Source organism: Streptococcus sp. CF4-3 (assembly GCF_024295385.1).
Classification (GTDB): Bacteria; Bacillota; Bacilli; order Lactobacillales; family Streptococcaceae; genus Streptococcus; species Streptococcus infantis_I.
The window spans coordinates 1-101585 of the sequence record NZ_JANCPN010000007.1; the positions used below are offsets into that span (position 1 = coordinate 1).

Genomic DNA, 101585 nt, shown 5'->3' on the forward strand with positions numbered 1-101585 from the left:
TTAAAAAAATGCTATAATTGAAAGGACCATATCAAAGGAGAATAAGATGAGTAAACCCATTATTTTAACAGGAGATCGTCCAACGGGGAAATTACATATTGGGCACTACGTTGGTAGTTTGAAAAATCGTGTCTTACTACAAGAAGAAAATAAATATGACATGTTTGTTTTTTTAGCTGACCAGCAAGCACTAACAGACCATGCAAAAGATCCACAAACTATTGTAGAGTCTATTGGGAATGTTGCTTTGGACTATCTTGCAGTGGGATTAGATCCTAATAAAGCAACGATTTTCATTCAAAGCCAGATTCCAGAATTGGCAGAGCTCTCTATGTATTATATGAACCTAGTTTCATTAGCTCGCTTGGAACGAAATCCAACCGTAAAGACTGAAATTGCTCAAAAAGGCTTTGGTGAAAGTATTCCAACTGGATTTTTAGTTTATCCAGTTGCGCAAGCAGCAGATATTACAGCATTTAAGGCTAACTTGGTTCCAGTAGGGAATGATCAAAAGCCGATGATTGAACAAACACGTGAAATTGTGCGTTCTTTCAACCATGCCTATAACTGTGATGTTTTAGTAGAACCAGAAGGAATTTACCCTGAGCACGAAGGTGCGGGACGTTTACCAGGTCTTGATGGTAATGCCAAAATGTCGAAATCACTTAATAATGGAATTTACCTAGCTGATGATGCAGATACTTTGCGTAAAAAAGTAATGAGTATGTATACAGATCCAGACCATATTCGTGTTGAGGATCCAGGTAAGATTGAAGGAAATATGGTTTTCCATTACTTGGACGTATTCGGTCGACCTGAGGATGCTCAAGAAATTGCTGAAATGAAGGAACATTATCAACGTGGAGGCCTTGGTGATGTTAAGACCAAACGTTACCTACTTGAAATTCTAGAACGTGAACTTGGTCCAATCCGTGAACGTCGCCTAGAATATGCTAAAGATATGGGTGAGGTTTATAATATGCTCCAAAAAGGTAGTGAAAAAGCTCGAGAACTTGCTGGGCAAACACTATCAGAAGTAAAAGCTGCAATGGGTCTAAATTACTTTCACTAATGGATAAAATATGAACTATAAAACTATTTCTTCTTTAAAATAAGAGGGATAGTTTTTTATTTGTTCTCTTATAAATTTAATTGACAAATTTTCATAGAATGGTATGATAGATACAATACAAAAAGCGTTAAGCTCAAAAATAAAGAAAAGAGGAAACTTCAATGTCTAATTGGGACACTAAATTTTTGAAAAAAGGTTTTACCTTTGATGATGTATTGCTTATTCCAGCAGAGAGTCATGTGTTGCCTAATGATGCGGATTTGACTACAAAATTGGCAGATAATCTGACTTTAAATATCCCAATTATTACAGCTGCAATGGACACTGTAACAGAAAGTCAAATGGCGATTGCTATTGCGCGTGCAGGTGGACTTGGAGTTATCCATAAAAATATGTCTATTGAGCAACAGGCAGATGAGGTTCGTAAGGTAAAACGTTCTGAAAATGGTGTTATCATTGATCCATTCTTCTTGACTCCAGAACATACAATTGCTGAAGCGGATGAACTTATGGGTCGTTACCGTATTAGTGGTATTCCAGTAGTTGAAACACTTGAAAATCGTAAGTTAGTTGGTATTTTGACCAACCGAGATCTGCGTTTCATTTCTGATTACAACCAACCAATTTCAAAACACATGACTAGTGAAAACCTAGTTACTGCTCCGGTTGGTACAGATTTAAAAACTGCTGAGAGTATTCTTCAAGAACACCGTATTGAAAAACTACCTCTAGTTGACGAAGAGGGTCGTCTTTCTGGTTTAATCACCATTAAAGATATCGAGAAAGTGATTGAGTTCCCAAATGCGGCAAAAGATGAATTCGGTCGTCTTCTAGTTGCTGGTGCGGTAGGAGTTACTTCTGATACATTTGAACGTGCGGAAGCACTTTTCGAAGCAGGTGCAGATGCTATTGTTATCGATACAGCCCATGGTCACTCAGCGGGTGTACTTCGTAAAATAGCTGAAATCCGTGCGCATTTCCCAGACCGTACTTTGATTGCTGGGAACATCGCTACTGCTGAAGGTGCGCGTGCTCTTTATGATGCAGGTGTTGACGTTGTTAAAGTCGGTATTGGCCCAGGGTCAATCTGTACAACTCGCGTTATTGCTGGTGTAGGAGTTCCCCAGGTAACAGCAATTTACGATGCAGCAGCAGTTGCTCGTGAATATGGTAAAACAATTATCGCTGATGGTGGAATCAAATATTCTGGAGATATTGTAAAAGCCCTTGCTGCTGGAGGAAACGCAGTGATGCTCGGATCAATGTTTGCAGGAACAGATGAAGCTCCAGGTGAAACTGAGATCTTTCAAGGACGTAAGTTCAAGACATACCGAGGTATGGGTTCAATCGCTGCTATGAGGAAGGGTTCAAGCGACCGTTACTTCCAAGGTTCTGTCAATGAAGCAAACAAACTGGTTCCAGAAGGAATCGAAGGTCGTGTTGCTTATAAAGGTGCAGCAGCTGATATTGTTTTCCAAATGATTGGTGGTATTCGTTCTGGTATGGGTTACTGTGGTGCTGCTAACTTAAAAGAATTACATGACAATGCTCAGTTTATCGAAATGTCAGGTGCGGGTCTAAAAGAAAGCCATCCACACGATGTGCAAATCACTAATGAAGCACCAAACTATTCAATGTAATAAAAAAATCTCCTGTTAAACGGGAGATTTTTTTGTTTTACAAAGATGTAAAGTTTAATTTACAGTTAATTGACCATTATCTACTGTAAAGACGCTCAAGTTATCAGGTAAGTTTTGAAGATGGTCTAAACTAGTAGTTGTAATAAAAGTTTGAATGTTATGAGAAATAGTTTCCAATAATTTAAGTTGACGAGTATTGTCAAGTTCACTCATGACATCGTCAAGTAAAAGAATGGGAGATTCTTTGGTAATGCTCTCCATCAATTCGATTTCAGCAAGTTTTATAGAAAGCACCAAGCTACGATGTTGCCCTTGACTTCCGAAACTTGCTTCCATTCCATTAATCATGAAAATCATATCGTCCCGATGAGGACCAACTCCAGTATTCTTCTTAAATAAATCTCTGGATCTACTTTTTTGAAGTGCTATATGGAAAGATTCAGCCAAATGTTTCTTGTTAACAAAGTTTACAGAAGGTTGATAACGGATTGACAGCTCTTCTAACTGATCTGAGATGTCAAAATGTTTTTTCTTGCCAAAGAGTTCCATTTTCTGGATAAAGTCAGCACGATGGATCATTACACGACAGCCATATTCTACTAGTTGGTCATCAAGAACAGATAGGAAAGTCTCATCTATGTTTTGTGTAGATTTGAGATAGGTATTTCTCTGTTTAAGGACGTGGTTATAACTTGACAGGTCTGACAAGTAAATCGGTTTAATTTGCCCTAATTCTATGTCAATGAATTTACGACGAATGGCCGGAGCGCCTTTGACAAGTTGTAAATCTTCTGGAGCGAATAAGACAACATTCATATGACCAATATAGTCTGATAGGCGAGTTTGTTTTAAGTAATTCACTTTAGTAATTCGCCCTTTTTGTGTTAGGTCAATTTCAAGTGGAATGCTTGCTGTTTTCTTTTGTAAGATTCCAGAAACTTGTAGTTGTTCTTCTTCAAATTGAATTAAATTTTTATCAGTCTTTGTTCGATGACTTCTCGTTAAGGCTAAAAAGTAAATACTTTCGAGAAGATTGGTTTTCCCTTGAGCGTTTCGGCCAACAAATACATTTAATTTTGGATTAAAATCAATTTCGATATTATGATAGTTACGAAATTGTTTAATGGATAAGTTTTTCAACCACATATTTATCTACCTGGGAAACGTGGTGCAGGTTTTGCTTTTGTTGACTGGTTCTTTTTCGCTGGCTTTTTTTGTACCTTTTTATTCATTTCCTTGACAAGCTTAGCTACACGTTCTTTCTCAATTTTTTCTAGACGAAACTCCTCTAGTTCTTCTGATGTTGGTTTAACTAGAATAATTTGAGTTTTTAAATCAGGGATTTCAATAGAATCCCCGATTCTAATTTTCTTGCCTCGACGATTTTCTAATTCTCCATTAAAATATACAAGATGGTCCGCTAAAAAAGATTTAATAGCACCACCACTTTGTATAATCCCAAGGTCTTTCAAAAGAGATTGGAGAGTAATAAATTCTTCAAATAATTTGTATTCCATAGTTCACCTCAATCTTTGGTATTATACCATATTTTGCTCAAAATAGTTGAGAAGAAACTACTGATATGAAAACGATTTTAATTTGAAAAGAGTCAAAGAGAACAGGAAAAATTTTCATTTTCATGGTATAATAGAACTCTATGTAAAAGGAGGTAAAAGATGGAGTTATTCCCTGGAATTGCAGTGCATTTTATCCAATCTAAAAAGTTTAAGACAAATAAAATAACCATGCGTTTCACAGCTCCATTATCTCTGGATTTAATTTCTGGTCGCATGCTAAGTGCTAGTATGCTTGAAACTGCTAATAAAGGCTATCCAACTGCTCAGGTTCTTAGAAAACATCTGGCAGCATTGTATGGAGCAGATTTGTCAACTCACGCTTATAGAAGGGGGCAAAGTCACTTAGTAGACGTGAGTTTGACTTATGTTCGAGATGAATTTTTAAGTAAGAAAAACGTCTTAACTGCTCAGATTTTAGAATTATTGTATCAAGTCATGTTTAATCCATTGTCTAATGAAGATGAATTTGAGAACAATGCCTTTGAAATTGAAAAAAAACAATTGTTGGCGAGATTAGAATCAGAATTAGAGGATCCTTTCTTCTTTGCCCATAAAGAATTGGATCAGTTGTTTTTCCAAGAAGAATCAATGCAGTTAGTTCCTAGAGATTTAATTGCCAGAGTTTCCGAAGAGACTTCTAAATCTTGCTATTTAAGTTTTCAAAAAATGCTGAAAGAGGATAGAATTGATTTATTCTTTTTAGGTGATTTTAATGAAATTGAAGTTCTAGAAAGTCTGAAGAAATTTAACTTGATAGGTCGTAAAGAAACTGTAAACATTCAATATCAGCAAGGTTATTCAAATGTTCTTAGAGAAGGAATTGCTAGGAAAAACTTAGGTCAGTCTATTTTAGAAATGGGTTATCATAGTACAATTGGTTATGGAGATGATCAAAAGATGGCCTTGCTTCTTGTGAATGGTTTACTTGGAGCTTTCCCGCACTCTAGATTGTTTACCCAAGTTAGGGAAAAGGAAGGATTGGCCTACACTGTTTCTAGTCACTTAGATCTCTTTAGTGGATTTTTAAGATTGTTTGCTGGAATAAATCGTCAAAACCGAAACAAGGCAAGAAAATTGATGAATGATCAATTGTTAGCTATCAAAAATGGTAGATTTACAGATGCTGAAGTTAATCAAACTAAGGAAATGATTCGTAGGACGATGTTGTTGAGTCAGGATAATCAAGATTCGATTATAGATAGAGAATACTTAAGCCTCTTTTTTGGTAAATCGGCTTTAGACCTAGATTCTTTGATAGAGAGACTAGAGCAAGTTGACAAGGATGAAATCTGTAGGGCGGCATCTAGTTTGAAATTGCAGGCTATCTATTTTATGGAAGGAGCAGAATGACTAGAGTTACTTTTCAAGAGAAATATTATCCTGCTGTAAAGGAAACTCTTTATCAAGCAAAATTAGAAAACGGATTGACAGTTTCTTTACTTCCTAAAAATGATTTTAACGAAGTTTATGGTGTAGTAACTGTCTATGTTGGTTCAGTTGACACTGAGTTTACAGCTAGAGATAGTAAAAAGAAAACATATCCTAAGGGGATTGCTCATTTTTTAGAACATAAACTTTTTGAAAGAGAAAATTCTGAAGATATCATGGCTGCATTTACCAAATTAGGTGCAGATAGTAACGCCTTTACAAGTTTTACAAATACAAGTTATCTTTTTTCAACCTCTGACAATGTGGCTGAGTGTTTGGACTTGCTTGACGAGCTTGTTACTAGCTTTAACATTACTGAAGAATCTGTTGAACGAGAAAAGGATATTATTCAACAAGAACGCGAAATGTATCAGGATGATCCTGATTCTTGCTTGTTCTTTAAAACACTTGCAAATCTATATCCGGCAACTCCACTAGCTTCAGATATTGTTGGGACTGAAGATTCGATAGAAGATATTAGTTTAGAGGATCTACGGGACAATTTTGATGAATTTTACACTCCTGTCAATAGCCAAATTTTCCTTGTTGGAAATTTTGATTTAGAGTTGATGCAGAATTATTTCTCGCAAAAGGATATTGGAGGTTGTATAGTTCCAAATCCAAAAGAACCTATCGCTTTACACCCTGTAAAGAAGGTTGAGAGCATTCGTATGGATGTTGCATCACCTAAATTAGCAATAGGAGTTCGAACGAATTCTGATATGGGGCATCAGGACTGTTATCGATATAGCGTTCTATTAAGAGCGTTATTTACGATGATGTTTGGTTGGACCTCTAAAAGATTTCAGAGTTTGTATGAAACTGGGAAATTAGATTCTTCATTATCTTTAGAAGTTGAGATCAATCGACGTTTTAACTTTTTGATGCTGACAATGAACACGAAGGAGCCTGTGTCAATTTCGCATCAATTCCGAAAGGCGATTCAGAGCTTTGTTACTGATGCGGATATTTCGGAAGAACATCTTGATTTAATCAAAAGTGAAATTTATGGAGAATTTATCCATAGTATGAACTCTTTAGAATTTATTGCGACCCAATATCAGTCACATTCTGACGAAACAACCCTGTTTGATTTACCAAAGATTATACAGGAAATGACCTTGGATGATGTTCTTGAGGTAGGACATCATTTTATCGATAATAGTGAAATAGTTGAATTTACAATTTTTCCACTATAGCCATCGAAATATAAAATAAACTAGAAAGAAGGCATGATAAGTATGAGAAAAAAAACAATTGGTGAAGTGTTACGTTTAGCAAGAATCAATCAAGGTTTGAGTTTAGAGGAATTGCAGCGCAAGACAGACATTCAACTGAATCTGCTTGAGGCTTTAGAATCAGATGATTTTGACCAATTGCCAAGCCCTTTTTATACACGTTCTTTTTTAAGAAAGTATGCTTGGGCAGTTGAATTGGATGAAAATCTTGTTTTAGACGCATATGATTCAGGGAGTATGATTACCTATGAGGAAGTTGATGTTGATGAGATAGAACTATCAGGTCGTAGACGTTCTAATCGTAAGAAACGTTCCTTGCTTCCACTTTTTTACTTCGTCTTATTCTCCTTATCAATTTTAGTATTCGTAACCTATTATGTTTGGAATTATATTCAAACACAACCGACAGCAACAACTTCAGCCAACTATAATGTTGTGACTACGACAACAAGTGCTACAAGTAGTGAAACAACAACTAGCAACCAAACCACTAGCCCATCAAGTTCGAGCGACGCATCAACTGTGACGGTTTCTGGCAAGGGAGATGTTATATCGGTAGAATATAAAACTGCTAAAGATACTGCCGAACTTCAACTATCTGTGACGGATGCAACAAGTTGGGTTAGTGTTTCAGATACTGAATTGGCTGGAGGAACTACTCTTGAGCCTAATAATAAGATGGCCAAAACAACAGTTTCTAAAGGCTCTCCAGTAACTATCACATTAGGCGTTGTCAAAGGCGTGAAAATCAAGATCGATAATCAGGAAATTGATACTTCGAAATTAACTGGTCAAACTGGCTGGATTACATTGAAATTAAGTTCAAATTAAGGAAGGATAACATGAAAAAAGAGAATATTCCTAACATACTTACGCTTGGTAGAATTTTATTTATTCCGATTTTTGTTCTCCTTCTATCATTTGGACAGTCTCCTGTGTTACATAAAATAGCAGCAATTATTTTTGCCGTTGCCAGTATCACTGACTATCTAGATGGCTATTTAGCTAGAAAATGGCAAGTAGTTAGCAATTTTGGTAAATTCGCAGATCCAATGGCAGATAAGTTGTTAGTTATGTCGGCATTTATCATGCTAGTAGGTCTAAATATGGCTCCTGCTTGGGTAGTAGCTGTTATCATTTGCCGAGAACTTGCTGTTACTGGGTTGCGCCTACTCTTAGTTGAAACTGGTGGAACTGTTTTAGCTGCAGCAATGCCAGGAAAAATCAAAACATTTAGCCAGATGTTTGCGATTATCTTCTTGTTATTTCATTGGAATTTACTTGGTCAGATAACTCTTTATATCGCTTTGTTCTTTACAGTTTATTCTGGTTATGACTACTTCAAGGGAAGCGCGTATTTGTTTAAAGGAACCTTTCGCTAGATATGGAATCGATTATTAAAATTAAGAATCTGTCATTTCGATACCAGGCAGATCAAGAACACTATGATGTTCATAACATTTCGTTTCACGTGAAACGTGGAGAATGGTTGTCTATCGTTGGTCATAATGGTAGTGGAAAATCAACAACTGTTCGCTTGATTGACGGTTTGCTAGAAGCGGAATCTGGAGAAATTTGGATAGACGGTGATTGCCTAACTCCGGAAAACGTCTGGGAAAAAAGACGTAAGATTGGTATGGTATTTCAAAATCCTGATAACCAATTCGTGGGGGCAACCGTAGAAGATGACGTTGCTTTTGGGCTTGAAAATCAAGGGATTCCACTTGAAGAGATGAAGAAGCGAGTTTCTGAAGCTCTGTCATTAGTTGGGATGGCTGAATTTTCTAAAAAGGAACCAGCTCGCTTGTCAGGTGGCCAAAAACAGAGAGTGGCTATCGCAGGAGTTGTTGCTCTGCGACCAGACATTTTAATTTTGGATGAGGCTACAAGCATGTTGGATCCAGAGGGGCGTCTAGAGTTGATTAAGATTGTCCAAAAGATTCGCCAAGATCACCAAATGACAGTGATCTCTATTACGCATGACTTAGATGAGGTGGCCATGAGTGACCGTATTTTGGTGATGAAAAAAGGAGAAATCGAATCAACTAGTACTCCTAGAGAACTATTTTCTAGGTCAGATTTAGATCAAATTGGTTTAGATCAACCCTTTGTCAACCAATTAAAAGAATCTCTACGTACTAGTGGCTTGAAATTACCAGAGCACTACCTGACCGAAGGGGAGCTCGAGGAGGCTTTATGGGAATTATTCTAGACAATGTGAGTTATACGTATCAGGAAGGAACACCCTTTGCCTCATCTGCCTTGTCCGACGTTAATTTGTCAATAGAGGATGGATCTTATACAGCAATTATTGGGCATACAGGAAGCGGGAAATCTACAATTCTTCAACTTTTGAATGGTTTGTTGGTTCCCACAAAGGGAAGTGTTCGTGTCTTTGATACATTAATTACATCAACATCCGTCAATAAGCAAATTCGTCAAATTCGCAAACAAGTGGGCTTAGTCTTTCAGTTTGCAGAAAATCAAATCTTTGAGGAGACTGTCTTAAAAGATGTGGCTTTTGGACCTCAAAATTTTGGAGTCTCTGTAGAAGAGGCAGAAGCTATTGCGCGTGAAAAACTAGCTTTAGTAGGAATTGATGAGTCACTCTTTGGACGTAGTCCCTTTGAGCTTTCAGGCGGACAAATGAGAAGGGTTGCGATTGCTGGTATTTTGGCGATGGAGCCTAGCATCTTGGTCTTAGATGAACCAACCGCTGGTTTAGATCCAATTGGTCGAAAAGAGTTAATGGCCTTGTTTAAAAAACTTCATCAGGATGGTATCACGATTGTTTTAGTGACCCATCTGATGGATGACGTGGCCGAATTTGCTGACCAAGTTTATGTGATGGAAAAAGGAAAGTTGGTCAAGAGTGGGAAGCCAAGTCTTGTTTTTCAAAATGTCGAATTCATGGAAAAAATCCAATTAGGTGTTCCAAAAATCACAAGATTTGCTCAAAGGCTAGCTGAACGAGGGGTTTCTTTTAAACAATTGCCGATAACGATAGAGGAGTTTAAGGAGTTCATCAATGGATAACATGATTTTAGGTCGTTACATACCAGGAAATTCGATTGTTCATCGTTTGGATCCTCGTAGTAAGTTAGTGGCAATGATTTTATTGATTATGATCGTTTTTTGGGCCAATAATCCAATAACAAATGTGATCCTTTTCGTTGTAACAGGTATATTTGTAGCCTTATCTGAGGTTCCCTTATCCTTTTTCATAAAAGGTTTGCGGTCTATGTTTTTTCTGATTGCTTTTACAACTCTTTTTCAACTTTTCTTTATCTCTGGTGGAGATGTCTTGTTCGAGATGGGGTTTATTAAAATCACGAGTCATGGCATTGAGCAGGCGGGAATTATTTTTTGCCGCTTTGTGTTGATTATCTTTTTCTCAACTTTGCTTACCTTGACAACCATGCCATTAAGCTTGGCTACAGCAGTTGAGTCCTTGCTTGGACCCTTGAAAAGATTTAAGGTTCCTGTTCATGAAATCGGGCTCATGTTGTCTATGAGTTTACGTTTTGTACCAACCTTAATGGATGATACGATTCGAATTATGAACGCTCAAAAGGCGCGTGGTGTTGATTTTGGAGAAGGAAATATAATCCAAAAAGTTAAGGCTATGATTCCTATTTTGATTCCATTATTCGCTACGAGTTTGAAACGAGCAGATTCTCTTGCTACAGCCATGGAGGCTAGAGGGTATCAAGGTGGGAACGGACGCAGTCAGTACCGGCAGTTGAATTGGATGAATAAAGATAGTGTGGCTTTGCTCCTTGTATGTGTGTTGGGTGGCATTCTATTTTTGTTGAAATCCTAAAGTGAAGTATAGAATACTATAAGGTAGAGGTATGAACCGTTTTAAAAAATCAAAATATATTATTGTTCTATTTGTCGTTATACTAGTAGTTTCTATTTTTTTAGTAACGACAAGATCCAGTACAGTTGTGACAAAAGCTGGAGATGGCATTTCTCTGATAGACAGAATTGTGCAAAAACCATTTCAATGGTTAGAATCTACAAAGTCAGATTTAGGAAATTTGACGAGAGCTTACAATGAGAATGAAACTCTCAAAAAAGAATTCTATCAAATGGAAAAGGAAAAGAATGAAGCAGATCGCTTAAAAGAAGAAAATGAACAACTGCGTCAATTACTAGATATGAAGTCAAAATCAAATGCGACTAAGCTAATTGCTGCGGATGTTATCATGAGAACTCCGGCGACTTGGAAACAAGAGTTAACAGTTAATGTTGGTTCGCAACAAGGTGTATCAACTAGTATGCTTGTTGTTTCTGGTGGAGGATTGGTTGGAAGCGTTGAAAACGTAGAAGACAACTCAACTGTGGTCAATTTATTAACAAATGCTGAAAATACAGAGAAAATTTCTGTTAAAATTCAGCATGGATCTAGTAGTATTTATGGTATTATCGTTGGCTATGATAAGGAAAAAGAACTACTGAAAATTAGTCAGCTAAATAATAGTGGAGATATTAGTAAAGGTGATAAAGTGGTAACTGGAGGTTTGGGGAACTTCAATGTCACAGACATTCCTGTAGGAGAAGTCGTATCTGTGACCCCTACCAATGATTATCTGACAAGAGAAGTTATGGTTAAAATGCATGCTGATCCAATGAATCTTAAAGTCGTAGAGTTAGTGGGGAATCCATCATGAGACTTTTTAAGCAAATAGGGATGTTTTTGCTCTTACCCGTAATCATTTTAATAGATAGCCACTTAGGACAATTTGTAAATAGCTTTTTTCCACATCTTCAAATTGTAAGCCACTTTATCTTCATCTTCTTATTATTCGAGACAATAGAAGTATCAGAATATCTGTTTTTGGCCTATTGCTTGGTTCTAGGACTTATATACGATATCTATTTCTTCCATCTGATAGGGATAGCCAGTCTTCTTTTTGTGATTATTGGAGCAATCGTATATAAAAGCAACTCGGTTATTTTGTCGAATAGATGGACTCGATTGCTAGCAGTTTTAATGATGACTTTTATATTTGAATTTGGTAGCTTTATCCTAGCACATGTGGTAGGATTGACTGCAGAAAATCTACCTGTTTTTATAGTTTATAGTCTGGGTCCTACTATGATATTGAATTTTATATGGATGTTAGTTTTCCAATATATTTTTGAAAAAATATATCTATAAGAAAGAAACAAAACTGTAATAAAGGCGTAATATTTATTAGGCCTTTTTTTGATATACTAGTATTGTCTTTTTAAAGAAGGAGTATTTACACTATGAAGAAAAAAATTCTAGCATCACTCTTATTAAGTACAGTATTGGTTTCACAAGGAACTGTGCTTTCAAGTGTCCAAGCCAATACAACAAATGAAAAAATTGCTGCTCAAGATAGCAAAATTAGTGAATTGACAACACAACAAAAGGAAGCTCAAAAACAAGTTGATGAGATTCAAACTAAAGTAACAGCTATTCAAACAGAACAAGAAAAGTTGCAAGCTGAGAATGAAAAACTTCAAGAAGAGTCTAAAAAACTTGAAGGTGAAATCATAGAGCTTTCAAAAAACATCGTAGCTCGTAATGAATCGCTTGAAAACCAAGCTCGAAGTGCACAAACTAACGGAACTGCTACAAGCTACATTAATACAATTATTAACTCTAACTCAATTACAGAAGCTATTTCTCGTGTAGCAGCTATGAGTGAAATTGTCTCAGCAAACAATAAAATGTTGCAACAACAAAAAGAAGATAAAAAAGCTATCTCTGAAAAACAAGTTGCAAACAATAATGCAATCAACACAGTTATTGCCAATCAACAAACACTTGCTGATGACGCTCAAGCCTTGACAACAAAACAGGCAGAATTGAAAGCCGCTGAGTTGAATCTTGCAGCAGAAAAAGCTACCGCAGAAAGTGAAAAAGCTACTTTGTTAGAGCAAAAAGCAGCAGCTGAAGCAGAAGCTAAGGCAGCAGCAGAAGCAGAAGCAGCATACAAAGCGAAACAAACAAGTCAACAACAATCACTTGCAGCTTCGGCTAACACAACCTTTGCTGCACAAGTACAAGCAACTTCAAGTTCTTCATCATCAGATGATGAATCAAGCTACACACCTGCAGCAACTACTGTAAGTCAACGACCAACTTATAGTTCAAATGCTTCAAGTTACCCTGTAGGTCAATGTACATGGGGTGCTAAGACTTTGGCTCCATGGGCTGGTGATTATTGGGGTAATGGTGGTCAGTGGGCTACTAGTGCAGCAGCAGCAGGTTTCCGTACAGGTTCTACACCACAAGTTGGAGCAATTGCTTCATGGGATGATGGAGGATACGGACACGTAGCAGTTGTTACAGCAGTTGAATCATCAACTCGTATTCAAGTTTCTGAATGTAACTATGATGGTAGTGGAACTCAACCAATCGGAAATTATCGTGGATGGTTTAATCCGACAGCATCAAGAGGTACTGTAAGATACATTTATCCAAACTAATATACTGATTATTACTAAAATTAGGGTGAGATTTTATTAATCTCACCCTTTGTATAGTGCTGAAAAATAAATTTCATTATATAATTACTTGAACTTATTCTCTATTTTTATAATTTTTTAGTTAAAGTAAAATGAAACTTAGGGATTTAGTACGAGTGTAGCATGTTGATAAAAAAATGGTTTCTAAGGGAGTCGGTGTTGGAGTTATGTTTACGTATAAAATAAATGTTGATGTCAAAGAGTGGGATTTGTTTTTAGAAAATCATCCTCAAGGAAATTTGTTGCAGAGTAGTGATTGGGCCAAGATTAAGGATACTTGGGGGAATGAGAGAGTTGGATTTTATAAAGAGAATCAATTGGTTGGAGTAGCGAACATCTTAATTCAGCCTCTTCCATTAGGATTTTCCATGTTCTATATTCCAAGAGGCCCAGTTATTAATTATGAAGATAAAGAACTTCTGAAATTTGTGATTTTAACATTGAAAAAAATTGCTAAAAAAAGCAATGCAATAATGGTTAAATTTGATCCAAGTTTATTTATCAGTAGAGGTCTTATTGGGCAAGAAACTGTCCAAAATTCTAGGACTTTAGAAATTATTGAAGAACTGAAAAAAAATAAAGTTTATTGGACAGGCTTAACAAAGGATATGGCAGAAAATATACAACCACGTTTTCAAGCTAATATTCATAAAGAGAACTTCTCGTTGGATCAACTATCCAAGTCCACTAGACAGGCAATCCGAACTGCAAGGAATAAAGGATTGGAAGTGAAATTCGGTGGAATTGATTTATTAGATGAATTTTCATTTTTAATGAAGAAAACAGAGTCTCGTAAGAATATCAGTTTACGAGGCAAAGATTATTATCAAAAGTTACTGACTACTTATCCTAATCACTCTTTTATCACACTGAGCTACTTAGATTTACCTAATAGACTGAAAGAAGTTGAGCAGCAACTCGAAAAGAATCTTAAAATAGCGCAGAAATTTACTGATAAAACGAAAGAAGGCAAAATAAAAGAGAATCAGCAAGAGAGAAAACGATTAGAGGAAGAAATTTCTTTTCTTAAGAGCCATATTGATAGAGGGTACAGTGTCGTTCCATTGTCTGGAACTTTAACCATCGAATTTGGGAAAACTTCTGAAAACTTATATGCTGGAATGAATGAGGAATTTAGACATTATCAACCTGCTATTCCTACATGGTTTGAGACAGCTCAACATTCATTTGAACGTGGGGCAGAGACTCATAATATGGGTGGAATTGAAAACAACTTAGAAGGCGGGTTATTTAATTTTAAATCTAAGTTTAATCCCACTATTGAGGAGTTTGCTGGTGAGTTTAACTATCCAACTAGTTCATTATATTTCTTGTTTAATCTAGCTTATAAGATTCGTAAGAAACTTCGAAGTAGATAGCATAAACACCCCTACATTAAATTTTAAAAAATTAGCTATTAGAACATCTCAGCAGTATATGTTGAGATGTTTTAAATTTAGAGCTTTTAAATGGTAATTTAATAAGGAGAAAATAACAAAATCACTTGAAATAAAGCTCCAATTATGATAAAATAAAACTTGTCGTGTGAACGATAATACTCATTCTTGATGAATTGTGAAACTGTTGCCTTTTGGTTGTTTTGCAAGTTGAAATCAAGAAGAGGAAAAAACAAAAAAGGAGAAATACTCATGGCAGTAATTTCAATGAAACAACTTCTTGAGGCTGGTGTACACTTTGGTCACCAAACTCGTCGCTGGAACCCTAAGATGGCTAAGTACATCTTCACTGAGCGTAACGGAATCCACGTTATCGACTTGCAACAAACTGTAAAATACGCTGACCAAGCATACGACTTTATGCGTGATGCAGCAGCTAACGATGCAGTTGTATTGTTTGTTGGTACTAAGAAACAAGCTGCTGACGCTGTTAAAGAAGAAGCAGAACGTTCAGGTCAATACTACATCAACCACCGTTGGTTGGGTGGTACCCTTACTAACTGGGGAACAATCCAAAAACGTATCGCTCGTTTGAAAGAAATCAAACGCATGGAAGAAGAAGGAATCTTCGACGTTCTTCCTAAGAAAGAAGTTGCACTTCTTAACAAACAACGCGCTCGTCTTGAAAAATTCTTGGGTGGTATCGAAGACATGCCTCGCATCCCAGATGTAATGTACGTAGTTGACCCACATAAAGAGCAAATCGCTGTTAAAGAAGCTAAAAAATTGGGTATCCCAGTTGTAGCGATGGTTGACACAAACACTGACCCAGATGATATCGATGTAATCATCCCAGCTAACGATGACGCTATCCGCGCGGTTAAGTTGATTACAGCTAAATTGGCAGACGCTATCATCGAAGGTCGCCAAGGTGAAGATGCTGTAGCAGCAGTTGAAGCAGAATTTGCAGCTTCAGAAGCTCAAGCAGACTCAATCGAAGAAATCGTTGAAGTTGTAGAAGGCGACAACGCTTAATTCAAATAAGTAATCATTACCTAGGAGGGCGGGGCTTAGCCCGGCTCTCCTATTTTTTAAAAATATAGGAGAATCAAAATGGCAGAAATTACAGCTAAACTTGTTAAAGAGTTGCGTGAAAAATCTGGTGCTGGTGTCATGGACGCTAAGAAAGCATTGGTCGAAGTTGAAGGTGATATCGAAAAAGCGATTGAATTGCTTCGCGAAAAAGGTATGGCTAAGGCAGCTAAAAAAGCTGACCGTGTTGCTGCTGAAGGTTTGACTGGTGTTTATGTGAACGGTAACGTTGCAGCAGTTGTTGAAGTAAATGCTGAAACTGACTTCGTTGCGAAAAACGCTCAATTTGTTGAGTTGGTAAACGCAACAGCTAAAGCAATCGCTGAAGGAAAACCAGCTAACAACGAAGAAGCTCTTGCTTTGACAATGCCTTCAGGTGAAACTCTGGAAGCAGCTTATGTGTCTGCAACAGCGACTATCGGAGAAAAAATCTCATTCCGTCGCTTTGCTTTGATTGAAAAAACAGATGCACAACACTTTGGAGCTTACCAACACAACGGTGGACGTATCGGTGTTATCTCTGTAATCGAAGGTGGAGATGAAGCACTTGCTAAACAAATCTCAATGCACATCGCTGCTATGAAACCAACAGTTCTTTCATACAAAGAATTGGATGAGCAATTTGTTAAAGATGAGTTGGCACAATTGAACCACGTTATCGACCAAGATAATGAAAGCCGTGCTATGGTTGGTAAACCAGCTCTTCCACACTTGGCATACGGATCTAAAGCTCAATTGACTGATGAAGTAATCGCTCAAGCTGAAGAAGCTATCAAAGCTGAATTGGCTGCAGAAGGTAAACCAGAAAAAATCTGGGATAAAATCATCCCAGGTAAAATGGATCGCTTCATGCTTGACAACACTAAAGTTGACCAAGCTTACACACTTCTTGCACAAGTTTACATCATGGATGACAGCAAGACAGTTGAAGCTTACCTTGAATCAGTTAACGCTTCAGTAGTTGAGTTCGCTCGCTTTGAAGTTGGTGAAGGTATCGAAAAAGCTGCAAACGACTTTGAAGCAGAAGTTGCAGCTACAATGGCAGCAGCCTTGAATAACTAATAATAAAAAGAGGAAGCAGATTTGCTTCCTCTTTCTTATAGAAAAAATTACAAAGCCCTTGTTAAAGGGCTTTGTGTATTTAGGAGACTAGACTTCGAACTCATAGAGCGCTGTAGATAGGTAACGTTCTCCGTTATCTGGTGCAAGCGCAAGGACTTTTTTACCTGCCCCTAGTTTTTTAGCAACTTCGATTGCTGCATAGATAGCTGCGGCAGAAGAAATACCTACCAAGAAGCCTTCTTTTCCACCAATTTCGCGACCAAGTGCAAGAGCATTGTCTGATGTCACGCGAACGATACCATCATAAGCTTCTGTATCAAGTGTTTCTGGGATGAATCCTGCAGAGATACCTTGAATTTTGTGAGGTCCTGGTTTTTCACCTGATAAGATTGCTGACTCGTCTGCCTCAACTGCAAATACTTGAATGCCTGAATTAGCCGATTTAAGAGCGTGAGAGACACCAGAAATAGTTCCTCCAGTACCAACACCAGCAACAAAGGCATCTAAACCATCAGCTCCGAAATCAGCTAGAATTTCAGCTCCTGTTGTTCTTTCGTGAACTTCTGGGTTAGCTTGGTTATTAAACTGTAATGGTAGGAAACCATCGCGTTCAGCAGCAATTTCTTGCGCTTTTGCAATCGCACCTTTCATTCCTTCGCTACCGGGAGTGAGGACTAGTTCAGCACCATAAGCTTGGATGATCTTGCGGCGTTCAACACTCATTGTTTCAGGCATAACAATGACAACTTTATAACCTTTAGCGGCACCAACCCATGAAAGACCGATACCAGTGTTCCCACTTGTTGCTTCTACAATTGTAGAGCCTGGTTTCAGTTTACCCTCTTGTTCTGCTTTTTCAATCATACTAAGAGCAATGCGGTCTTTAACGGATGAACCTGGGTTAAAAGCTTCTAGTTTTACGTAAACGTCTGCTGCACCTTCTGGTACAATGTTATTCAATTTAACAATCGGTGTTTTTCCGATAAGTTCTGTGATATTGTTATAAATAGCCATGTTAGCACCTCTTTATATAAGATGTTTCTAGTATAACGCTATCTTAAACTTTTGTAAAATATAGAAATCCTATCGAAGCGATAGGATTTTTTTATAACAATCTGAAAAATAGTCAGTGTAAATCTAAAAATTGAGGGAAGATATTTAAAAGTGCTTTACACAAGGTTTACAGGGACTTCAACTTCTCGTAAGCCCTGATCTGTTAGGATAACTTTCCCATTAAAAAATTCTATAAGGGCAGCTCTGGTATCCTCTTTATCTTCTTTATCGACAAAGATAATTGTGTCAACTTGATCTGTGAAGTTGGTTTCGAGTTCCATAAGATTATGTTCTTTAAGAAAATTCCCATACTCTTGATATTGAGCATAGCTCATTTGAATTTGAATCCCTGTTTGTTCTTTAATTTCAACAATTCCAATTTCTTTGACAGCAAAGGCAACACTACCTGCATAAGCGCGAATAAGACCTCCTGCTCCCAATTTGATACCACCAAAATATCTGGTAACAACTACACAAACATTGGTCAAATTGTGATTTTCTAGAACTCCTAGCATAGGTACACCAGCAGTTCCACTTGGCTCCCCATCATCACTGGTTCGCTTGATTTCACTGCGCTCACCGATAATAAAAGCAGAGCAGTTGTGGGTAGCCTTATAGTGTTCTTTTTTGATAGCAGTGATAAAGGCACGAGCTTCTTCTTCACTACAGACACGTTTTACATGACAAATAAATCGTGATTTTTTGATTTCTTCTTGGACTTGTCCGTCCTCTTTTATCGTTCTAAATTCCATATTTTTATTGTACTAAAAAATAGTCTAAAGTTCTAGATTTTACGAATAAAGAAGTATGAAAATAAATCCAAACTATCTAGGCCGACTTTTTACAGAACAAGAATTAAGCCCTGAAGAACGACAACTGGCGGAGAAGCTGCCAAGTATGAGAAAAGAGAAGGGGAAACTCTTCTGTCAACGATGTGATAGTATGATTCAAGATGAATGGTCTCTACCTATTAATGCTCATTACTGCCGAGAATGTTTGTTGATGAAGCGAGTTAGGAGTGATCAGGCCTTATATTATTTCCCTCAAGAAGATTTTCCTAAACAAGATGTTCTTAAATGGAAGGGACAATTGACTCCATTTCAAGAGAAAGTATCAGAAGGATTACTTCAGGCAGTAGAGAACCAGCAACCGACTTTAGTTCATGCAGTGACTGGCGCTGGGAAGACAGAGATGATTTATAAAGTTGTTGCGAAAGTTATTAATGATGGTGGCGCAGTTTGTCTAGCAAGTCCACGGATAGATGTTTGTTTGGAATTGTATAAGCGATTGCAGAATGACTTTGCTTGTGAAATAGCTTTACTGCATGGTGAGTCTGAACCATACTTTCGGACACCACTAGTTGTTGCAACAACTCATCAATTATTAAAGTTTTATCACGCTTTTGATTTACTAATAGTAGATGAAGTAGATGCATTCCCCTATGTTGACAACAAGATGCTTTACAAAGCTGTAAAGAATTGTGTAAAGGAAAACGGACTAAGAATTTTTCTCACTGCAACTTCTACAGATGAGTTGGATAAGAAGGTTCGCTTAGGGGAGCTAAAACGACTAAGCCTGCCAAGGCGGTTCCATGGAAATCCTTTAATTATTCCCAAACCGGTTTGGCTATCTGATCTGGATAAATGTTTGGATAAGTTTCGCCTACCACCAAAGCTAAAAAGATATGTTGAAAACCAGAGAAGAACTGGCTACCCCTTACTAATATTTGCATCAGAAATTACAAAGGGAGAGAAGTTGAAGGAAATCTTACAAGAGAAATTTCCAAATGAGAAAATTGGTTTCGTATCCTCAGTTACTGAAGATAGATTAGAGCAAGTTCAAGCTTTTAGGGATAGGGAATTGACCATATTGATAAGCACAACAATATTGGAGCGCGGAGTTACCTTCCCTTGTGTTGATGTCTGTGTCGTAGAAGCAAACCATCGTATTTTTACAAAATCAAGCCTCATTCAAATTGGAGGACGTGTAGGTCGTAGCATGGATAGACCTACAGGAGATCTAATTTTCTTTCATAATGGATTAGATCGTTCGATTAAGAATGCTATAAAGGAAATTAAACTGATGAACAAGGAGGCAGGCCTATGATTTGTTTACTATGTGCCCAACATTTGAAGAAAAATCTAACCTTTGGAGAGCTTCTTTTTTTGAAAAAGGAGGAGGGCTCACTTTGTTTAGCTTGTTACTCAAGTTTTGAAATGATTGGGGAAGAACATTGCACAAATTGTCATAAAAAAGGAGTGTCAAGTTCGTGTCAAGATTGTCAACTTTGGTGTAAAGAAGGGGTTGAAGTAAGTCATGAAGCGATTTTTAGTTATAATCAAGCCATGAAAGACTTCTTTAATCGTTACAAATTTGATGGCGATTATATTCTCCGAAAAGTTTTTGCTATGATTTTAAATGAGAATTTAAAAAAATACAAGGATTATCATTTTATTTTAATACCGTTAAGCCCTGAGAGGTATGCAAAAAGAGGTTTTAATCAGGTTGCAGGCCTAATAGAAGCGGCAGGATTTTCCCATCTGGATGTATTAGGGAAAAGAGAAGAAAAAGCAAGTTCTTCTAAAAATCGTTCAGAGCGGTTGGCCACGGAACTTCCGTTTTTTATTAAAGAAGACAGTAGGATTCCAAAGAAGATTCTATTGATTGATGATATTTATACGACAGGAGCGACTGTTAACCGTGTCAAGAGTATGCTAGAGAATGCAGGAGCAGAAGAGGTTAAAACATTTTCCCTCGTAAGATGAGGAAAAAGATTGCAAAAAGATTATGAAAGCGTTATAATAAATATAGAAAAACAAATATGTTTAGAAAGAAGGTACTTATATGATTAAATATAGTATCCGTGGTGAAAACCTAGAAGTAACTGAAGCAATTCGTGATTATGTAGTTTCTAAACTCGAAAAGATCGAAAAATACTTCCAAGCAGATCAAGAATTAGATGCGCGTGTAAATTTGAAAGTGTATCGTGAAAAGACTGCTAAGGTAGAAGTAACAATTCCACTTGGATCTATTACTCTTCGTGCAGAAGACGTTTCTCAAGATATGTATGGATCTATTGATTTGGTGACAGATAAGATTGAACGCCAAATCCGTAAAAATAAAACTAAAATTGAACGTAAAAACAGAAATAAAGTTTCTACTAGCCAACTATTTACAGATACCTTGGTAGAAGAGACAGATGCTGCTCAACCTAAAGTTGTTCGTTCAAAACAAATTGATTTAAAACCAATGGATCTTGAAGAAGCACTTCTTCAGATGGACTTATTGGGTCATGATTTCTTCATTTACATCGATGTTGAAGATGAAACTACAAATGTTATTTATCGACGCGAAGATGGAGATATTGGTCTTCTTGAAGTGAAAGAATCATAATACTTAATATGCTTAGACTAAAAAGGTGGTTTACACTAGTGTAAACCACCTTTTGTGTTCCTACATGCTACATTTGAGCACAAGTGCTATTCCTTCTTTAAAGGTCGCTTTTTCAGTGCAAATATGGTATAATATTGCGCAAGAGGTTTGTAATGAAAAAAAATGAAATGAATCCCTTTTTTATATACTTATTTGTTGGGATTTCCTTTATAATCATGACTGTATTGGTTATTTTTCTTCAAAATAACCTAGTCACAATAGCATGCTTATTTTTCTTAATGGTGGCATTTCTTCTGCTATTTTATTTTCAGAAGAAATCTTATCAAAAAACAGAAATTGAACAAATCCAGTACGTAAACCATCAGGCGGAAGATAGTTTAAGTTCACTCTTAGAACAGATGCCTGTTGGAGTTGTCAAGCTAAACATGGAAAGCAGTGAGATTGAGTGGTTCAATCCCTACGCAGAGTTAATGTTGACAACGGAAGATGGAGAAATTGACCTTCCTCAACTTCAAGAAATTATAAAAACATCCATATCTTCGCCTGGAATTTATGCAAATGTGGGGGAAAAACGTTATGCGGTGCATCTAGATAGAAATTCTGGCGTGCTCTACTTTTTTGACGTTTCTGGAGAGTACGAAGCCACAGTAGAATTGGTTACAAGTCGCCCTGTTATTGGTATTATTTCGGTAGATAATTATGATGATTTAGAGAACGAAACATCTGAATCAGACATCAGTCATATTAATAGTTTTGTCGCAAATTTTGTATCAGAATTTACTGGAAAGTATCAGATGTTTTCTCGTAGAGTGACCATGGATCGTTTTTACTTATTTACCGACTATACGGTATTAGAGCAATTGATGCAGGATAAATTTTCTGTAATTGATACCTTCCGTGAAGAAGCTAAGCAGCGAGATTTAGCCTTAACCATGAGTATGGGCTTGTCATATGGTGATGGCGATCATGAGGGTATTGGTAAAGTTGCTTTATCAAATCTCAACCTTGCAGAAGTTCGAGGTGGAGACCAGGTCGTTGTAAAAGAAAATGATGAGACGAAAAATCCAATTTATTTTGGTGGTGGCTCTGCAGCTTCTATTAAGCGAACAAGAACACGTACAAGAGCAATGATGACGGCAATCTCTGAAAAGTTGAGAAGTGTTGACCGTGTCTTCGTAGTTGGTCATAAAAACTTAGACATGGATGCTTTAGGCTCTGCTGTTGGTATGCAATTGTTCTCGAGTAACGTCTTGGATGAAAGTTATGTGGTCTATGATGCAGAACAAATGTCTCCGGACATTCATCGTGCCATTCAATTTTTAGAGAATGAGGGAGTAACAAAACTCATCCCTCTAACTCAAGCTATGGGAATGGTCACTAATCGTTCCTTGCTAGTGATGGTGGACCACTCTAAGACAGCTTTAACCTTGTCAAAAGAGTTTTATGATTTGTTTACACAAACCATCATTATTGACCACCATAGACGAGATCAGGATTTCCCGGAAAATGCTGTTATCACCTATATTGAGAGTGGAGCAAGTAGCGCGAGCGAGCTTGTAACAGAGTTAATTCAATTCCAAAACTCTAAGAAAGCACGCTTAAGTCGTATCCAAGCTAGTGTTCTTATGGGCGGTATGATGCTGGATACTAAGAATTTCACTTCTCGTGTAACTAGCCGAACCTTTGACGTGGCAAGTTATCTAAGAACACGTGGTAGTGATAGTATTGTAATTCAAGAACTTGCGGCGACTGACTTTGAAGAGTATCGATTGGTTAATGAGCTAATCTTGCAAGGACAGGCCGTACAACCTTCTATTCTTGTAGCTCAGGCCAAGGATGATAAGGAGTATGATATTGTAGTGATTAGTAAAGCGGCTGATACTATGTTAGCTATGTCAGGTATTGAAGCTAGCTTTGTCATTGCTAAAAACAGCCAAGGGGATATTTCCATTTCTGCACGAAGTCGAAGTAAGATCAATGTGCAACGGATTATGGAAGAGTTGGGAGGTGGAGGCCACTTCAACCTGGCAGCTGCCCGACTGACAGATATGACTCTGCAAGAAGCAGGTGATAAACTAAAAACCGTTATTTCTAATGAAATTAGAGAAAAGGAGACAGAAGAATGAAAGTAATCTTTTTAGCAGATGTAAAAGGCAAAGGAAAAAAAGGCGAAATCAAGGAAGTGCCAACAGGTTATGCACAAAACTTTTTGATTAAGAAAAACCTTGCTAAAGAAGCGACTTCACAAGCAATTGGTGAGTTGCGCGGGAAGCAAAAATCTGAAGAAAAAGCACATGCTCAACTTCTTGCAGAAGCACAAGAAATTAAGGCGAAACTTGAAGCAGAAGAAACAATTGTTGAGTTTGTTGAAAAAGTTGGTCCAGATGGAAGAACTTTTGGTTCAATTACTAGCAAGAAAATTGCGGAAGAGCTCCAAAAACAATTTGGAATTAAAATTGATAAACGTCATATTCAAGTTCAATCTCCAATTCGAGCAGTTGGTTTGATTGATGTACCTGTAAAAATTTATCAGGATGTAACTAGCGTCATCAATCTTCGTGTAAAAGAAGGCTAAGCTAGATTTGAGTAATGATTTTGTAAAAGGAAGGAAAGTCTGATGGCAGAAGTAGAGGAACTACGAGTTCAGCCCCAGGATATTTTGGCAGAACAATCGGTATTGGGAGCTATATTTATCGATGAGAGTAAACTCGTATTTGTTCGAGAATATATTGACTCTCGAGACTTCTTTAAGTATGCTCACCGTTTGATTTTTCAGGCCATGGTTGATTTGTCAGATCGAGGCGAAGCCATTGATGCAACGACTGTTCGTACGATATTAGATGATCAAGGTGATTTGCAAAATATTGGTGGCTTGTCCTACCTTGTTGAGATTATCAACTCTGTACCAACCTCTGCAAACGCTGAATACTATGCAAAAATTGTAGCAGAGAAAGCCACGCTTCGTCGTTTGATTGCTAAGTTGACAGAGTCTGTCAATCAAGCATATGAGGCTTCTAGTCCTGTAGATGAAATCATTGCACGAGCAGAAAAAGGTTTGATCGATGTCAGTGAGAATGCAAATCGTAGTGGTTTTAGAAATATTCGAGACATCCTAAATCTTAACTTTGGAAATTTAGAAGTTCGTTCACAACAAACTTCTGATATTACAGGGATTGCTACTGGTTATCAAGATTTGGATCATATGACAACTGGGTTGCACGAGGAGGAGTTAATCATTCTTGCTGCTCGTCCTGCGGTTGGTAAGACTGCTTTTGCCTTGAATATTGCTCAAAATATTGGAACCAAGCTAGACAAGACCGTTGCAATTTTCTCTCTCGAGATGGGTGCAGAGAGTCTGGTCGACCGTATGTTGGCAGCCGAAGGACTAGTAGAGTCTCACTCTATCCGTACAGGGCAATTGACTGAGGAAGAGTGGCGCAAATATACGATTGCTCAAGGTAATCTTGCAAAAGCAAGTATCTATATTGACGATACCCCTGGAATTCGAATTACGGAGATTCGTTCACGCGCCAGAAAATTGTCTCAGGAAACAGGCAATCTTGGATTGATCTTGATTGACTACCTGCAGTTAATTACAGGGACTGGTCGTGAGAACCGTCAACAAGAGGTTTCAGAGATTTCACGTCAGTTGAAAATTCTGGCTAAGGAACTGAAGGTGCCTGTTATCGCGCTAAGTCAGCTGTCACGTAGTGTTGAACAACGTCAAGATAAAAGACCGGTGCTATCAGATATTCGTGAGTCTGGATCTATCGAGCAGGATGCGGATATCGTAGCCTTTCTCTATCGAGATGACTATTATGAACGTGGTGGCGAAGAAGAGGAAGGTCTTCCGAATAACAAGGTAGAAGTTATTATTGAGAAGAACCGTAGCGGTGCGCGTGGAACAGTAGAATTGATTTTTCAAAAAGAGTATAACAAGTTTTCAAGTATTTCGAAGAGAGAGGAACAAAGATGACAGATGCATTTACAGATGTAGCCAAGATGAAAAAAATCAAAGAAGAAATCAAGGCGCATGAAGGACAAGTCGTGGAAATGACTTTAGAAAACGGTCGTAAACGCCAAAAGAATCGCTTGGGAAGACTTATTGAAGTTTATCCATCGCTCTTTATCGTTGAATTTGGGGATGTAGAAGGAGACAAACAGGCCAACGTCTACGTTGAATCCTTCACCTATTCTGATATTTTAACGGAAAAGAATTTGATTCACTATTTGGATTAAGGTTGAAAGTGGGAGTTTTCTCACTTTTTTCTTTTTCTTTCGAATGATATAAATGAGGTCAACCTCAAAAATTTATCTATTCGAAGGAGAATGAATGACATATAGTAAAAAGGGAACTTTTCTTAAGAGAACGACAGTGGGTACAGCTTCCCTACTGTTAGCAGGTACTTTTTTGTTTGGTGGAGGAGCTGTTCATGCCAATCAGGCAAACAATGGCTCACTGGCACGTGGAGATGATTATCCTTATTATTATAAAAATGGAAGTCAAGAAATCGATAAATGGCGTCTATACTCCAGACAGTGTACCTCTTTCGCTGCCTTTCGTTTAAGTAGTGTTAATGGATTTGAACTACCAGCTGCTTATGGGCATGCGAAGGAATGGGGATACCGTGCTCAAAAAGAAGGATATCGTGTAGATCAGAGACCAGCGATTGGAGCTATTGCTTGGAGTACGAGGGGAACACATGGCCACGTAGCTTGGGTTTCTAACGTGATTGGAGACATGGTTGAAATCGAGGAGTACAATTACGATTATACAGAAACGTATTATCGTAGGATAGTAAAAGCAAGTTCTATGACTGGTTTCATTCATTTTAAAGATGTGGGGAATGCTAGTGTAGGGGATCATCAATCTGTACTATCTTCTAGTGGAACTCATTACTTTACAGAAAAAGTAGCTATTATGAATCAGCCATCATTGACATCTACTATTATTGATTACTACGAACCTGGAATGAGTGTTCATTATGATCAAACTCTTGAAAAGGATGGCTATAGATGGATTAGTTATATTTCAAGAAGTGGGAACAGACGTTATATCCCCTTAATTAAAACGGTAACCTCGAAGAATGGATGGGAAAAACAGGGAACAGTCTGGTACTACTATGAAAATGGCAAAGTCGCACTTGGATGGAAAAAGATAAACGGCAGTTGGTACTATTTCCAAACTAATGGTTCAATGAGAACAGGTTGGCTAAAAGACGGTTCCAAGTGGTACTACTTGAAATCATCTGGAGAAATGCAGACAGGATGGTTGAAGGATAAGGGCATTTGGTATTATCTCGAAAGCTCGGGTGCTATGAAAGCTAGTCAGTGGTTCCAGGTTTCAGGGAAATATTATTACGTGAACGCATCTGGAGAATTGGCAGTAGATACGACTATCGATGGTTTCCAAGTTGATAGCAATGGTGCGCGAGTTGAAAAAAATCCCAATAAGCCTTGACCGATAATCTAACTCTTAGCAATGGTATTTTTCCCTGCTTTCCTTTATAATGGGTGTATGGACAAGAAAAAATTATTATTGATTGATGGATCTTCAGTTGCTTTCCGGGCATTTTTTGCACTTTACCAGCAACTGGATCGTTTTAAAAATGACAATGGACTACATACCAATGCAATCTACGGATTTCATCTGATGCTAAATCACCTACTGGAGCGTGTCCAACCGAGTCATATTTTGGTTGCTTTTGATGCGGGGAAAACGACTTTCCGTACAGAGATGTATGCAGATTATAAGGGTGGTCGTGCGAAGACTCCAGATGAGTTTCGTGAGCAATTTCCCTTCATTCGTGAGTTGCTAGACCATCTTGGGATTCGCCATTATGAGTTGACTCAGTATGAGGCGGATGATATCATTGGAACTCTTGGTCGCTTGGCTGAAAAGGAATCTTTTGATGTAACAATCGTTAGCGGGGACAAGGACTTGATTCAGCTGACGGATGAACGTACGGTGGTCGAGATTTCCAAGAAAGGTGTGGCTGAGTTTGAGGCCTTTACACCAGAATACCTCATGGAAAAGATGGGACTCACACCAGCTCAGTTTATAGACCTCAAGGCCCTGATGGGGGATAAGTCTGATAATATCCCTGGGGTGACCAAGATTGGTGAAAAGACTGGGATCAAGCTCTTGTTAGAATATGGCTCGCTGGAAGGTATTTATGAAAATATCGATGGCATGAAGGCTTCCAAGATGAAGGAAAATCTTGTCAATGACAAGGAACAAGCCTTTCTGTCTAAAACACTAGCGACCATCGACACGAAAGCGCCAATTGAGATAGGTCTAGATGATTTGGTCTATAGTGGACCAAATGTGGAAAACCTTGGGAAGTTCTACGATGAGATGGGCTTTAAGCAGCTCAAACAAGCCTTGAATGCTTCTCAGGCGAATCAAGCTGAGACTTTGAATTTCACCATGGTGGACAAAGTGACTGAAGATATGCTGAGTGCCGACTCTATCTTCCACTTTGAACTTTTTGGTGAAAACTACCATACAGATGAATTGATTGGTTTTGCTTGGTCATGCGGAGACAAACTCTATGCTACAGATAAGCTGGAACTTCTGCAGGATTCGATTCTTAAGGAATTTCTAGAAAAAACACCTCTGAAAGTATATGACTGTAAGAAAGCTAAAGTTCTCTTAAATCGCTTTGGTTTGGACTTGCAGGCTCCTGCTTTTGACAGTCGCTTGGCCAAATACCTTCTCTCTACTGTAGAGAATAATGAAATTTCAACCATTGCTAGTCTTTATGGTCAAACTTACCTAGTCGATGATGAAACCTTCTATGGTAAGGGTGTCAAGAAAGCTATCCCTGAGAGAGAAACCTTCTTGGAGCACTTGGCTCGTAAGGTTGCTGTATTAGTTGAGACAGAGCCTGTTTTACTTGAAAAATTAAGTGAAAACGGACAATTGGACCTCCTCTATGATATGGAGCAACCTCTGGCTTTTGTCCTTGCTAAGATGGAAATCGCTGGAATCAAGGTCAAAAAAGAAACCTTGCTTGAGATGCAAGCTGAAAATGAGCTTGTCATTGAAAAGCTAACTCAAGAGATTTATGAATTGGCTGGTGAGGAGTTTAACATCAACTCGCCTAAGCAGTTGGGCGAACTACTTTTTGAAAAGCTAGGTCTCCCTATAGAATACACCAAGAAAACCAAGACAGGTTATTCAACAGCAGTGGATGTGTTAGAGCGCCTAGCTCCTATTGCCCCAATCGTCAAGAAAATTTTAGATTATCGTCAAATTGCTAAGATTCAATCGACTTATGTGATTGGTTTACAGGATTGGATTTTAGCGGATGGCAAGATTCACACGCGCTATGTGCAGGATTTGACTCAGACAGGGCGTCTGTCTAGTGTGGATCCAAACTTGCAAAATATTCCTGTTCGCTTGGAACAAGGCCGCCTCATTCGTAAGGCTTTCGTGCCAGAGTGGGAGGATAGTGTCCTTCTCAGCTCGGACTATTCACAGATTGAGTTGCGAGTTTTGGCACATATCTCTAAAGATGAGCACTTAATCAAGGCCTTCCAAGAAGGAGCTGATATCCATACCTCGACAGCCATGCGTGTCTTTGGAATTGAACGTCCTGAGGATGTGACTCCAAACGACCGTCGCAATGCCAAGGCTGTCAACTTTGGAGTGGTTTACGGAATTTCAGACTTTGGTTTATCCAATAACCTAGGTATCAGCCGTAAAGAGGCTAAGGCATACATCGACACTTACTTTGAACGCTTCCCAGGTATTAAAAACTACATGGATGAAGTGGTTCGTGAGGCGCGTGATAAGGGTTATGTGGAGACTCTCTTCAAACGTCGTCGTGAGTTACCAGATATCAATTCGCGTAACTTTAACATTCGTGGTTTTGCAGAGCGTACAGCTATCAACTCACCTATTCAAGGATCGGCTGCAGATATTCTCAAAATTGCCATGATTCAGCTAGATAAAGCCTTGGTAGCAGGTCGTTATCAAACTAAGATGCTGTTACAAGTACACGATGAAATTGTTCTTGAAGTGCCTAAGTCAGAATTGGCATCTATTAAAAAACTTGTCAAACAAACCATGGAAGAAGCCATTCAACTCAGTGTGCCCCTGATTGCTGATGAAAATGAAGGCGTGACTTGGTATGAGGCTAAGTAGAGATAGCCTATCAGACAAAAAAGAAATCCCCTTGAACATTATGGTTCAAAGGGGATTTTTCTTTCAGGAAAAGACAAAAGTGATACTATCTAGCTAATAGTAGGATTTATTTGATTTGTTTCTTTTGTTCTTTTTTTGCAAGGATTGGTAGAATAACACCTAAACCAATCAGAATAATTGGGGTCAAGATGTTTGTAAGAAGAGAGAATTGCCAAGCAGTTGGATTCTCAGCATAGCTAATTTTTGGAACCATACCTAGGATACAAGCAAAGGCAGTGAAGAGGAAGCACCAAGTACCGATTACAAAGCCAAGCTTAGGATTGTTCACAAACTTGTATTCGGCATTTTTGTATGTTTTCCAAGCGCGATTAAGCATCATGTAGGCAAGGAATACCCAGAGATAACGCATTGGCATTACGATAGAATTGAGGTTGGTCATCCATTTTACAAGTCCATCAATTTCTTGGATACCAAAAATTGGAAGGATGATGATAAGGCTAACGAGGACACCTGTAAGGAGGTAACCGTTAATGAGGACACCTTTTTCAGTACGTTTACGAAGCCAGCTTGGGATGTAGTTTTCGTCAGCATTATTGAGTAGGATTTGTAATGGTGCGTCAATAGAAAAGGCAAGCGCAGCAATTTGTCCGACCATATTTGTAAGAGCGTAAATCACAACGAAAAGATTTCCAACTCCCCAAGAATTTCCTAACATTTGGAAGGCTTGATAAGCACCATTACGCATGAGGTCTTCAGGGATGTTATTACCATCAAATAGCATTCCCATGGCAACTGAACCAAGGATAGCAGAGAGTCCTACCATGATGGCCATGACAATCATACCTTTTGGAAATTCTTTTGCAGGATTGCGAGTTTGATTCACATAAGGGGAAATTTTTTCACAACCACCAACGGCAAAGACCAGTAGTGAGATGGTTGTAAAATAAGAAAAATCAAAGTTTGGAATGTAGGTACTCAGTTGATCCATATGTGGTGTCGCAAACTGGATGTCTGGCTTAATGAAAGGCAGACCGACAGCCAAAAGCACAAAGAGTATAGACATAATCAACATGGCACTTCCTGCCAAGCTACCGATGACTTTCAGTGTTGTCAATCCTTTTGTAGAAAGATAGAGGAAAAGTCCAAAGATTAGCAAGCAGAGAATAACAATCCAGTGGATATCGATTTGTTTTAGAAATTGTCCGTTACCCTGCAAGGCCCATCCAAGCGGAATCAGGATTCCTTGAGGTTTTTGTGCGAGATAAGGGATGTGCACAACCCAGTAGGTCCAAGCGGCAAAGTAGGCGAGGCGTTTGGTTGATGTTTTTTCAACCCAGTCGCTAACACCGCTTCCGCTTTCCTTGAAGGTAGAACCTAGTTGTCCGACGATGAGTGAATATGGGATAAAGTAGAGTGCGAGGATTAAAACCCAAGATACGACTACTGAAATTCCCTGTTGAGAGTAGTTGTTGACGACGTTTCCTAGCCCCCAAACCATGTTGAAAGCAATCAGAGAAACCATCAGCCAATTAAGTTGGTGTTGATCTTTTTTCATAATGTCTCCTTTTCTGATAATTTCAGTATATCATGATTTTTTGAAAGCGCCTAACAAAATTTGAAATTTACTATAAAAAAAGTAAAAGCTAGCTAACAGATAGGCACTAGGATTGCTTAGTTGAAAAAACTTATCCACAACTTGTGGATAAGTTGACACCATCCTATCAAAAATATTTTTATAGCTATCGTTTGTAAAGGGGACAAGAAATTTAGGAATTATAAGAGAGGAGAACCTGGGGTAAAGCCTGATTGGACAAGGATTCTAACAGCATTTCTATTGTAAATCCTATGAACTTGGATTGGAAAGACATTTTGGAAAAACTTGAAAATCTTTTCCGAAAAAAAGTTGAAGGTTATTCACAGTCTGTGGATAACTTTATATGGATAAGAAGACCCCTTTGTCATGCACAAAGGGGTCAGGTTATTAATGCTTTGGCAACCAGCTGAGGGTAAAGTCAAGAGTCTTAGCATTGAGCAATTCCTGATGGCTGATGCTTTGTTTTTCTTTCCCGTCCAGTCGACAGTCTTGTACAAAGTGGAAGTGTTCATAATTTTGCTGAGTACGAACATCCAACCACTGATTTTTTTCTGTCAGATAGACACGAAGGTGATTAAAGAGAGGAATTCCAAGATCATAGCTTGCTTTCCCTGGGCAAGTCGGGTAAAGTCCGAGAGCAGACCATATATACCAAGCCGATAGACTACCATTATCCTCATCGCCTGGATAAGCATCCCAGCTAGCTCGGAAGGCTTTTTGACGGAGGGTCTTGATTAAGAGACTGGTATATTGGGGATAATTACTGTAGCGAAAGAGATAAGGGATGTGGAAGCTTGGTTGGTTGGAAATGGCTAGTTGACCAAATGGTGCTGTTGCCATTTCGCTCATCTCATGTATTTCATAACCATAGCCCGTCGTTTCAAAAAGTGGGAGGCTTTGACAAGCTTTCAAAAGATAGTTGCTAAAGGCTTTTTTTCCACCCATTAGTTGGCTAAGTCCAGAAATATCGTGTAAGACACCGAGACTGGCTTGAATAGCTGAACACTCAGCGTAGTCACGACCCCAACTATAGGGAGAAAAGTCAGGACGGAAGTTGCCATCTACATCACGCGCCCTCATGTAACCCGTCTCAGAGTCAAAGAGGTTTTGATAGTTTTTAGAATATTGAGCATAGGTTTGAGCTAGCTCTTCTTGACCTAATTTTTCTGCACAAGTAGAGATACAAAAATCGCTGTAGGCATAATCTAGCGTATGACTGACACTTTCGTGGTAGTCTGTGGATAAATAGCCCAGTTCTTGGTATTGGCTTAGGCCGTGTCGCCCGTTGATAGCTTTTGGATCTTCCTTAGTAGCAGTTTCAATCATGGCTTTGAGGAATTCTTCTTCAAACTCAGGTGCCATATTCTTGCAGGCACTATCTGCAAGAAGGCCATCAATCAAAGTCCCAGGCATCATCCCTCTTTCGTCAGGAGCCAGCCACTTAGGGAGATATCCAGTATCTCTATAGCTATTGAGGAAACCTTCAAGAAACTGACGATAGTGCTCTGGAATAATCAAGGCAAAGAGTGGGAATGAAGTGCGGAAGGTATCCCAAAAACCATTGTTGGTATAGAGTAGACCAGACTTGATCGTTCCTGAAGCAAGGTCTATATGAATAGTCTCGCCTTGCTCATTTACCTCATAGAAGGTTTGTGGGAAGAGAAAGAGTCTATAAAGACAGTGATCAAAAAATGTTCGGTCTACAGAGCCAGTTTCCACGACATCAAAACGGCCTAGAAGATCTTCCCAACTTGCTTTAGCCTCTGATTTCGTTTCTTTAAAGTCTTTTCTAGGCAGATTAAAGATGGCCTGTTCTTTAGAAATAAAAGAAGTAGCCAGTTGAACTAGAGCTTCTGCTCCAGCCAAGTCGATACGCCAGTCTTGCCCCACTTGATTGATAGATAAAATATCCGTAGAGAATGCGAGAGCAGTAAACATGACGAGGGGGCTTTTGTTGGTTTCGGTTAATCCGCTTTGACCAAGGTTGACAGTACGCTCATCTACTTGCTCTAATGATAAATCATCAGCTGCATGCAGATAGAGTGAGATCTTCTTGCCTTGTATCTGTCTTAGTTGAATAGAAGCCCCATAGCAAGTAGGTGTGAGTTGAGTTTCAATCTGGTAACGCTCAGAAAAAATTCTGAGATAATGGGGATTGAAAATAGCACGATCAAGGTTATAAGAAGACTGACGATGGAAGAGGGTGTCTCCACTGATTTCTCCTGTAACAGGAGTCAGTAGTAACCAAGAATAATCGCCAATCCAAGGACTAGGCTGGTGGGTTAGTCGAACACCCTGAAATATGGGAAGATGGGGATCAAAAAACCAAGACCCTTCCTGGTCACTAGTTTGCGGAACAAAGTAATTCATCCCAAAAGGCACTCCAGCGTAAGGTAGGGTATTTCCTCGAGAAAAGGCATGCTTGCTCGCGGTGCCAAAGCGGGTATCAATGATTTCAAGTATCGGTTCCATAGCGATTTCCTTCTGTAGTTTTCTACATTATATCAGAAAAAGGATACTTTTAGAAAATGACTTCTAAATATAACAATTTTGTAGAATAATGACTAACATTTGTGTATATATTTTCTGGACTAAAAGCTATATACTGAAAATGAAAATTTGTTTGAAAGAGGTAAAATAGTTTATGGTTTATTCTAAAGAAATCGTCAGAGAGTGGCTAGATGAGGTAGCGGAGAGTGCCAAGGAACATCCTGAATGGGTCGATGTTTTTGAGCGTTGCTATACAGACACTTTAGACAATACAGTTGAAATCTTAGAAGATGGCTCGACCTTTGTACTAACTGGGGATATCCCAGCTATGTGGCTTCGGGATTCAACTGCTCAGCTTAGACCATACCTTCATGTGGCAAAAAGAGACCCTCGTTTGCGCCAGACCATTGCTGGTTTGGTTAAACGCCAGATGACTTTGATTCTCAAGGATCCCTATGCCAACTCTTTCAATATTGAGGAGAACTGGAAGGGCCATCACGAGACAGACCATACAGACCTCAATGGCTGGATTTGGGAACGCAAGTATGAAGTAGATTCGCTTTGCTATCCCTTGCAATTGGCTTACCTTCTTTGGAAGGAAACTGGTGAGACTAGCCAGTTTGATGAGACTTTTGTTACAGCGACCAAGGAGATTCTTCATCTTTGGACGGTGGAGCAAGATCACAAGAACTCACCATACCGTTTCGTCCGTGATACCGATCGTAAGGAAGACACTTTGGTTAATGATGGTTTTGGACCTGATTTTGCCGTGACAGGGATGGCCTGGTCAGCCTTCCGTCCAAGCGATGACTGCTGTCAGTATAGCTACTTGATTCCATCCAATATGTTTGCAGTCGTTGTCTTAGGTTATGTCCAAGAAATCTTTGCTACATTGAGTCTAGCTGATAGTGAAAGCATCATTGCTGACGCTAAACGTCTGCAAGCTGAAATCCAAGAAGGGATCGAAAATTACGCCTACACGACTAACAGCAAGGGCGAGAAGATCTATGCCTTTGAAGTAGACGGTTTAGGAAATGCTAGCATCATGGACGACCCTAACGTACCAAGTTTGTTAGCTGCTCCATATCTTGGTTATTGTGATGTCAATGACGAAGTGTATCAAGCAACTCGTCGCACCATTCTCAGCCCTGAAAATCCATACTTCTACCAAGGAGAATACGCTAGCGGTCTCGGAAGCTCTCATACCTTCTATCGTTATATCTGGCCGATTGCCCTATCAATTCAAGGCTTAACAGCTACAGATAAAGCTGAGAAAAAATACTTGCTAGACCAACTAGTTGCCTGCGATGGCGGAACAGGTGTTATGCATGAAAGCTTCCACGTAGATGATCCGACTCTCTACTCTCGTGAATGGTTCTCATGGGCCAACATGATGTTCTGCGAATTGGTCTTGGATTACCTAGATATTCGCTAATACTCTTCGAAAATCAAATTCAAACCACGTCAGCTTCACCTTGCCGTATATATGTTACTGACTTCGTCAGTTCTATCTACAACCTCAAAGCAGTGCTTTGAGCAACCTGCGGCTAGCTTCCTAGTTTGCTCTTTGATTTTCATTGAGTATAAGGAGTACGTTTTCGCTCAACTGATTCTTGGAAAGAATCACAAATTTACATTTAAAACGTTAACAATAAAAATTTAAATTTAGAATGAGGTTTTACTTCATGGAAAATGTTGTTGTACATATCATCTCTCACAGTCACTGGGATCGTGAGTGGTATCTACCTTTTGAAAGTCACCGTATGCAATTGGTGGAACTTTTTGACAATCTTTTTGATCTTTTTGAAAATGATCCTGAGTTCAAGAGCTTCCACCTAGATGGACAAACCATTGTCCTCGATGACTATTTAGAAATTCGCCCTGAAAACCGTGACAAGGTGCAGCGTTATATCGACGAAGGCAAATTGAAGATTGGGCCTTTCTATATCTTGCAGGATGATTACTTGATTTCCAGTGAAGCTAACGTCCGCAATACCTTGATTGGACAAGCGGAATGTGCCAAATGGGGCAAATCTACTCAAATTGGTTATTTCCCAGATACTTTTGGAAATATGGGGCAGGCTCCTCAAATCCTTCAAAAATCAGGTATTCACGTAGCAGCCTTTGGTCGCGGTGTCAAGCCAATCGGATTTGACAATCAAGTCCTTGAAGATGAACAGTTTACCTCTCAATTTTCTGAGATGTACTGGCAAGGGGCTGATGGTAGCCGTGTGCTGGGTATTCTCTTTGCCAACTGGTACAGTAACGGGAACGAAATTCCAGTGGATAAAGATGAAGCTTTGGATTTCTGGAAACAAAAATTGGCAGACGTTCGTGACTATGCATCAACTAACCAATGGTTGATGATGAACGGTTGCGACCACCAACCAGTTCAACGGAACTTGAGCGAAGCCATTCGTGTGGCAAACGAACTCTTCCCTGACGTGACCTTTATTCATAGCTCATTTGACGAATATGTCCAAGCACTGGAAAGTGCCCTTCCTGAACAATTATCAACGGTCACAGGTGAGTTGACTAGCCAGGAAACGGATGGCTGGTACACCCTTGCCAATACCTCTTCTTCACGTGTTTATCTCAAACAAGCCTTCCAAGAAAATAGCAACTTGTTAGAGCAGGTCGTGGAACCATTAACCATTATCACTGGAGGCCACAACCACAAGGATCAATTGACCTATGCTTGGAAAGTACTTCTGCAAAATGCACCGCACGATAGTATCTGTGGTTGTAGTATTGACGAAGTTCACCGTGAAATGGAAACTCGTTTTGCAAAGGTTAATCAAGTCGGGAATTTTGTTAAGAGTAATCTTCTTAACGAGTGGAAACATAAAATAGCAACTCAGGAAGCGCAAAGCGACCACCTCTTTACCGTTGTCAACACAGCCTTACATGACAAGGTTGATACAGTTAGTGTTGTAGTGGATGTTGTGACTTGTGATTTTAAAGAATTGCATCCGACTGAAGGTTACAAGAAGATGGCAGCCGTGACCTTGCCAGATTACCATGTTGAAGATTTGGATGGCCATGTCCTTGAAGCCAAGATTGAAGACTTGGGAGCAAATTTTGGCTATACTTTGCCTAAGGATAAATTCCGCCAACCATATATTGCACGCCAAGTGCGCGTGACAATCCCAGTCCACCTTGCTCCGCTTTCTTGGGCAAGCTTCCAATTGGTCGAAGGTCAAGTAAATCACCGTGATGGTATTTACCAAAATGGAGTAATTGATACACCATTCGTAACAGTCAGTGTGGATGAAGGAATCACAGTCTATGACAAGACTACTAACGAAGCTTACGAAGATTTCATCCAATTCGAGGACCGTGGAGATATTGGTAACGAGTACATTTACTTCCAGCCGAAAGGAACTGAGCCAATTTATGCTCAACTGAAAGGTTATGGAGTCTTAGAAAACAATGCTCGCTATGCTAAAATCTTGCTCAAACATGACTTGACCATTCCAGTCAGTGCAGATGAAAAATTGGATGCTGAACAAAGAGGTATCATCGAGTTCATGAAACGAGATGCAGGTCGTTCAGAAGAGTTGACAACTATTCCTCTTGAAACTGAGATGACCGTCTTTGTGGACAATCCACAGATTCGCTTTAAAACTCGCTTTACCAACACAGCCAAGGATCACCGCATTCGTCTCTTGGTGAAAACTCATAACACTCGTCCAAGCAATGATTCTGAAAGCATCTATGAAGTTGTGACACGGCCAAATAAACCAGCAGCTTCTTGGGAAAATCCTGAAAATCCACAACACCAACAAGCCTTTGTAAGCTTGTATGATGACGTAAAAGGAGTAACCGTATCCAATAAAGGATTGCATGAATACGAAATCCTTGGAGACGACACCATGGCTGTAACCCTTCTTCGTGCTTCAGGCGAACTTGGTGACTGGGGTTACTTCCCAACGCCGGAAGCTCAGTGCTTGCGTGATATCGAAGTTGAATTTGCAGTAGAATGTCACCAAGCAGGGGAACGCTTCTCAGCTTTCCGTCGTGCCAAAGCCTTCCAGGTGTCATTTACAGCTCTTCAAGTTGCAAAACAAGAGGGTAGCGTTGCAGCAACGGGTAGCCTCTTTAACCATCCGGCTCTGAACTTGCCACAAGTATGCCCAACAGCCTTTAAGGTGGCTGAGAATGAAGAAGGTTATGTCCTTCGTTACTACAACATGAGTCAAGAAAATATCCGTGTGTCTGAAAAACAACAAACTATTCTTGACTTGTTGGAACGCCCATACCCAGTCCATTCAGGACTATTGGCACCACAGGAAATTCGTACAGAACTCATTCAAAAAGAAGAAATTTAATTTCAAAAAGTAAACATAAAAAGAAAGGAGGAGCGAAAAAGTAAGAACAAACTGCTGATTCGCTCCTTTTTGCAGGTGAAAGCAATGACCATTGCAACGATTGATATCGGAGGGACTGGCATTAAGTTTGCTAGTCTAACTCCTGATGGAAAGATTTTAGATAAAACCAGCACCCCAACTCCAGAAACTCTGGAAGATTTGCTAGCTTGGTTGGACCAACGCTTATCGGAACAAGACTACAGTGGAATCGCTATGAGTGTTCCAGGAGCGGTCAATCAAGAAACAGGTGTGATTGAGGGGATTAGTGCCATTCCTTATATCCATGGTTTTTCATGGTACCAGGCCCTTTCTCATCACCAGCTACCTATCCATCTAGAAAATGATGCCAACTGTGTTGGACTTAGTGAACTGCTAGCTCATCCTGAGATTGAAAATGCAGCCTGTGTTGTCATTGGCACAGGGATTGGCGGTGCTATGATTATCAATGGCAAAATTCACCGTGGTCGCCATGGCTTGGGTGGAGAGTTTGGTTACATGACAACTATCGAACCAGCAGAAAAACTCAATAACTGGTCACAACTAGCTTCTACAGGAAACATGGTTCGTTATGTCATTGAAAAATCAGGTCAGTCAGACTGGGATGGCCGTAAGGTTTACCAAGAGGCTGCAGCAGGTAATGCCCTTTGCCAAGAAGCCATTGAGCGTATGAATCGTAATCTAGCTCAAGGACTACTCAATATTCAGTACCTGATCGACCCAGATGTCATTAGCCTAGGTGGCTCTATCAGTCAGAACCCAGATTTTATCAAAGGGGTGCAAAAAGCGGTAGAGGTCTTTGTGGAAAGATATGAAGAATATACAATTGCGCCAGTAATCCAAGCTTGTACCTATCAGGCGGATGCCAATCTCTACGGTGCCCTTGTCAACTGGTTACAGGAGGAAAACCAATGGTAAATTTTACCGGAATTAGCAGTAAACAACAGCAAGCTATAGACTTACTTCAAAAGCATATTTCTCTACCAGATGTAGAAGTGGCAGTCGCTCAGTCTGACCAAGCTTCTATCTCTATCAAGGGTGAGGACGGAAGCTATCAATTGACTTATCGCAAACCTCACCAACTCTATCGCGCCTTGTCTGTGCTAGCAACAGCTTTGGTAGAAGGTGATAAGGTAGAGATTGAAGAACAAGCGGCTTATGAAGATTTAGCCTACATGGCTGACTGTTCGCGAAATGCGGTTCTAAATGTTGCATCAGCCAAGCAGATGATTGAAGTCTTGGCTCTGATGGGTTATTCAATCTTTGAGCTCTACATGGAAGACACCTATCAGATTGAAGGGCAACCTTATTTTGGCTATTTCCGCGGGGCTTATTCAGCTGAAGAATTACAGGAAATCGAAGCTTATGCCCAGCAGTTTGACATGACTTTTGTTCCTTGTATCCAGACCTTGGCTCACTTATCAGCCTTTGTCAAATGGGGTGTCAAAGAAGTTCAGCAACTTCGTGATGTAGAGGACATTCTCCTCATCGGTGAAGAAAAGGTTTATGATTTGATTGACGGGATGTTTGCCACTTTGTCTAAGCTACAAACACGCAAGGTCAATATCGGCATGGACGAAGCCCACTTGGTTGGTTTGGGACGCTATTTGATTCTCAATGGTGTTGTGGATCGTAGTCTCCTTATGTGCCAACACTTGGAGCGCGTGCTGGATATTGCAGACAAGTATGGTTTCCACTGCCAGATGTGGAGCGATATGTTCTTCAAACTCATGTCAGCAGATGGCCAGTACGACCGTGATGTCGAAATTCCAGAGGAAACACGCGTTTATCTTGACCGTCTAAAAGACCGTGTGACCTTGGTTTACTGGGATTATTATCAGGATAGCGAAGAAAAATACAACCGTAACTTCGGTAATCACCACAAGATTAGCCAGGATATTGCCTTTGCAGGTGGTGCTTGGAAGTGGATTGGTTTCACACCACACAACCATTTCAGTCGTCTCATCGCTGTCGAAGCAAACAAAGCCTGCCGTGCTAATCAGATCAAAGAAGTCATTGTGACTGGTTGGGGAGACAATGGTGGTGAAACAGCTCAGTTCTCTATTCTGCCAAGCTTGCAAATCTGGGCAGAACTCAGCTACCGCAATGATTTAGACCGTTTGTCAGCTCATTTCAAGACCAATACAGGTCTACCGGTTGAGGACTTCATGCAACTTGATCTTGCCAACCTCTTGCCAGATCTACCAGATAATCTCAGCGGGATCAACCCCAATCGCTATGTCTTTTATCAGGATGTTCTCTGTCCAATCCTTGATAAGCACATGACTCCTGAACAGGACAAGCCTCACTTTGCCCAGGCAGCGGAGACTCTTTCTGCTATTAAAGAAAAAGCAGGAAACTATGCTTATCTCTTTGAAACCCAGGCCCAGTTGAATGCTATTTTAAGTGGCAAGGTGGATGTGGGCCGACGCATTCGTCAAGCCTATCAAAAAGGTGATAAAGAGAGCTTGCAACAAATTGCTAGGGAAGAATTACCAAAATTAAGAAGCCAGATTGAAACCTTCCACAAGCTCTTTAGCCACCAATGGTTGAAAGAAAACAAGGTCTTTGGCTTGGATACAGTGGACATCCGTATGGGTGGCCTATTGCAACGAATCAAGCGAGCAGAAAGTCGCATTGAAAACTACCTAGCAGGCGAAATCTCTCGTATCGATGAGTTGGAAGTAGAGATTTTGCCATTCAACGATTTCTACGGAGATAAGGACTTCGCAGCCACAACGGCTAATCAATGGCATACCATTGCGACAGCTTCGACTATTTATACGACCTAGAAAAACTCTATTCAGAAAAGAAGTTTCCCGTGAAACCTATTCTTATATAAAAAGTTCTCCACATAAAATAATTTGTGGAGTTTTTTCTATAATTTGTAGTTTAAACTGTCCTAAAAATAAGAGTATACTATTTTTGTAAACGTTATCAAGTTTAAAAATGTGAGATTATGAAGTTTTAGAAAATAAAAAGGGAGGAAATTATGAACAAGTTTTCAAAAACTTTAAGAGATAATTGGATTTTTCTCTTAATGGTTCTACCAGGAACAATTTGGTTGATTTTATTCTTCTACATTCCAGTTTTTGGGAATGTGGTTGCCTTCAAAGACTACCATATGACTGGTGAAGGATTCGTCCACAGTATTATAAATAGTAGATGGGTCGGACTAGATAACTTTAAATTCTTGTTTAGTTCCAAGGATGCCTTTGTCATCACTCGAAACACAGTACTTTACAACCTTGGATTTATCTTTATCGGTTTGGTTGTGTCAGTTGGTATCGCCATTATCCTTAGTGAACTTCGCTCTAAGCAAATGGTTAAAATCTACCAAACATCTATGTTGTTCCCTTACTTCCTATCTTGGGTTATCATCAGTTTCTTTACAGATGCTTTCCTAAACATCGATAAAGGGCTTATCAACCACACCTTAGAAGCCCTTGGAATGAAGGGTATTAACTTCTACGCTGACATCAGTATCTGGCCTTACCTCCTCCTTTTCCTAGGTATCTGGAAAGGGTTTGGATACAGTAGTGTGATGTACTACGCAACTATCATGGGTATTGACCCAACTTACTACGAAGCAGCGACAGTGGACGGTGCTAGCAAATGGCAACGTATCCGTAACGTAACCATCCCTCAGTTGACACCGCTTGTGACAGTATTGACCATCCTTGCAGTCGGAAATATCTTCCGTGCAGACTTCGGTCTCTTCTACCAAATCCCTCACAATGCTGGTCAGCTCTATAGTGTAACAAATGTATTGGACGTCTATGTCTTTAACGGATTGACTCAAACAGCAGATATCGGTATGGCTTCGGCAGCCGGTCTCTATCAGTCAGTCGTTGGTTTGATTCTGGTTATCCTATCAAACTTGCTTGCAAGACGTGTTGATCCTAACTCAGCACTATTCTAGAAAGGAGGAGCATATGGCAAAAAAAATTCAAAAAGAAAAAATTGATAATGTTGGCATACACTCCTTCAGCAAAAAGGCAGATATCTTCTTTAGTATCATATCTGGTTTGCTGGCCTTCTCTTGTATCTTGCCTTTCATCTTCGTAATCATTATTTCAGTTACAGACGAAAAAAGTATTGTTCAATATGGATATAGTTTCTTCCCTTCCAAGTTTGGTGTAGATGGTTTTGAGTTTTTGGCTCAGTTTAAAGACAAAATCTTACAAGCGCTTTTTATCTCAGCCTTCGTAACAGTTGTTGGAACGTTGACAAACGTATTTATCACAACTACATACGCATATGCCATCTCTCGTACAACATTTAAGTATCGTAAATTCTTTACAGTCTTCGCTCTTCTTAGTATGTTGTTCAATGCTGGTTTGGTACCAGGCTACATCGTGGTAACTCAGTTGCTTCACCTTGGTGATACCATTTGGGCCTTGATTGTTCCAATGCTTCTATCACCTTTCAACATCATGTTGATGCGTTCCTTCTTCAAGAAGACCATCCCAGAAGCAATCCTCGAATCAGCTCGTATCGATGGTGCCAGCGAGGCTCGGATCTTCTTCCAAATCTGTTTACCACTCTCTCTTCCAGGGATTGCGACTATCACACTTTTGACAGCACTTGGATTCTGGAACGATTGGTTCAATGCCCTTCTTTACATCAAGAGTGATAACTTGTATCCATTACAATATTTGCTCATGCAAATTCAAAACAACATGGATTACATTGCTAAGTCAGTTGGGATGTCAGGACAACTTGCAGTTGCCCTACCAAAAGAAACAGGACGTATGGCTATGGTTGTAGTTGCGACTGTTCCGATTGCGATTCTCTATCCGTTCTTCCAACGCTACTTTGTAAAAGGTTTGACTATCGGTGGTGTTAAAGAATAAAACATTGAGAAACAAGCTTTCTCTTCTCTATTAACTTTTCAACATAAGAAAAGTTACTCATTAAAATTGTTTATAAATTAAAAATAAAAAAAGGAGTTTTTATCATGAAAAACTGGAAAAAATATGCTTTTGCATCTGCTAGCCTTGTCGCTTTAGCTGCTAGCCTTGCAGCTTGTGGAAACCTTAAAGGAAACAACCAAAAAGCTGCTGACTCAGCTTCAGGTGACAAAACTGTTATCAAAATGTACCAAATCGGTGACAAACCAGATAACTTGGATGAATTGCTAGAAAATGCAAACAAAATCATCGGAGAAAAAGTTGGTGCTAAATTAGACATCCAATACCTTGGATGGGGTGACTACGGTAAGAAAATGTCAGTTATCACTTCTTCAGGTGAAAACTACGATATCGCATTTGCAGATAACTATGTAGTAAACGCTCAAAAAGGTGCTTATGCTGACTTGACAGAATTGTACAAGAAAGAAGGTGCTGAGCTTTACAAAGCGCTTGACCCAGCTTACATCAAAGGTAACACTATAAACGGTAAGATTTATTCTGTTCCAGTTGCAGCTAACGTTGCATCTTCACAAAACTTTGCTTTCAACGGCCCACTTCTTGAAAAATATGGAATTGATATCTCAGGTGTAACTTCATATGAAACACTTGAACCAGTATTGAAACAAATCAAAGAAAAAGCTCCAGACGTAATGCCATTCGCTGTTGGTAAAAACTTTATCCCATCAGAAAACTTTGACTACCCAGTTGCAAATGGTCTTCCATTCGTTATCGACCTTGAAGGTGACACTACTAAGATCGTAAACCGTTACGAAGTTCCTCGTTTCGTAGAACACTTGAAGACTCTTCACAAATACTATGAAGCAGGATACATTCCAAAAGACGTAGCAACAAGTGAAACTTCATATGACCTTACTCAAGATACTTGGCTTGTTCGTGAAGAAACAGTAGGACCAGCTGACTACGGTAGCAGCTTGCTTTCTCGTGTTGCTAACAGAGACATCCAAATCAAACCATTTACTAACTTCATCAAGAAAAACCAAACAACTCAAGTTGCAAACTTTGTAATCTCAAACAACTCTAAGAACAAAGAAAAAGCAATGGAAGTGTTGAACCTCTTGAACACTAACCCAGAACTCTTGAACGGGCTTGTTTATGGACCAGAAGGCAAGAACTGGGAAAAAGTTGCAGGTAAAGAAAACCGTGTTAAAGTCCTTGACGGATACAAAGGAAACACTCACATGTCAGGATGGAACACTGGTAACAACTGGATCCTTTACATCAACGAAAATGTTACAGATGAACAAATTGCACAATCTAAGAAAGACTTGGAAACTGCAAAAGAATCTCCAGCGCTTGGATTCATCTTCAACACTGACAACGTGAAATCTGAAATCTCAGCTATTACTAACACTATGCAACAATTCGATACAGCTATCAACACTGGTACTGTAGACCCAGAAAAAGCTATTCCAGAATTGATGGAAAAACTTAAATCTGAAGGTGCTTACCAAAAAGTATTGGATGAAATGCAAAAACAATACGACGAATTCTTGAAAAACAAAAAATCTTAAGATAGATTGATTTCGTGTATTCATTCCTAAAAGATGCGATCACTGCCTTGTCTGGAGTTTTCCAGACGGGGTGGTGATTCTTTTTTGAGCAAATGCATATAATTATATGCATTTAAAAGCCAGGCATTTGCCTTACAAGTAGAGTTGGTAATAGGTACATGAAAAAATACCATCTACTCTTTAAAATCAGTGCAATCTTATCCCACTTACTTATTTTTCGTATATGGACTTTTTCAGCCAACACTTATAATCCAAAACTATTGGCAATTTTCTTCTCAAATTGGCAATTTTTTCTGGATTCGAAATCTTATCAGTCTTGTCTTTATTGGCATCATGATTAGTAATTTATTCAAGACAGGCCATGGATATCTTTTTGTTAACTTTTCTTCATCGAATATTTAATTAAAACAAGATCTGAAAATGAGTCTTGTTTTTTATTTTTCGGCCAAATAAACCAGCAGCTTCTTGGGAGAGTATACTGGTATAGTTGAATGAAAAATTCTGATAATTTAATCTTAGAAAAGAGAAGCAAATGTCAAAAGATATTCGAGTTTTACTTTACTATAAATATGTTCCCATCGAAAACGCGGAACAATTTGCTGCAGACCACTTAGCTTTCTGTAAGTCTATTGGCCTCAAGGGGCGTATCCTAGTCGCAGACGAAGGGATCAACGGAACTGTTTCTGGTGACTACGAAACAACGCAAAAATACATGGACTACGTTCACAGCCTTCCAGGTATGGAAGACCTCTGGTTCAAGATTGACGAAGAAAGTGAGCAAGCCTTCAAGAAGATGTTTGTTCGCTACAAAAAGGAAATCGTTCACCTTGGTTTAGAGGATGATAACTTTGATAACGACATCAATCCTCTTGAAACAACAGGTGCTTACTTGTCACCAAAAGAATTTAAAGAAGCCCTCCTAGATGAAGATACAGTGGTCCTTGATACTCGTAATGACTATGAGTACGACCTTGGACACTTCCGTGGGGCTATCCGTCCTGACATCCGCAACTTCCGTGAATTACCACAATGGGTTCGTGATAATAAGGAAAAATTCATGGATAAACGTGTCGTTGTTTACTGTACAGGTGGAGTCCGCTGTGAGAAATTCTCTGGCTGGATGGTTCGTGAAGGTTACAAAGATGTCGGTCAATTGCATGGAGGAATTGCGACTTACGGGAAAGATCCAGAAGTTCAAGGGGAACTTTGGGATGGGAAAATGTACGTTTTTGACGAGCGTATTGCAGTCGATGTCAACCATGTCAATCCAACTATCGTAGGGAAAGATTGGTTTGATGGAACGCCATGTGAACGTTATGTCAACTGTGGAAATCCATTCTGTAACCGCCGCATCTTGGCATCAGAAGACAACGAAGACAAATATCTCCGTGGTTGCTCACACGAGTGTCGTGTTCACCCACGTAATCGTTATGTTTTGGAACATGAATTGACACAAGATCAAGTCATCGAGCGTCTAGCAGCAATTGGTGAGAGCCTAGACCATTCTGAAGTTGTATAATAAACATTAACAGTCCTAAAGGGCTGTTTTTCTATGCTTTTGACTAAAAAATCTTAAATTTGTTTCTGCATCTTTCAGGAAAATGGTGTATACTATATGTAAACGATTTCAAAGGAGGCCATTATGGTGAAGACATTTTTTATCCCAAATAAACAAAGTATTTTAGGACAACAGGAGATTCTTACAGCTAAATCAATTTTAGGCTTAGTAGATGGCTTAGAGTCACATAGTTATGATGCTGTTTACCTCCGTCAACCTCTCAATCGCCTTGAGTATATCGAGTGTGGAATCGTAGGCAAGTCTCAATTTCTCTTTAAAGTTCGATATCTAGATGCTCAAAAAGGCTATCAAGTAATCATTCCTGACTTGATTACAAGAGCTGATTGGGAGATTGTAGAAGGGCTCTTGCGGGCTTTGTCTAGCAAGGTTGGTGAAGCAGTTGAAGGCTTGGCAGACTTTGATTTGGAAAACTATTTCCAAGAAACGGTTAAGAACTATCTGGCTGATAAGGCTGCTCGTTTTGGTTTCTGCCAGGGTATTCTATCACCTGTCTACTTTGATAAGAAGGATTTAGATAGTTTCTTGGAAGAAGATGGCTTGGCACGTTTTGAAGAGCTAGTTAAGAGGGTTCAAGGGTCAGATGCCTTTCCTTCCAGCGCTAAATTTTATCCAGATGGTGAAGGTAAGATTCATAGGGTCTATCACCTAGCTCAGGGAGTAAAAACCATTTTGCCAAAAGAACCGGTGATTCCTGCTCCTTACGTTGAGCAATTGGTAGGCAAGAAACTTGTTTGGGAGATTGATTTGGTAAAAATCTCTGGAGATGGTTCAAAACCAGAAGACTATGAAGCAGTAGCTAGACTGGATTATCAAGCCTTTTTAGGAGCTTTGCCCAAAGAACTTTATCAGGACTTGGATGCCAACCAAATAGTGGTAGGACCAATCTTAGGGGAAGATTTTGAGAACTTAGTAAAAGGTAACTAGAGGCCTAAATGAAAGATATTGGTTTTAAATAATGTGAAAAGGCAGATCGTTTGATCTGCTTTTTGTGTACACAAAAAAATCCTGTCAGAGTGACAGGATTTTATCTTACATAAAAGCAAGGATTCGAAGATAGTCAAAAACAAGAGCCATTTCTGCTAGGAAGAAGAGAAATAGAACACCACCGTTGACTAGGAAAGCTAAGAGAAGGCGATAGAAGGGATCGGTTTGACTATCCTTGCTAGGTCTTGAGATAACGTAGAGATTGGCCAAGAGAGTCAGACCAATGCTAATCAAGCAAAGCAATACTGCAAATCGTAGACCATTAAAAAGAGCGAAGAAACTAGCAATACCTGTCAAGAGAACTGGGATAGCCAAGAGTCTGCTATTTGCTTGAAAGGCTCTTTCTAATGTCCAATCACTGTCCTGGTCGACAAAACGTTTGACTACAAATCCACCCATGAGGATTGAAAAGTAGAACAAACTTGTCGCCACTAGGATGGAGAAGACCGAGAAGAGATTGAGAGACGGGAATTGTTCCATGAAGTGAGCATCGATGCTTGTCATACGACCATAGTAGCCTTGTTTGGCGTGATAAACTGTAAAGAGGAAACTTGTAGCAGAAAAGATAGTTAGTAGCGCAAAGGCATTATAACTATGTTTTTTATCTGTATCAATACTTGCTGTTGGCTCTTTGAGAGCACCTTGTAACCAAACCCAAAGATCAGCCAATTCTTCTTTGAAAACTGCAAATACTGCTGTTTTTGTAGGTAGAGGATCTGGGACAAATGGACTTTCCAAAGATTTGCTAGGCTGAGGTGCTTCTTTAACAGACTCTTCTGACTGGTCTGTCTTTGCTACGATTTCTTCGTGTTCGTCACTCTCTACTTTCTCTAGGTCAGCTTCTTGTTCTTCAGGATTGACTTGAAGATTTTCTTCAACCACTGGCGCCTCTTCTCTTGCCTCTGAGTCTTCTTCAAGGAGAACTGAGTCGGATGGGCTATCTTTTTTATCATTGTTGGCTGTTTTTTCGAAATCAGCACTTTCAAACCATTCTTGAGTCATAATAGACCTCCCTTTTTTGATTAATTTTTGAGTAGTAACTACTAGTTGTTTTTATTCGTGATTTCTATAAGAAAGCAAGCGATCTCATTTTGGGAAATAGATACGTTGATTCGCTTTTGCGACGAGGAGATCTTGCGTATCTTTTTTTTCTGTTTTGTATGGGTTAGCTAAAGTTTCACCTTTACTACCTCCCCTAGGACTGTCATGTCCGTCTCGGTGCCAACGATAGATTTCACCATGTTCAGTAGAAAAATCTACATTGATTCGGTCAAGTTCCTTTTGGGATAACTCGAGCGAGATAGTTGTTTTGGCCTCGAATTCCACTCGACCATGTACTTGGATATCGTCTGCCATGATATGTTCATGCTCTGCTTTGATGCGACTATCTGTTAGATTTGTTTCAAATACATTGACGATTCCAGCTGTGGTTAATTGGCTATTTTTGATGTCGCTACTAGTGATACGAAGATAGCCATTTGACTGAATCTTGGCATTACTAAGTTTTGCATTAGTGATCGAAAGGTCTCCATGTTCGATCTGGGTGGTTAGATTTTTTAATTCTTTTCCTCTTGGTAATGAGAGCACGACTTCATCATTGCGGCTTGAGACTCTGCTTGCGATAAAGAGGATACCTTCGATACTAGAACCTATAGAGCGACGTGTAGTTGATTTGGTATCAGTTATTTCAAGACTTTTCTCTTTGATAGAGTGTTGAAGATTTTCTTTTTCAGAGAAGGTTGGATGATACTGGATGTGAATCTTGTCATCGCTTGATTCAGTGATAACGAGCGAATGTTCTTTTAGAGAGATGTTTAGATTTTCAATGTCTTGGTCAAATACAAGTTCTTCCTTACGGCTTTCAAATACTGGTTTTTGAGACATTGCAAGGAGGCTTCTGACACCATCTGTTTGGATGCCGATGATCATCATGGCAAAACCGATGATACTAGTAACAACACCAAAGATAAGAAATCCTTTTGTTAATTTACGCATGACTTTCACCTCTCTTTCCTCTATTAAGAATCCACTGAATAAGTCGAAGGATTAGTATTCCAAAGAAACGGGTCACATAGGAAGTCGCCAGCAAGACTAGGGACGAGGCTCCAATAGCTAGCAAACCTCCACCAAAAATCAGCATAAAGGCAGATGTCGATTCAGCCAGAACGTAGAAGCTTTCAAATAGGAGAACGCCTCCTAGGATTAGTCCAGCTGCTGATACAGCAAAGAAGGCTAAAAGTACACTAATCGCAGCGATAAAAATCCCGATGATAGCCATGAGAAGACCAATCCCGACTGGAATCCCAATAGGTGCAGCCAGAAGTGCGAGGATTGCGATTTGTAAAACCTGACGGTTGTTCTTATTGGAATTTTCTTCGTTGATTTTTTTATCAAGAAGTGTAGTCAGGATGTCGTGGGCAGCCTCTTTAGGACTTCCCAGACTAGTCATTAGCTCTTCCTCACCTTCTGGACCAGCATCATCAAAGAGTTCTTTGAAGTAGTCCATGGCTTCGATACGATCAGATTGAGGAAGCTTCATCAGATAGGCTTCAAGCTGATTCAAATATTCAGTTCTTGTCATGGCGAATGCTCCCTTCTATGATGCCATTGATAGTGTCAGTATAGAGTATCCACTCTTCTCTGAGTACAAATAGTTGCTCCTCTCCAATCTCTGTTAAGGAATAGTATTTCCGCATCCGACCTTGGTATTCGCGAGAGTATGTAGTCAGATAGCGGTTGGTATCCAGTTTTTTCAAGATGGGGTAGAGGGTAGATTCCTTGATTTTGGCAATGAGTTTAATGGTTTGACTAATTTCATAACCATAGGAATCCCCTTGTTCTAGGATGGCCAAGATGAGAAATTCAATCAAAGCCGCTGATGTTGGAAAATACATGGGGCACCTCCTTTTTTAGTATGTAAAAATTTTATATATAATTATTCTACACATACATCATACATCTAAATGTAAGCCCTGTCAAGTAATATGTGTAAAATTTTTATATATAAAAAATCTTCTAGCAAAAACTAGAAGATTAGAGGATTTTATCTGCTCGATCTACCATAAAGAGGGAGATTGTCATGATGATATCAATAACTAGAAGAGCCAATACAGCTGGGATCCAGGAATGGAACATGTCAAAGCTGTAACCAAAGAGAGTTGGACCGACAGCTGCCAAAATGTAGCCTCCGGTCTGGGCAAGCCCAGACAATTGGGCTGTCTTTTCAGGGGAGCTAGTTTTGACGGAGAAGCAAACCATGAGATAAGGGAAAAGAGCGCTACAGGCAGTACCAATCAAGAGATGCGCTACTAACCAGTAGAGGAAACTCTTGCTCGGGTATAAGAGCATGGCAATTCCAAGCAATCCAGCGATAGAGATGACTGTCAGCATGATTTGACGGTGACGATTGGACAAACGAGTCGTTAAACTTGGAATAGTCATCGAGAAGGGAATACTAGTCAGAGAAAAGATAGAAGCTAAAAGACCGGCATCTGTGTGAGATAAGCCAGCACTGATTGCCATGGTAGGTAACCAGGTCATACTGGTATAGAAGAGTAAGGACTGAAGTCCACCGAATACAATAATAGCCCAAACTTCCTTGTTTTTTAAGATATTCTCTTTCTTTTGTTTTTTCTCACTTCCTCTTAGAAAATGATTGTGACGATGATTGGGGAACCAGATAACTAAAGTTAGTAGGCAGACCAAGGATAAACAGAGAATCAAGCCTTTCCAAGAGCTTGATTGAGTAATGGGTACAGAGAGATAGGAAGCAAGAGCAGTTGTAATCCCCATAGAGGTCACATAGATGGTTGTCAGAAAGCCAATCTTTTGTGGGTGATTGGCCTGAATGGCGCTAGGAAGGAGCACGTTAAAGATCGCAATACTTGCTCCGATAAGTAAAGTCCCTAGATAGAGTAGAGGAAGATTAAAGATACGAATCACTGAACCGATGGTCAATACGATAAGACTATAGGTGAAAAGGTGCTCGAGTCCAATCTTTTGAGCCAAACGAGTCGCAAAAGAGGAGAAGAGGGCAAACATCAAGAGAGGGAGGCTGGTCAAAACACCAAGTGAACTAACTTCCACGCCTAAACCTTGGGCAATATCACCTAAAATAGTCGGTAAAGCTGTGAAAGGAGCTCTTAAGACCGCTCCGATTAAGATAATTCCTAGAATAAAAAAGAGTGATCGTTTTTTCATGTGAACCTCAATAAGCTGATTTTGATAACAGCTTATTTTAATTTTTTTCCCTAAAGATGTCAAGCTAACGTGAGGTAATCCTCGACTTTCCCAAAGGAAATCATAGAAAATAAGGACAATATATTTACTAGTTTTTTTCTGGGATTCAAATAAAAATAGGAAAGTCTGAAAAATTGTGATAAAATAGTGAAAGAAAATCTATACATTGGAGAACTACTGTGTCTGAAAATCGTAAATTTAGCGTCCTGATGTCAGTCTATGTTAAAGAAAATCCAGCCTTTCTAGAAGAGGCAGTAGAGAGTATCTTACATCAAACGCTCAAACCTAGCGAAGTGGTAATCGTCGAAGATGGTCCGCTGACACCTGAACTGTATCAAGTTTTGGAGAAATTGGAAGCACAGTCAAGTATTCCAATCAAACGTTGCCCACTTGAACAAAATCGTGGTCTAGGCTTGGCCCTTCAATATGGTGTTTTACAGTGTCAGTATGATGTCATTGCTCGTATGGATACAGATGATATTGCTGTTAGAGATCGCTTTGAGCAGCAGTTCAATTTGATGGAAGAAGAAAACTTGGATCTGCTAGGTGGTCATATCGCAGAGTTTATCGACCAACCTGACGAGATTGTGTCTTATCGTCGTGTACCGACTAAGCATGAGGATATCATTGCCTACCAACGTATGAGAAGTGCCTTTAATCATATGACGGTTATGTTCAAAAAAGAAATGGTGCTCAAAGCTGGTAACTACGAGGACGGTCTTTATATGGAAGATGATCTTCTCTGGCTCAATATGATTAGTGCTGGAGCTCGAACTGGAAATGTGGATCAAATTCTATGTAAGGTGCGCGTGGGAGCGGGGATGTTTGAACGCCGTGGAGGTCTTCGCTACCTCAAACTCTATCGCCAAGCACGTCAAAGAATGCACGCTCGAGGACAGATTTCTTATGGCGAATATCTGAAAAGTGTTTTAATCCAAGTTGTCGTTGCCCTATGTCCAGGATTTGTGCGACAGTTTATATTTTTGAAACTTCTAAGAAAAAGCAAGTAATGTCTAGCTGATAGAATTATAAAACTATATCTTATCACTGCTAGCAAATGTGATTCTGTATAGGAGGATACCATTCACATGAATAAAAAAATAACAGATTACGTAATTGATCTGGTTGAAGTATTAAATAAACAACAGAAACAAATATTTTGGGGATTTTTTGATATTGCCAGTATGGTCTTATCAATTATTGTTTCCTATATTCTATTTTATGGCTTGATTAATCCAGCCCCGGTAGACTATGTCATTTATACAGGTCTAACCTTCCTTTTCTACCAGCTTATGATTGGATTTTGGGGGCTGAATGCTAGTATTAGTAGATATAGCAAAATCACAGATTTCATGAAGATTTTCTTCGGAGTAACTATCAGTAGTATCTTATCTTATGTGATCTGCTATGCTTTCTTGCCACTCTTTTCTATCCGCTTTATCGTACTCTTTATCCTATTAACTACCTTCTTGATTCTACTTCCTCGTATCACTTGGCAGTTGATTTACTCAAGACGTAGAAAGGGAAATGGCGAAGGAGAACACCGTCGTACCTTCTTGATTGGTGCAGGCGATGGTGGTGCGCTCTTTATGGACAGCTACCAACATCCTACTAGTGACCTTGAACTGGTTGGGATTTTGGATAATGATGAAAAGAAAAAAGGACAAAAGCTTGGGAAAATCCCAGTCTTGGGTTCTTATGATGACCTACCAGAATTGGCTAAACGCTACAGAGTTGAAAAAGTTATCGTTGCGATTCCGTCTCTAGATCCATCTGAATATGAACGAATCCTGCAAATGTGTAACGGTATCGGTGTAAAATGCTTCAAAATGCCGATGATTGAGTCAGTTGTGCAAGGTATCCAGCCTCAAGCAGGAGGTTTCCAGAAAATTGATATCACGGACCTGTTGGGACGTAAAGAGATTCAGCTTGATGAATCACGTCTGGGTTCTGAAATCACTGGCAAAACAATCTTGGTGACTGGAGCCGGAGGTTCGATTGGTTCAGAAATCTGCCGTCAAGTTAGTCGATTCAATCCTGAACGTGTCATTTTGCTCGGTCATGGAGAAAACTCTATTTATCTGATTTACCATGAATTGATTCGCAAGTTCCAGGAAATTGATTTTGTTCCTGTCATTGCTGATATTCAAGATTATAATCGTTTGCTTCAAGTTTTTGAACAGTACGAACCAGCGATTGTTTACCATGCTGCAGCCCATAAACATGTTCCGATGATGGAGCGCAATCCAAAAGAAGCCTTTAAAAATAATATCCTTGGGACTTATAATGTTGCTAAGGCAGTTGACGCCGCACGAGTTCCAAAAATGGTCATGATTTCGACAGATAAGGCCGTTAATCCACCAAACGTAATGGGAGCAACTAAACGTGTGGCTGAGTTGATTGTCACTGGATTTAATCAACGTAGCCAATCAACCTATTGTGCGGTTCGTTTCGGTAATGTACTCGGTAGCCGTGGTAGTGTGATTCCTGTTTTTGAACGTCAGATTGCTGAAGGTGGGCCTGTAACGGTGACGGATTTCCGAATGACTCGTTACTTTATGACCATTCCAGAAGCTAGTCGCTTGGTGATTCATGCGGGTGCTTATGCAAAGGATGGAGAAGTCTTTATCCTTGATATGGGCAAACCAGTACGCATTTACGATTTGGCTAAGAAAATGGTTCTACTCAGTGGTCATACTGAAAATGAAATTCCAATCGTAGAAGTAGGTATTCGCCCAGGTGAAAAACTATACGAAGAGTTGCTTGTATCAACTGAACTAGTTGACAATCAAGTAATGGACAAAATCTTTGTTGGTAAAGTAAATGTAATGCCTCTTGAGATGATCAATCAGAAGATTGAAGAGTTCCGTACCTTGCAAGGTTCTGAATTGAAGAGAGCAATCATAGCTTTTGCTAATGAAACAACACATGTTGACTAAAAATAGATGAGATATTATCTGCGACTTTTTTAGAGAAGGAGCAGGTAGTATCTTTTTTCTAGATTTCGAGAGACTTTCAGAATTTTTTGAACAAACTTGTTATTATTGAACAGATATGGTAAACTATAGTAAATAAAAAATTAGGGAGTAACTTATGATTAACGCAATTAAAAATTTCTTTAAAGGTTATGTAGATTTTTCAGGACGTTCAACTCGCGCAGATTACTGGTGGATTTGGTTGGCAAACATTATCCTTTCTATTCCTTTCTACATGGCATACGGTGCTGCAATGGCAAATCCAGATAGCGAAGCTGCTATTATGACTTTGGGCTTAATCGGATTTGTCTATCTCATTTTTGGACTAGCAGTTTTATTGCCTGGACTAGCACTGACAGTTCGTCGTCTACGTGATGCTGGTTTCCATTGGGCGCTCATCTTCGTTGCTTTTATTCCAATGGTTGGAGGTATCGCACTTTTGGTGCTCCTAGCTATGCCAACAAAGGACTAACACTAAGTTCAGCTATCTGAAAAAATGCTACAAGAACGAAGAAGTTTCAATCTTGTCGAATAATTTGCTAACACTCCCAGGTCTTTTACTAGATTTGGGAGTGTTCTATAACTGTACAGTATCTACTGATAAAATAAAAGTTGGGAGTATCATATGATTAACGCAATTAAAAATTTCTTTAAAGGTTATGTAGATTTCTCTGGACGTTCAACACGTCCTGATTACTGGTGGATTGGGTTGGCAAACATTATCCTTTCTATTCCTTTTGACATAGTCTACGGTAGTGCAATAGCAAATCCAGATAGCGAAGCTGCTATTACGACTTTGGGTCTTTTCATATTTATTTATTTCATTTTTGGTCTGGCACTTTTCTTGCCTCAACTTGCATTGACAGTTCGTCGTCTGCGTGATGCTGGTTTCCATTGGGCACTCATTTTCGTAGCATTTGTTCCATTTGTTGGAGGTATCGCTCTTATGATACTCCTAGCTATGCCGACAAAGGATTAAATATAAGTTCAACTATCTGAAGAATGCTACAAGGACGAAGAATTTTCAGTCTTGTCGAATAATTGGCTAACACTCCCAGGCCTTTTACTAGATTTGGGAGTGTTCTATAACTGTACAGTTTAGTATCTACTGATAAAATAAAAAATGGGAGTATCATATGATTAACGCGTATAAGAATTTTTTTAAGAATTATGCAGAGTTCACCGGTCGTTCGACGCGTCCAGATTTCTGGTGGGTTTGGCTAGGAAACCTCATCCTTTCTATTCCTTTCTGGATTATCTATTTCTACATTGTATATCTTAGTACTGTGATGGATTCAGTGAGCGATTCAGCCAGCGAGGCTATTTTCATGGTTTTTGGTTTAGTTGCTATTATTTATGCAGTTTTCTACCTAGCAATCTTAGTACCGACTTTGGCTTTATCAGTTCGCCGTTTGCGTGATGCCGGATTCCACTGGGCCTTTATCTTCCTTCGCTTTGCCCCAATGGGAGGGATAGCTCTTTTGATTCTTTTCGCTATGCCGACAAAAGAAACTGAAGTGGTAAACTATAGTGAATCTCAAGCAGTCAAAAATGAAGAAGCCATCGAAGATACACCGTTCGAAGAATCAGATAAGAACTAAGAGATTCTTGTTTTACGGTTGAATCTGTTTTGGACTTCTTGTATTTTATTATCAACAAGTTAAAAAAGCACTCCAATTTAATTGGAGTGCTTTTGTTTAAATCTTCTATTGTAGTTGATGTAAAATGTCTGCCGGTTGATGTGCAACCCATTCAGGTTGATAGGTCATGAGGTCCTTCTCGTCACCAAATCCCCAAGTAACCGCTAGTTTTTTAATGCCAGTTTCTTGGGCGCCAATCATATCAAATTTAGTATCTCCGATAAGGACCACTTTTTCTGGATCCAATTTATGAGTTGCCAAAGCTTGACGAATGACATCTGCCTTATGCACTGCTTGCGGACTTGAACCATAGATGCCGTCAAAGAAATGATCGATTTCAAAATTAGCTGTCATATGGACTGCTGTCGGAGTATTTTTTGTTGTCGTGATATAGAGAGGATATTGTTGAGCTAGTTCAGTGAGTAGTTCCTTGATTTGTGGAAAGAGCTGAGCTTCGTAGACTCCTTTTTCCTTATAATAGGAGCGATAAAGCTGGATAGCTGACTCAATCTGCTCAGTTGGTAAGCAACTAGCGAAACTAGTTTCCAAAGGAGGTCCCATAAAACCACGGATGGTTTTTGCATCTGGACTAGGAATTCCCAGTTGTTCAAAAGTATAGGTGAAGCCATTGTGAATACCGATAGAGCTGTCCACAAGGGTTCCATCTAAGTCGAAAAAGATGGCTGATAGAGATGACATTGATTCTCCTAGTAATCTTGAAATTATTCGCCGAAGATTTCTTTTTGAAGGCGACGGCCTGTCGGTGTGGCTGCGAGACCACCTTCGGCAGTTTCACGAAAGGCAGTTGGGAGGCTAGAGCCTACTTGGTACATGGCATCAATGACTTCGTCAACTGGGATTTTTGATTCGATACCGGCTAGAGCCATATCAGCTGCGATGAAGGCGAAACTTGCCCCCATAGCATTACGCTTAACACAAGGGACTTCAACCAAACCTGCAACGGGATCGCAGATAAGACCGAGCATGTTTTTGATAACGAAGGCGATAGCCTGACTCGCTTGATAAGGAGTTCCACCTGCAGCTAGAGTTAGGGCAGCAGCGCTCATGGCAGAGGCAGATCCAACTTCGGCTTGACAGCCTCCTTCGGCTCCCGAGATAGAAGCGTTATTAGCAATGACGAGCCCAAAAGCACCGGCAGCAAAGAGAAAATCTAGTTGTTGTTCATGCGTTAAATCTAACTTTTGAATAGCAGATGTGAGAACTGCAGGAAGACAACCTGCGCTACCTGCAGTTGGTGTCGCACACACAAGGCCCATCTTGGCATTGTGCTCATTAACGGCAATGGCGTTACGGGCGGCAGACAAGACAGTGAAGTCTGATAAGGTCTTTCCTTTTTTGATGTAGTGGTCGAGCTTAGCTGCATCACCACCAGTCAAACCGCTACGAGATTTCTTTTCGCTGAGACCAAGCTCGACGGAAGCTTTCATGACTTCGAGGTTACGTTCCATGAGGAGGAGAACTTCTTCTCGCTCACGACCAGTTAGCTCATACTCAGTAGTAATCATGAGCTCAGCAACATTTCCTTGGAAATCAAGTTCGGCTTGTTCGACTAATTCTTTGATAGAGTAAAACATATTTTCTCCTATTGAAAGAAATTGACATTGTGCAAATGAGGAATTTTCCGAATTTCTTCGATAGATTCTTCACAGTTGCGACTATCAACTTCAATAATCATGATTGCTTTCTCGCCAGCTTTTTCTCGAGTTACATTCATCTGAGCGATATTGATACCAAAGCGAGAAAGAGCCTCAGTCACATGAGCAATCATACCTGGAACATCCTGATGAACGATGATGATGGTAGGGGTGTTCATGTTGAGAGATACGGCAAAACCATTTAATTCTGTCACCTGGATATTTCCACCGCCGATTGAAATTCCTGTTACGCTGATAGTCTTACGATCGTTCTTAACAGTGATTTTCGTAGTATTTGGGTGGGGAGCATTACTGTCCTTTTGGATGGTCCACACGATTTTAATGCCACGCTTATGGGCAATTTCTAAACTATTTGGAATTTCAGGATCATCCGTATCCATTCCCAAAATACCAGCTACAAGGGCAAGGTCTGTCCCGTGTCCACGATAGGTTTTTGCAAAAGAGTTAAAAAGCTGGAATTCAACCTCAGTTGGAGTATCATCAAAGATAGATGAAACGATTTTACCGATACGAACAGCTCCTGCAGTGTGACTACTAGATGGCCCAATCATTACTGGTCCAATGATATCAAAGACAGATTGAAAACGAAGTGATTGCATCTGTTTCCCCTTAAAAAGATTCTTACTTCTATTATAGCAAAGATTAGATGTAAGTGCTTAATTACTTTCTGAAATATATAAAAAGATTAAAAAGCTTTAATAACAAGGGTTTTGTAACAAAAAAGGGCTTTTTTAAGTAAATAAATCACAGTTTTGTAACATTTCTACACAAATTCGTTAACAAATAGTAACATTAGAAAGGTATCATGGTAGTATAAGAAAAAAGGAGAACTTTTTTAAATGAAATTAAACATTAAGACTAAACTTGCAGGATTTGCAGTTGTACTTGCTTTCCTTGCACCATCACTTACTTTTGCACAAGAATCAAAAACTTATACAGTTAAACCTGGAGATACTCTATCAGAAATTGCTGAGACTTACAACACAACAGTTGAAAAATTGGCTAAATTGAACAACATTAAAAACGTTGACCTCATCTATGTTGACCAAGTTTTAGTTATTGAAGGAGAAGCTCCAGTAGTAGCGGCGACTCCTGCAACGACAACTCCTGCACCATCTGCAAATACTGAAGCTCCGGTTTCAACACCAGCCCCAGCGACTGCAGAAGAAACTCCAGCAGTAGAAGAAACTTCTGCCCCAGCAGCTGCAACACCAGCCCCAGTAGCAGAAGAGAGCACAACACCAGCTGCGACTGTAAGCGGATCTGAAGCAGAAGCGAAAGAATGGATTGCTCAAAAAGAATCAGGTGGTAGCTACACAGCTACAAACGGACGCTACATCGGACGTTACCAATTGACAGATTCATACTTGAACGGTGACTATTCAGCAGAAAACCAAGAACGTGTAGCAGATGCTTACGTTTCAGGACGTTACGGTTCATGGACAGCTGCTAAGAACTTCTGGCTTAACAACGGTTGGTACTAAGAAATAAAAATAAGAGCCTTGAAAGGCTCTTTTTGTATGCCTTTTGATGAAAGACAATTTTTTAGAGATTAGTGATGGTAGATTCATTAATGCTGATGATGTTTACAGAATTTTTCACTCGAATTAGTAAGATGAACGGTTTGTTTCGTGAAATTCAGTCTAATCACTGTGGTTATTAGACTCTACTTGAGAACTGGAAGAATTAGAAGGTTGACCTTGTGTGTCAACACTATGATTTCCTTCACTGCCAGCACTATCAGACGAGTATTGCTCAGTTGCAGGTGCTTGAGAATTATTTATGCTTCCATATGATTCAGTGTAGGTTGGAGTGTAGTTGCTATCTTCTGAATTGTAGTTTTCTACTCCCTGAACGTTACTAGTCGTTTCAGTATGGTTAGACTTTTGTTCTTCTTTTTTGGTCAAGGTTTCAACTTGTTTTTGGAATTTAGAGATTAGTTCTTGAATTGGTTTTGTCTTTTCTTCAAGAGCAACTTGGTCGCTGGCAGAATTAATGTTTTTAATGATGTCTATTATTTTTTGCAAGGAAGTGATGGCTGTCTCAAGTGTTTGTTTATCTTGAAAATGGCTATCAGAATCCTTTATATCTAATTTCAAAGCTTTTTCACTATAATGATTTGTGACTTTATCGGCAGTAGAAGCGAGAAAGTCTGCTAATGTCTTTTTGCCTTCATCAGTAGTTGGTTTTAATTCTTGAATTTTTTTCCAATCTTCTATAATGGTTTCAGAATCAATATTGAAGTCTTTAATGGCGTTTTTTACTTGTTCGACATCTTGTTGATTTTTTTGTTGTTTGATGAGAGCAACATTCCCTCTCTCTGCTTGGATTTTTTCTTGATGGAGGACTAAGCCTGTCAAAAGTCCAATACCTGCAATAAGTGTAATAATAAAAATAGTATTTTTTGATTTTAGAATATCTTTGTAGTTGTTCACATTTGTTCTACGCACACGGATGATGGTGTATATATGGAATCATGTGCGCATTCCTCCTTATTAAAGTATATCATTTTTAGTTGATTTTAAAAATAAGTTTTTAAAGAGAATAGAGATTTAGGAATGGATTGACTTTTTTGTATCCTATCTTCATGTATTTATAAATGAGGTGGCTAGGTTTGTCAGCATCTTCCTTGTCTTCTCTAATCAAGCATGTTATAATGAAAACTGCTCAAACGACCTTCAATCGTGATAGCAAACACGACCTTCAATCGTGAATAAACGAATAGATGGGAGACATACCATGAGTGATAACTCTAAGACACGTGTTGTCGTGGGGATGAGTGGTGGTGTTGATTCGTCGGTGACGGCTCTTCTTCTCAAGGAGCAGGGCTACGATGTGATCGGTATCTTCATGAAGAACTGGGATGACACAGATGAAAACGGCGTCTGTACGGCGACCGAAGATTACAAGGATGTGGCTGCGGTAGCAGACCAACTTGGCATTCCTTACTACTCTGTCAACTTTGAAAAAGAGTACTGGGACCGCGTTTTTGAGTATTTCCTAGCGGAATACAGAGCAGGACGCACGCCCAATCCAGACGTTATGTGTAACAAGGAAATCAAGTTTAAGGCCTTTTTGGACTATGCGATGACCTTGGGAGCAGACTATGTAGCGACTGGGCATTATGCCCGAGTGGCGCGTGATGAGGATGGCATCGTTCACATGCTTCGTGGCGTGGACAATGGCAAGGATCAGACCTATTTCCTCAGCCAACTTTCACAAGAACAACTCCAAAAGACTATGTTCCCTTTGGGACATTTGGAAAAACCTGAAGTTCGCAGACTAGCAGAAGAAGCAGGCCTTGCGACTGCTAAGAAGAAAGATTCAACAGGGATTTGCTTTATTGGAGAAAAGAACTTTAAAGAATTTCTCAGCAACTACTTGCCAGCTCAACCTGGTCGAATGATGACTGTAGATGGTCGCGATATGGGTGAGCATGCTGGTCTGATGTACTATACGATCGGTCAGCGTGGCGGACTCGGTATCGGTGGACAACACGGCGGTGACAATGCTCCTTGGTTCGTTGTTGGAAAAGATCTAAGCAAGAATATCCTCTATGTAGGCCAAGGTTTCTACCATGATTCGCTTATGTCAACTAGCTTAGAAGCCAGTCAGGTTCACTTTACTCGTGATATGCCAGAGGAATTTACGCTAGAATGCACGGCTAAATTCCGCTATCGTCAGCCTGACTCTAAAGTGACTGTACATGTCAAAGGAGATAAGGCAGAGGTCATCTTTGCGGAGCCACAACGCGCCATTACACCAGGACAAGCAGTTGTCTTTTACGACGGTGAAGAGTGTCTCGGTGGCGGTTTGATTGATAATGCTTACCGTGATGGCAAGGTTTGTCAGTACATTTAGATTGACAAATGTTCTCAATTTGCTACAATAATAAAAGCAATAGAAATGATGGTCAAAGCTCATGGATGTTGCAGGCTTTTTTGTCCTGCACTTCTTACGAGTTTTGACTGTTTTTGTGTCGTTTAAAGGAAAGGACAACATGACTCAACAAGACTTTCGGACAAAAGTGGGGGATACGGTTTTTGGCGTTCGGGCGACAGCTTTGATTCTTCAAAACCGCAAGCTCCTAGTCACCAAAGATAAGGGCAAGTATTACACTATTGGCGGTGCGATCCAAGTAAATGAAAGCACGGAAGACGCGGTAGTCCGCGAAGTGAGGGAAGAACTGGGTGTTAAAGCTCAAGCTGGGCCACTAGCTTTCGTGGTTGAAAATCGTTTTGAACAGGACGGTGTTTCCTATCACAACATCGAGTTTCATTATCTGGTAGACTTACTTGAGGACGCCCCATTGACCATGCAGGAAGATGAGAAAAGGCAACCCTGTGAGTGGATTGACTTGGAAAAGCTTGAGGATTTCCAACTAGTTCCAGCCTTTTTAAAAACAGCCCTGCCAGATTGGGACGGCCAACTAAGACACATTCACCTTGAAGAATAGGAGAGAAAATGACTTATAATTTTACGGAAGAATACGATATTATTGTAATCGGTGCGGGACATGCTGGGGTCGAAGCTTCCCTAGCTGCGAGCCGTATGGGTTGCAAGGTCTTGCTTGCGACTATCAACATTGAAATGTTGGCTTTCATGCCTTGTAATCCGTCTATTGGTGGTTCTGCCAAGGGGATTGTCGTGCGTGAGGTAGATGCCCTTGGTGGCGAAATGGCTAAGACCATTGACAAGAGTTACATCCAGATGAAGATGCTCAACACTGGGAAGGGACCAGCTGTCCGTGCCCTTCGTGCGCAGGCTGATAAGGAACTTTACTCTAAGGAAATGCGCAAGACGGTTGAAAATCAAGAAAATCTAACCCTTCGTCAAACTATGATTGATGAGATCTTGGTGGAAGAAGGCAAGGTTGTCGGTGTTCGTACAGCTACCCATCAGGAATATGCTGCCAAGGCTGTTATCGTGACCACAGGGACAGCCCTCCGTGGGGAAATCATCATCGGAGATCTCAAGTACTCATCAGGGCCAAACCACAGCCTAGCTTCTATTAACCTAGCTGACAATCTCAAGGAACTTGGACTTGAAATCGGTCGTTTCAAGACAGGAACGCCTCCACGTGTCAAGGCTTCCTCTATCAACTATGATGTGACAGAGATTCAGCCAGGAGATGAAACACCAAATCACTTCTCTTACACTTCACGCGATGAAGATTATGTTAAAGACCAAGTGCCGTGCTGGTTGACCTATACCAATGGTACCAGTCATGAGATTATCCAAAACAACCTCCATCGTGCGCCTATGTTTACAGGTGTGGTTAAGGGAGTGGGACCTCGTTACTGTCCGTCGATTGAGGACAAGATTGTGCGTTTTGCGGACAAGGAACGCCACCAGCTTTTCCTTGAGCCAGAAGGACGAAACACAGAAGAAGTTTATGTCCAAGGACTTTCAACCAGTCTTCCTGAGGATGTCCAACGTGACTTGGTTCATTCCATCAAAGGTTTGGAAAATGCAGAGATGATGCGAACTGGTTATGCTATCGAGTACGACATGGTCTTGCCTCATCAATTGCGTGCAACGCTTGAAACCAAGAAAATCTCAGGACTTTTCACTGCGGGTCAGACAAATGGAACGTCTGGATATGAAGAAGCTGCTGGTCAAGGGATTATCGCGGGTATCAACGCAGCGCTGAAAATCCAAGGTAAGCCTGAGTTAATTCTAAAACGAAGCGACGGTTATATCGGGGTTATGATTGATGACTTGGTGACCAAGGGAACCATTGAACCTTACCGTCTCTTGACCAGTCGTGCAGAATACCGTCTCATTCTCCGTCATGACAATGCCGATATGCGTTTGACTGAGATGGGGCGCGAGATTGGGCTTGTTGACGATGAACGTTGGGCTCGTTTTGAAATCAAGAAAAATCAATTTGAAAATGAGATGAAGCGCCTAGACAGCATCAAACTCAAGCCAGTCAAGGAAACCAATGCCAAGGTTGAGGAGATGGGCTTCAAGCCGTTGACCGATGCAGTGACAGCCAAGGAATTCCTTCGCCGTCCAGAAGTTTCTTACCAAGATGTGGTAGCCTTCATCGGACCTGCTTCTGAAGAGTTAGATGACAAGATTATCGAATTGATTGAAACAGAAATCAAGTACGAAGGCTACATTTCAAAAGCCATGGATCAGGTTGCCAAGATGAAACGCATGGAAGAAAAACGGATTCCAGCGAATATTGACTGGGATGATATTGACTCTATCGCGACTGAAGCTCGTCAGAAGTTCAAGCTCATCAATCCAGAAACTATCGGGCAAGCTAGCCGTATTTCAGGTGTAAACCCAGCAGATATTTCCATTCTTATGGTGTATTTAGAAGGTAAAAATCGAAGCATTTCTAAAAACTTAGAAAAGAAAGCTGACTAAAAATAAAAAGCTGAATTCTCATTTTGAGAATTCAGTTTTTTTAGTTTTTTCTTCATTTTTCGAATTAAGAGAAAAGGAGAAATGACTATGCTGACAGTAGAAGAAAAAAATTTTTTAGACCGCTATAAAAGAGTTTCATATCATCGTTTTTATGAGATTGAACGCTTTGTTACCTTGTCTGAAAAGTTGAGCGAACGTCCGCCAAAGGCTGACAAGAACTAGACTTTTTGATATACTAGAACAAATTAAAATATAGGAGAGAGCGAATGAACGTATATGGCAGATTAGAAGACGAACCAACTCCAACTTGGATGGGAAGTCAGGATGCTCCAGTAGAAAATGAGGAGCAACTCGAGGTTGAAACTCGTCAGCCTGCCCGCTTACCATTTTTGAATATCCTCATTTTGAGTACTCTAGTGGTCCTTGTGTCCGTAATTTTACCCTTCTTCTTAGGGTTAATAAGTCCGGAGCAATCTCAGGATTTTTATATTGGATGGGCTATGCATCAGAGCGGAGATATCTACACAGATTATTTTGGAACTAGTGGTCTCCTTTATTACTTTTTACAGTATTTAACAAAGGGCAGTATTTTATTTGCCGTCTTTAATTGGTTGGCTTTAGTAGGTGCCGGATTCTTTCTTTTCCGTTCGGCTTACAATCTGACGGAACAAAATAAGCAATCGCAACAAGTATTGACAGTCTTTTATGTCCTGGCTAGTGCTCTTAGTTTTGGTGGGGGCTATGCAGCTATTCTTGCACTCCCATTCTTGTTCTATTCCTTGAGTTTAGTAACAGCTTATTTGGCAGAACCAAGTCTTGACAAAGGATTTATCCGTATTGGAGCTAGCTTAGCTCTAGCATTTTTCTTTGCACCTTTGGTTACAACTTTGTACGCCTTTGTCTTGTTTTTTGCTGTAACAGCTTTTAATGTTGGTCGCAAAAATTTGGCTCATGGTGTCTACCAATTTTTTGCAGCGGGCTTTGGTTTTTCAATTCTCTTTTATCCAATCGGATATTATACAGCTTATAAAGGTAGCTTTGGAAATGCGATTAGTCAAATCCTTTATCCATTAGATAGTTTAAACTTTACGTCTAACTCGGGATTACTCGACAATATCCTCTTTTATGGATTGTTAGCAATTGCTCTTGGAGCATTGACGCTAGCATTGACAGGTCTCTTCAAATATAAACCATTGAAGCAATCAGTCTTATCAATCACTGCTTCAATAGCTGTCATTTTGGTATTAGTTTTAGAAATTTTTTCTACGGATCTTATCAATGGTAGTCGTATGATTGAGTTCCTTCCTTTCTTATCGCTTCTTTTGCTGACACGAATTCCAACAGAGAAAGCGGAAGGAGCGAATCGCCGTAGACGATCTAGAGAAGAAACTTCGGTATGGGGAGCTTTTGTAAAAGGAAATGCCTATCTACCAATTTTGGCTCTCGTTTATCTATTTTCAGCCCCTCTAGTATCACGATATTTACTTCATGCAGAACTATATCAAGAACGTACAGCCATCGAAACCAAGGTCAAAGGGGAAACTCAAGCTACAGATCGTATCTATGTTTGGGATAATCTGACAAGTAGTTATAAGGCTAGTGAACGTTTAGCTGCGAGTCAGTTGCTTTCGCCTAGATTGCATACAGGACTTGGTGAAAATCGTACCAAGCTTGTTAATGATCTGAGAGATAATCAACCAAAGATGATTGTAGTGAATACAAAAACAAGTCTATGGACAGAAGTTGAGCAGCTCTTAGCTGAAAATTATCAAGCGGTTCAAAGTGAATTCAAAGATTTTAAACTCTACAAATTAAAATAAAAACTATCAATATCTTGTGTAATTTTAAAAAAATTTTATTTTTTGGCACAAGATATTGATTTTTATTTTTTTAGTGATATAATACTTTTTAGAATCAATATTATATTTAAGAAAAGGGTATGGATATGATTGTATTGGAAGAGAAGGCTGTCCCTGATCCGACTTTATTCGTCGAAAAACGTGACGGCAGACGTGTAATTTTTGATGTAGACAAGATTGACAAAGCGCTTCATAAGGCTGCTGAAAAAGTTATGGATGTAACCCCTTTGGTCGAAAAGCGACTTAGTACCCTAGTTGAACGTATCGTTGAAGAAATTCATAGCCGTTTCCCACAAGGTGTAAAAATCTATGAAATCCAAAATATCGTAGAACACGAATTGTTGGAAGCTAAAGAATACGCCTTGGCCGAGGAGTATATCACCTATCGAACTCAAAGGGATTTTGAGCGCTCAAAAGCGACAGATATCAACTTTAGTATTCATAAACTTCTCAATAAAGATCAGGCAGTTGTCAATGAAAATGCCAATAAGGATAGTGATGTTTTTAATACCCAGCGTGATTTGACGGCAGGGATTGTTGGGAAATCCATCGGACTTCAAATGCTTCCTAAACATGTGGCTAATGCCCATCAAAAAGGGGATATCCACTATCATGATTTGGACTACAGTCCCTATACCCCTATGACCAACTGCTGTTTGATTGATTTCAAGGGTATGTTGGAAAATGGTTTTAAGATTGGGAATGCTGAGGTAGAGAGTCCCAAGTCTATCCAAACTGCGACAGCACAGATTTCACAAATCATCGCAAACGTTGCATCAAGTCAGTATGGAGGCTGTTCAGCAGACCGTATTGATGAAGTTTTGGCTCCTTATGCAGAGAAAAATTACCAAAAACACCTCAAGGATGCGGAGGAATGGGTTTTGCCTGACAAGTGCCAAGAATATGCCTGGAAGAAAACCCAAAAAGACATCTACGATGCCATGCAATCTCTAGAGTACGAGATTAATACCCTCTTTACATCAAATGGGCAAACGCCATTTACCTCTCTTGGTTTCGGTCTAGGAACCAGTCGTTTTGAACGTGAAATTCAAAAGGCAATCCTGAATATTCGTATCAAGGGGCTTGGTTCAGAACACCGTACAGCCATTTTCCCTAAACTCATCTTTACTCTTAAAAGAGGTCTTAACTTAGAGGAAGGCTCTCCTAACTACGACATCAAGCAGTTGGCTCTTGAGTGTGCAACTAAGCGCATGTACCCGGATGTCTTGTCTTATGATAAGATTGTCGAGTTGACTGGTTCTTTCAAGGTTCCGATGGGATGCCGTTCATTCCTTCAAGGATGGAAGGATGAAAATGGAGTAGAGGTCAATTCGGGCCGTATGAACCTAGGAGTTGTGACAGTCAATCTTCCTCGTATCGCTCTTGAGTCTGAAGGCGACCTGAACAAGTTCTGGGAAATCTTCAATGAGCGCATGAATATCGCGGAAGATGCCTTGGTTTACCGTGTGGAAAGAACCAAGGAAGCCACTCCAGCTAATGCACCAATTCTTTATCAATATGGAGCCTTCGGTCGACGTCTTGGAAAAGAAGAAAGTGTAGACCAACTCTTTAAGAATCGTCGTGCAACTATTTCCCTGGGCTATATTGGCTTATACGAGGTAGCGACAGTCTTCTTTGGTAATCATTGGGAAAATAATCCAGAAGCCAAAGAGTTCACCCTTGATATTATTCGCGATATGAAACGTCGAGTAGAAGAATGGTCTGACCAATATGGTTACCATTTCTCTGTCTATTCAACGCCGTCTGAAAGTTTGACAGACCGCTTCTGTCGCTTGGATACGGAGAAATTTGGATCTATTCCGGATATTACAGATAAAGAATACTATACAAATTCCTTCCATTATGATGTCCGCAAAAATCCAACACCTTTTGAAAAATTGGACTTTGAGAAGGTCTACCCAGAAGCTGGTGCATCAGGTGGCTTTATCCATTACTGTGAGTATCCAGTTCTTCAACAAAATCCAAAGGCTTTAGAAGCTGTGTGGGATTATGCTTATGACCGTGTAGGTTATCTCGGAACCAATACTCCGATTGACCGTTGCTACAAGTGTGATTTTGAAGGAGATTTTGAACCTACTGAGAGAGGCTTTGCTTGTCCTAACTGTGGAAATAATGATCCTAAAACAGTAGACGTGGTTAAACGGACCTGTGGTTATTTAGGAAATCCACAAGCTCGTCCGATGGTTAATGGACGCCACAAGGAAATTGCTGCGCGTGTCAAACACATGAACGGTTCTACTATCAAAACAGCAGGACATGAAGTAAGAAATTAGAGAGAGATAGCATGGGAAAATATCAATTAGATGATAAAGGCAAGGCCTTGGTCCAACGATTCCACGAAAAGCATTCGAAAGGTGGAAGCAGCAAAAAAGACCGAGTGGCTAGCCTTAGAGAACAGTTTTTAAACAAAAACAAGAAAAAGTGAGAGTTGCCTCTCGCTTTTCTTATAGCAGGGAGGGGAATATGGAATTACGCAGACCGACATTGGCAGATAAAGAAGCTGTATTAAACATGATGGCAGAGTTTGAAAAGAGCCGATCAGCCCACGATGGAGGATTTTGGGATACTGAGAACTTTGATTATGAGGAGTGGCTAGAAACTAACCATAATAAAGAAATGGGAATAGGATTGCCGGAAAATCGTGTTCCATCAATTCAGTTCGTATTGTTTGATAAATCAGGCCATGCTTTAGGTTTTTTGAATCTACGGCTGAGACTAAATGAGGGGTTGCTGAATTATGCTGGCCATATTGGTTATTCCATCCGACCGTCTGAAAGAGGTAAGGGCTACGCCAAAGAGTCCCTCCGACAAGGTCTACAAATTGCTAAGGGAAAGAATATCAAACGAGCTTTAGTGACTTGTAGCACAGAAAATCCAGCAAGCCGAGCTGTTATCTTAGCTAATGGTGGAGAGTTGGAGGATGTTCGAAACGGGACGGAGCGCTATTGGATAGAGTTGGAGTAGAAGGATGACATGGAATACACCAAAGCCTGGTGAGTGGAAGAGTGAAGAGCTCAGTCAGGGGCGCATCATTGACTATAAGGCTTTTAACTTTGTCGATGGAGAGGGGGTGCGCAATTCTCTCTATGTAGCAGGTTGCATGTTTCACTGTGAGGGCTGTTATAATGTTGCGACCTGGTCCTTTAATGCAGGCATACCTTATACCCCAGAGTTGGAAGAGCAAATCATAGTAGACCTAGCCCAACCCTATGTTCAAGGCTTGACTTTATTAGGAGGAGAACCCTTCCTAAATACAGGAATCCTCTTGCCGCTCGTGAAACGTATCCGGAAAGAATTGCCAGAAAAAGATATCTGGTCTTGGACGGGATACACATGGGAAGAGATGATGTTGGAGACACCTGATAAACTGGAGCTCTTGTCAATGATTGATATCTTGGTTGATGGACGGTATGATAAAAGCAAGCGTAATCTCATGCTTCAATTCCGTGGCTCTTCCAATCAACGAATTATCGATGTACAAAAATCTATGCAAAGTGGAAAAGTAGTTATTTGGGACAAGCTTAATGATGGGAAGCAAAGCTATGAACAGGTGAAGAGAGAATGAAGAAAAAAGACTTAATAGAAAGACTAGTATCAGAAATAGAGTCCGGAAAAGTAAAAACGCTGGGTATTTACGGTCATGGGGCTTCAGGGAAATCAACCTTCGCTCAGGAATTGTATCAAGCCCTAGATTCTACTACAGTAAATTTGCTAGAAACAGATCCCTATATCACCTCAGAACGTCACCTGGTAGTACCAAAGCAAGCACCTGATCAAAAGGTGACAGCCTGTCTGCCAGTGGCGCATGAACTGGCAAGTTTGCAGAGAGATATTCTCGCCCTGCAGGCGGGTATGGATGTCTTGACAATCGAAGAACCTTGGAAAGCTAGTGAAATCTTGTCTGGTTCTAAACCAATTCTGATAGTCGAAGGGATGTCTGTGGGTTTTCTACCCAAGGAACTCTTTGACAAAACTGTCTGTTTCTACACGAATGAAGAGACAGAATTAAAGAGGCGTCTAGCTCGAGATACGACTGTGAGAAATCGCGATGCGTCCTTTATATTGGCTAGTCAGCAAATGAGACGAGAACAGTATCTGCAATACTATAAAGAAACCGAGTCAAAAGCGGATATCTTGATAAATCAATCAAATGATAAATTTCAGATCAAAACGAATATTATATAGAAGAAAAAATAAAAATTCGCTCTTCATTTATGCTTATTTGAGATAAGGAGCGATAAGAAAACAGTTTCATTCGAAAAATTAAAAAAATCCTGTCAAATCCCTTGCAATCGCAGGGGCTTTGTGTTATTCTATTATGGTGCTGTAAATTACAGCCTTAGCTTTGATGCAAGAGGTTGCGACACGCTCGGTTGCATTGCCACGCAACGCGCGTCGGTTTTCTTGTGGAGCTAGCCTATTATCTTAAATAGACGAAAAGGAGAAAAAGATGGCAAACAAAAAAATCCGTATCCGTTTGAAAGCTTACGAACACCGTACGCTTGACACAGCGGCTGCTAAAATCGTAGAATCAGCTACTCGCACAGGTGCAGAAGTTGCAGGTCCAATCCCACTTCCAACTGAACGTAGCCTCTACACAATTATTCGTGCGACTCACAAATATAAAGACTCTCGCGAACAATTCGAAATGCGTACACACAAACGTTTGATCGATATCATCAACCCAACTCAAAAAACAGTTGACGCTTTGATGAAATTGGATCTTCCAAGTGGTGTAAACGTAGAAATCAAACTTTAATCTAAAGTTTGAAACCTTGAGCATAAAAAACGCTCGTTAAAAACTTTTTGAATAAAAAATATAGAAAAGGAACTATTTTCTCATGACAAAAGGAATCTTAGGGAAAAAAGTGGGAATGACTCAAATCTTCACTGAAGCTGGCGAATTGATCCCTGTAACAGTTATCGAAGCAACTCCAAACGTTGTTCTTCAAGTTAAAACTGTTGAAACAGATGGTTACAACGCTATCCAAGTTGGTTTCGATGACAAACGCGAAGTATTGAGCAACAAACCTGCTAAAGGACATGTAGCAAAAGCTAACACGGCTCCTAAGCGCTTCATTCGTGAATTCAAAAACGTTGAAGGCTTGGAAGTTGGTGCTGAAATCACAGTTGAAACTTTCGCAGCTGGAGACATTGTTGATGTAACTGGTACATCTAAAGGTAAAGGTTTCCAAGGTGTTATCAAACGCCACGGACAATCACGTGGACCTATGGCTCACGGTTCTCGTTACCACCGTCGTCCAGGTTCTATGGGACCTGTTGCACCTAACCGCGTATTCAAAGGTAAAAACCTTGCAGGACGTATGGGTGGCGACCGCGTAACAATTCAAAACCTTGAAGTTGTACAAGTTGTTCCAGAAAAGAACGTTATCCTTATCAAAGGTAACGTACCAGGTGCTAAGAAATCTCTTATCACTATCAAGTCAGCAGTTAAAGCTGGTAAATAATAAGGAAAGGGGAATACAGTCAAAATGGCAAATGTAACATTATTCGACCAAACTGGTAAACAAGCGGGCGAAGTTGTTCTTAACGATGCAATCTTTGGTATCGAACCAAACCAATCTGTTGTGTTTGATGTGATCATCAGCCAACGTGCTAGCCTTCGTCAAGGAACTCACGCAGTTAAAAACCGCTCAGCTGTTTCAGGTGGCGGACGCAAACCATGGCGTCAAAAAGGAACTGGACGTGCTCGTCAAGGTTCTATCCGCTCTCCACAATGGCGTGGTGGTGGAATCGTCTTCGGACCAACTCCACGTAGCTATGCGTACAAACTTCCTCAAAAAGTTCGTCGCCTTGCGCTTAAATCTGTTTACTCAGAGAAAGTTGCTGAAAACAAATTTGTAGCCGTTGATTCTCTTGAATTTACAGCTCCAAAAACTGCTGAATTTGCAAAAGTTCTTGCAGCTTTGAGCATCGATTCTAAAGTCCTTGTTATTCTTGAAGAAGGAAACGAATTCGCAGCTCTCTCAGCTCGTAACCTTCCAAACGTGAAAGTTGCGACTGCTACAACTGCAAGTGTTCTTGACATCGCAAATAGTGACAAACTTCTTGTTACTCAAGCAGCTATCTCTAAAATCGAGGAGGTTCTTGCATAATGAATTTGTATGATGTTATCAAAAAACCTGTTATCACTGAAAGCTCAATGGCTCAACTTGAAGCAGGGAAATATGTATTTGAAGTTGACACTCGTGCACACAAACTTTTGATCAAGCAAGCTGTTGAAGCTGCTTTCGAAGGTGTTAAAGTTGCAAATGTTAACACAATCAACGTAAAGCCTAAAGCTAAACGTGTTGGACGTTACACTGGTTTTACTAACAAAACTAAAAAAGCTATCATCACTCTTACAGCTGATTCAAAAGCAATCGAGTTGTTTGCAGCTGATGCTGAATAATCTAAGGAGGAAATATCGTGGGAATTCGTGTTTATAAACCAACAACAAACGGTCGCCGTAATATGACTTCTTTGGATTTCGCTGAAATCACAACAAGCACTCCTGAAAAATCATTGCTTGTTGCATTGAAGAGCAAGGCTGGTCGTAACAACAACGGTCGTATCACAGTTCGTCACCAAGGTGGTGGACACAAACGTTTCTACCGTTTGGTTGACTTTAAACGTAACAAAGACAACGTTGAAGCAGTTGTTAAAACTATCGAGTACGATCCAAACCGTTCTGCAAACATCGCTCTTGTACACTACACTGACGGTGTGAAAGCATACATCATCGCTCCAAAAGGTCTTGAAGTAGGTCAACGTATCGTTTCAGGTCCAGAAGCAGATATCAAAGTCGGAAACGCTCTTCCACTTGCTAACATCCCAGTTGGTACTTTGATCCACAACATCGAATTGAAACCAGGTCGTGGTGGAGAATTGGTACGTGCTGCTGGAGCTTCTGCTCAAGTATTGGGTCAAGAAGGTAAGTACGTTCTTGTTCGTCTTCAATCAGGTGAAGTTCGTATGATTCTTGGAACTTGTCGTGCAACAGTTGGTGTTGTCGGAAACGAACAACATGGACTTGTAAACCTTGGTAAAGCAGGACGTAGCCGTTGGAAAGGTATCCGCCCAACAGTTCGTGGTTCTGTAATGAACCCTAACGATCACCCACACGGTGGTGGTGAAGGTAAAGCACCAGTTGGTCGTAAAGCACCATCAACTCCATGGGGCAAACCTGCTCTTGGTCTTAAAACTCGTAACAAGAAAGCGAAATCTGACAAACTTATCGTTCGTCGTCGCAACGAGAAATAATTTAAAATTAGTCGCTTAAGCGCTAGATAATCCGCCAGCTCGGTAGCGCTCGTTGAGAGCGCAAGCCGCTGTGGTACTATATTTAAAGGAGAAAATATAAAAATGGGACGCAGTCTTAAAAAAGGACCTTTCGTCGATGAGCATTTGATGAAAAAAGTTGAAGCTCAAGCTAACGACGAAAAGAAAAAAGTTATCAAAACTTGGTCACGTCGTTCAACGATCTTCCCAAGTTTCATTGGTTACACTATCGCAGTTTATGATGGACGTAAACACGTACCTGTTTACATCCAAGAAGACATGGTAGGTCACAAGCTTGGTGAATTTGCACCAACTCGTACTTACAAAGGTCACGCCGCAGACGACAAGAAGACACGTAGAAAATAAGGAGAACATAAATGGCAGAAATTACTTCAGCTAAAGCAATGGCTCGCACAGTACGTGTTTCACCTCGTAAATCACGTCTTGTTCTTGACAACATCCGTGGTAAAAGTGTAGCCGATGCAATCGCAATTTTGACATTCACTCCAAACAAAGCTGCTGAAATCATCTTGAAAGTTTTGAACTCAGCTGTAGCTAACGCTGAAAACAACTTTGGTTTGGATAAAGCTAACTTGGTAGTATCTGAAGCATTCGCAAACGAAGGACCAACTATGAAACGTTTCCGTCCACGTGCGAAGGGTTCAGCTTCACCAATCAACAAACGTACAGCTCACATCACTGTAGCTGTTGCAGAAAAATAAGGAGGTAAAATCGTGGGTCAAAAAGTACATCCAATTGGTATGCGTGTCGGCATCATCCGTGATTGGGATGCCAAATGGTATGCTGAAAAAGAATACGCGGATTACCTTCATGAAGATCTTGCAATCCGTAAATTCGTTCAAAAAGAACTTGCTGACGCAGCAGTTTCAACTATTGAAATCGAACGCGCAGTAAACAAAGTTAACGTTTCACTTCACACTGCTAAACCAGGTATGGTTATCGGTAAAGGTGGTGCTAACGTTGATGCACTCCGTGCAAAACTTAACAAATTGACTGGAAAACAAGTACACATCAACATCATCGAAATCAAACAACCTGATTTGGATGCTCACCTTGTTGGTGAAGGAATTGCTCGTCAATTGGAGCAACGTGTTGCTTTCCGTCGTGCACAAAAACAAGCAATCCAACGTGCTATGCGTGCTGGAGCTAAAGGAATTAAAACTCAAGTATCAGGTCGTTTGAACGGTGCAGATATTGCCCGTGCTGAAGGATACTCTGAAGGAACAGTTCCACTTCACACACTTCGCGCAGATATCGATTACGCTTGGGAAGAAGCAGATACTACATACGGTAAACTTGGTGTTAAAGTATGGATCTACCGTGGTGAAGTTCTTCCAGCTCGTAAAAACACTAAAGGAGGTAAATAACCAATGTTAGTACCTAAACGTGTTAAACACCGTCGTGAATTCCGTGGTAAAATGCGCGGTGAAGCTAAAGGTGGGAAAGAAGTAGCATTCGGTGAATACGGTCTTCAAGCTACAACTAGCCACTGGATCACTAACCGCCAAATCGAAGCTGCTCGTATCGCCATGACTCGTTACATGAAACGTGGTGGTAAAGTTTGGATTAAAATCTTCCCACACAAATCTTACACAGCTAAAGCTATCGGGGTTCGTATGGGATCTGGTAAAGGGGCACCTGAAGGTTGGGTAGCACCAGTTAAACGTGGTAAAGTAATGTTTGAAGTTGCTGGTGTATCTGAAGAGATCGCTCGCGAAGCGCTTCGTCTTGCAAGCCACAAATTGCCAGTTAAATGTAAATTCGTAAAACGTGAAGCAGAATAAGGAGAAGGCATGAAACTTAATGAAGTAAAAGAATTTGTTAAAGAACTTCGTGGTCTTTCTCAAGAAGAACTCGCGAAGCGCGAAAACGAATTGAAAAAAGAATTGTTCGAACTTCGTTTCCAAGCTGCTACTGGTCAATTAGAACAAACAGCTCGCTTGAAAGAAGTTAAAAAACAAATCGCTCGTATTAAAACAGTTCAATCTGAAGCGAAATAATAGACTAGGGAAGGAGAAATTTCAATGGAACGCAATAATCGTAAAGTTCTTGTTGGACGTGTTGTATCTGACAAAATGGACAAGACAATCACAGTTGTAGTTGAAACAAAACGTAACCACCCAGTCTATGGTAAACGTATTAACTACTCTAAAAAATACAAAGCACATGATGAAAACAATGTTGCCAAAGAAGGCGATATCGTACGTATCATGGAAACTCGTCCGCTTTCAGCTACAAAACGTTTCCGTCTTGTAGAAGTTGTTGAAGAAGCGGTCATCATCTAATCAAACCTGAAAGGAGAAAACTGAAATGATTCAAACAGAAACTCGTTTGAAAGTCGCAGACAACAGCGGTGCTCGCGAAATCTTGACTATCAAAGTTCTTGGTGGTTCAGGACGTAAATTTGCAAACATCGGTGATGTTATTGTGGCATCTGTAAAACAAGCTACTCCTGGTGGTGCGGTTAAAAAAGGTGACGTTGTTAAAGCAGTTATCGTTCGTACTAAATCAGGTGCTCGTCGTGCTGATGGTTCATACATCAAATTTGACGAAAACGCAGCAGTTATCATCCGTGACGACAAAACTCCTCGCGGAACACGTATCTTTGGCCCAGTTGCACGTGAATTGCGTGAAGGTGGCTTCATGAAGATCGTGTCACTTGCTCCAGAAGTACTTTAATCAATAAAAACAAACACAGTCCCCTGGCCTAGCCAGGGTGCCCATTGGGCGTAAGAATAAAAGGAGAAAAAAATGTTTGTAAAAAAAGGCGACAAAGTTCGCGTAATCGCTGGTAAAGATAAGGGAACAGAAGCTGTTGTCCTTACTGCCCTTCCAAAAGTAAACAAAGTTATCGTTGAAGGTGTTAACATTGTTAAGAAACACCAACGTCCAACTAACGAACTTCCTCAAGGTGGTATCATCGAGAAGGAAGCAGCTATCCACGTATCAAACGTTCAAGTTTTGGACAAAAATGGTGTAGCTGGTCGTGTTGGTTACAAATTTGTAGACGGTAAAAAAGTTCGCTACAACAAAAAATCAGGCGAAGTGCTTGATTAATCACGAAGGAAAGGAGAAGTATAATGGCAAATCGTTTAAAAGAAAAATATCTTAATGAAGTAGTTCCTGCTTTGACAGAACAATTTAACTACTCATCAGTGATGGCTGTTCCTAAAGTGGATAAGATCGTTTTGAACATGGGTGTTGGTGAAGCAGTATCAAACGCTAAAAGCCTTGAAAAAGCTGCCGAAGAATTGGCCCTTATCTCAGGTCAAAAACCACTTATCACTAAAGCTAAAAAATCTATCGCCGGCTTCCGTCTTCGTGAAGGTGTTGCGATCGGTGCAAAAGTTACCCTTCGTGGTGAACGTATGTACGAATTCTTGGATAAATTGGTTTCAGTATCACTTCCACGTGTACGTGACTTCCACGGTGTTCCAACAAAATCATTTGACGGACGCGGAAACTACACACTTGGTGTGAAAGAGCAATTGATTTTCCCAGAAATCAACTTTGATGACGTTGACAAAACTCGTGGTCTTGACATCGTTATCGTTACTACTGCTAACACTGACGAAGAGTCACGTGCATTGCTTACAGGCCTTGGAATGCCTTTTGCAAAATAATATAGGAGGTATAACTAATGGCTAAAAAATCTATGATTGCTAAGAACAAACGCCCAGCGAAGTTCTCTACTCAAGCATACACTCGCTGTGAACGTTGTGGACGTCCACACTCAGTTTACCGCAAGTTTAAACTTTGCCGTGTTTGCTTCCGTGAATTGGCATATAAAGGTCAAATCCCTGGTGTAACAAAAGCATCTTGGTAATTTAAGATATCAAGGGCGTCAAAACTCTAAGTGAAAATAGGAAATTTGACGAAGAAACTTTAGTTTCTAGGAAAGTTTATCTTTTTCGCGCAGAGTTTAGCCCGGGTTCAGTTGGGCCCGCCAATTTGAACACGAGCTACAGCTTTGGCAAAAAAGACCAATTTTCTTTGGAGCATCGCTCCTGCATCAAATTGCCTATTTTTGCTCTAGCTGTTACGCTCTCTGTATCATGTATTAACTAGCAAGTGCAACTTGCAAACTACTAGTAAGAGGAGAAAAATAAAATGGTTATGACTGACCCAATCGCAGACTTCCTAACTCGTATTCGTAACGCTAACCAAGCAAAACACGAAGTACTTGAAGTGCCTGCATCAAACATCAAAAAAGGGATTGCTGAAATCCTTAAACGCGAAGGTTTTGTTAAGAACGTAGAAATCATCGAAGATGACAAACAAGGCATCATCCGTGTATTCCTTAAATACGGAGCAAACGGTGAACGAGTTATCACTAACTTGAAACGCGTTTCTAAACCAGGACTTCGTGTCTACAAAAAACGTGAAGATCTTCCAAAAGTACTTAACGGCCTTGGAATTGCTATCCTTTCAACTTCAGAAGGTTTGCTTACTGATAAAGAAGCTCGCCAAAAGAATGTTGGTGGGGAAGTTATCGCTTACGTTTGGTAATTGATGATGTGAGAGCGTTAAAAGAATGCAGTGAAAATAGGAAGTTTGTAGCAGGAGCGATGCTCCAAGACAAACTTATCTTTTTCACCAAATTCTTAGCTCGAACTCAAATCAAGATACACAGTTCTTAGAGCGTGTTCAGTTCAGCTCTTGAACTAAACAAGTATCTTAAACCCCGTGAAAACTGGCCTTTATGGCCTGACAATTTAACAGGAGAATAAAAACATGTCACGTATTGGTAATAAAGTTATCGTGTTGCCTGCTGGTGTTGAACTCACTAACAATGACAACGTTGTAACTGTAAAAGGACCTAAAGGAGAACTTACTCGTGAGTTCTCAAAAGATATTGAAATCCGTGTGGAAGGTACTGAAGTAACTCTTCACCGTCCAAACGATTCAAAAGAAATGAAAACTATCCACGGAACTACTCGTGCACTTTTGAACAACATGGTTATTGGTGTTTCAGAAGGATTCAAGAAAGAACTTGAAATGCGTGGGGTTGGTTACCGTGCTCAACTTCAAGGAAACAAACTTGTTTTGGCTGTTGGTAAATCACATCCAGATGAAGTTGAAGCTCCAGCAGGAATTACTTTTGAACTTCCAAACCCAACGACTATCGTTATCAGCGGAATTTCAAAAGAAAAAGTTGGTCAAACAGCTGCTTACGTACGTAGCCTTCGTTCACCAGAACCATACAAAGGTAAAGGTATCCGTTACGTTGGCGAATATGTTCGTCTTAAAGAAGGTAAAACTGGTAAATAATGTTGAGTGGTTGATTTTCAACCACCAACCTCATTACCAACTTTGTGCATAGCACACGATTTAAAATTAAAGAGGTGAAAACTGTGATTTCTAAACCAGATAAAAACAAACTCCGCCAAAAACGCCACCGTCGCGTTCGCGGAAAACTCTCTGGAACTGCTGATCGCCCACGTTTGAACGTATTCCGTTCTAATACAGGCATCTACGCTCAAGTGATTGATGACGTAGCGGGTGTAACGCTCGCAAGTGCTTCAACTCTTGACAAAGAAGTTTCAAAAGGAACTAAAACTGAACAAGCCGTTGCTGTCGGTAAACTCGTTGCAGAACGTGCAAGTGCTAAAGGTATTTCAGAAGTGGTGTTCGACCGCGGTGGATATCTATATCACGGACGTGTGAAAGCTTTGGCTGATGCAGCTCGTGAAAACGGATTGAAATTCTAATAGGAGGACACTAGAAAATGGCATTTAAAGACAATGCAGTAGAACTTGAAGAACGCGTAGTTGCTGTTAACCGTGTTACAAAAGTTGTTAAGGGTGGACGTCGTCTTCGTTTCGCAGCTCTTGTAGTTGTTGGTGACCGCAATGGTCGTGTAGGATTTGGTACTGGTAAAGCTCAAGAAGTTCCAGAAGCAATCCGCAAAGCAGTAGAAGATGCTAAGAAAAACTTGATCGAAGTTCCTATGGTTGGAACAACAATCCCACATGAAGTTCTTTCAGAATTTGGTGGAGCTAAAGTATTGTTGAAACCAGCTGTAGAAGGTTCTGGAGTTGCCGCAGGTGGTGCAGTTCGTGCCGTTGTGGAATTGGCAGGTGTGGCAGATATTACATCTAAATCACTTGGCTCTAACACTCCAATCAACATTGTTCGCGCAACTGTTGAAGGTTTGAAACAATTGAAACGCGCTGAAGAAGTTGCTGCCCTTCGTGGTATTTCAGTTTCTGATTTGGCATAAGAAAGGGGATAAAATGGCTCAAATTAAAATTACTTTGACTAAGTCTCCAATCGGACGCATTCCATCACAACGTAAAACTGTTGTAGCACTTGGACTTGGCAAATTGAACAGCTCTGTTATTAAAGAAGATAATGCTGCTATCCGTGGTATGATCACTGCAGTATCTCACTTGGTAACAGTTGAAGAAGTAAACTAATAAAATTTTAGGGGATGTGCATAAGACCATCCCCTAAAACTAGATATAGTCATCTTAGATGACTCAGTATAGGCGAGTTGATAGGAGAGACAACCTTTTCTCTCTTATCGGCGCTAGCATTTTACAAAAGAGGAGAAAATATATAATGAAACTTCATGAATTGAAACCTGCAGAAGGTTCTCGTAAAACTCGTAACCGTGTTGGTCGTGGTACTTCATCAGGTAACGGCAAAACATCTGGTCGTGGTCAAAAAGGTCAAAAAGCTCGTAGCGGTGGCGGAGTACGCCTTGGTTTCGAAGGTGGACAAACTCCATTGTTCCGTCGTCTTCCAAAACGTGGATTTACTAACATCAACGCTAAAGAATATGCGATTGTTAACCTTGACCAATTGAACGCCTTTGATGATGGTGCTGAAGTAACTCCAGTGGTACTTGTAGAATCAGGAATTGTTAAAGCTGAAAAATCAGGTATCAAGATTCTTGGTAACGGTGAGTTGACTAAGAAGTTGACTGTTAAAGCTGCTAAATTCTCTAAATCAGCTGAAGAAGCTATCACTGCTAAAGGTGGTTCAGTTGAAGTCATCTAAGTGAGGTGACCTATGTTTTTTAAATTATTGAGAGAAGCACTCAAAGTTAAGCAAGTTCGATCAAAGATTTTATTTACAATTTTTATCGTATTTGTTTTTCGTATCGGTACTAGTATTACTGTACCGTGGGTAAATGCAAATAGCTTGAACGCTTTGAGTGGACTATCCTTCTTGAATATGTTGAGCTTGGTGTCAGGGAATGCCATGAAAAACTTTTCAGTTTTTGCTCTTGGAGTTAGCCCTTACATTACAGCCTCAATCGTCGTCCAACTTTTGCAAATGGATTTATTACCAAAGTTTGTGGAGTGGGGCAAACAAGGGGAAGTTGGCCGTAGAAAGTTAAACCAAGCGACTCGATACATTGCACTAGTGCTTGCATTTGTTCAATCAGTCGGTATTACTGCTGGATTTAACGCTCTGTCTGGAGCTAAACTTTTGACTGTACCACTTACACCACAAGTTTTCCTTGTGATTGGAGGGATCTTAACAGCAGGTAGCATGATTGTAACCTGGCTGGGAGAGCAAATCACAGATAAGGGATATGGTAATGGTGTTTCAATGATTATCTTTGCAGGGATTGTTGCTTCAATTCCTGACATGGTTAAGGGCATCTACGTGGACTACTTTGTCAATGTACCAAGTAGTCGATTGACATCGTCTCTCATTTTCGTTGCCATCTTAATCATTGCTGTTTTGTTAATTGTATACTTTACAACTTACGTTGAACAAGCTAAATACAAGATTCCAATTCAGTATACAAAGGTAGCTCAAGGTGCGCCGTCAAGCTCCTATCTTCCATTGAAGATTAACCCTGCTGGGGTTATCCCGGTTATCTTTGCTAGCTCTATTACAGCAGCACCGGCAGCAATTTTACAATTCGTAAGTGCGTCTGGCCTTAATTGGGAATGGGTAAAAACAGCTCAAGAGTTGGTATCTACTTCAACCCCAACAGGTGTTGCTTTGTATGCTCTGTTGATTATTCTCTTTACATTCTTCTATACATTTGTACAGATCAATCCAGAGAAAGCAGCAGAAAATTTACAAAAGAGTGGAGCTTATATCCATGGTGTCCGTCCTGGTAAAGGGACAGAAGAATATATGTCAAAACTTCTTCGTCGTCTCGCAACAGTCGGATCAATCTTCCTAGGTGTGATTTCTATCTTACCTATTGTAGCTAAAGATTTATTTGGTCTTTCAGAAGTTGTCGCTTTTGGGGGAACAAGTTTGCTAATCATTATCTCTACAGGTATCGAAGGAATTAAACAATTGGAAGGTTATCTATTGAAACGTAAGTATGTTGGTTTCTTAGATACAACAGAATAATTGTAATAGAAAATAAAATTCACTATTGCTCAGAGAGTGGAGTGTAAAAATCAAAGACATTGTCAGATTTTTATCTCCTCTCTTCTATTTTGTTTTTAAATAGGAGTTGAAATGAATTTTTGCTTCTATTTAAATACAAAAAAGGAGTTTGAATCATGAATCTTTTGATTATGGGTTTACCTGGTGCAGGTAAAGGGACACAAGCAGCGAAAATTGTTGAACAGTTTCACGTTGCCCACATCTCAACAGGTGACATGTTCCGTGCAGCAATGGCTAACCAAACTGAAATGGGTGTATTAGCTAAGTCTTATATCGATAAAGGCGAATTGGTTCCAGATGAAGTTACAAATGGAATTGTTAAAGAACGTCTTTCTCAAGATGATATTAAAGAAACTGGTTTCTTGTTGGATGGATACCCACGTACAATTGAGCAAGCTCATGCCTTAGATAAAACATTGGCTGAACTTGGAATTAAACTTGAAGGTGTTATCAACATCGAAGTAGATCCATCTTGCCTACTTGAACGTTTGAGTGGTCGTATCATTCACCGTGAAACTGGCGAAACTTTCCATAAAGTATTCAACCCACCAGTTGATTACAAAGAGGAAGATTACTACCAACGTGAGGATGATAAACCTGAGACAGTAAAACGTCGTTTGGATGTCAATATCGCTCAAGGTGAACCAATCATTGCTCACTATCGTGCTAAAGGTCTAGTACATGATATCGAAGGCAACCAAGATATCAATGATGTCTTTAAAGATATCGAAAAGGTATTGACAAATTTGAAATAAAAGCGTTTTTCAGGCTTGCAAAATGTCTTGACAAATGTTATACTGAGTTAGTCTGACTTATAATTGTTGTCTCTGTGTCTAGAGGCATCAAATCGAAATTTAGGGAGGTACTTTTGCGTGGCAAAAGACGATGTGATTGAAGTTGAAGGCAAAGTAGTCGATACGATGCCGAATGCAATGTTTACGGTTGAACTTGAAAATGGACATCAGATTTTAGCAACAGTTTCTGGTAAAATTCGTAAAAACTATATTCGTATTTTAGCGGGAGATCGTGTTACTGTTGAAATGAGTCCATATGACTTGACACGTGGACGTATCACTTACCGCTTTAAATAATCGAAAAACTTGGAGGGATAAGAAATGAAAGTAAGACCATCGGTCAAACCAATTTGCGAATACTGTAAAGTAATTCGTCGTAATGGTCGTGTTATGGTAATTTGCCCAGCAAATCCAAAACACAAACAACGTCAAGGATAAGATAGAAAGGAGAAAACATGGCTCGTATTGCTGGAGTTGATATTCCAAATGACAAACGCGTAGTTATCTCATTGACTTATGTCTATGGTATCGGACTTGCAACATCTCAAAAGATTTTGGCAGCTGCTGGAGTTTCAGAAGATATTCGTGTTCGTGACCTTACATCAGATCAAGAAGATGCTATCCGTCGTGAAGTGGATGCAATTAAAGTTGAAGGTGACCTTCGTCGTGAAGTGAACTTGAACATCAAACGTTTGATGGAAATCGGTTCATACCGTGGTATCCGTCACCGTCGTGGACTTCCTGTCCGTGGACAAAATACTAAAAACAACGCTCGCACTCGTAAAGGTAAAGCTGTTGCGATTGCTGGTAAGAAAAAATAATATAGGAGGTAAAAGTCTTGGCTAAACCAACACGTAAACGTCGTGTGAAAAAGAATATCGAATCTGGTATTGCTCATATTCACGCTACATTTAATAACACTATTGTTATGATTACTGATGTGCATGGTAATGCAATCGCTTGGTCATCAGCTGGTGCTCTTGGTTTCAAAGGTTCTCGTAAATCTACACCATTTGCTGCTCAAATGGCTTCAGAAGCTGCTGCTAAATCTGCACAAGAACACGGTCTTAAATCAGTTGAAGTTACTGTAAAAGGTCCAGGTTCTGGTCGTGAGTCAGCTATTCGTGCTCTTGCTGCCGCTGGTCTTGAAGTAACAGCAATTCGTGATGTGACTCCAGTGCCACACAATGGTGCTCGTCCTCCAAAACGTCGCCGTGTATAATCATTACCTTTACACTGCTTTTCGTTTAAGAGGGAGTAACTAAATGATCGAGTTTGAAAAACCAAATATAACAAAAATTGATGAAAATAAAGATTATGGCAAGTTTGTAATCGAACCACTAGAACGTGGATACGGTACAACACTTGGTAACTCTCTTCGTCGTGTACTTCTTGCTTCTCTTCCAGGAGCAGCTGTTACATCTATCGATATCGATGGAGTATTACATGAATTTGATACAATTCCTGGTGTTCGCGAAGACGTGATGCAAATCATTCTGAACATTAAAGGTATTGCAGTTAAATCATATGTAAAAGACGAAAAGACTATTGAACTTGATGTTGAAGGTCCTGCTGAAGTGACAGCCGGAGATATTTTAACTGATAGTGATATTGAAATCGTAAATCCAGATCATTATCTTTTTACAATCGGAGAAGGTGCTTCATTTAAAGCAACTATGACTGTAAACACTGGTCGTGGTTATGTACCTGCAGATGAAAATAAAAAAGATAATGCCCCAGTTGGAACACTTGCTGTAGATTCTATTTATACACCAGTTACAAAAGTTAACTATCAAGTTGAACCTGCTCGTGTAGGAAGCAATGATGGTTTCGACAAATTAACCCTTGAAATCTTGACAAATGGAACGATTATTCCAGAAGATGCTTTAGGGCTTTCAGCACGTATTTTGACAGAACATCTTGATTTGTTTACAAATCTTACAGAGATTGCTAAATCTGCAGAAGTGATGAAAGAAGCTGATACTGAATCGGACGACCGTATTTTGGAACGTACGATTGAGGAACTTGACTTGTCTGTACGCTCATATAACTGTTTGAAACGTGCTGGTATCAATACTGTGCATGATTTGACAGAAAAATCTGAAGCAGAGATGATGAAAGTAAGAAATCTTGGACGCAAGAGTTTGGAAGAAGTGAAACTCAAACTCATTGATTTGGGTCTTGGATTAAAAGATAAATAAAGGAGGAATACATGGCTTACCGTAAACTAGGACGCACTAGCTCACAACGTAAAGCAATGCTTCGCGATTTGACAACTGACCTTTTGATCAACGAATCAATCGTGACAACTGAAGCTCGTGCTAAAGAAATCCGTAAAACTGTTGAAAAAATGATTACTCTAGGTAAACGTGGTGATTTGCATGCACGTCGTCAAGCTGCTGCTTTCGTACGTAATGAAATCGCATCTGAAAACTATGATGAAGCAACTGATAAGTACACTTCTACTACAGCACTTCAAAAATTGTTCTCAGAAATCGCACCTCGTTACGCAGAACGTAACGGTGGATACACTCGTATCCTTAAAACTGAACCACGTCGTGGTGATGCAGCGCCAATGGCGATCATCGAATTAGTATAAAATCATCAATTTTGTTGAGTGTTATGATGATGGAGCCCTGTGCTCTTAGTCTAGCTCTGGTCTACCGCTAGGACTTTTGTCCTAGCGGGAACACTCATCATAAGATGGTAGGGTAGACGCTTGTTTACGAAATTGTTTTTCTTTTAAGAACAATTTCGTAAGCAGGCGTTTTTTAGTTTTTTTGAAGTAAATGTGCTATACTGAGAAAAAAGAAAAATATAGATATGGTTATTTTCTATGATTTCAAAGATGGAGGACCAATATGAAAGCTATTATAACTGTTGTTGGAAAAGATAAGGGTGGTATTGTTGCAGGTGTTGCGACTAAGATTGCTGAATTAGGATTAAATATTGATGATATTTCACAAACTGTCTTGGATGAGTTTTTTACCATGATGGCTGTAGTATCCAGTGATGAAAAACATGATTTTACTCAACTAAGAAATGAGTTTGAAGCCTTTGGCCAGACATTGAATGTCAAAATCAATATTCAGAGCGCAGCTATTTTCGATGCTATGTACAATATCTAGGAGGTGCTTATGGATATTAGACAAGTTACCGAAACTATTGCAATGATTGAAGAGCAGAATTTTGATATTCGTACCATTACCATGGGAATTTCTCTTCTTGATTGTATTGATCCAGATATTGATAAGGCTGCAGATAAAATATATGAAAAAGTTACGACTAAGGCGGCGAATTTAGTGGCAGTCGGTGATGAAATTGCTGCTGAGTTAGGTATACCTATTGTCAATAAACGTGTATCAGTAACACCGATTTCTCTAATTGGTGCGGCTACAAATGCAAGGGACTATGTACCATTAGCCAAAGCTTTAGATAGAGCAGCAAAAGAAATTGGCGTAGATTTTATTGGTGGTTTTTCTGCTTTGGTACAGAAAGGCTATCAAAAAGGAGATGAAATACTCATCAATTCGATTCCACGTGCTTTAGCTGAAACTGATAAAGTTTGCTCTTCAGTAAATATTGGTTCAACAAAGTCAGGAATCAACATGACTGCTGTAGCTGATATGGGTCGAATTATCAAGGAGACAGCTGAGCTTTCAGATATGGGTGCTGCAAAACTTGTCGTTTTTGCCAATGCAGTTGAAGACAATCCTTTTATGGCCGGAGCCTTTCATGGTGTTGGTGAAGCTGATGTTATTATCAATGTAGGTGTTTCGGGGCCCGGTGTTGTCAAACGTGCTTTAGAAAAAGTTCGCGGTCAAAGCTTTGATGTAGTTGCTGAAACTGTTAAAAAGACAGCCTTCAAGATTACTCGGATTGGTCAATTAGTTGGCCAGATGGCTAGTGAAAGACTAGGTGTTGATTTTGGGATTGTTGATTTGAGTTTAGCACCTACTCCTGCAGTGGGGGATTCAGTAGCTCGGGTCCTGGAAGAAATGGGACTGGAAACAGTTGGGACTCATGGGACGACTGCAGCTTTAGCTCTTTTAAATGACCAAGTAAAAAAAGGCGGAGTAATGGCTTGCAACCAAGTCGGTGGTCTGTCAGGTGCTTTCATCCCAGTTTCAGAAGATGAGGGTATGATAGCAGCAGTGCAAAATGGTTCCCTAAATCTTGAGAAATTAGAAGCCATGACTGCTATCTGTTCAGTTGGATTGGATATGATTGCCATTCCAGCTGATACCCCGGCAGAAACGATTGCGGCTATGATTGCGGATGAGGCAGCAATTGGTGTTATTAATATGAAAACCACAGCTGTCCGTATCATTCCAAAGGGTAAAGAAGGCGATATGATTGAGTTTGGTGGCTTGTTAGGAACTGCCCCAGTTATGAAAGTCAATGGAGCTTCTTCGGCTGATTTCATCGCTCGTGGAGGACAGATTCCAGCTCCAATTCATAGTTTTAAAAATTAATAAAAAAATAAAATGATTTAAGTTCAATTTAAGGATAGGTGTGTATACTCTAATCATTAAATAAAGACCTCCTAACTTTATTTAATAGAAATCCTAAACTTTTTCATAATAATCTCCTACAAAAGTCGCTCGTAAGAGTGGCTTTTGTTTTGTATTCTTTAAAAAACTAGTAAAATTTCATTGATTCTGGTCAAATTTTTTAAGAATGGCGACTTTTTTCGAAGTCAAACCAGTCTAAAACCTTGCCATGATTGGCTTTTTGAAAAATTATGGTATAATAGTAGTAGTTTTATTAGATGGAGTAGAATTTTTGAGAAAAAGCTTTCGTGTAAAAAAAGAGAAAGATTTCGACGCCATATTTAAAAAGGGAGCAAGTGTAGCTAATCGAAAATTTGTTATTTATCGATTAGAAAACAATGAAACACATTTTCGAGTAGGTTTATCAGTCAGTAAAAAATTAGGAAATGCTGTGACAAGAAACCAAATCAAGAGAAGAATCCGGCATGTTCTCATTCAAAATAGTAATCAACTTGTTGATAATGTTGATTTTGTTGTGATTGCTCGAAAAGGCGTTGAACTATTAGAATATGCAGAAATTGAAAAAAACTTACTTCATGTTTTGAGATTAGCGAAGATTTACCAGGAAGGAAATAAGAGTGAAGAAGAAATTACAATTGACTAGTTTGTTAGGTTTGTCCTTGTTGGTAATGACTGCTTGTGCAACTAGTGAAGTGTCTGCAGATTCTGCAGACTTTTGGAGTAAACTTGTTTATTTTTTTGCTGAAATTATTCGATTTTTGTCATTTGATGTCAGCATTGGTTTAGGGATTATTCTGTTCACAGTCTTGATTAGAACAATACTGTTACCAGTCTTTCAAACACAAATGGTGGCTTCCAGAAAAATGCAAGAGGCGCAACCTCTTATCAAAGAATTGCGCGAACGTTATCCAGGTCGCGACATGGAAAGTCGTACTAAGCTAGATCAGGAAACACGTAAATTATTTAAAGAATTAGGCATTAAGCAATCCGCATCCTTCTGGCCACTTTTGATTCAAATGCCAATTCTATTGGCTCTTTTCCAAGCTTTATCAAACGTAGATTTTTTGAAGACAGGCCACTTTTTATGGTTCAATCTAGGTGGAGCTGATACCACTTTCGTACTACCTATTTTAGCTGCCCTATTCACCTTCCTCAGTAGCTGGCTTTCAAATAAAGCTTTGCCTGAGAAAAATGGTGCAATGACAGGTATGATGTATGGGATGCCTGTTATAATCTTCTTTTTTGCAATATCTGCTCCAAGTGGTGTCGCTCTTTACTGGGCGGTTTCAAATGCTTATCAAGTATTGCAAACTTACCTTTTGAACAACCCCTTCAAAATCATTGCAGAGCGTGAAGCAGATGTGCAAGCTAAGAAGGATTTAGAAGTTAAGAAAAGAAAAGCTCAAAAGAAAGCACAGAAAAAGAAAAAGTAAGGAGAAATCTGATAATGGTATTATTTACAGGTTCAACAGTTGAAGAAGCAATCCAAAAGGGATTGAATGAATTAAATATTCCGAGAATGAAAGCTCATATCAAAGTTGTTTCGAGAGAAAAAAAGGGATTTTTTGGACTTTTTGGTACAAAACCAGCTCAAGTTGATATCGAAGCAATCAGTGAAACAACTGTTGTAAAAGCAAATCAGCAGGCGATCAAAGGTGTTCCAAAAGAAATTAATGATCAAAATGATCCAGTTAAAACAGTCAGTGAAGCAACCGTTGATTTGGGACATGTAGTTGCTGCTATCAAGAAAATTGAAGAAGAAGGCCAAGAAATTTCTGAAGAAGTCAAGGCTGAAATTCTTAAGAATGATAAAGAAGCCAGCACGATTTTAGAAGAAACAGGCCATATTGAAGTTTTAAAAGAATTGCAACCTGAAGAAACTCAAGATGAAGTTGAGCCTGAAAAAGGCAGCGACTTAGAAAATCTTGGTTTGAAAGTCGAGCCAACATACGACACCGAAAAGGTTGTTGAAGAAGTAACCAATTATGTTCAAGCAATCATCGATGATATGGATGTTGAGGGAACTATTTCTAGCACCTCTAACCGTCGCTCTATCAACATGCAAATTGATACAAATGAGCCAGGCCGTATCATTGGTTACCATGGTAAGGTTTTGAAATCCCTTCAACTTTTGGCACAAAATTACCTCTACAATCGTTATTCAAAAACTTTCTACATTACTATCAACGTGAATGATTATGTAGAACATCGTGCAGAAGTGTTACAGAGTTATGCTCAAAAATTAGCTACACGTGTCTTGGAAGAAGGCCGTAGTCAGATGACAGATCCAATGTCAAGCAGCGAGCGCAAAATTATCCATCGTATCATCTCACGAATGGAAGGTGTTACTAGCTACTCTGAAGGTGACGAACCAAATCGTTACGTTGTAGTTGACACAGAATAAAAAATGAAAAATCAGGGGAAACCTGATTTTTTTCTAACTAAAGAAGGAATAAAATGAAAGAAATCAAGGACTATCTTGCTTATCAAGGGGAACAGTACCGGAATCCTGAAAAAGCAGGAGCTGAAAAGGATAAAATGCTAGACCTGCGTCAAAAAGGGCAGGAAGCGCGAAAGGCATTTACTCACCTAGCGGAATGTTTTCAAGCTAGGCATTCCGATTGGAATTTACACCCCACCAGTCAATGGATGAATCAAGCGCAGAGATTACGACCACATTTCTGGGTTTATATACAGAGAGAGGGGTATGTAACAGAGCCCATGATGGCTCTTCGTTTGTATGGAAATCAGAATAATTGGGGAATCTCTATAGAAGTCAGCTTTGTAGAGAGAAAGAAAGATGAGACCACCTTGTCAAAACAGGCTAAAATATTGGATGTCCCAGTGGTTGATAGAATCTATTATTGGGTTCAGAAAAACGATGAAAGCTATAGAGTACAAGCTACTGAGGAGAATAGACAACTTTTAAGACAACAATTATCCAATCAGGAGATTCGTAAGGTTTTAGTAAAAGTTGATATTCCAGTAGCTGATGAAGATACTATAGATAAAGTTCTAGATAAACTTGATAGAGGTTTTGAAAAACTATCACCTTACTATCAAGTGACTAGAGATTAGTATAATCGGCTGAGTCATTTTATAGTAAATTGTTTTATTGCTATTCTATCTGTTTTTTCATATAATAGTAGAATAGGATATGTGATAAACTTATCACCTTAAATAGAAAGGAAATTCTATGTCAAATCTATCTGTTAATGCTATTCGTTTCTTAGGTATTGACGCTATTAATAAAGCTAATTCAGGTCACCCAGGGGTGGTTATGGGTGCAGCTCCGATGGCTTACAGCCTTTTCACTAAAGAACTTCGTATCAATCCAGCTCAACCAAACTGGATCAACCGCGACCGTTTTATTCTTTCAGCGGGTCACGGATCAATGCTTCTCTATGCCCTTCTTCACCTTTCTGGATTTGAAGATGTGAGCATGGATGAAGTGAAGAGTTTCCGTCAATGGGGATCTAAAACTCCAGGTCACCCAGAATTTGGTCATACAGCAGGGGTTGATGCAACAACAGGTCCTCTAGGACAAGGGATTGCGACTGCGACAGGTTTTGCACAAGCAGAACGTTTCCTTGCAGCCAAGTATAACCGCGAAGGTTATAACATCTTTGATCACTACACATATGTTATCTGTGGAGATGGTGACTTGATGGAAGGTGTATCAAGTGAAGCTGCTTCTTATGCAGGTTTGCAGAAACTTGACAAATTGGTTGTTCTCTATGATTCAAATGATATCAACTTGGACGGTGAGACAAAAGATTCATTCACAGAGAGTGTTCGCGATCGTTACAATGCTTACGGTTGGCATACAGCCTTGGTTGGAGATGGGACAGACTTAGAAGCTATTCAAGCAGCTATTGAAGAAGCTAAGGCTTCAGGGAAACCATCTTTAATTGAAGTAAAAACTGTTATTGGTTATGGTTCGCCAAACAAACAAGGGACTAATGCCGTACACGGTGCCCCTCTTGGTACGGATGAAACTGCAGCAACACGTCAAGCACTTGGTTGGAACTATGAACCATTTGAAATCCCAGCAGAAGTTTATGCTGATTTCAAAGAAAATGTTGCGGACCGAGGTGCATCAGCATATGAAGCATGGACAAAACTAGTTGCAGATTATAAAGGAGCTTACCCAGAGCTTGCTGCAGAAGTGGAAGCAATCATCGACGGACGCGATCCAGTTGAATTGACTTCAGAAGACTTCCCAGCTTTAGAAAATGGCTTTTCTCAAGCAACTCGTAACTCAAGCCAGGATGCTTTAAATGTAGTGGCTGCTAAATTGCCAACCTTCCTTGGTGGATCAGCTGACCTTGCTCATTCAAATATGACTTACATCAAAACTGACGGACTTCAGGACGATGCAAATCGCTTGAACCGTAATATACAGTTTGGTGTCCGTGAATTTGCAATGGGTACTGTCTTGAACGGAATGGCTCTTCACGGTGGACTTCGAGTTTACGGTGGAACTTTCTTCGTATTCTCAGACTACCTTAAAGCAGCAGTTCGTTTATCAGCTCTACAAGGTCTTCCTGTAACCTATGTCTTCACCCACGATTCAATCGCAGTTGGTGAAGATGGACCAACTCATGAACCGATTGAGCACTTGGCAGGACTTCGCGCGATTCCAAACCTTAATGTTTTCCGTCCAGCAGATGCGCGTGAAACTCAAGCGGCTTGGTACCTTGCAGTGAAGAGTGAGAAAACACCAACTGCCCTTGTTTTGACTCGTCAAAACTTGACTGTTGAGGAAGGAACAGACTTTGATAAGGTTGCGAAAGGTGCTTATGTTGTCTATGAAAATGCTACAGACTTTGACACTATTTTGATTGCAACAGGTTCAGAAGTGAATCTGGCTGTTGCAGCTGCGAAGGAATTAGCAAGTCAAGGTGGGAAAGTTCGCGTAGTCAGCATGCCATCTACAGATGTATTTGATGCACAAGATGTAGCTTACAAAGAAGAAATCTTACCAAATGCAGTTCGTCGCCGTGTAGCGGTTGAAATGGGAGCGACTCAAAACTGGTACAAATACGTTGGTCTTGATGGAGCAGTTCTCGGTATTGATACCTTTGGAGCATCTGCCCCAGCTTCAAAAGTGTTGGCAGAGTATGGATTTACAGTTGAAAACCTAGTAGAACTTGTAAACAACTTGAAATAAGAAAAATCAGAGCTTTGCTCTGGTTTTTTATTGACTTAAAACTAAGGTGCAATCTTGTAAAAAATAGTGAAATTTGATATAGTAGTTTTATCTGAATTACAAAGGAGAAAATACAATGAATGCAAATTTAACATTTGTGATTATGCTTGTAGGGATGTTTGCCTTGATGTTCTTTATGCAACGTTCTCAAAAGAAACAAGCTGAAAAACGCATGGAGAGTCTCAATAAACTTCAAAAAGGCTATGAAGTCATTACTATCGGTGGTTTATACGGTACAGTTGATGAAGTTGATACCGAAAACAGAACGATTGTACTTGATGTAGACGGAGTTTACTTGACTTTTGAACTTGGAGCTATCAAATCTGTCTTGCCACTTAAAGAGGCTGTTACATCAGAAGGCACAGTTGTTGATGGTGAAAGCGCGATTGAAGAATAAAACGGGGTGGATCTCATACCCCTTTTTCTATGAAGATGGGGAATAATAATGAAGAAAGTTGTTTTTGTATGTCTTGGTAATATTTGCCGCAGTCCTATGGCAGAATTTGTTATGAAATCTTTAACCGATGATTATGAGATTGAAAGTAGAGCAACTTCTTCTTGGGAACATGGAAATCCAATTCACAAAGGAACTCAGAAAATTTTTAAAGCTCACGAGATTCCTTACGATTCATCAAAAACATCACAGCAAATTTCTAAGGGTGATTTTGAATATTTTGATTATGTCATTGGGATGGACGAGTCCAATCTTCTAGATTTGACTCGGATGTGTCCTCAAGACCAACAACACAAGCTAGAGGCATTTGCTTCTGAGGGTGTTCCTGATCCATGGTATACAGGTGATTTTGATGAAACTTACGATCGAGTTTTAACTGGTTGCCAAGCTTGGCTAACACGTTTAGAAAATGAGGCAAAAAATGGATAATTTAAAGAAATTCTATGATAAGTACAGTGTTTATATAACGCGTCCTCGTTTGGAAATTGCAACAGTAGTAGTCATAGCTCTTTGTGCTATATTTGTATTTGTAGGGAATATGCCTAAGCAAGGAGTTTTGAAACTGGATGGCGATTCACTTGTATATGATGGCAGTATTGTACGTGGAAAGATGAATGGCAAAGGCACAATGACCTTCTCAAATGGCGACACTTATACTGGTGAATTTAAAAATGGAGCATTTAACGGGAAAGGAACCTATCAAGCTAAAGAAGGCTGGGTTTATGAAGGCGACTTTGTTAATGGCCAAGCTGAAGGAAAAGGAAAACTGACTACAGAGCAAGAAGTTGTCTATGAAGGCGACTTTAAACAAGGGCTCTTCCAACAAGCACAATAACCTCCTCTTAGAGGAGGTTATATACCACACCTATAGAAAGCGCTTACATGGAAATTGAGACGCCTTTCAATGCCTTTTTACAATGAAGTTTGTGAAAAATAAAAGTTTTATGGGATTATTCACAAAGTATAAGCTAAAAAGCGTATGGGTAGGGCTGTGCAAAATTATTTTCACAAGCGAATAAAAAAAGTTTGTGAAATTTCTATGAAACTGTTTACAAATCTTGAAAAAAGAGTTATAATAAGATTGTGAAAAAATTAACAAAGGACTTACAATCCTTGAAAGCTATGGAGGAAAATATGGCTGATAAAAAAACTGTAACACCAGAGGAAAAGAAACTCGCTGCTGAAAAGCATGTCGATGGTTTGGTGCAAAAAGCTTTAGTTGCCCTTGAAGAAATGCGTAAACTTGACCAAGATCAAGTCGATTATATTGTAGCAAAAGCTTCAGTTGCAGCTCTTGATGCCCACGGAGAATTGGCTCTACATGCCTTTGAAGAAACAGGACGTGGAGTATTTGAAGATAAAGCGACTAAGAACTTATTTGCCTGTGAGCACGTAGTAAACAACATGCGCCACACTAAAACAGTTGGTGTTATTGAAGAAGACGATGTGACAGGATTGACTCTTATTGCTGAACCGGTTGGTGTTGTTTGTGGTATCACTCCAACAACAAACCCTACTTCAACAGCAATCTTTAAGGCTTTGATTTCATTGAAGACTCGTAATCCTATTGTCTTTGCATTCCACCCGTCAGCTCAAGAATCATCAGCTCACGCTGCTCAAATCGTGCGTGATGCTGCGATTAAAGCAGGTGCTCCTGAAAACTGTGTACAGTGGATTACTGAACCATCTATGGAAGCAACTAGCGCATTGATGAACCACGAAGGTGTTGCAACAATCCTTGCAACAGGTGGGAATGCCATGGTTAAAGCTGCATACTCATGTGGTAAACCAGCTCTTGGGGTAGGTGCCGGAAACGTTCCAGCTTATGTTGAAAAATCAGCTAATATTCGCCAAGCTGCACACGATATCGTAATGTCTAAATCATTTGACAACGGTATGGTCTGTGCATCTGAACAAGCGGTTATTATTGATAAAGAAATTTATGATGAATTTGTAGCAGAGTTCAAATCTTACCACACTTACTTTGTAAACAAAAAAGAAAAAGCTCTTCTTGAAGAGTTCTGCTTCGGTGTGAAAGCAAACAGCAAAAACTGTGCTGGTGCAAAATTGAACGCTGACATCGTTGGTAAACCAGCAACTTGGATAGCAGAACAAGCAGGATTTACAGTTCCAGAAGGAACAAATATTCTTGCTGCAGAATGTAAAGAAGTTGGCGAAAAAGAGCCGTTGACTCGTGAAAAATTATCACCAGTTATCGCAGTTTTGAAATCTGAAAGCCGCGAAGACGGTATTGAAAAAGCCCGTCAAATGGTTGAATTTAACGGTCTTGGGCACTCAGCAGCTATCCATACAGCTGATGAAGAATTGACTAAAGAATTTGGTAAAGCTGTTAAAGCTATTCGTGTTATCTGTAACTCACCTTCTACTTTCGGTGGTATCGGGGATGTTTATAATGCCTTCTTGCCATCATTGACACTCGGATGTGGTTCTTACGGACGTAACTCAGTTGGGGATAACGTTAGCGCCATTAACCTCTTGAATATCAAAAAAGTCGGAAGACGGAGAAATAACATGCAATGGATGAAACTTCCTTCAAAAACATACTTTGAACGTGATTCAATTCAATACCTTCAAAAATGTCGTGACGTTGAGCGTGTCATGATCGTTACTGACCACGCTATGGTAGAGCTTGGTTTCCTCGATCGTATCATCGAGCAGCTTGACCTTCGTCGCAATAAGGTTGTTTACCAAATCTTTGCAGATGTAGAACCAGATCCAGATATCACTACAGTTGAACGTGGTACTGAGATTATGCGTTCCTTCAAACCAGATACAATCATTGCTCTTGGTGGTGGATCACCAATGGACGCTGCTAAAGTAATGTGGCTCTTCTACGAGCAACCAGAAGTGGACTTCCGTGACCTTGTACAAAAATTCATGGATATCCGTAAACGTGCCTTCAAATTCCCATTGCTTGGTAAGAAGACTAAATTCATCGCTATCCCAACTACATCTGGTACAGGATCTGAAGTAACTCCATTTGCCGTTATCTCTGATAAAGCAAACAACCGTAAATACCCAATCGCTGACTACTCATTGACACCAACTGTGGCAATCGTAGATCCTGCTTTGGTATTGACAGTTCCTGGATTTGTTGCGGCAGATACTGGTATGGACGTATTGACTCACGCAACTGAAGCTTACGTATCACAAATGGCTAGCGACTACACTGACGGTCTTGCTCTTCAAGCGATCAAACTCGTATTTGAAAACCTTGAAAGCTCAGTTAAGAATGCAGACTTCCACTCACGTGAGAAAATGCATAATGCTTCAACTATTGCTGGTATGGCCTTTGCGAATGCCTTCTTAGGTATTTCTCACTCAATGGCTCACAAGATTGGTGCACAATTCCACACAGTTCACGGACGTACAAATGCAATCTTGCTTCCATACGTTATCCGTTACAATGGTACACGCCCAGCTAAGACAGCTACATGGCCTAAGTACAACTACTACCGTGCAGATGAGAAATATCAAGATATCGCTCGTATGCTTGGACTTCCAGCTTCTACTCCAGAAGAAGGGGTTGCATCTTATGCTAAAGCTGTTTACGAACTCGGTGAGCGCGTAGGTATCGAAATGAACTTCAAAGCACAAGGTGTTGACGAGAAAGAATGGAAAGAACATTCACGCGAATTGGCCTTCCTTGCTTATGAAGATCAATGTTCACCTGCAAACCCACGTCTTCCAATGGTTGATCATATGCAAGAAATAATCGAAGATGCTTACTATGGTTACAAAGAAAGACCAGGACGTCTTAAATAATTGATTATCAGTCAGAGGCAGGAGTAATCCTGCCTCTTTTTATAGTTTTTCAAAATAGAAGAGGTTAAAAGTTTAACAAAAAGTTTTGTAAATAACTATAAAGATGTATATTGATAGACTTTTGACAAAGGGAATCTATATAAAATTGTGTATCTAGAAAATAGAAAACTGAAGTGAAAATCAACGTCAGCGCTTGCAATAAAACTAAAATAGTTATATAATAGGTTTGTTGAAAGGTGATTTGTAGTGATTCAAGTTACTCTTTTCACAATAAAATTTTCATGATTTTCATAAGGAGGAAATCACTAATGGTAGTTAAAGTTGGTATTAACGGTTTCGGTCGTATCGGTCGTCTTGCTTTCCGTCGTATCCAAAACGTAGAAGGTGTTGAAGTTACTCGCATCAACGACCTTACAGATCCAGTTATGCTTGCACACTTGTTGAAATATGACACAACTCAAGGTCGTTTCGACGGAACTGTGGAAGTTAAAGAAGGTGGATTCGAAGTTAACGGTAAATTCGTTAAAGTTTCTGCTGAACGCGATCCAGAACAAATCGACTGGGCTAACGACGGTGTAGAAATCGTTCTTGAAGCGACTGGTTTCTTTGCTAAGAAAGAAGCTGCTGAAAAACACTTGCATGCAGGTGGCGCTAAGAAAGTTGTTATCACTGCTCCTGGTGGAAATGACGTTAAAACAGTTGTATTTAACACTAACCACGACGTTCTTGATGGTACTGAAACAGTTATCTCAGGTGCTTCATGTACTACAAACTGCTTGGCTCCAATGGCTAAAGCTCTTCAAGATAACTTCGGTGTTGTAGAAGGATTGATGACTACTATCCACGCTTACACTGGTGACCAAATGATCCTTGATGGACCACACCGTGGTGGTGACCTTCGTCGTGCTCGCGCTGGTGCTGCAAACATCGTTCCTAACTCAACTGGTGCTGCTAAAGCTATCGGTCTTGTAATTCCAGAATTGAATGGTAAACTTGACGGATCTGCACAACGCGTTCCAACTCCAACTGGATCAGTTACTGAATTGGTAGCTGTTCTTGAAAAGAACGTTACTGTTGACGAAGTGAACGCAGCTATGAAAGCAGCTTCAAACGAATCATACGGTTACACAGAAGATCCAATCGTATCTTCAGATATCGTAGGTATGTCATATGGTTCATTGTTTGACGCAACTCAAACTAAAGTTCTTGACGTTGACGGTAAACAATTGGTTAAAGTTGTATCATGGTACGACAACGAAATGTCTTACACTGCACAACTTGTACGTACTCTTGAATACTTCGCAAAAATTGCTAAATAATTTCTGAGTCGAAAAAGCAAGACCGATTGGTCTTGCTTTTTGTATCTATAAAAATGGATGATAAAATCATCCATTTTGTTTTAATTCTCTTTCAAATGTATCTGAGAGTGCGGTAAAGCTTAATTTATTTAAAGTCAGAGGGTGGATAAAGGATAGTTTAAATGCGTGAAGCATCAGTCTCTTGTTTTTTGAGTGTGAGTTGTAGAGAGGGTCCCCGAGGATTGGATGTCCGTGGTGAGATAGGTGGACTCGGATCTGATGAGTACGTCCTGTTTTTAATCTACACCGAACGAGACTGGTTTTGTTTTGAAATTGTTTTAACCGAGTTACATGAGTTTCGGCGTATTGACCATTTTTTTGATCCACAATTCTTTTTCTACGATCGTGGCGATTGCGACCAATTTTATCTCGGTAGATTAAGTCCTTAGCCCCTAATCTTCCATCAACCAGAGCCCAGTATTCTCGAGAAATCTCTTTCTTTTCTAATAAGCGATTAAGGATAGGAAGGATGAATGGATTCTTCGCAAACAGTACGAGACCGCTTGTTTCCATATCCAAGCGATGAACAACATAGCAGGTTTGGCCGACATAGGCGCTGACATGATTGAGAAGAGCTATCTCGTCTGGCTGATTTCCATGTGTCTTCATACCCTCAGGTTTATTGACGATAATTAAATGTTGGTCTTGATAGACTTCTTCGACAAGTTTGGGATTTCCCCATAGAATTTTTTTTGTAGGATAATCTTCCTCGTCGAAAATCAATTGGCACTCATCTCCAGCCTTGACCGTTTGATGCCAGTGGACTTCTTCTTGATTAATGAGGATGTGTTTCTTGATTCTCAAAAAGTGCCTAATTTTTCTAGGTATTAACAACTGTTCTTCTAGAAAATGTTTGACAGTCATTTCGGGTAGAGAGTTGGGGATCGTAAAGGTAAATTTCATACTGATATTGTAACAAAAATCAATTTATTTGGACAGGGGAACTAGCAAAATTCTTGTCTTCCTATGGGGAAGATGATAAAATATACGCATGAAATTAGATACCTTATTTGAAAAATTTCTTTCTTTATTTAAAAAAGAAGAATCTGAAATTGAAAAAACAGAAATGAATGGAATTGAACAAGAAGAAAGTGTGTCGAGCAATTTACGGCGTTCAAGAGCAGGGCGAAAGAAAGCGGGGGCAATTGGCCCTGTTCGAAAATTTTGGCGTCGCTATCATCTGACAAAAATCTTTTTGATTCTTGGGCTTAGTGCCAGCTTGTTTGTTGGGGTCTATTTGTTTGCTCTAGCAAAATCGACAAATGTTACCGACTTACAAAACGCTTTAAAAACTCGCACTCTGATTTTTGACAGAGAGGAAAAAGAAGCAGGCGCCTTGTCAGGTCAAAAAGGCACCTATGTCGAACTTTCGGACATCAGTGAAGACTTACAAAATGCCGTCATTGCTACAGAAGATAGAAGTTTCTATAAGAACGATGGTATTAACTATGCTCGTTTTTTCCTAGCGATAGTGACGGCTGGACGCTCAGGTGGTGGTTCTACAATTACTCAGCAGTTGGCGAAGAATGCCTATCTTTCTCAAGATCAGACTGTACAGAGAAAGGCGAAAGAATTCTTTTTAGCTTTGGAGTTAACAAAAAAATATAGCAAGAAAGAAATTCTGACTATGTACTTGAACAATGCCTACTTCGGAAACGGAGTTTGGGGTGTTGAAGATGCAAGTAAAAAATACTTCGGGGTCTCAGCTTCTCAACTGACACTTGATGAAGCTGCAACTTTAGCTGGAATGCTCAAAGGACCAGAATTGTATAACCCTTTGAATTCTATTGAAGATTCTACTAATCGTAGAGACACCGTTCTCCAAAACATGGTCGCTGCTGGCTATATTGATAAAGACAAAGAAGCGGAAGCTTCGGGTGTTGATATGGCCTCTCAACTGCAAGATGCTTATGAAGGTAAAGTTTCAGACTACCGATATCCATCCTATTTTGATGCTGTTGTTAATGAAGCAATTGAAAAGTATAATTTAACTGAAGAAGAAATTGTGAACAACGGCTATCGTATATACACAGAATTAGATCAGAATTACCAGGCTAATATGCAGGTCATTTATGAAAATACAGCTCTCTTTCCAACCGCAGAAGATGGAACTCATGCTGAGTCGGGCAGTGTTGCTCTAGAACCAAAAACAGGAGGAGTTCGAGGAGTTGTTGGTCGTGTAGCAGGAGATGATAAAGCCGGTTTCCGAAATTTCAACTATGCAACTCAATCAAAAAGAAGCCCAGGTTCAACTATTAAGCCCTTAGTTGTCTATACCCCAGCAGTAGAAGCCGGTTGGGCTCTAAATAAAGAGTTGGACAATCATACTATGGAGTATGGTGATTACAAGGTAGATAACTACGCAGGAATAAAAACATCTCCAGAAGTTCCAATGTACCAAGCTTTAGCTGAATCCCTAAACCTTCCTGCAGTAGCCACGGTTAAGGAACTTGGTATTGACAAGGCTTTTGAATCAGGCGAAAGATTCGGGCTAAACTTAACCAATGTAGATCGTGTGTTGGGTGTTGCACTGGGTGGTGGTGTGGAAACTAGTCCACTGCAAATGGCGCAAGCTTATGCAGCATTTGCAAACGAAGGTTTGATGCCTGAAGCACATTTCATTACACGTATTGAAAATGCAAGTGGGCAAGTCATTGCTACTCATAAGAATTCTCAAAAACGAGTGATAGATAAATCCGTAGCGGATAAAATGACTAGTATGATGCTAGGGACATTCACAAACGGTACAGGGATAAGTTCATCACCAGGTGATTATGTTATGGCCGGGAAAACAGGTACAACAGAAGCAGCCTTCAACCCGGTGTATACGAGTGACCAGTGGGTTATCGGCTATACGCCAGATGTAGTCATTAGTCACTGGCTTGGTTTCCCGACAACCGATGAAAATCATTATCTAGCAGGTTCGACATCAAATGGCGCCGCTCATATTTTTAGAAGTATGGCAGAAACAATTCTTCCTTATACACCAGGAAGTACATTTACAGTTGAAAATGCCTATAAAATAAATGGGATTGCTCCTAAAAATGTTCCAAATCAGTCTGCTGACAATGGTGGAGGGCAGTCAAATGACTCTATAAATGATATCCAAAGTAGAGCTCAGAACCTTATTGATGAAGCAGAAAAAGCTATTTCAGATGCAAAAATTAAAGAAAAGGCAAAAACCGTCTGGGATACAATTGTGGATTTGTTCCAATAAATTTTTTAAAAGACAAGAGCATAACTCTTGTCTCTTTTTATATCCTAAAAAGTCTAAAAATATATCCCAACGAAATATCAAACATTCAAAAAAATATAATCAAGCAAGATAAATAACAAAATAGAAGAAATGTCATAATTCGTCTCTACCTTTGCTATACTATTGGCAGAAAAGGAGAACGACTATGTTAGACATGAATTATCACGAAGTAAAAGCTATTGTACATAAGTGTAGAAAAGAATACTACCTTCATTTATGGGAAAAAGAAGATTGGGATCAAGAGGGAATGATTTGCCTACATGAATTATTAGAAAATCACCCTGATTTTAAGGAAAATAAAAATAAGGAATTTTATACCTACTTCAAAACAAAGTTTCGAAATCGAATTTTGGATGCAGTTCGAAAACAAGAAAGTTATAAAAGAAGATTGGATCGACAAGCTTATGAAGAAGTGAGCGAGATTAGCCATCGATTAGGCGAAGGGGGGTTGTTGATAGATGAGTCTTACGCACTACAAGAAGTGCTTAAAGAGTATCGAGCAGGATTAGGGAAAGAAAAATTGGAGTTATTTGAACGATTGTTAGCTGATGAGCGATTCAAAGGAAGAAAAGCAATGTTGAAAGAACTAAAGCATGTGCTAAGAGATTTTTCTCCAAAAAGATAAAAAAACAAATCAAACTAGTTGACAAGAATCTAAAAGTAGGTATAATAGAAAGAGTT

General features: G+C 39.8%; 108 protein-coding genes and 1 pseudogene. 93 read left to right on the forward strand and 16 right to left on the reverse strand.

Features of this window, described 5'->3' with window-relative positions; all coding sequences use genetic code 11:
• Positions 1 to 46 precede the first annotated feature (46 nt).
• Both trpS and guaB read left to right on the forward strand, forming a co-directional pair.
• Positions 47 to 1072: a tryptophan--tRNA ligase gene (gene trpS, locus NML75_RS06885; RefSeq protein WP_254804298.1), complete on the forward strand. Its 1026-nt coding sequence runs from the start codon at positions 47 to 49 to the stop codon at positions 1070 to 1072.
• A 161-nt stretch (positions 1073 to 1233) separates the two neighbouring features.
• The gene (gene guaB / locus NML75_RS06890; RefSeq protein ID WP_004250957.1) at positions 1234 to 2712 is read left to right on the forward strand and encodes an IMP dehydrogenase; all 1479 of its coding nucleotides are present in this window, start codon (positions 1234 to 1236) and stop codon (positions 2710 to 2712) included.
• A 54-nt stretch (positions 2713 to 2766) separates the two neighbouring features.
• Here guaB and recF read toward each other — a convergent pair whose 3' ends face one another.
• Positions 2767 to 3858, reverse strand: coding sequence for a DNA replication/repair protein RecF (recF, locus tag NML75_RS06895; RefSeq protein ID WP_254804299.1), 1092 nt, complete (start codon positions 3856 to 3858; stop codon positions 2767 to 2769).
• Positions 3859 to 3860: 2 nt separating this feature from the next.
• Positions 3861 to 4229: a S4 domain-containing protein YaaA gene (gene yaaA / locus NML75_RS06900; RefSeq protein WP_254804300.1), complete on the reverse strand. Its 369-nt coding sequence runs from the start codon at positions 4227 to 4229 to the stop codon at positions 3861 to 3863.
• A gap of 159 nt (positions 4230 to 4388) precedes the next feature.
• On the opposite strand from yaaA, the gene yfmF reads away from it, so the two are divergent.
• The 13 genes from yfmF to tsf all read left to right on the forward strand — a co-directional run bounded on the left by yfmF (position 4389) and on the right by tsf (position 17013).
• Positions 4389 to 5639 (forward strand): EF-P 5-aminopentanol modification-associated protein YfmF, encoded by a 1251-nt coding sequence (yfmF, locus tag NML75_RS06905; protein ID WP_254804301.1) that lies wholly within the window; start codon positions 4389 to 4391, stop codon positions 5637 to 5639.
• A complete protein-coding gene (gene yfmH / locus NML75_RS06910; RefSeq protein ID WP_254804302.1) occupies positions 5636 to 6916 on the forward strand; it encodes an EF-P 5-aminopentanol modification-associated protein YfmH in 1281 nt (426 codons plus the stop codon). The genes yfmF and yfmH overlap by 4 nt, the downstream gene beginning before the upstream one ends.
• A 42-nt stretch (positions 6917 to 6958) precedes the next feature.
• Positions 6959 to 7786: a cytoskeleton protein RodZ gene (rodZ, locus tag NML75_RS06915; protein ID WP_254804303.1), complete on the forward strand. Its 828-nt coding sequence runs from the start codon at positions 6959 to 6961 to the stop codon at positions 7784 to 7786.
• Positions 7787 to 7797: 11 nt separating this feature from the next.
• Positions 7798 to 8337 carry a CDP-diacylglycerol--glycerol-3-phosphate 3-phosphatidyltransferase gene (gene pgsA / locus NML75_RS06920; protein ID WP_024054159.1) on the forward strand — a complete coding sequence of 180 codons (540 nt, stop codon included), beginning with the start codon at positions 7798 to 7800 and terminating at the stop codon, positions 8335 to 8337.
• Positions 8338 to 8339: 2 nt separating this feature from the next.
• Positions 8340 to 9167, forward strand: coding sequence for an energy-coupling factor ABC transporter ATP-binding protein (locus NML75_RS06925; RefSeq protein WP_254804304.1), 828 nt, complete (start codon positions 8340 to 8342; stop codon positions 9165 to 9167).
• Complete coding sequence (locus tag NML75_RS06930) at positions 9152 to 9991, forward strand: energy-coupling factor transporter ATPase (protein WP_070677804.1); 840 nt, start codon at positions 9152 to 9154, stop codon at positions 9989 to 9991. Before NML75_RS06925 ends, NML75_RS06930 begins: the two co-directional genes overlap by 16 nt.
• A complete protein-coding gene (locus NML75_RS06935; RefSeq protein ID WP_070677806.1) occupies positions 9984 to 10778 on the forward strand; it encodes an energy-coupling factor transporter transmembrane component T family protein in 795 nt (264 codons plus the stop codon). Before NML75_RS06930 ends, NML75_RS06935 begins: the two co-directional genes overlap by 8 nt.
• A gap of 31 nt (positions 10779 to 10809) precedes the next feature.
• On the forward strand, positions 10810 to 11631 hold the full coding sequence (gene mreC / locus NML75_RS06940) for a rod shape-determining protein MreC (protein ID WP_070677808.1): 822 nt from the start codon (positions 10810 to 10812) through the stop codon (positions 11629 to 11631).
• Entirely contained in the window at positions 11628 to 12122 is a 495-nt protein-coding gene (gene mreD / locus NML75_RS06945) for a rod shape-determining protein MreD (RefSeq protein ID WP_070677810.1), read from the forward strand. The genes mreC and mreD overlap by 4 nt, the downstream gene beginning before the upstream one ends.
• A 92-nt stretch (positions 12123 to 12214) precedes the next feature.
• Positions 12215 to 13423 (forward strand): peptidoglycan hydrolase PcsB, encoded by a 1209-nt coding sequence (gene pcsB, locus NML75_RS06950; RefSeq protein ID WP_004250976.1) that lies wholly within the window; start codon positions 12215 to 12217, stop codon positions 13421 to 13423.
• A gap of 206 nt (positions 13424 to 13629) precedes the next feature.
• Entirely contained in the window at positions 13630 to 14841 is a 1212-nt protein-coding gene (locus tag NML75_RS06955) for an aminoacyltransferase (protein ID WP_074324773.1), read from the forward strand.
• Positions 14842 to 15111: 270 nt separating this feature from the next.
• The gene (rpsB, locus tag NML75_RS06960; RefSeq protein WP_004250981.1) at positions 15112 to 15894 is read left to right on the forward strand and encodes a 30S ribosomal protein S2; all 783 of its coding nucleotides are present in this window, start codon (positions 15112 to 15114) and stop codon (positions 15892 to 15894) included.
• Positions 15895 to 15972: 78 nt separating this feature from the next.
• The gene (tsf, locus tag NML75_RS06965; RefSeq protein WP_004250982.1) at positions 15973 to 17013 is read left to right on the forward strand and encodes a translation elongation factor Ts; all 1041 of its coding nucleotides are present in this window, start codon (positions 15973 to 15975) and stop codon (positions 17011 to 17013) included.
• 87 nt (positions 17014 to 17100) lie between these two features.
• Here tsf and cysK read toward each other — a convergent pair whose 3' ends face one another.
• Both cysK and NML75_RS06975 read right to left on the reverse strand, forming a co-directional pair.
• Entirely contained in the window at positions 17101 to 18027 is a 927-nt protein-coding gene (cysK, locus tag NML75_RS06970; protein ID WP_004250984.1) for a cysteine synthase A, read from the reverse strand.
• A gap of 155 nt (positions 18028 to 18182) precedes the next feature.
• Entirely contained in the window at positions 18183 to 18818 is a 636-nt protein-coding gene (locus NML75_RS06975) for a YigZ family protein (RefSeq protein WP_004250985.1), read from the reverse strand.
• A 55-nt stretch (positions 18819 to 18873) separates the two neighbouring features.
• Between NML75_RS06975 and NML75_RS06980 the strand changes: the two genes are divergently transcribed.
• From NML75_RS06980 to polA, 9 genes are all read left to right on the forward strand, one after another.
• On the forward strand, positions 18874 to 20172 hold the full coding sequence (locus NML75_RS06980) for a DEAD/DEAH box helicase (RefSeq protein ID WP_025170528.1): 1299 nt from the start codon (positions 18874 to 18876) through the stop codon (positions 20170 to 20172).
• Positions 20169 to 20831 carry a ComF family protein gene (locus tag NML75_RS06985; RefSeq protein ID WP_004250987.1) on the forward strand — a complete coding sequence of 221 codons (663 nt, stop codon included), beginning with the start codon at positions 20169 to 20171 and terminating at the stop codon, positions 20829 to 20831. The genes NML75_RS06980 and NML75_RS06985 overlap by 4 nt, the downstream gene beginning before the upstream one ends.
• Positions 20832 to 20910: 79 nt before the next feature.
• Positions 20911 to 21459: a ribosome hibernation-promoting factor, HPF/YfiA family gene (gene hpf, locus NML75_RS06990; protein WP_004250989.1), complete on the forward strand. Its 549-nt coding sequence runs from the start codon at positions 20911 to 20913 to the stop codon at positions 21457 to 21459.
• 278 nt (positions 21460 to 21737) lie between these two features.
• A complete protein-coding gene (locus NML75_RS06995) occupies positions 21738 to 23585 on the forward strand; it encodes a DHH family phosphoesterase (RefSeq protein ID WP_414257287.1) in 1848 nt (615 codons plus the stop codon).
• On the forward strand, positions 23582 to 24034 hold the full coding sequence (gene rplI, locus NML75_RS07000; protein ID WP_004250991.1) for a 50S ribosomal protein L9: 453 nt from the start codon (positions 23582 to 23584) through the stop codon (positions 24032 to 24034). The genes NML75_RS06995 and rplI overlap by 4 nt, the downstream gene beginning before the upstream one ends.
• A 42-nt stretch (positions 24035 to 24076) precedes the next feature.
• Entirely contained in the window at positions 24077 to 25435 is a 1359-nt protein-coding gene (gene dnaB, locus NML75_RS07005) for a replicative DNA helicase (protein WP_004250992.1), read from the forward strand.
• A complete protein-coding gene (locus NML75_RS07010) occupies positions 25432 to 25698 on the forward strand; it encodes a Veg family protein (RefSeq protein WP_004250994.1) in 267 nt (88 codons plus the stop codon). Before dnaB ends, NML75_RS07010 begins: the two co-directional genes overlap by 4 nt.
• A 94-nt stretch (positions 25699 to 25792) precedes the next feature.
• On the forward strand, positions 25793 to 26920 hold the full coding sequence (locus tag NML75_RS07015; RefSeq protein ID WP_004250995.1) for an SH3 domain-containing protein: 1128 nt from the start codon (positions 25793 to 25795) through the stop codon (positions 26918 to 26920).
• Between the two features lie 57 nt (positions 26921 to 26977).
• Positions 26978 to 29611, forward strand: a complete 2634-nt coding sequence (gene polA / locus NML75_RS07020; protein ID WP_004250997.1) for a DNA polymerase I — start codon at positions 26978 to 26980, stop codon at positions 29609 to 29611.
• Between the two features lie 106 nt (positions 29612 to 29717).
• Here the strand turns inward: polA and NML75_RS07025 are convergent, their stop codons facing one another.
• Together NML75_RS07025 and NML75_RS07030 are read right to left on the reverse strand one after the other, a co-directional pair.
• Complete coding sequence (locus tag NML75_RS07025; RefSeq protein ID WP_004250998.1) at positions 29718 to 31166, reverse strand: APC family permease; 1449 nt, start codon at positions 31164 to 31166, stop codon at positions 29718 to 29720.
• Positions 31167 to 31592: 426 nt separating this feature from the next.
• Positions 31593 to 33677 carry a GH92 family glycosyl hydrolase gene (locus tag NML75_RS07030; protein WP_254804305.1) on the reverse strand — a complete coding sequence of 695 codons (2085 nt, stop codon included), beginning with the start codon at positions 33675 to 33677 and terminating at the stop codon, positions 31593 to 31595.
• Positions 33678 to 33849: 172 nt separating this feature from the next.
• Between NML75_RS07030 and NML75_RS07035 the strand changes: the two genes are divergently transcribed.
• From NML75_RS07035 to NML75_RS07080, 10 genes and pseudogenes are all read left to right on the forward strand, one after another.
• The gene (locus NML75_RS07035) at positions 33850 to 35130 is read left to right on the forward strand and encodes a glycoside hydrolase family 125 protein (protein WP_254804306.1); all 1281 of its coding nucleotides are present in this window, start codon (positions 33850 to 33852) and stop codon (positions 35128 to 35130) included.
• Positions 35131 to 35380: 250 nt separating this feature from the next.
• A complete protein-coding gene (locus NML75_RS07040) occupies positions 35381 to 38026 on the forward strand; it encodes an alpha-mannosidase (protein WP_074324775.1) in 2646 nt (881 codons plus the stop codon).
• Positions 38027 to 38110: 84 nt separating this feature from the next.
• A complete protein-coding gene (locus tag NML75_RS07045; protein WP_004251012.1) occupies positions 38111 to 38980 on the forward strand; it encodes an ROK family protein in 870 nt (289 codons plus the stop codon).
• Complete coding sequence (locus tag NML75_RS07050) at positions 38974 to 40854, forward strand: beta-N-acetylhexosaminidase (RefSeq protein ID WP_004251013.1); 1881 nt, start codon at positions 38974 to 38976, stop codon at positions 40852 to 40854. Before NML75_RS07045 ends, NML75_RS07050 begins: the two co-directional genes overlap by 7 nt.
• 200 nt (positions 40855 to 41054) lie before the next feature.
• Complete coding sequence (locus NML75_RS07055; RefSeq protein ID WP_254804307.1) at positions 41055 to 41984, forward strand: ABC transporter permease; 930 nt, start codon at positions 41055 to 41057, stop codon at positions 41982 to 41984.
• 13 nt (positions 41985 to 41997) lie between these two features.
• Entirely contained in the window at positions 41998 to 42918 is a 921-nt protein-coding gene (locus NML75_RS07060; protein WP_254804308.1) for a carbohydrate ABC transporter permease, read from the forward strand.
• A gap of 104 nt (positions 42919 to 43022) precedes the next feature.
• A complete protein-coding gene (locus NML75_RS07065) occupies positions 43023 to 44507 on the forward strand; it encodes an ABC transporter substrate-binding protein (RefSeq protein WP_006149054.1) in 1485 nt (494 codons plus the stop codon).
• 158 nt (positions 44508 to 44665) lie between these two features.
• Positions 44666 to 44882 (forward strand): annotated as a pseudogene (locus NML75_RS07070) (CPBP family intramembrane glutamic endopeptidase); the annotation flags it as partial.
• Positions 44883 to 45039: 157 nt separating this feature from the next.
• Positions 45040 to 46026 (forward strand): oxygen-dependent tRNA uridine(34) hydroxylase TrhO, encoded by a 987-nt coding sequence (gene trhO / locus NML75_RS07075; RefSeq protein ID WP_254804309.1) that lies wholly within the window; start codon positions 45040 to 45042, stop codon positions 46024 to 46026.
• 123 nt (positions 46027 to 46149) lie between these two features.
• Entirely contained in the window at positions 46150 to 47010 is an 861-nt protein-coding gene (locus tag NML75_RS07080) for a DUF4299 family protein (protein WP_254804310.1), read from the forward strand.
• A 105-nt stretch (positions 47011 to 47115) separates the two neighbouring features.
• Here NML75_RS07080 and NML75_RS07085 read toward each other — a convergent pair whose 3' ends face one another.
• From NML75_RS07085 to NML75_RS07105, 5 genes are all read right to left on the reverse strand, one after another.
• A complete protein-coding gene (locus NML75_RS07085) occupies positions 47116 to 48072 on the reverse strand; it encodes a DUF6574 domain-containing protein (protein WP_049494433.1) in 957 nt (318 codons plus the stop codon).
• A gap of 84 nt (positions 48073 to 48156) precedes the next feature.
• The gene (locus NML75_RS07090) at positions 48157 to 49065 is read right to left on the reverse strand and encodes a DUF4097 family beta strand repeat-containing protein (protein ID WP_254804311.1); all 909 of its coding nucleotides are present in this window, start codon (positions 49063 to 49065) and stop codon (positions 48157 to 48159) included.
• Positions 49058 to 49651, reverse strand: coding sequence for a DUF1700 domain-containing protein (locus NML75_RS07095; RefSeq protein ID WP_004251038.1), 594 nt, complete (start codon positions 49649 to 49651; stop codon positions 49058 to 49060). The genes NML75_RS07090 and NML75_RS07095 overlap by 8 nt, the downstream gene beginning before the upstream one ends.
• Positions 49638 to 49964, reverse strand: a complete 327-nt coding sequence (locus NML75_RS07100) for a PadR family transcriptional regulator (RefSeq protein ID WP_254804312.1) — start codon at positions 49962 to 49964, stop codon at positions 49638 to 49640. The genes NML75_RS07095 and NML75_RS07100 overlap by 14 nt, the downstream gene beginning before the upstream one ends.
• 139 nt (positions 49965 to 50103) lie before the next feature.
• Positions 50104 to 51270, reverse strand: a complete 1167-nt coding sequence (locus NML75_RS07105; protein WP_254804313.1) for a CynX/NimT family MFS transporter — start codon at positions 51268 to 51270, stop codon at positions 50104 to 50106.
• A gap of 218 nt (positions 51271 to 51488) precedes the next feature.
• Between NML75_RS07105 and NML75_RS07110 the strand changes: the two genes are divergently transcribed.
• The 5 genes from NML75_RS07110 (at position 51489) to NML75_RS07130 (ending at position 55885) form a co-directional block, all read left to right on the forward strand.
• The gene (locus NML75_RS07110) at positions 51489 to 52319 is read left to right on the forward strand and encodes a glycosyltransferase (RefSeq protein ID WP_254804314.1); all 831 of its coding nucleotides are present in this window, start codon (positions 51489 to 51491) and stop codon (positions 52317 to 52319) included.
• 78 nt (positions 52320 to 52397) lie between these two features.
• Positions 52398 to 54248 (forward strand): polysaccharide biosynthesis protein, encoded by a 1851-nt coding sequence (locus NML75_RS07115; protein WP_254804315.1) that lies wholly within the window; start codon positions 52398 to 52400, stop codon positions 54246 to 54248.
• A 154-nt stretch (positions 54249 to 54402) separates the two neighbouring features.
• Positions 54403 to 54756, forward strand: a complete 354-nt coding sequence (locus tag NML75_RS07120) for a DUF805 domain-containing protein (protein ID WP_004251045.1) — start codon at positions 54403 to 54405, stop codon at positions 54754 to 54756.
• A gap of 153 nt (positions 54757 to 54909) precedes the next feature.
• A complete protein-coding gene (locus tag NML75_RS07125; protein ID WP_004251050.1) occupies positions 54910 to 55263 on the forward strand; it encodes a DUF805 domain-containing protein in 354 nt (117 codons plus the stop codon).
• Positions 55264 to 55420: 157 nt separating this feature from the next.
• Positions 55421 to 55885, forward strand: a complete 465-nt coding sequence (locus NML75_RS07130; RefSeq protein WP_254804316.1) for a DUF805 domain-containing protein — start codon at positions 55421 to 55423, stop codon at positions 55883 to 55885.
• A 105-nt stretch (positions 55886 to 55990) separates the two neighbouring features.
• Here NML75_RS07130 and NML75_RS07135 read toward each other — a convergent pair whose 3' ends face one another.
• The 3 genes from NML75_RS07135 to sdaAB are packed head-to-tail and all read right to left on the reverse strand — an operon-like array spanning position 55991 to position 58199.
• The gene (locus NML75_RS07135; protein WP_254804317.1) at positions 55991 to 56623 is read right to left on the reverse strand and encodes an HAD hydrolase-like protein; all 633 of its coding nucleotides are present in this window, start codon (positions 56621 to 56623) and stop codon (positions 55991 to 55993) included.
• A gap of 23 nt (positions 56624 to 56646) precedes the next feature.
• Complete coding sequence (sdaAA, locus tag NML75_RS07140; RefSeq protein ID WP_004251056.1) at positions 56647 to 57519, reverse strand: L-serine ammonia-lyase, iron-sulfur-dependent, subunit alpha; 873 nt, start codon at positions 57517 to 57519, stop codon at positions 56647 to 56649.
• An 8-nt stretch (positions 57520 to 57527) separates the two neighbouring features.
• Positions 57528 to 58199, reverse strand: coding sequence for an L-serine ammonia-lyase, iron-sulfur-dependent subunit beta (gene sdaAB / locus NML75_RS07145; RefSeq protein ID WP_004251057.1), 672 nt, complete (start codon positions 58197 to 58199; stop codon positions 57528 to 57530).
• Between the two features lie 240 nt (positions 58200 to 58439).
• On the opposite strand from sdaAB, the gene NML75_RS07150 reads away from it, so the two are divergent.
• A complete protein-coding gene (locus NML75_RS07150) occupies positions 58440 to 59084 on the forward strand; it encodes a LysM peptidoglycan-binding domain-containing protein (protein WP_049494420.1) in 645 nt (214 codons plus the stop codon).
• Between the two features lie 159 nt (positions 59085 to 59243).
• Here NML75_RS07150 and NML75_RS07155 read toward each other — a convergent pair whose 3' ends face one another.
• Positions 59244 to 60035 (reverse strand): hypothetical protein, encoded by a 792-nt coding sequence (locus tag NML75_RS07155; protein ID WP_070677872.1) that lies wholly within the window; start codon positions 60033 to 60035, stop codon positions 59244 to 59246.
• A 304-nt stretch (positions 60036 to 60339) separates the two neighbouring features.
• Here NML75_RS07155 and mnmA point away from each other — a divergent pair, with 304 nt between their 5' ends.
• The 51 genes from mnmA (at position 60340) to gap (ending at position 97609) form a co-directional block, all read left to right on the forward strand.
• The gene (gene mnmA / locus NML75_RS07160) at positions 60340 to 61461 is read left to right on the forward strand and encodes a tRNA 2-thiouridine(34) synthase MnmA (protein ID WP_070677838.1); all 1122 of its coding nucleotides are present in this window, start codon (positions 60340 to 60342) and stop codon (positions 61459 to 61461) included.
• 139 nt (positions 61462 to 61600) lie between these two features.
• A complete protein-coding gene (locus tag NML75_RS07165; protein ID WP_070677840.1) occupies positions 61601 to 62056 on the forward strand; it encodes an NUDIX hydrolase in 456 nt (151 codons plus the stop codon).
• 8 nt (positions 62057 to 62064) lie between these two features.
• Positions 62065 to 63981: a tRNA uridine-5-carboxymethylaminomethyl(34) synthesis enzyme MnmG gene (mnmG, locus tag NML75_RS07170; RefSeq protein ID WP_070677842.1), complete on the forward strand. Its 1917-nt coding sequence runs from the start codon at positions 62065 to 62067 to the stop codon at positions 63979 to 63981.
• An 87-nt stretch (positions 63982 to 64068) separates the two neighbouring features.
• Positions 64069 to 64203, forward strand: coding sequence for a hypothetical protein (locus NML75_RS08820; RefSeq protein ID WP_024054483.1), 135 nt, complete (start codon positions 64069 to 64071; stop codon positions 64201 to 64203).
• A gap of 44 nt (positions 64204 to 64247) precedes the next feature.
• Positions 64248 to 65801 carry a damage-inducible protein CinA gene (locus NML75_RS07175; RefSeq protein ID WP_254804318.1) on the forward strand — a complete coding sequence of 518 codons (1554 nt, stop codon included), beginning with the start codon at positions 64248 to 64250 and terminating at the stop codon, positions 65799 to 65801.
• A gap of 125 nt (positions 65802 to 65926) precedes the next feature.
• A complete protein-coding gene (nrdD, locus tag NML75_RS07180) occupies positions 65927 to 68134 on the forward strand; it encodes an anaerobic ribonucleoside-triphosphate reductase (protein ID WP_254804321.1) in 2208 nt (735 codons plus the stop codon).
• 11 nt (positions 68135 to 68145) lie between these two features.
• Positions 68146 to 68286, forward strand: a complete 141-nt coding sequence (locus NML75_RS07185) for a hypothetical protein (protein WP_006149022.1) — start codon at positions 68146 to 68148, stop codon at positions 68284 to 68286.
• 38 nt (positions 68287 to 68324) lie between these two features.
• Entirely contained in the window at positions 68325 to 68825 is a 501-nt protein-coding gene (locus NML75_RS07190; protein WP_254804319.1) for a GNAT family N-acetyltransferase, read from the forward strand.
• A gap of 4 nt (positions 68826 to 68829) precedes the next feature.
• On the forward strand, positions 68830 to 69426 hold the full coding sequence (gene nrdG / locus NML75_RS07195) for an anaerobic ribonucleoside-triphosphate reductase activating protein (RefSeq protein WP_004251085.1): 597 nt from the start codon (positions 68830 to 68832) through the stop codon (positions 69424 to 69426).
• Positions 69423 to 70046, forward strand: coding sequence for a uridine kinase family protein (locus NML75_RS07200; protein ID WP_004251086.1), 624 nt, complete (start codon positions 69423 to 69425; stop codon positions 70044 to 70046). Before nrdG ends, NML75_RS07200 begins: the two co-directional genes overlap by 4 nt.
• A 265-nt stretch (positions 70047 to 70311) precedes the next feature.
• Complete coding sequence (rpsJ, locus tag NML75_RS07205) at positions 70312 to 70620, forward strand: 30S ribosomal protein S10 (RefSeq protein ID WP_001284511.1); 309 nt, start codon at positions 70312 to 70314, stop codon at positions 70618 to 70620.
• 82 nt (positions 70621 to 70702) lie between these two features.
• Complete coding sequence (rplC, locus tag NML75_RS07210) at positions 70703 to 71329, forward strand: 50S ribosomal protein L3 (RefSeq protein ID WP_004251088.1); 627 nt, start codon at positions 70703 to 70705, stop codon at positions 71327 to 71329.
• 24 nt (positions 71330 to 71353) lie between these two features.
• Positions 71354 to 71977 carry a 50S ribosomal protein L4 gene (gene rplD / locus NML75_RS07215; protein ID WP_000024549.1) on the forward strand — a complete coding sequence of 208 codons (624 nt, stop codon included), beginning with the start codon at positions 71354 to 71356 and terminating at the stop codon, positions 71975 to 71977.
• Positions 71977 to 72273 carry a 50S ribosomal protein L23 gene (locus NML75_RS07220; protein WP_070677850.1) on the forward strand — a complete coding sequence of 99 codons (297 nt, stop codon included), beginning with the start codon at positions 71977 to 71979 and terminating at the stop codon, positions 72271 to 72273. The genes rplD and NML75_RS07220 overlap by 1 nt, the downstream gene beginning before the upstream one ends.
• A gap of 17 nt (positions 72274 to 72290) precedes the next feature.
• Complete coding sequence (rplB, locus tag NML75_RS07225) at positions 72291 to 73124, forward strand: 50S ribosomal protein L2 (RefSeq protein WP_000512910.1); 834 nt, start codon at positions 72291 to 72293, stop codon at positions 73122 to 73124.
• A 102-nt stretch (positions 73125 to 73226) separates the two neighbouring features.
• Positions 73227 to 73508 (forward strand): 30S ribosomal protein S19, encoded by a 282-nt coding sequence (rpsS, locus tag NML75_RS07230; RefSeq protein ID WP_000533766.1) that lies wholly within the window; start codon positions 73227 to 73229, stop codon positions 73506 to 73508.
• A gap of 11 nt (positions 73509 to 73519) precedes the next feature.
• Positions 73520 to 73864, forward strand: a complete 345-nt coding sequence (rplV, locus tag NML75_RS07235; RefSeq protein WP_000818137.1) for a 50S ribosomal protein L22 — start codon at positions 73520 to 73522, stop codon at positions 73862 to 73864.
• Between the two features lie 12 nt (positions 73865 to 73876).
• Positions 73877 to 74530: a 30S ribosomal protein S3 gene (rpsC, locus tag NML75_RS07240; RefSeq protein ID WP_000529936.1), complete on the forward strand. Its 654-nt coding sequence runs from the start codon at positions 73877 to 73879 to the stop codon at positions 74528 to 74530.
• A 3-nt stretch (positions 74531 to 74533) separates the two neighbouring features.
• Positions 74534 to 74947, forward strand: a complete 414-nt coding sequence (gene rplP, locus NML75_RS07245) for a 50S ribosomal protein L16 (RefSeq protein WP_000960948.1) — start codon at positions 74534 to 74536, stop codon at positions 74945 to 74947.
• A gap of 9 nt (positions 74948 to 74956) precedes the next feature.
• On the forward strand, positions 74957 to 75163 hold the full coding sequence (gene rpmC, locus NML75_RS07250) for a 50S ribosomal protein L29 (protein WP_000772918.1): 207 nt from the start codon (positions 74957 to 74959) through the stop codon (positions 75161 to 75163).
• 24 nt (positions 75164 to 75187) lie between these two features.
• Positions 75188 to 75448, forward strand: a complete 261-nt coding sequence (gene rpsQ, locus NML75_RS07255; RefSeq protein ID WP_000440801.1) for a 30S ribosomal protein S17 — start codon at positions 75188 to 75190, stop codon at positions 75446 to 75448.
• A 25-nt stretch (positions 75449 to 75473) separates the two neighbouring features.
• Complete coding sequence (rplN, locus tag NML75_RS07260; RefSeq protein WP_002928796.1) at positions 75474 to 75842, forward strand: 50S ribosomal protein L14; 369 nt, start codon at positions 75474 to 75476, stop codon at positions 75840 to 75842.
• Positions 75843 to 75914: 72 nt separating this feature from the next.
• A complete protein-coding gene (gene rplX / locus NML75_RS07265; protein WP_000497691.1) occupies positions 75915 to 76220 on the forward strand; it encodes a 50S ribosomal protein L24 in 306 nt (101 codons plus the stop codon).
• 23 nt (positions 76221 to 76243) lie between these two features.
• Positions 76244 to 76786, forward strand: coding sequence for a 50S ribosomal protein L5 (gene rplE / locus NML75_RS07270; protein WP_000013542.1), 543 nt, complete (start codon positions 76244 to 76246; stop codon positions 76784 to 76786).
• A gap of 17 nt (positions 76787 to 76803) precedes the next feature.
• Positions 76804 to 76989: a type Z 30S ribosomal protein S14 gene (locus NML75_RS07275; protein WP_001085699.1), complete on the forward strand. Its 186-nt coding sequence runs from the start codon at positions 76804 to 76806 to the stop codon at positions 76987 to 76989.
• A gap of 284 nt (positions 76990 to 77273) precedes the next feature.
• A complete protein-coding gene (gene rpsH, locus NML75_RS07280) occupies positions 77274 to 77672 on the forward strand; it encodes a 30S ribosomal protein S8 (protein ID WP_004251095.1) in 399 nt (132 codons plus the stop codon).
• A 225-nt stretch (positions 77673 to 77897) separates the two neighbouring features.
• Positions 77898 to 78434: a 50S ribosomal protein L6 gene (gene rplF, locus NML75_RS07285; protein WP_004251096.1), complete on the forward strand. Its 537-nt coding sequence runs from the start codon at positions 77898 to 77900 to the stop codon at positions 78432 to 78434.
• An 83-nt stretch (positions 78435 to 78517) separates the two neighbouring features.
• Positions 78518 to 78874 carry a 50S ribosomal protein L18 gene (rplR, locus tag NML75_RS07290; RefSeq protein WP_004251098.1) on the forward strand — a complete coding sequence of 119 codons (357 nt, stop codon included), beginning with the start codon at positions 78518 to 78520 and terminating at the stop codon, positions 78872 to 78874.
• 17 nt (positions 78875 to 78891) lie between these two features.
• On the forward strand, positions 78892 to 79386 hold the full coding sequence (rpsE, locus tag NML75_RS07295; protein WP_004251100.1) for a 30S ribosomal protein S5: 495 nt from the start codon (positions 78892 to 78894) through the stop codon (positions 79384 to 79386).
• A 13-nt stretch (positions 79387 to 79399) separates the two neighbouring features.
• Positions 79400 to 79582 (forward strand): 50S ribosomal protein L30, encoded by a 183-nt coding sequence (rpmD, locus tag NML75_RS07300; RefSeq protein ID WP_000057241.1) that lies wholly within the window; start codon positions 79400 to 79402, stop codon positions 79580 to 79582.
• Between the two features lie 145 nt (positions 79583 to 79727).
• Positions 79728 to 80168, forward strand: a complete 441-nt coding sequence (rplO, locus tag NML75_RS07305) for a 50S ribosomal protein L15 (protein ID WP_006154715.1) — start codon at positions 79728 to 79730, stop codon at positions 80166 to 80168.
• Positions 80169 to 80180: 12 nt separating this feature from the next.
• Positions 80181 to 81491, forward strand: coding sequence for a preprotein translocase subunit SecY (gene secY, locus NML75_RS07310; RefSeq protein WP_004251112.1), 1311 nt, complete (start codon positions 80181 to 80183; stop codon positions 81489 to 81491).
• Positions 81492 to 81646: 155 nt separating this feature from the next.
• Entirely contained in the window at positions 81647 to 82285 is a 639-nt protein-coding gene (locus NML75_RS07315) for an adenylate kinase (RefSeq protein WP_004251114.1), read from the forward strand.
• A gap of 117 nt (positions 82286 to 82402) precedes the next feature.
• Positions 82403 to 82621 carry a translation initiation factor IF-1 gene (gene infA / locus NML75_RS07320; RefSeq protein WP_001029883.1) on the forward strand — a complete coding sequence of 73 codons (219 nt, stop codon included), beginning with the start codon at positions 82403 to 82405 and terminating at the stop codon, positions 82619 to 82621.
• A 24-nt stretch (positions 82622 to 82645) separates the two neighbouring features.
• On the forward strand, positions 82646 to 82762 hold the full coding sequence (gene rpmJ / locus NML75_RS07325) for a 50S ribosomal protein L36 (protein WP_001808836.1): 117 nt from the start codon (positions 82646 to 82648) through the stop codon (positions 82760 to 82762).
• A gap of 17 nt (positions 82763 to 82779) precedes the next feature.
• Positions 82780 to 83145, forward strand: coding sequence for a 30S ribosomal protein S13 (gene rpsM / locus NML75_RS07330; protein ID WP_004251117.1), 366 nt, complete (start codon positions 82780 to 82782; stop codon positions 83143 to 83145).
• Between the two features lie 17 nt (positions 83146 to 83162).
• A complete protein-coding gene (rpsK, locus tag NML75_RS07335) occupies positions 83163 to 83546 on the forward strand; it encodes a 30S ribosomal protein S11 (RefSeq protein ID WP_001118385.1) in 384 nt (127 codons plus the stop codon).
• 43 nt (positions 83547 to 83589) lie between these two features.
• The gene (locus NML75_RS07340) at positions 83590 to 84525 is read left to right on the forward strand and encodes a DNA-directed RNA polymerase subunit alpha (protein ID WP_004251121.1); all 936 of its coding nucleotides are present in this window, start codon (positions 83590 to 83592) and stop codon (positions 84523 to 84525) included.
• 11 nt (positions 84526 to 84536) lie between these two features.
• Entirely contained in the window at positions 84537 to 84923 is a 387-nt protein-coding gene (gene rplQ, locus NML75_RS07345) for a 50S ribosomal protein L17 (protein WP_000331493.1), read from the forward strand.
• 262 nt (positions 84924 to 85185) lie between these two features.
• Positions 85186 to 85452 (forward strand): ACT domain-containing protein, encoded by a 267-nt coding sequence (locus NML75_RS07350; protein WP_006149010.1) that lies wholly within the window; start codon positions 85186 to 85188, stop codon positions 85450 to 85452.
• A 9-nt stretch (positions 85453 to 85461) separates the two neighbouring features.
• Entirely contained in the window at positions 85462 to 86799 is a 1338-nt protein-coding gene (locus tag NML75_RS07355) for a PFL family protein (protein WP_049494408.1), read from the forward strand.
• Positions 86800 to 87109: 310 nt separating this feature from the next.
• On the forward strand, positions 87110 to 87481 hold the full coding sequence (rnpA, locus tag NML75_RS07360; RefSeq protein ID WP_025169334.1) for a ribonuclease P protein component: 372 nt from the start codon (positions 87110 to 87112) through the stop codon (positions 87479 to 87481).
• Complete coding sequence (locus tag NML75_RS07365) at positions 87456 to 88271, forward strand: YidC/Oxa1 family membrane protein insertase (RefSeq protein ID WP_053092418.1); 816 nt, start codon at positions 87456 to 87458, stop codon at positions 88269 to 88271. The genes rnpA and NML75_RS07365 overlap by 26 nt, the downstream gene beginning before the upstream one ends.
• A 14-nt stretch (positions 88272 to 88285) precedes the next feature.
• Positions 88286 to 89242 (forward strand): RNA-binding cell elongation regulator Jag/EloR, encoded by a 957-nt coding sequence (jag, locus tag NML75_RS07370; protein WP_074324785.1) that lies wholly within the window; start codon positions 88286 to 88288, stop codon positions 89240 to 89242.
• Positions 89243 to 89295: 53 nt separating this feature from the next.
• Positions 89296 to 89916, forward strand: coding sequence for a ribonuclease P (locus NML75_RS07375; RefSeq protein WP_074324786.1), 621 nt, complete (start codon positions 89296 to 89298; stop codon positions 89914 to 89916).
• A gap of 118 nt (positions 89917 to 90034) precedes the next feature.
• Complete coding sequence (tkt, locus tag NML75_RS07380) at positions 90035 to 92011, forward strand: transketolase (protein WP_004251135.1); 1977 nt, start codon at positions 90035 to 90037, stop codon at positions 92009 to 92011.
• Positions 92012 to 92126: 115 nt separating this feature from the next.
• The gene (gene yajC, locus NML75_RS07385; protein ID WP_004251136.1) at positions 92127 to 92447 is read left to right on the forward strand and encodes a preprotein translocase subunit YajC; all 321 of its coding nucleotides are present in this window, start codon (positions 92127 to 92129) and stop codon (positions 92445 to 92447) included.
• Between the two features lie 48 nt (positions 92448 to 92495).
• On the forward strand, positions 92496 to 92933 hold the full coding sequence (locus NML75_RS07390; RefSeq protein ID WP_006149001.1) for a low molecular weight protein-tyrosine-phosphatase: 438 nt from the start codon (positions 92496 to 92498) through the stop codon (positions 92931 to 92933).
• Positions 92926 to 93339, forward strand: coding sequence for an MORN repeat-containing protein (locus NML75_RS07395; protein ID WP_024056349.1), 414 nt, complete (start codon positions 92926 to 92928; stop codon positions 93337 to 93339). Before NML75_RS07390 ends, NML75_RS07395 begins: the two co-directional genes overlap by 8 nt.
• A gap of 299 nt (positions 93340 to 93638) precedes the next feature.
• A complete protein-coding gene (gene adhE, locus NML75_RS07400) occupies positions 93639 to 96290 on the forward strand; it encodes a bifunctional acetaldehyde-CoA/alcohol dehydrogenase (RefSeq protein ID WP_070677863.1) in 2652 nt (883 codons plus the stop codon).
• Positions 96291 to 96598: 308 nt separating this feature from the next.
• Positions 96599 to 97609: a type I glyceraldehyde-3-phosphate dehydrogenase gene (gene gap / locus NML75_RS07405; RefSeq protein WP_004251141.1), complete on the forward strand. Its 1011-nt coding sequence runs from the start codon at positions 96599 to 96601 to the stop codon at positions 97607 to 97609.
• A 66-nt stretch (positions 97610 to 97675) separates the two neighbouring features.
• On the opposite strand, the gene NML75_RS07410 is transcribed toward gap, so the two are convergent.
• Entirely contained in the window at positions 97676 to 98551 is an 876-nt protein-coding gene (locus NML75_RS07410; protein WP_302851162.1) for an RluA family pseudouridine synthase, read from the reverse strand.
• Positions 98552 to 98639: 88 nt separating this feature from the next.
• Here NML75_RS07410 and pbp2a point away from each other — a divergent pair, with 88 nt between their 5' ends.
• Both pbp2a and NML75_RS07420 read left to right on the forward strand, forming a co-directional pair.
• A complete protein-coding gene (gene pbp2a / locus NML75_RS07415) occupies positions 98640 to 100865 on the forward strand; it encodes a penicillin-binding protein PBP2A (protein ID WP_254804320.1) in 2226 nt (741 codons plus the stop codon).
• Positions 100866 to 101049: 184 nt separating this feature from the next.
• Positions 101050 to 101529 (forward strand): sigma factor, encoded by a 480-nt coding sequence (locus tag NML75_RS07420; protein WP_036756170.1) that lies wholly within the window; start codon positions 101050 to 101052, stop codon positions 101527 to 101529.
• Positions 101530 to 101585: the final 56 nt, after the last annotated feature.

Excerpts from the sequence above, each read along its gene's own strand:
- rpsS (WP_000533766.1), top strand. The coding sequence starts at position 73,227 with ATGGGACGCAGTCTTAAAAAAGGACCTTTCGTCGATGAGCATTTGATG.
- NML75_RS07105 (WP_254804313.1), bottom strand. The coding sequence starts at position 51,270 with ATGAAAAAACGATCACTCTTTTTTATTCTAGGAATTATCTTAATCGGA.
- mnmA (WP_070677838.1), top strand. The coding sequence starts at position 60,340 with ATGAGTGATAACTCTAAGACACGTGTTGTCGTGGGGATGAGTGGTGGT.
- pcsB (WP_004250976.1), top strand. The coding sequence starts at position 12,215 with ATGAAGAAAAAAATTCTAGCATCACTCTTATTAAGTACAGTATTGGTT.
- rplE (WP_000013542.1), top strand. The coding sequence starts at position 76,244 with ATGGCAAATCGTTTAAAAGAAAAATATCTTAATGAAGTAGTTCCTGCT.
- rplX (WP_000497691.1), top strand. The coding sequence starts at position 75,915 with ATGTTTGTAAAAAAAGGCGACAAAGTTCGCGTAATCGCTGGTAAAGAT.
- pgsA (WP_024054159.1), top strand. The coding sequence starts at position 7,798 with ATGAAAAAAGAGAATATTCCTAACATACTTACGCTTGGTAGAATTTTA.
- NML75_RS07165 (WP_070677840.1), top strand. The coding sequence starts at position 61,601 with ATGACTCAACAAGACTTTCGGACAAAAGTGGGGGATACGGTTTTTGGC.
- yfmH (WP_254804302.1), top strand. The coding sequence starts at position 5,636 with ATGACTAGAGTTACTTTTCAAGAGAAATATTATCCTGCTGTAAAGGAA.
- nrdD (WP_254804321.1), top strand. The coding sequence starts at position 65,927 with ATGATTGTATTGGAAGAGAAGGCTGTCCCTGATCCGACTTTATTCGTC.
- dnaB (WP_004250992.1), top strand. The coding sequence starts at position 24,077 with ATGGCAGAAGTAGAGGAACTACGAGTTCAGCCCCAGGATATTTTGGCA.
- trpS (WP_254804298.1), top strand. The coding sequence starts at position 47 with ATGAGTAAACCCATTATTTTAACAGGAGATCGTCCAACGGGGAAATTA.
- mnmG (WP_070677842.1), top strand. The coding sequence starts at position 62,065 with ATGACTTATAATTTTACGGAAGAATACGATATTATTGTAATCGGTGCG.
- rplI (WP_004250991.1), top strand. The coding sequence starts at position 23,582 with ATGAAAGTAATCTTTTTAGCAGATGTAAAAGGCAAAGGAAAAAAAGGC.
- rpmC (WP_000772918.1), top strand. The coding sequence starts at position 74,957 with ATGAAACTTAATGAAGTAAAAGAATTTGTTAAAGAACTTCGTGGTCTT.
- NML75_RS07185 (WP_006149022.1), top strand. The coding sequence starts at position 68,146 with ATGGGAAAATATCAATTAGATGATAAAGGCAAGGCCTTGGTCCAACGA.
- rpsE (WP_004251100.1), top strand. The coding sequence starts at position 78,892 with ATGGCATTTAAAGACAATGCAGTAGAACTTGAAGAACGCGTAGTTGCT.
- NML75_RS07035 (WP_254804306.1), top strand. The coding sequence starts at position 33,850 with ATGGTTTATTCTAAAGAAATCGTCAGAGAGTGGCTAGATGAGGTAGCG.
- hpf (WP_004250989.1), top strand. The coding sequence starts at position 20,911 with ATGATTAAATATAGTATCCGTGGTGAAAACCTAGAAGTAACTGAAGCA.
- NML75_RS07125 (WP_004251050.1), top strand. The coding sequence starts at position 54,910 with ATGATTAACGCAATTAAAAATTTCTTTAAAGGTTATGTAGATTTCTCT.
- tkt (WP_004251135.1), top strand. The coding sequence starts at position 90,035 with ATGTCAAATCTATCTGTTAATGCTATTCGTTTCTTAGGTATTGACGCT.
- yajC (WP_004251136.1), top strand. The coding sequence starts at position 92,127 with ATGAATGCAAATTTAACATTTGTGATTATGCTTGTAGGGATGTTTGCC.
- NML75_RS07115 (WP_254804315.1), top strand. The coding sequence starts at position 52,398 with ATGAATAAAAAAATAACAGATTACGTAATTGATCTGGTTGAAGTATTA.
- rpmJ (WP_001808836.1), top strand. The coding sequence starts at position 82,646 with ATGAAAGTAAGACCATCGGTCAAACCAATTTGCGAATACTGTAAAGTA.
- NML75_RS07055 (WP_254804307.1), top strand. The coding sequence starts at position 41,055 with ATGAACAAGTTTTCAAAAACTTTAAGAGATAATTGGATTTTTCTCTTA.
- NML75_RS07130 (WP_254804316.1), top strand. The coding sequence starts at position 55,421 with ATGATTAACGCGTATAAGAATTTTTTTAAGAATTATGCAGAGTTCACC.
- yaaA (WP_254804300.1), bottom strand. The coding sequence starts at position 4,229 with ATGGAATACAAATTATTTGAAGAATTTATTACTCTCCAATCTCTTTTG.
- NML75_RS07375 (WP_074324786.1), top strand. The coding sequence starts at position 89,296 with ATGAAAGAAATCAAGGACTATCTTGCTTATCAAGGGGAACAGTACCGG.
- mreC (WP_070677808.1), top strand. The coding sequence starts at position 10,810 with ATGAACCGTTTTAAAAAATCAAAATATATTATTGTTCTATTTGTCGTT.
- NML75_RS06935 (WP_070677806.1), top strand. The coding sequence starts at position 9,984 with ATGGATAACATGATTTTAGGTCGTTACATACCAGGAAATTCGATTGTT.
- rpsH (WP_004251095.1), top strand. The coding sequence starts at position 77,274 with ATGGTTATGACTGACCCAATCGCAGACTTCCTAACTCGTATTCGTAAC.
- NML75_RS07025 (WP_004250998.1), bottom strand. The coding sequence starts at position 31,166 with ATGAAAAAAGATCAACACCAACTTAATTGGCTGATGGTTTCTCTGATT.
- NML75_RS07085 (WP_049494433.1), bottom strand. The coding sequence starts at position 48,072 with ATGACTCAAGAATGGTTTGAAAGTGCTGATTTCGAAAAAACAGCCAAC.
- jag (WP_074324785.1), top strand. The coding sequence starts at position 88,286 with ATGGTATTATTTACAGGTTCAACAGTTGAAGAAGCAATCCAAAAGGGA.
- recF (WP_254804299.1), bottom strand. The coding sequence starts at position 3,858 with ATGTGGTTGAAAAACTTATCCATTAAACAATTTCGTAACTATCATAAT.
- NML75_RS07120 (WP_004251045.1), top strand. The coding sequence starts at position 54,403 with ATGATTAACGCAATTAAAAATTTCTTTAAAGGTTATGTAGATTTTTCA.
- guaB (WP_004250957.1), top strand. The coding sequence starts at position 1,234 with ATGTCTAATTGGGACACTAAATTTTTGAAAAAAGGTTTTACCTTTGAT.
- NML75_RS06975 (WP_004250985.1), bottom strand. The coding sequence starts at position 18,818 with ATGGAATTTAGAACGATAAAAGAGGACGGACAAGTCCAAGAAGAAATC.
- NML75_RS07355 (WP_049494408.1), top strand. The coding sequence starts at position 85,462 with ATGGATATTAGACAAGTTACCGAAACTATTGCAATGATTGAAGAGCAG.
- rplN (WP_002928796.1), top strand. The coding sequence starts at position 75,474 with ATGATTCAAACAGAAACTCGTTTGAAAGTCGCAGACAACAGCGGTGCT.
- sdaAB (WP_004251057.1), bottom strand. The coding sequence starts at position 58,199 with ATGCAATCACTTCGTTTTCAATCTGTCTTTGATATCATTGGACCAGTA.
- rpsJ (WP_001284511.1), top strand. The coding sequence starts at position 70,312 with ATGGCAAACAAAAAAATCCGTATCCGTTTGAAAGCTTACGAACACCGT.
- rpmD (WP_000057241.1), top strand. The coding sequence starts at position 79,400 with ATGGCTCAAATTAAAATTACTTTGACTAAGTCTCCAATCGGACGCATT.
- NML75_RS07350 (WP_006149010.1), top strand. The coding sequence starts at position 85,186 with ATGAAAGCTATTATAACTGTTGTTGGAAAAGATAAGGGTGGTATTGTT.
- rplV (WP_000818137.1), top strand. The coding sequence starts at position 73,520 with ATGGCAGAAATTACTTCAGCTAAAGCAATGGCTCGCACAGTACGTGTT.
- rplD (WP_000024549.1), top strand. The coding sequence starts at position 71,354 with ATGGCAAATGTAACATTATTCGACCAAACTGGTAAACAAGCGGGCGAA.
- NML75_RS07045 (WP_004251012.1), top strand. The coding sequence starts at position 38,111 with ATGACCATTGCAACGATTGATATCGGAGGGACTGGCATTAAGTTTGCT.
- tsf (WP_004250982.1), top strand. The coding sequence starts at position 15,973 with ATGGCAGAAATTACAGCTAAACTTGTTAAAGAGTTGCGTGAAAAATCT.
- NML75_RS07060 (WP_254804308.1), top strand. The coding sequence starts at position 41,998 with ATGGCAAAAAAAATTCAAAAAGAAAAAATTGATAATGTTGGCATACAC.
- mreD (WP_070677810.1), top strand. The coding sequence starts at position 11,628 with ATGAGACTTTTTAAGCAAATAGGGATGTTTTTGCTCTTACCCGTAATC.
- NML75_RS07315 (WP_004251114.1), top strand. The coding sequence starts at position 81,647 with ATGAATCTTTTGATTATGGGTTTACCTGGTGCAGGTAAAGGGACACAA.
- rpsB (WP_004250981.1), top strand. The coding sequence starts at position 15,112 with ATGGCAGTAATTTCAATGAAACAACTTCTTGAGGCTGGTGTACACTTT.
- NML75_RS07275 (WP_001085699.1), top strand. The coding sequence starts at position 76,804 with ATGGCTAAAAAATCTATGATTGCTAAGAACAAACGCCCAGCGAAGTTC.
- NML75_RS07220 (WP_070677850.1), top strand. The coding sequence starts at position 71,977 with ATGAATTTGTATGATGTTATCAAAAAACCTGTTATCACTGAAAGCTCA.
- NML75_RS07010 (WP_004250994.1), top strand. The coding sequence starts at position 25,432 with ATGACAGATGCATTTACAGATGTAGCCAAGATGAAAAAAATCAAAGAA.
- NML75_RS07015 (WP_004250995.1), top strand. The coding sequence starts at position 25,793 with ATGACATATAGTAAAAAGGGAACTTTTCTTAAGAGAACGACAGTGGGT.
- rplP (WP_000960948.1), top strand. The coding sequence starts at position 74,534 with ATGTTAGTACCTAAACGTGTTAAACACCGTCGTGAATTCCGTGGTAAA.
- NML75_RS06930 (WP_070677804.1), top strand. The coding sequence starts at position 9,152 with ATGGGAATTATTCTAGACAATGTGAGTTATACGTATCAGGAAGGAACA.
- rpsM (WP_004251117.1), top strand. The coding sequence starts at position 82,780 with ATGGCTCGTATTGCTGGAGTTGATATTCCAAATGACAAACGCGTAGTT.
- NML75_RS07420 (WP_036756170.1), top strand. The coding sequence starts at position 101,050 with ATGTTAGACATGAATTATCACGAAGTAAAAGCTATTGTACATAAGTGT.
- NML75_RS07340 (WP_004251121.1), top strand. The coding sequence starts at position 83,590 with ATGATCGAGTTTGAAAAACCAAATATAACAAAAATTGATGAAAATAAA.
- NML75_RS07040 (WP_074324775.1), top strand. The coding sequence starts at position 35,381 with ATGGAAAATGTTGTTGTACATATCATCTCTCACAGTCACTGGGATCGT.
- secY (WP_004251112.1), top strand. The coding sequence starts at position 80,181 with ATGTTTTTTAAATTATTGAGAGAAGCACTCAAAGTTAAGCAAGTTCGA.
- NML75_RS07090 (WP_254804311.1), bottom strand. The coding sequence starts at position 49,065 with ATGCGTAAATTAACAAAAGGATTTCTTATCTTTGGTGTTGTTACTAGT.
- NML75_RS07095 (WP_004251038.1), bottom strand. The coding sequence starts at position 49,651 with ATGACAAGAACTGAATATTTGAATCAGCTTGAAGCCTATCTGATGAAG.
- NML75_RS07150 (WP_049494420.1), top strand. The coding sequence starts at position 58,440 with ATGAAATTAAACATTAAGACTAAACTTGCAGGATTTGCAGTTGTACTT.
- pbp2a (WP_254804320.1), top strand. The coding sequence starts at position 98,640 with ATGAAATTAGATACCTTATTTGAAAAATTTCTTTCTTTATTTAAAAAA.
- NML75_RS07080 (WP_254804310.1), top strand. The coding sequence starts at position 46,150 with ATGGTGAAGACATTTTTTATCCCAAATAAACAAAGTATTTTAGGACAA.
- trhO (WP_254804309.1), top strand. The coding sequence starts at position 45,040 with ATGTCAAAAGATATTCGAGTTTTACTTTACTATAAATATGTTCCCATC.
- sdaAA (WP_004251056.1), bottom strand. The coding sequence starts at position 57,519 with ATGTTTTACTCTATCAAAGAATTAGTCGAACAAGCCGAACTTGATTTC.
- rplF (WP_004251096.1), top strand. The coding sequence starts at position 77,898 with ATGTCACGTATTGGTAATAAAGTTATCGTGTTGCCTGCTGGTGTTGAA.
- cysK (WP_004250984.1), bottom strand. The coding sequence starts at position 18,027 with ATGGCTATTTATAACAATATCACAGAACTTATCGGAAAAACACCGATT.
- NML75_RS07050 (WP_004251013.1), top strand. The coding sequence starts at position 38,974 with ATGGTAAATTTTACCGGAATTAGCAGTAAACAACAGCAAGCTATAGAC.
- NML75_RS07200 (WP_004251086.1), top strand. The coding sequence starts at position 69,423 with ATGAAGAAAAAAGACTTAATAGAAAGACTAGTATCAGAAATAGAGTCC.
- NML75_RS07065 (WP_006149054.1), top strand. The coding sequence starts at position 43,023 with ATGAAAAACTGGAAAAAATATGCTTTTGCATCTGCTAGCCTTGTCGCT.
- gap (WP_004251141.1), top strand. The coding sequence starts at position 96,599 with ATGGTAGTTAAAGTTGGTATTAACGGTTTCGGTCGTATCGGTCGTCTT.
- NML75_RS07175 (WP_254804318.1), top strand. The coding sequence starts at position 64,248 with ATGAACGTATATGGCAGATTAGAAGACGAACCAACTCCAACTTGGATG.
- adhE (WP_070677863.1), top strand. The coding sequence starts at position 93,639 with ATGGCTGATAAAAAAACTGTAACACCAGAGGAAAAGAAACTCGCTGCT.
- NML75_RS07135 (WP_254804317.1), bottom strand. The coding sequence starts at position 56,623 with ATGTCATCTCTATCAGCCATCTTTTTCGACTTAGATGGAACCCTTGTG.
- NML75_RS07030 (WP_254804305.1), bottom strand. The coding sequence starts at position 33,677 with ATGGAACCGATACTTGAAATCATTGATACCCGCTTTGGCACCGCGAGC.
- NML75_RS06925 (WP_254804304.1), top strand. The coding sequence starts at position 8,340 with ATGGAATCGATTATTAAAATTAAGAATCTGTCATTTCGATACCAGGCA.
- NML75_RS07190 (WP_254804319.1), top strand. The coding sequence starts at position 68,325 with ATGGAATTACGCAGACCGACATTGGCAGATAAAGAAGCTGTATTAAAC.
- NML75_RS07410 (WP_302851162.1), bottom strand. The coding sequence starts at position 98,551 with ATGAAATTTACCTTTACGATCCCCAACTCTCTACCCGAAATGACTGTC.
- NML75_RS06985 (WP_004250987.1), top strand. The coding sequence starts at position 20,169 with ATGATTTGTTTACTATGTGCCCAACATTTGAAGAAAAATCTAACCTTT.
- rplC (WP_004251088.1), top strand. The coding sequence starts at position 70,703 with ATGACAAAAGGAATCTTAGGGAAAAAAGTGGGAATGACTCAAATCTTC.
- NML75_RS06980 (WP_025170528.1), top strand. The coding sequence starts at position 18,874 with ATGAAAATAAATCCAAACTATCTAGGCCGACTTTTTACAGAACAAGAA.
- NML75_RS08820 (WP_024054483.1), top strand. The coding sequence starts at position 64,069 with ATGCTGACAGTAGAAGAAAAAAATTTTTTAGACCGCTATAAAAGAGTT.
- polA (WP_004250997.1), top strand. The coding sequence starts at position 26,978 with ATGGACAAGAAAAAATTATTATTGATTGATGGATCTTCAGTTGCTTTC.
- rplQ (WP_000331493.1), top strand. The coding sequence starts at position 84,537 with ATGGCTTACCGTAAACTAGGACGCACTAGCTCACAACGTAAAGCAATG.
- yfmF (WP_254804301.1), top strand. The coding sequence starts at position 4,389 with ATGGAGTTATTCCCTGGAATTGCAGTGCATTTTATCCAATCTAAAAAG.
- nrdG (WP_004251085.1), top strand. The coding sequence starts at position 68,830 with ATGACATGGAATACACCAAAGCCTGGTGAGTGGAAGAGTGAAGAGCTC.
- NML75_RS06955 (WP_074324773.1), top strand. The coding sequence starts at position 13,630 with ATGTTTACGTATAAAATAAATGTTGATGTCAAAGAGTGGGATTTGTTT.
- rplO (WP_006154715.1), top strand. The coding sequence starts at position 79,728 with ATGAAACTTCATGAATTGAAACCTGCAGAAGGTTCTCGTAAAACTCGT.
- rpsQ (WP_000440801.1), top strand. The coding sequence starts at position 75,188 with ATGGAACGCAATAATCGTAAAGTTCTTGTTGGACGTGTTGTATCTGAC.
- NML75_RS07395 (WP_024056349.1), top strand. The coding sequence starts at position 92,926 with ATGGATAATTTAAAGAAATTCTATGATAAGTACAGTGTTTATATAACG.
- rodZ (WP_254804303.1), top strand. The coding sequence starts at position 6,959 with ATGAGAAAAAAAACAATTGGTGAAGTGTTACGTTTAGCAAGAATCAAT.
- NML75_RS06995 (WP_414257287.1), top strand. The coding sequence starts at position 21,738 with ATGGTGGCATTTCTTCTGCTATTTTATTTTCAGAAGAAATCTTATCAA.
- NML75_RS07100 (WP_254804312.1), bottom strand. The coding sequence starts at position 49,964 with ATGTATTTTCCAACATCAGCGGCTTTGATTGAATTTCTCATCTTGGCC.
- NML75_RS07390 (WP_006149001.1), top strand. The coding sequence starts at position 92,496 with ATGAAGAAAGTTGTTTTTGTATGTCTTGGTAATATTTGCCGCAGTCCT.